General features: G+C 71.4%; 94 protein-coding genes, 4 tRNA genes and 4 pseudogenes (1 of these 102 cut by a window edge). 60 read left to right on the top strand and 42 right to left on the bottom strand.

Going from position 1 to position 114313, the window contains the following annotated elements; translation table 11 throughout:
- Positions 1-937, top strand: the end of a protein-coding gene (locus V3T34_RS19310) for a lytic transglycosylase domain-containing protein (RefSeq protein WP_305077207.1). It extends 1373 nt beyond the left edge of the window; 937 of the gene's 2310 nt are visible here — the last part of the coding sequence; its start codon lies beyond the left edge, outside the window; the stop codon is at positions 935-937.
- A gap of 28 nt (positions 938-965) precedes the next feature.
- Here the strand turns inward: V3T34_RS19310 and V3T34_RS19305 are convergent, their stop codons facing one another.
- The 5 genes from V3T34_RS19305 to V3T34_RS19285 form a co-directional block, all read right to left on the bottom strand.
- Positions 966-2627, bottom strand: a complete 1662-nt coding sequence (locus tag V3T34_RS19305) for an FAD-dependent monooxygenase (RefSeq protein ID WP_305077208.1) — start codon at positions 2625-2627, stop codon at positions 966-968.
- 30 nt (positions 2628-2657) lie between these two features.
- Complete coding sequence (locus V3T34_RS19300; protein ID WP_305077209.1) at positions 2658-3155, bottom strand: MarR family winged helix-turn-helix transcriptional regulator; 498 nt, start codon at positions 3153-3155, stop codon at positions 2658-2660.
- 231 nt (positions 3156-3386) lie between these two features.
- On the bottom strand, positions 3387-4124 hold the full coding sequence (locus V3T34_RS19295; RefSeq protein WP_060848031.1) for a Crp/Fnr family transcriptional regulator: 738 nt from the start codon (positions 4122-4124) through the stop codon (positions 3387-3389).
- A gap of 236 nt (positions 4125-4360) precedes the next feature.
- Positions 4361-6208: a molecular chaperone HtpG gene (gene htpG, locus V3T34_RS19290; protein WP_305077210.1), complete on the bottom strand. Its 1848-nt coding sequence runs from the start codon at positions 6206-6208 to the stop codon at positions 4361-4363.
- A gap of 63 nt (positions 6209-6271) precedes the next feature.
- On the bottom strand, positions 6272-6826 hold the full coding sequence (locus tag V3T34_RS19285) for a TetR/AcrR family transcriptional regulator (RefSeq protein WP_305077211.1): 555 nt from the start codon (positions 6824-6826) through the stop codon (positions 6272-6274).
- Positions 6827-6933: 107 nt separating this feature from the next.
- Between V3T34_RS19285 and V3T34_RS19280 the strand changes: the two genes are divergently transcribed.
- Positions 6934-7494 (top strand): sugar O-acetyltransferase, encoded by a 561-nt coding sequence (locus V3T34_RS19280; RefSeq protein WP_091884012.1) that lies wholly within the window; start codon positions 6934-6936, stop codon positions 7492-7494.
- A gap of 21 nt (positions 7495-7515) precedes the next feature.
- On the opposite strand, the gene V3T34_RS19275 is transcribed toward V3T34_RS19280, so the two are convergent.
- The 3 genes from V3T34_RS19275 to V3T34_RS19265 all read right to left on the bottom strand — a co-directional run bounded on the left by V3T34_RS19275 (position 7516) and on the right by V3T34_RS19265 (position 10389).
- Complete coding sequence (locus tag V3T34_RS19275) at positions 7516-7971, bottom strand: MaoC family dehydratase (RefSeq protein ID WP_305077212.1); 456 nt, start codon at positions 7969-7971, stop codon at positions 7516-7518.
- A gap of 3 nt (positions 7972-7974) precedes the next feature.
- Positions 7975-9357: an MATE family efflux transporter gene (locus V3T34_RS19270; protein ID WP_305077213.1), complete on the bottom strand. Its 1383-nt coding sequence runs from the start codon at positions 9355-9357 to the stop codon at positions 7975-7977.
- Positions 9358-9474: 117 nt separating this feature from the next.
- Positions 9475-10389 (bottom strand): alginate O-acetyltransferase AlgX-related protein, encoded by a 915-nt coding sequence (locus tag V3T34_RS19265; RefSeq protein WP_305077214.1) that lies wholly within the window; start codon positions 10387-10389, stop codon positions 9475-9477.
- A gap of 63 nt (positions 10390-10452) precedes the next feature.
- Between V3T34_RS19265 and V3T34_RS19260 the strand changes: the two genes are divergently transcribed.
- The 3 genes from V3T34_RS19260 to V3T34_RS19250 all read left to right on the top strand — a co-directional run bounded on the left by V3T34_RS19260 (position 10453) and on the right by V3T34_RS19250 (position 13393).
- Entirely contained in the window at positions 10453-10890 is a 438-nt protein-coding gene (locus V3T34_RS19260) for a hypothetical protein (RefSeq protein WP_305077215.1), read from the top strand.
- A 157-nt stretch (positions 10891-11047) separates the two neighbouring features.
- Positions 11048-11737 carry a LuxR C-terminal-related transcriptional regulator gene (locus V3T34_RS19255; RefSeq protein WP_091747377.1) on the top strand — a complete coding sequence of 230 codons (690 nt, stop codon included), beginning with the start codon at positions 11048-11050 and terminating at the stop codon, positions 11735-11737.
- 492 nt (positions 11738-12229) lie between these two features.
- On the top strand, positions 12230-13393 hold the full coding sequence (locus V3T34_RS19250; RefSeq protein ID WP_305077216.1) for a PAS domain-containing protein: 1164 nt from the start codon (positions 12230-12232) through the stop codon (positions 13391-13393).
- A gap of 76 nt (positions 13394-13469) precedes the next feature.
- On the opposite strand, the gene V3T34_RS19245 is transcribed toward V3T34_RS19250, so the two are convergent.
- Both V3T34_RS19245 and V3T34_RS19240 read right to left on the bottom strand, forming a co-directional pair.
- A complete protein-coding gene (locus V3T34_RS19245; RefSeq protein ID WP_060848041.1) occupies positions 13470-14000 on the bottom strand; it encodes a DoxX family membrane protein in 531 nt (176 codons plus the stop codon).
- 57 nt (positions 14001-14057) lie between these two features.
- Entirely contained in the window at positions 14058-15329 is a 1272-nt protein-coding gene (locus tag V3T34_RS19240; protein WP_060848042.1) for a multidrug effflux MFS transporter, read from the bottom strand.
- Between the two features lie 382 nt (positions 15330-15711).
- Between V3T34_RS19240 and V3T34_RS19235 the strand changes: the two genes are divergently transcribed.
- Complete coding sequence (locus tag V3T34_RS19235) at positions 15712-16953, top strand: GGDEF domain-containing protein (RefSeq protein WP_305077217.1); 1242 nt, start codon at positions 15712-15714, stop codon at positions 16951-16953.
- Positions 16954-17002: 49 nt separating this feature from the next.
- Here the strand turns inward: V3T34_RS19235 and V3T34_RS19230 are convergent, their stop codons facing one another.
- From V3T34_RS19230 to xseA, 3 genes are all read right to left on the bottom strand, one after another.
- Positions 17003-17287: a hypothetical protein gene (locus V3T34_RS19230; protein ID WP_091884246.1), complete on the bottom strand. Its 285-nt coding sequence runs from the start codon at positions 17285-17287 to the stop codon at positions 17003-17005.
- Positions 17288-17361: 74 nt separating this feature from the next.
- Positions 17362-18072 carry a carbonic anhydrase gene (locus V3T34_RS19225; protein ID WP_060849488.1) on the bottom strand — a complete coding sequence of 237 codons (711 nt, stop codon included), beginning with the start codon at positions 18070-18072 and terminating at the stop codon, positions 17362-17364.
- A 729-nt stretch (positions 18073-18801) separates the two neighbouring features.
- On the bottom strand, positions 18802-20379 hold the full coding sequence (gene xseA / locus V3T34_RS19220) for an exodeoxyribonuclease VII large subunit (RefSeq protein WP_305077218.1): 1578 nt from the start codon (positions 20377-20379) through the stop codon (positions 18802-18804).
- Positions 20380-20532: 153 nt separating this feature from the next.
- On the opposite strand from xseA, the gene purD reads away from it, so the two are divergent.
- The 4 genes from purD (at position 20533) to V3T34_RS19200 (ending at position 24067) form a co-directional block, all read left to right on the top strand.
- A complete protein-coding gene (gene purD / locus V3T34_RS19215; protein WP_305077219.1) occupies positions 20533-21822 on the top strand; it encodes a phosphoribosylamine--glycine ligase in 1290 nt (429 codons plus the stop codon).
- A 73-nt stretch (positions 21823-21895) separates the two neighbouring features.
- Positions 21896-22807: an alpha/beta fold hydrolase gene (locus V3T34_RS19210; RefSeq protein WP_091884037.1), complete on the top strand. Its 912-nt coding sequence runs from the start codon at positions 21896-21898 to the stop codon at positions 22805-22807.
- 161 nt (positions 22808-22968) lie between these two features.
- Entirely contained in the window at positions 22969-23844 is an 876-nt protein-coding gene (rarD, locus tag V3T34_RS19205; RefSeq protein ID WP_305077220.1) for an EamA family transporter RarD, read from the top strand.
- A gap of 85 nt (positions 23845-23929) precedes the next feature.
- The gene (locus V3T34_RS19200; RefSeq protein ID WP_167543932.1) at positions 23930-24067 is read left to right on the top strand and encodes a hypothetical protein; all 138 of its coding nucleotides are present in this window, start codon (positions 23930-23932) and stop codon (positions 24065-24067) included.
- 92 nt (positions 24068-24159) lie between these two features.
- On the opposite strand, the gene V3T34_RS19195 is transcribed toward V3T34_RS19200, so the two are convergent.
- Both V3T34_RS19195 and V3T34_RS19190 read right to left on the bottom strand, forming a co-directional pair.
- Positions 24160-24927, bottom strand: a complete 768-nt coding sequence (locus V3T34_RS19195; RefSeq protein WP_305077221.1) for an SDR family oxidoreductase — start codon at positions 24925-24927, stop codon at positions 24160-24162.
- Positions 24928-24956: 29 nt separating this feature from the next.
- Positions 24957-25691 (bottom strand): GntR family transcriptional regulator, encoded by a 735-nt coding sequence (locus V3T34_RS19190; protein ID WP_305077222.1) that lies wholly within the window; start codon positions 25689-25691, stop codon positions 24957-24959.
- Positions 25692-25871: 180 nt separating this feature from the next.
- Between V3T34_RS19190 and V3T34_RS19185 the strand changes: the two genes are divergently transcribed.
- From V3T34_RS19185 to V3T34_RS19145, 9 genes are all read left to right on the top strand, one after another.
- Positions 25872-27119, top strand: coding sequence for an ABC transporter substrate-binding protein (locus V3T34_RS19185; protein WP_305077223.1), 1248 nt, complete (start codon positions 25872-25874; stop codon positions 27117-27119).
- Between the two features lie 332 nt (positions 27120-27451).
- On the top strand, positions 27452-28330 hold the full coding sequence (locus tag V3T34_RS19180; RefSeq protein ID WP_305077224.1) for a branched-chain amino acid ABC transporter permease: 879 nt from the start codon (positions 27452-27454) through the stop codon (positions 28328-28330).
- A gap of 5 nt (positions 28331-28335) precedes the next feature.
- On the top strand, positions 28336-30861 hold the full coding sequence (locus tag V3T34_RS19175; protein WP_305077225.1) for a branched-chain amino acid ABC transporter ATP-binding protein/permease: 2526 nt from the start codon (positions 28336-28338) through the stop codon (positions 30859-30861).
- Between the two features lie 40 nt (positions 30862-30901).
- Positions 30902-31828 (top strand): 3-hydroxyacyl-CoA dehydrogenase, encoded by a 927-nt coding sequence (locus tag V3T34_RS19170; protein ID WP_305077226.1) that lies wholly within the window; start codon positions 30902-30904, stop codon positions 31826-31828.
- A gap of 20 nt (positions 31829-31848) precedes the next feature.
- Positions 31849-32778 (top strand): 3,5-dioxohexanoate:acetyl-CoA acetone transferase, encoded by a 930-nt coding sequence (gene kce / locus V3T34_RS19165; protein ID WP_060848053.1) that lies wholly within the window; start codon positions 31849-31851, stop codon positions 32776-32778.
- Between the two features lie 875 nt (positions 32779-33653).
- Positions 33654-33738: transfer RNA gene (locus V3T34_RS19160), tRNA-Tyr, on the top strand.
- Positions 33739-33887: 149 nt separating this feature from the next.
- Positions 33888-33972: transfer RNA gene (locus V3T34_RS19155), tRNA-Tyr, on the top strand.
- A gap of 147 nt (positions 33973-34119) precedes the next feature.
- Positions 34120-35040, top strand: coding sequence for a polyphosphate kinase 2 (gene ppk2, locus V3T34_RS19150; RefSeq protein WP_305077227.1), 921 nt, complete (start codon positions 34120-34122; stop codon positions 35038-35040).
- Positions 35041-35047: 7 nt separating this feature from the next.
- Positions 35048-36526, top strand: coding sequence for a carbohydrate porin (locus V3T34_RS19145; protein WP_331369265.1), 1479 nt, complete (start codon positions 35048-35050; stop codon positions 36524-36526).
- A gap of 206 nt (positions 36527-36732) precedes the next feature.
- Here V3T34_RS19145 and V3T34_RS19140 read toward each other — a convergent pair whose 3' ends face one another.
- The 5 genes from V3T34_RS19140 to V3T34_RS19120 all read right to left on the bottom strand — a co-directional run bounded on the left by V3T34_RS19140 (position 36733) and on the right by V3T34_RS19120 (position 43952).
- Entirely contained in the window at positions 36733-38778 is a 2046-nt protein-coding gene (locus V3T34_RS19140; RefSeq protein ID WP_305077229.1) for a methyl-accepting chemotaxis protein, read from the bottom strand.
- Between the two features lie 359 nt (positions 38779-39137).
- Positions 39138-40133, bottom strand: coding sequence for a TorF family putative porin (locus V3T34_RS19135; protein WP_305077230.1), 996 nt, complete (start codon positions 40131-40133; stop codon positions 39138-39140).
- Between the two features lie 185 nt (positions 40134-40318).
- Positions 40319-41698 carry an ethanolamine permease gene (eat, locus tag V3T34_RS19130; RefSeq protein ID WP_305077231.1) on the bottom strand — a complete coding sequence of 460 codons (1380 nt, stop codon included), beginning with the start codon at positions 41696-41698 and terminating at the stop codon, positions 40319-40321.
- A gap of 56 nt (positions 41699-41754) precedes the next feature.
- The gene (gene eutC / locus V3T34_RS19125; protein WP_305077232.1) at positions 41755-42564 is read right to left on the bottom strand and encodes an ethanolamine ammonia-lyase subunit EutC; all 810 of its coding nucleotides are present in this window, start codon (positions 42562-42564) and stop codon (positions 41755-41757) included.
- Positions 42561-43952 carry an ethanolamine ammonia-lyase subunit EutB gene (locus tag V3T34_RS19120; RefSeq protein ID WP_305077233.1) on the bottom strand — a complete coding sequence of 464 codons (1392 nt, stop codon included), beginning with the start codon at positions 43950-43952 and terminating at the stop codon, positions 42561-42563. The genes eutC and V3T34_RS19120 overlap by 4 nt, the downstream gene beginning before the upstream one ends.
- Before the next feature lie 289 nt (positions 43953-44241).
- Between V3T34_RS19120 and qhpR the strand changes: the two genes are divergently transcribed.
- The 3 genes from qhpR (at position 44242) to V3T34_RS19105 (ending at position 49271) form a co-directional block, all read left to right on the top strand.
- The gene (gene qhpR / locus V3T34_RS19115; RefSeq protein WP_305077234.1) at positions 44242-45294 is read left to right on the top strand and encodes an AraC-like transcriptional regulator QhpR; all 1053 of its coding nucleotides are present in this window, start codon (positions 44242-44244) and stop codon (positions 45292-45294) included.
- 436 nt (positions 45295-45730) lie between these two features.
- Positions 45731-47410 (top strand): methyl-accepting chemotaxis protein, encoded by a 1680-nt coding sequence (locus V3T34_RS19110; protein WP_305077235.1) that lies wholly within the window; start codon positions 45731-45733, stop codon positions 47408-47410.
- Positions 47411-47726: 316 nt separating this feature from the next.
- A complete protein-coding gene (locus tag V3T34_RS19105; RefSeq protein WP_305077236.1) occupies positions 47727-49271 on the top strand; it encodes a sensor domain-containing diguanylate cyclase in 1545 nt (514 codons plus the stop codon).
- Between the two features lie 30 nt (positions 49272-49301).
- Here the strand turns inward: V3T34_RS19105 and V3T34_RS19100 are convergent, their stop codons facing one another.
- From V3T34_RS19100 to V3T34_RS19085, 4 genes are all read right to left on the bottom strand, one after another.
- Positions 49302-50186 carry an NAD(P)-dependent oxidoreductase gene (locus tag V3T34_RS19100; protein WP_305077237.1) on the bottom strand — a complete coding sequence of 295 codons (885 nt, stop codon included), beginning with the start codon at positions 50184-50186 and terminating at the stop codon, positions 49302-49304.
- The gene (locus V3T34_RS19095; RefSeq protein WP_060848062.1) at positions 50186-50509 is read right to left on the bottom strand and encodes a putative quinol monooxygenase; all 324 of its coding nucleotides are present in this window, start codon (positions 50507-50509) and stop codon (positions 50186-50188) included. The genes V3T34_RS19100 and V3T34_RS19095 overlap by 1 nt, the downstream gene beginning before the upstream one ends.
- A gap of 71 nt (positions 50510-50580) precedes the next feature.
- A complete protein-coding gene (locus V3T34_RS19090; RefSeq protein ID WP_091884081.1) occupies positions 50581-51942 on the bottom strand; it encodes an NAD(P)H-dependent oxidoreductase in 1362 nt (453 codons plus the stop codon).
- 172 nt (positions 51943-52114) lie between these two features.
- Positions 52115-53023 carry a LysR substrate-binding domain-containing protein gene (locus V3T34_RS19085; RefSeq protein ID WP_305077238.1) on the bottom strand — a complete coding sequence of 303 codons (909 nt, stop codon included), beginning with the start codon at positions 53021-53023 and terminating at the stop codon, positions 52115-52117.
- A 331-nt stretch (positions 53024-53354) separates the two neighbouring features.
- On the opposite strand from V3T34_RS19085, the gene V3T34_RS19080 reads away from it, so the two are divergent.
- Positions 53355-54386 (top strand): TRAP transporter substrate-binding protein, encoded by a 1032-nt coding sequence (locus V3T34_RS19080; RefSeq protein WP_091751551.1) that lies wholly within the window; start codon positions 53355-53357, stop codon positions 54384-54386.
- Positions 54383-56254, top strand: coding sequence for a TRAP transporter large permease (locus tag V3T34_RS19075; protein WP_305077239.1), 1872 nt, complete (start codon positions 54383-54385; stop codon positions 56252-56254). Before V3T34_RS19080 ends, V3T34_RS19075 begins: the two co-directional genes overlap by 4 nt.
- A 140-nt stretch (positions 56255-56394) precedes the next feature.
- On the opposite strand, the gene V3T34_RS19070 is transcribed toward V3T34_RS19075, so the two are convergent.
- Positions 56395-58071, bottom strand: a complete 1677-nt coding sequence (locus V3T34_RS19070; RefSeq protein WP_288586056.1) for a formate--tetrahydrofolate ligase — start codon at positions 58069-58071, stop codon at positions 56395-56397.
- Positions 58072-58384: 313 nt separating this feature from the next.
- Here V3T34_RS19070 and V3T34_RS19065 point away from each other — a divergent pair, with 313 nt between their 5' ends.
- The 3 genes from V3T34_RS19065 (at position 58385) to V3T34_RS19060 (ending at position 59874) form a co-directional block, all read left to right on the top strand.
- On the top strand, positions 58385-58729 hold the full coding sequence (locus V3T34_RS19065) for a hypothetical protein (protein ID WP_305077240.1): 345 nt from the start codon (positions 58385-58387) through the stop codon (positions 58727-58729).
- A gap of 272 nt (positions 58730-59001) precedes the next feature.
- Positions 59002-59118 (top strand): hypothetical protein, encoded by a 117-nt coding sequence (locus V3T34_RS28610; protein WP_407942733.1) that lies wholly within the window; start codon positions 59002-59004, stop codon positions 59116-59118.
- A 174-nt stretch (positions 59119-59292) separates the two neighbouring features.
- The gene (locus V3T34_RS19060; RefSeq protein WP_305077241.1) at positions 59293-59874 is read left to right on the top strand and encodes a hypothetical protein; all 582 of its coding nucleotides are present in this window, start codon (positions 59293-59295) and stop codon (positions 59872-59874) included.
- Positions 59875-59982: 108 nt separating this feature from the next.
- On the opposite strand, the gene V3T34_RS19055 is transcribed toward V3T34_RS19060, so the two are convergent.
- The 4 genes from V3T34_RS19055 to dgcN form a co-directional block, all read right to left on the bottom strand.
- A complete protein-coding gene (locus V3T34_RS19055; protein WP_060848071.1) occupies positions 59983-60264 on the bottom strand; it encodes a hypothetical protein in 282 nt (93 codons plus the stop codon).
- Between the two features lie 118 nt (positions 60265-60382).
- Positions 60383-60700 carry an EthD family reductase gene (locus V3T34_RS19050; RefSeq protein WP_305077242.1) on the bottom strand — a complete coding sequence of 106 codons (318 nt, stop codon included), beginning with the start codon at positions 60698-60700 and terminating at the stop codon, positions 60383-60385.
- A 161-nt stretch (positions 60701-60861) separates the two neighbouring features.
- Entirely contained in the window at positions 60862-61842 is a 981-nt protein-coding gene (gene dgcA, locus V3T34_RS19045; RefSeq protein WP_305077243.1) for an N-acetyl-D-Glu racemase DgcA, read from the bottom strand.
- The gene (gene dgcN, locus V3T34_RS19040; RefSeq protein WP_060848074.1) at positions 61839-62849 is read right to left on the bottom strand and encodes an N-acetyltransferase DgcN; all 1011 of its coding nucleotides are present in this window, start codon (positions 62847-62849) and stop codon (positions 61839-61841) included. The genes dgcA and dgcN overlap by 4 nt, the downstream gene beginning before the upstream one ends.
- 331 nt (positions 62850-63180) lie before the next feature.
- On the opposite strand from dgcN, the gene V3T34_RS19035 reads away from it, so the two are divergent.
- The 11 genes from V3T34_RS19035 to trpC all read left to right on the top strand — a co-directional run bounded on the left by V3T34_RS19035 (position 63181) and on the right by trpC (position 72419).
- A complete protein-coding gene (locus V3T34_RS19035; protein ID WP_060848075.1) occupies positions 63181-64092 on the top strand; it encodes a transporter substrate-binding domain-containing protein in 912 nt (303 codons plus the stop codon).
- 155 nt (positions 64093-64247) lie between these two features.
- Entirely contained in the window at positions 64248-64967 is a 720-nt protein-coding gene (locus V3T34_RS19030; RefSeq protein WP_060848076.1) for an amino acid ABC transporter permease, read from the top strand.
- A 29-nt stretch (positions 64968-64996) separates the two neighbouring features.
- Positions 64997-65689 carry an amino acid ABC transporter permease gene (locus V3T34_RS19025; protein ID WP_060848077.1) on the top strand — a complete coding sequence of 231 codons (693 nt, stop codon included), beginning with the start codon at positions 64997-64999 and terminating at the stop codon, positions 65687-65689.
- Between the two features lie 142 nt (positions 65690-65831).
- Positions 65832-66560 carry an amino acid ABC transporter ATP-binding protein gene (locus V3T34_RS19020; RefSeq protein WP_060849492.1) on the top strand — a complete coding sequence of 243 codons (729 nt, stop codon included), beginning with the start codon at positions 65832-65834 and terminating at the stop codon, positions 66558-66560.
- Positions 66561-66663: 103 nt separating this feature from the next.
- Complete coding sequence (gene maiA, locus V3T34_RS19015; protein ID WP_091752049.1) at positions 66664-67308, top strand: maleylacetoacetate isomerase; 645 nt, start codon at positions 66664-66666, stop codon at positions 67306-67308.
- A 109-nt stretch (positions 67309-67417) separates the two neighbouring features.
- Complete coding sequence (locus V3T34_RS19010; RefSeq protein ID WP_060848078.1) at positions 67418-67993, top strand: sigma-70 family RNA polymerase sigma factor; 576 nt, start codon at positions 67418-67420, stop codon at positions 67991-67993.
- Between the two features lie 29 nt (positions 67994-68022).
- Positions 68023-68802, top strand: coding sequence for an anti-sigma factor family protein (locus V3T34_RS19005; protein WP_305077244.1), 780 nt, complete (start codon positions 68023-68025; stop codon positions 68800-68802).
- A gap of 39 nt (positions 68803-68841) precedes the next feature.
- A complete protein-coding gene (locus V3T34_RS19000) occupies positions 68842-69552 on the top strand; it encodes a Bax inhibitor-1/YccA family protein (protein ID WP_060848080.1) in 711 nt (236 codons plus the stop codon).
- A 161-nt stretch (positions 69553-69713) separates the two neighbouring features.
- Positions 69714-70349 carry an anthranilate synthase component II gene (locus V3T34_RS18995; protein ID WP_305077245.1) on the top strand — a complete coding sequence of 212 codons (636 nt, stop codon included), beginning with the start codon at positions 69714-69716 and terminating at the stop codon, positions 70347-70349.
- A 46-nt stretch (positions 70350-70395) separates the two neighbouring features.
- The gene (gene trpD, locus V3T34_RS18990) at positions 70396-71409 is read left to right on the top strand and encodes an anthranilate phosphoribosyltransferase (RefSeq protein ID WP_091884101.1); all 1014 of its coding nucleotides are present in this window, start codon (positions 70396-70398) and stop codon (positions 71407-71409) included.
- Between the two features lie 161 nt (positions 71410-71570).
- On the top strand, positions 71571-72419 hold the full coding sequence (trpC, locus tag V3T34_RS18985; RefSeq protein WP_060848082.1) for an indole-3-glycerol phosphate synthase TrpC: 849 nt from the start codon (positions 71571-71573) through the stop codon (positions 72417-72419).
- Positions 72420-72440: 21 nt separating this feature from the next.
- On the opposite strand, the gene V3T34_RS18980 is transcribed toward trpC, so the two are convergent.
- The 6 genes from V3T34_RS18980 to V3T34_RS18955 all read right to left on the bottom strand — a co-directional run bounded on the left by V3T34_RS18980 (position 72441) and on the right by V3T34_RS18955 (position 78513).
- Positions 72441-73319: an alpha/beta fold hydrolase gene (locus tag V3T34_RS18980; RefSeq protein WP_060848083.1), complete on the bottom strand. Its 879-nt coding sequence runs from the start codon at positions 73317-73319 to the stop codon at positions 72441-72443.
- A 653-nt stretch (positions 73320-73972) separates the two neighbouring features.
- Complete coding sequence (locus tag V3T34_RS18975) at positions 73973-75091, bottom strand: hypothetical protein (RefSeq protein ID WP_331369264.1); 1119 nt, start codon at positions 75089-75091, stop codon at positions 73973-73975.
- A gap of 13 nt (positions 75092-75104) precedes the next feature.
- Positions 75105-75749, bottom strand: coding sequence for a hypothetical protein (locus V3T34_RS18970; protein ID WP_305077247.1), 645 nt, complete (start codon positions 75747-75749; stop codon positions 75105-75107).
- Entirely contained in the window at positions 75739-76653 is a 915-nt protein-coding gene (locus V3T34_RS18965; RefSeq protein WP_305077248.1) for a ParA family protein, read from the bottom strand. The genes V3T34_RS18970 and V3T34_RS18965 overlap by 11 nt, the downstream gene beginning before the upstream one ends.
- 163 nt (positions 76654-76816) lie before the next feature.
- Positions 76817-77719 (bottom strand): hypothetical protein, encoded by a 903-nt coding sequence (locus V3T34_RS18960; protein ID WP_305077249.1) that lies wholly within the window; start codon positions 77717-77719, stop codon positions 76817-76819.
- Positions 77720-77868: 149 nt separating this feature from the next.
- Positions 77869-78513 carry a 2OG-Fe(II) oxygenase gene (locus V3T34_RS18955; protein ID WP_305077250.1) on the bottom strand — a complete coding sequence of 215 codons (645 nt, stop codon included), beginning with the start codon at positions 78511-78513 and terminating at the stop codon, positions 77869-77871.
- 533 nt (positions 78514-79046) lie between these two features.
- Here V3T34_RS18955 and V3T34_RS18950 point away from each other — a divergent pair.
- The 3 genes from V3T34_RS18950 to V3T34_RS18940 all read left to right on the top strand — a co-directional run bounded on the left by V3T34_RS18950 (position 79047) and on the right by V3T34_RS18940 (position 81173).
- Entirely contained in the window at positions 79047-80837 is a 1791-nt protein-coding gene (locus V3T34_RS18950) for an ABC transporter ATP-binding protein/permease (protein WP_305077251.1), read from the top strand.
- Positions 80838-80900: 63 nt separating this feature from the next.
- Positions 80901-80975: transfer RNA gene (locus V3T34_RS18945), tRNA-Val, on the top strand.
- A gap of 123 nt (positions 80976-81098) precedes the next feature.
- A tRNA-Val gene (locus tag V3T34_RS18940) sits at positions 81099-81173 on the top strand.
- Between the two features lie 287 nt (positions 81174-81460).
- Here V3T34_RS18940 and gph read toward each other — a convergent pair.
- Positions 81461-82174 (bottom strand): phosphoglycolate phosphatase, encoded by a 714-nt coding sequence (gene gph, locus V3T34_RS18935; protein ID WP_305077252.1) that lies wholly within the window; start codon positions 82172-82174, stop codon positions 81461-81463.
- A gap of 1124 nt (positions 82175-83298) precedes the next feature.
- Here gph and V3T34_RS18930 point away from each other — a divergent pair.
- Positions 83299-83919, top strand: a complete 621-nt coding sequence (locus V3T34_RS18930) for a thioredoxin domain-containing protein (RefSeq protein WP_305077253.1) — start codon at positions 83299-83301, stop codon at positions 83917-83919.
- 86 nt (positions 83920-84005) lie between these two features.
- The gene (locus V3T34_RS18925) at positions 84006-86690 is read left to right on the top strand and encodes an AbfB domain-containing protein (protein WP_305077254.1); all 2685 of its coding nucleotides are present in this window, start codon (positions 84006-84008) and stop codon (positions 86688-86690) included.
- Between the two features lie 131 nt (positions 86691-86821).
- Here the strand turns inward: V3T34_RS18925 and panE are convergent, their stop codons facing one another.
- Positions 86822-87754, bottom strand: coding sequence for a 2-dehydropantoate 2-reductase (gene panE, locus V3T34_RS18920; RefSeq protein ID WP_305077255.1), 933 nt, complete (start codon positions 87752-87754; stop codon positions 86822-86824).
- A 121-nt stretch (positions 87755-87875) separates the two neighbouring features.
- Here panE and V3T34_RS18915 point away from each other — a divergent pair, with 121 nt between their 5' ends.
- Positions 87876-89180, top strand: coding sequence for a chloride channel protein (locus V3T34_RS18915; protein WP_305077256.1), 1305 nt, complete (start codon positions 87876-87878; stop codon positions 89178-89180).
- A 364-nt stretch (positions 89181-89544) separates the two neighbouring features.
- Here the strand turns inward: V3T34_RS18915 and mutL are convergent, their stop codons facing one another.
- On the bottom strand, positions 89545-91557 hold the full coding sequence (mutL, locus tag V3T34_RS18910) for a DNA mismatch repair endonuclease MutL (protein WP_305077257.1): 2013 nt from the start codon (positions 91555-91557) through the stop codon (positions 89545-89547).
- Positions 91558-91629: 72 nt separating this feature from the next.
- Between mutL and V3T34_RS18905 the strand changes: the two genes are divergently transcribed.
- The 7 genes from V3T34_RS18905 to V3T34_RS18875 all read left to right on the top strand — a co-directional run bounded on the left by V3T34_RS18905 (position 91630) and on the right by V3T34_RS18875 (position 100371).
- The gene (locus V3T34_RS18905) at positions 91630-92166 is read left to right on the top strand and encodes a GNAT family N-acetyltransferase (protein WP_305077258.1); all 537 of its coding nucleotides are present in this window, start codon (positions 91630-91632) and stop codon (positions 92164-92166) included.
- Between the two features lie 120 nt (positions 92167-92286).
- Positions 92287-93900, top strand: a complete 1614-nt coding sequence (locus tag V3T34_RS18900) for an outer membrane beta-barrel protein (protein WP_331369263.1) — start codon at positions 92287-92289, stop codon at positions 93898-93900.
- Positions 93901-94514: 614 nt separating this feature from the next.
- A complete protein-coding gene (locus V3T34_RS18895) occupies positions 94515-95906 on the top strand; it encodes a TAXI family TRAP transporter solute-binding subunit (protein ID WP_305077259.1) in 1392 nt (463 codons plus the stop codon).
- A gap of 351 nt (positions 95907-96257) precedes the next feature.
- Positions 96258-97433, top strand: coding sequence for an extracellular solute-binding protein (locus V3T34_RS18890; protein ID WP_305077260.1), 1176 nt, complete (start codon positions 96258-96260; stop codon positions 97431-97433).
- 103 nt (positions 97434-97536) lie between these two features.
- A complete protein-coding gene (locus tag V3T34_RS18885; RefSeq protein WP_305077261.1) occupies positions 97537-98604 on the top strand; it encodes an ABC transporter ATP-binding protein in 1068 nt (355 codons plus the stop codon).
- A complete protein-coding gene (locus V3T34_RS18880; protein ID WP_175539898.1) occupies positions 98601-99524 on the top strand; it encodes an ABC transporter permease in 924 nt (307 codons plus the stop codon). Before V3T34_RS18885 ends, V3T34_RS18880 begins: the two co-directional genes overlap by 4 nt.
- A gap of 7 nt (positions 99525-99531) precedes the next feature.
- The gene (locus tag V3T34_RS18875; RefSeq protein ID WP_305077262.1) at positions 99532-100371 is read left to right on the top strand and encodes an ABC transporter permease; all 840 of its coding nucleotides are present in this window, start codon (positions 99532-99534) and stop codon (positions 100369-100371) included.
- Between the two features lie 21 nt (positions 100372-100392).
- On the opposite strand, the gene V3T34_RS18870 is transcribed toward V3T34_RS18875, so the two are convergent.
- Together V3T34_RS18870 and V3T34_RS18865 are read right to left on the bottom strand one after the other, a co-directional pair.
- Entirely contained in the window at positions 100393-101040 is a 648-nt protein-coding gene (locus tag V3T34_RS18870; RefSeq protein ID WP_305077263.1) for a class I SAM-dependent methyltransferase, read from the bottom strand.
- Positions 101040-102191: a glycosyltransferase family 4 protein gene (locus tag V3T34_RS18865; RefSeq protein WP_305077264.1), complete on the bottom strand. Its 1152-nt coding sequence runs from the start codon at positions 102189-102191 to the stop codon at positions 101040-101042. The genes V3T34_RS18870 and V3T34_RS18865 overlap by 1 nt, the downstream gene beginning before the upstream one ends.
- 135 nt (positions 102192-102326) lie before the next feature.
- Here V3T34_RS18865 and V3T34_RS18860 point away from each other — a divergent pair, with 135 nt between their 5' ends.
- Positions 102327-103571, top strand: coding sequence for a DNA topoisomerase IB (locus V3T34_RS18860; protein WP_305077265.1), 1245 nt, complete (start codon positions 102327-102329; stop codon positions 103569-103571).
- A 76-nt stretch (positions 103572-103647) separates the two neighbouring features.
- Here V3T34_RS18860 and V3T34_RS18855 read toward each other — a convergent pair whose 3' ends face one another.
- On the bottom strand, positions 103648-104310 hold the full coding sequence (locus V3T34_RS18855; RefSeq protein WP_305077266.1) for a LuxR C-terminal-related transcriptional regulator: 663 nt from the start codon (positions 104308-104310) through the stop codon (positions 103648-103650).
- A gap of 506 nt (positions 104311-104816) precedes the next feature.
- Positions 104817-105950 (bottom strand): patatin-like phospholipase family protein, encoded by a 1134-nt coding sequence (locus V3T34_RS18850; protein WP_305077267.1) that lies wholly within the window; start codon positions 105948-105950, stop codon positions 104817-104819.
- Positions 105951-106376: 426 nt separating this feature from the next.
- On the opposite strand from V3T34_RS18850, the gene ispG reads away from it, so the two are divergent.
- The 8 genes and pseudogenes from ispG to V3T34_RS18810 all read left to right on the top strand — a co-directional run.
- Positions 106377-107696, top strand: coding sequence for a flavodoxin-dependent (E)-4-hydroxy-3-methylbut-2-enyl-diphosphate synthase (ispG, locus tag V3T34_RS18845; RefSeq protein WP_060848108.1), 1320 nt, complete (start codon positions 106377-106379; stop codon positions 107694-107696).
- Between the two features lie 214 nt (positions 107697-107910).
- Entirely contained in the window at positions 107911-109881 is a 1971-nt protein-coding gene (locus V3T34_RS18840; RefSeq protein ID WP_305077269.1) for a potassium transporter Kup, read from the top strand.
- A 7-nt stretch (positions 109882-109888) separates the two neighbouring features.
- Entirely contained in the window at positions 109889-111109 is a 1221-nt protein-coding gene (gene coaBC / locus V3T34_RS18835) for a bifunctional phosphopantothenoylcysteine decarboxylase/phosphopantothenate--cysteine ligase CoaBC (protein ID WP_305077270.1), read from the top strand.
- Positions 111110-111187: 78 nt separating this feature from the next.
- Complete coding sequence (locus tag V3T34_RS18830) at positions 111188-111394, top strand: hypothetical protein (RefSeq protein ID WP_305077271.1); 207 nt, start codon at positions 111188-111190, stop codon at positions 111392-111394.
- A 57-nt stretch (positions 111395-111451) separates the two neighbouring features.
- Positions 111452-111902: pseudogene (locus tag V3T34_RS18825) on the top strand (transposase family protein); the annotation flags it as partial.
- Positions 111903-111987: 85 nt separating this feature from the next.
- Positions 111988-112977, top strand: a pseudogene (locus V3T34_RS18820) (ISAs1 family transposase); the annotation flags it as partial.
- Positions 112978-113148: 171 nt separating this feature from the next.
- Positions 113149-113715, top strand: a pseudogene (locus tag V3T34_RS18815) (integrase core domain-containing protein); the annotation flags it as partial.
- Between the two features lie 29 nt (positions 113716-113744).
- Positions 113745-114189: pseudogene (locus V3T34_RS18810) on the top strand (transposase); the annotation flags it as partial.
- Positions 114190-114313: the final 124 nt, after the last annotated feature.

The following is a 114313-nucleotide window of genomic DNA, read 5'->3' as shown; positions in this document are numbered from 1 at the left end:
CGCCTACTGGCAGGGCCGCGCCGCGGACGCGATGGGCCAGGCCGCCGAGGCCCGGGCCTTCTACGAGCGTGCGAGCGCCCAGCCGATCGCCTATTACGGCCAGCTCGCCCGGGCGAAGCTCGGCCAGGCCTCCCTCGCCCTGCGGCCGTGCCAGATCCTGGACGAGGCCGCCCGCACCGCCTTCGAGAACCGCAATGCCGTGCGGGCGCTGCGCCTGCTCGCCGCCGCCGGCCTCAAGGAGCTGATGCTCCCGCTCTACATGGACTTCGCCCAGCGCCTGACCGACCCGGCGGAACTCAACGCGCTCGGCGACGTGGCGATGGCGCTCAACGATCCCCGGGCGCTCGTGGCGATCGGCAAGACCGCGGTGCAGCGCGGCCTGCCGCTCGACCGCCATGCCTACCCGACCAACGGCATCCCGACCTACGAGGCGTCCGCGGCCGTGCCGCAGGTCGAGCGCGCGATGGTCTTCGCCATCGCCCGGCAGGAGAGCCAGTTCGATCCCCGCGCGCAATCGAGCGTCGGGGCGCGGGGCCTGATGCAGATGATGCCGGCGACCGCCCAGCGCACCGCCCGCCGGGTCTCCGCCGCCTTCGACACCGACCGCCTGACCAGCGACCCGGCCTACAACGCCCGCCTCGGCCAGGCCCATCTCGGCGAGCTGATGGAGGATTGGCGCGGCTCCTACATCCTCGCCTTCGCGGCCTACAATGCGGGCGGCGGCAACGTGAAGAAGTGGATCGACGCCTACGGCGATCCGCGCAGCGCGGCCGTCGACCCGGTCGACTGGGTCGAGCGCATCCCGTTCACCGAGACCCGCAACTACGTCCAGCGGGTGACCGAGAACCTCCAGGTCTACCGCAACCGCCTGGCGGAGGCCGGCGACGGGCGCAGCGCGCTGCTGATCGCCGACGACCTGAAGCGCGGGGCGCGGTGAGGCGGGCCCGGGCCGCGGGCGACCCGCCTCAGGCTCCGGCGCCCGCCCCGAAGACCCGTCGGCAATAGGCGGCGAGCCGATCGGGCCGCCCGGCGGCGTCCCGGAAGGCGATGTGCCCGTCCGGCCGGACCAGGATCACCGCCGGCCGTCCCTCCAGGCCGTAGGCGCCGTGCGCCTTGCCGTCGAGGTCGGAGAGCACCGGCGCGTCCCCGGCCTCGAACGCCGGGCCGGCGAGCACGAGGCGCGGCCGCACGACCGGCCAGGGCGCCACCGCCGCGGCGGCGGCGCGCAGCGCGTCGCCCGCGCCCCGATCGCGGCCGTCGAAGCAGAGCAGCGCCCAGCCGGTCGTCCGCCCGTCCGGGTTGGCGAGCAAGCGAAACAGCGAGGTCGTCTCGCCGTCCCGCACGACCTCCGCGTCGGGCGCGCGCTCGCCGGGCCCGGGCCCGCGCCGGAACAGGTGGGCGAGGCCCGAGAGATGATCCTCGTTCAGCGGGCTCTCCGGGTAACGCACGGAGAGCTGCTGGAGGTCGTCGGTGCCCTGGAGCAGCGCCCCGATGCCGGGAATCGCCTTGGCGGCGAGCCCGAGCGCCGCATCGGCGACCGGCCCGCGATAGACGGTGCGGCGAAAGCCCTTCGCCTGCTGCGCGCTCAGCCGGGCGTGCTCGGCTCCGCGCTCGGCGTCGTAGGACTCGAGCACGACCGGCGCGGCCTCGCCCCGTAGGGTCATGGCGAGCCGCCAGGCGACCTCGACCGCGTCGTGCAGGCCGGCATTCATGCCCTGCCCGCCGATCGGCAGCGACAGGTGGCCGGCATCGCCCGCGAGCAGGACCCGGCCCCGGGCATAGGCCGGCGACACGCCGTACTGGAAGCGGCTGTGGGTCAGCCATTGCGGATCGGTCAGGGTCAGGGTCTCGTCGCCCGTGACCTCGCGCGCCACCGCCTGCATCTCGTCGAGCGTCGGGTCGCGGTCGGGCACGCCGGTGTCGTCGGCCAGGAAGAACAGGCGATGGTAGCCGCCCCAGACCGGCATCACGCCGCAGAAGCCGCGCTCGTAGTAGAAGAACCACAGCTGGTCGGGCTCCCGCGAGCGCCGCCAGGACAGTTTCGCGTCGACCTGCCGGTTCATGCAGCCCTCGAACCGCTCGGGCTCGAAGTCGAGGCCGAGGAGCGGGCGCAGCGTGCTCTTCGCGCCGTCGGCGGCGACGAGGTAGCGGGCGCGCAGCCGCTCCTCGGCCCCGTCGTGCCGCACCGTGACGGTCACGCCGTCCGCGTCCTGCGCCGCCGCCACGACCTTGCGCCCGCGCGCCAGCCGGCCGCCGCGCTCCCCGAGCGTCGCGATCAGCGTGGTCTCGATCACGTCCTGGCCGCTGTAGAGCACCCGCGGATAGGGGCTGGCGACGTCGTCGATGGCGATCGGGGTCGTCGGCGTGCCGTTCAGGAAGAAGTTGACGAGCCGGATCGGGTAGGCCCGCTCCGCCAGGGCGTCGCGTAGGCCGATCCCGGCCAGGAGCTCCTGCGGCCGTGCCCAGAGGTTGTTGGCGCGGGAATAGGCCCGCACCTCGGTCCGCTCCTCCAGGACCAGGCAGTCGATCCCGTGGTGGCGCAGGGCGCAGGCCGTGGTCAGGCCGATCGGGCCGGCACCGACGACGATGACCTCGGCGTCGAAGGCGGGAGAGGACGTCGGGGACATGGCAACCTCGTATCGGATTCGGGGAACGGATCAGTCGTCCTGCGCGGCCGCGCCGATCCGGCGCTGGATCTCGCGCAGCAGGCTTGCGGCGGCGGCGATGCCGTCGGGGGGCAGGCCGGCGCACAGGTCGGCGAACCAGACGTCCTTGCGGGCAATGGCCTCGCGGTAGGCGCTCTCGCCGGTCCCGGTCAGGGCGATCAGGTGGGCGCGCCGGTGGTGCGGGTTCGGCTCGACCCGCAGGAACCCGGCCGCATGGAGGTCGTCGACGACGCGCTGCACCGCCTGGCGGGTCAGGCCCATGTTGCGGGCGATGTGGGCCACCGGCAGCGGGACCGGCGAGAGCGCGACCGCGCCCAGCACCTGCCAGCGGGCGCTGGTCAGGCCGAGGTCGTGGACGAGCGCGTCGCCCGCGGCGAGCAGGTCGCCGTTGAGGCGGAACACCGCCAGGACCAGCTCGGTGAGGGCGGAACGGCCGCCGTCCGGGTCGGTCCCCGGCGGCGATGCGGAAGAAGTCGTCGGCTCGGGCACGGTCGATTCGCTACTAGCTGTCGATATGACAGCGTACTGTCATTGCGGGCGAAGAACGGCCGGATCGGGCGCTTGGTTCCCGCTCGCGCGGGAGCGCCGCGTCGCGGGTATCGTCTCGGGTGTAACGCACGACGAGGGAGTGCGCGCCGATCCTGTCGGGCGCGGATGGCTGGATTCAGGGAGAGTTTTCGGGGTCAGGCCGCCGCGCCGGCGGCCCCGCGCGGCCGCCGGTCAGGCGCCGGCCTCGAACCGCTCGCCCTCGTGGTCGAGGTGCAGGTAGTCCGGGTCGAACCGGGCGAGCGCCGTCAGGGCGTCGAGGTCCGGGAGGACGAGGGACTTGTCGCGCCAGTCGATCAGCCCGGACTGGCGCAGCTCGCGCAGGGTGCGGTTGACGTGGACCGCCGAGAGGCCGAGCGCATCGGCGAGCTCCGCCTGGGTGACGGGCAGCTCGCAGCGGTCGTCCTTCACCCGGCCCACGGCCTGCTGGCGGACGAAGATCTCGCACAGCAGGTGCGCCACCCGTTCGAGGGCGCTGCGCCGGCCGATGTTGACGAGCCATTCCCGGTGGATCGCCGCCGTGACCAGCACCTCCCACCACAGGGCCCGGGTCAGGCGCGGGTCGGCGTTCAGCATCCGGTCGAGCAGGTCGCGGGAGATCTTGGCGACCGTCACCGGGGTCAGGGTGCCGAGCGCGTGGTCCATCCGGCTCAGCAGGAAGATGTTCAGGTCGCACAGGTCGCCCGGCAGCAGGAACGACATGATCTGGCGGCTGCCGTCGGCGAGCTGCTTGTAGCGGCAGACCCAGCCGGCGAGGATCAGGTTGACGTCGCAGGGCTCCTCGCCCTCGGCGATGATGTCCTGGTGGGTGTCGTAGTTGACGATCCGCGCCGAGGCGGCCTGCTGCAGCAGGCGCTTGTCGGCATCGCTCAGGCGGGTGAACCGTTCGAGCTTGCGGATCAGCGGGTTCATCGTCTCCGGGCCCTCCACCCGCGGTTCGCCAGCGCGGGCTGCCGTCATGACGGAGCGGAAATTAGCGCCGGTGGCGCGACAGTAAAGCGGGAAGCGGCACGTCCCGACCCGGGTACCTGCCGCCGTGCCGGCGGGCCCTCCGGGGACGGCGACGCCTTCCGGTCCTTCCGGAAACGGGCCGGACGCGCGGGAGGCCCGCGCGTCCGGCGTCGCGGGGCGGCGACGCCCCGGCGGGGTCAGCCCTGCGCGAGCGCGCTCGCCACCCGGCGGGCGAAGGCGACGGGATCGCGCGGCGGGTCGCCGCCCTGGACGTGGGCGAGGTCGACGAGGGTCTGGGCCGCCTCGCCGACATCCTCCCCGGCCGCCGCCCGCTCGGCGATGCGGCGGATCAGCGGGTGGCGCGGGTTCAGCTCCAGCACCGGCTGGCCGCCCATCCCGGCCCCCATGCCGGCGCCGCGGCCGGCCCGGCGCAGCAGGCGCTGCATCTGCAGGTCGGGCCCGAAGGCCGGGGCGGAGAGCAGCACCGCGCTGTCGACGAGGCGCTGGCTCGCCTTCACGTCGGAGACGTCGTCCTTCAGCGCCTCCTTCAGCTTCGGCAGAAGATCGGCGAGGTCGGCCGGGGCGTCGCCCTCCGCGATCTCGGGCTCGAAGGCCGAGAGGTCGTCGCTGCCCTGAGTGATGCTGCGGATCGGCTTGCCGTCGTGGCTGTCGTAGCGCTCGGGCCAGAACGCGTCGACGTGGTCGGAGAGCAGCAGCACCTCGATGCCGCGGGCGGAGAACCCCTCGATCTGGGCCGAGCGCTTGAGCGCGTCGACGTCGTCGCCGACCAGGATGTAGATCGCCTCCTGGTTCGGCTTCATCCGCCCCACGTAGTCGGCGAGCGAGACCCAGCCCTCGGTGGTCGAGGAGCGGAAGCGCAGCAGGCCGGCGATGTCCTGGCGGTGCTCGGCATCCTCCCACAGCCCCTCCTTCAGCACCGGCCCGAAGGCCTGCCAGAAGGTGGCGTAGGACTCCGCGTCCTTCGACCGGCTCTTCAGCTCGGACACGACCTTGGCGGTCACCGCCCGGCGGATGCGGGCGAGCACGGGGGTCGCCTGCAGCATCTCGCGCGAGACGTTGAGCGGCAGGTCCTCGGTGTCGACCACGCCCTGGACGAAGCGCAGCCAGGACGGCAGCAGCCCGGCCTCGTCGGTGATGAACATCCGGCGCACGTGCAGGCGCACCTTGCTCTCGCGCTGCTCCTCGATCGCCATGAAGGGCTTCATGCCCGGCACGAACAGCAGCGCGTTGAACTCGAGCTGGCCTTCCGCCCGCCAGTGCAAGGTCGCCCACGGCTTGTCGAAGGCGTGCGCCACCTGGCGGTAGAACTCGGTGTACTCCTCCTCGCTCACCTCGGACTTCGGCTTGCGCCAGAGCGCCGTGCCCTTGGTCCCGGCGACCTCCTCGCCGTCGCGCACCAGCGTCACCGGCACGGTGATGTGGTCGGCCCACTTGCGCAGGATGGTCTCGAGCCGGATGCCCTCGAGGTACTCCTCGGCATCGGCCTTCATGTGCAGGACGATGTCGGTGCCGGGCTCGGTCCGGGTCGCGGGCGCCAGCGTGTACTCGCCCTGCCCTTCCGAGGCCCAGATCCAGGCCTCGTCGGATCCGGCCTTGCGCGAGGTGACCTCGACCCGGTCGGCGACCATGAAGGCGGAGTAGAATCCGACGCCGAACTGGCCGATCAGGCTCGGGCGCTCCTCGGGCTTGGCGTCGGCCAGCGACTGGCTGAAGGCCCGGGTGCCGGAGCGCGCGATGGTGCCGAGATTCTGCGCCAGCTCGTCCTTCGTCATGCCGATGCCGGGATCGGACAGGGTCAGGGTGCGGGCCGCCTTGTCGGGGTTGATCCGCACCTTGGCGTCGGCCGGCAGCGCCAGGGCGGAATCCGTCAGCGCCCCGAATCGGCGCCGGTCGACCGCGTCTGCGGCGTTGGCGACCAGCTCGCGCAGGAAGATCTCGCGCTCGGAGTAGAGGGCGTGGACCACGAGGTCCAGGAGGCGCCCGACCTCGGCGCCGAAGGAGTGCCGCTCCACAGTCTCGCTCACGTCTCGGTTCTCCGCATGGGAACAATTCGTCGCGGGCGGATATGCGGGCCGGCGGCGGGCTTTTCAAGGAAGCGGGGCGGCGAGCCGGGCGACGATCGCCCGCACCTCGTCGCGGCCGGCCGGCCGGGGGTCGACCGAGCGGTGGATCGTCAGCCCCTCGATCATCGCGTCGAGGGCCCGCGCTTCCTCGGGCGAGAAGTGGCGCTCCAACGCCGCCCGGCTCTTGCCCATCCAGGCGCGCATCACCCCGGCCAGGGCCGGCACGCGGGCGGCGTAGGCGTAGAGCTCGTAGCTCAGGAGCATGGTGCGGGGCGTCGCCCAGTCCTCCGCGACGACGAGGTCGACCACCGCCTCGCAGGCCTCGTCTCGGCTCGTCGCCGCGTCGAGCCGCGCTTCGAAGCGGGCCGAGACCGTGTCGGCGAGGAGCGTGAAGGCCTCGGTCAGGAGGTCGTCGAGGCCGGCGAAATGGTAGGTCAGCGAGCCGAGCGGCACGTCCGCCGCCGCGGCGATGCGCCGGTGCGTGGTGCCGGCGACGCCGTGCGCGGCGATCACGTCGAGGGTGACCCGGATCAGGCGGGCGCGGCGGTCGGGATCGTGACGGCGCGGGGCGACGGGCAAGCGGAGGTCTCGCGGGGCGTGTCGAGGGCCGGGGCGGGTTGGCTTCCGGCGGCTATGTGTACATATGTACGCATCGCGGCCCGACGCCAACCGACAGCGAGGATTGCATGACCCCGACGAGCCAGAAGCAGAAGATGCTCTCCGGCGCGCTCTACGTCGCCGACGACCCGGAGCTCGACGCCGACAACCGGCGCATCTCGGCCTGGATGGACCGCTACAACGCCCGCAGCACCCTGACCCAGCCGGAGCGCCAGGCCCTCCTCGCCGAGGCCTTCGCCCGGGTCGGCGAGGGCTGCAACATCCGCCCGCCGTTCTTCTGCGACTACGGCTACAACATCAGCCTCGGCCGTGGCGTGTTCCTCAACTTCAATTGCTGCATCCTCGACGTCGTGCAGGTGACGATCGGCGACATGACCCAGATCGGGCCGGGCGTGCAGATCATGACCGCCGACCACCCGCGCGATCCGGCCCAGCGCCGGCAGATGCTGGAGTTCGGCCGGCCGATCGCGATCGGGGCGAATGTCTGGATCGGCGGCGGCGCCCAGATCCTGCCCGGCGTCACCATCGGCGACGACGCGATCGTCGGGGCGGGCAGCGTGGTGACCCGCGACGTGCCGGCGGGCGGGACCGTCGTGGGCAATCCCGCGCGGTTGCGGGTCCCCGGATAGGCGCCCACCGGCGAGGCGGCGTCACCCCTCCGGCCGGCGCACCACCAGGAGGTTGGCGACCAGCACCTGCACCGCCTCGCCGTGCTGGTTGAGGGTGGTGGTGCGCACCTTGGCGAGGCCCTGGCTCGGGCGCGAGCGCGAGGGCCGCACCTCCAGCACCTCGCTCTCCAGCCGGATCGTGTCGCCGGGGCGCAGGGGCTTGGGCCAGCGCACCTCGTCCATGCCCGCCCCGATGATGCCCCCGGCGATCCGCATCTCGCTGTCGACGAGAAGCCGCATGGTGAGGGCCGCGGTGTGCCAGCCGCTCGCCGCGAGGCCGCCGAAGAACGTCGCGCGCGCCGCCTCGGCGTCGAGGTGGAAGGGCTGCGGGTCGAACTCGCCGGCGAAGCGGACGATCTCAGCCTCGCTCACGGTCGTCTCGCCCGAGCGGTAGACCTGGCCCGTGGCCAGATCGTCGAGGTAGAGTTCTCGTGCCATCGCCTATTTCCCTCCCGCCGCGATGAGGGCGGGCGACGCCCGCTCGCCGCGAAACCACGCGCCGGTCGCGACCGCGCCGGCATTGATCGACCCGAGCGCCGCGAGCCCGAGGCCGAGCGCCAGGAAGACCCCGTCGAGCGACAGCCCGAGGCGCAGGGCGAGGAGGCCGCCGCCGATCGACACCGCCATGCGGGCAAGCCCGGCGACGAGGGGCCAGCCGACCCGGCCGGCGCCCTGCGAGGCGAAATAGAGCGCCAGCCCGATGCCGGCGAAGCCGTAGAACGGCCCGACGAGGTGGAGGTAGCGGGCGCCGACCGCGAGCATCTGCGGGTCGTGGCCGAACAGGCGCAGGAACGGCAGCGGCCACAGCGCGGCGGCAAGGCCGATCGCCTCGGTCAGCGCCCCCGCGATGGCGGCCCCGGTCCAGGCGACCCGAAGCGCCCGGGCCCGGTCGCCGGCCCCGATGCAGGTGCCGACCATGGCGCCGATCGGCGCGCCGAGGCCGAAGACCAGGGGCACCAGCAGGTACTCGAGCCGCGCGCCGGTGCCGTAGCCCGCGACCGCGGCGGGGCCGGCCGCCCCCGCGAAGGCGGTGGCGGCGGCGATCGTCGCGTTGGTGGTGGCGCTGACGATCGACGAGACGGCGCCGATCCGCAGGATGTCGCGCAGCGGCGCCCATTCGAGGCGCGGCGGGCGCGAGGCGGGCCGCAGCAGGCCGCGCCCGGCCCAGAGGTGGTGGGCGAACACGACCGCGCCGGCCGCGTAGTAGGCCAGCACCGCGACGCCGCCCCCGACGATACCGAGGCCCGGGACCGGCCCGACGCCGTAGATCAGCGCCGGCGAGAGCGGCACCAGCACGGCGGCGCCGACGCTGGTCACGATCGCCGGGAGCGCCATGTTGCCGGTACCGCGGATCACGGCCGCCAGTCCGTTGAACAGCCAGACCAGCACCGCGCCGGAAAACACCACGCCGCCGTAGGCGGAGGCCGCCGCCAGCGAGGCGCCCTCCCCGCCCATGACCCGGTAGAGCGCCGGGCCGAAGCCGAGGGCGAGGAGCGTGGTGAGGAAGCCGAGACCCAGCCCGATGGCGGCGGCGTACCACGGCAGCGCGTCGGCCTGCGCCCGCCGCCCGGCCCCGAGGCTGCGCGCCACCGCCGACAGGATGCCGCCTCCCATGGCGCCGGCGGAGATCATCTGCACGAGCATCAGCACGGGGAAGACCAGCGCCATGCCGGCCAGCGCGTCGGTGCCGAGCCCGGCGACGAAGGCGGTCTCGATCAGACCGACGAGCGCCTGGACCAGCATCACGACGACGTTGGGCGCGGCGAGCCGCAGGAGCGTCGGCCCGATCGGGGCGTGGAGAAGGCGGTGGGTGCGCGCATCCATCGGGCGGCGCTCCTCGGCTGGAACCGGCGATCCCGGCGCCGGCGATTTAGTGGCATATGCCGGTTTTTCGTCAAGCGGGTCGCGCGACGCGGCAATCCCCTTGGCGGGGCATGCGTGTCAGGCCGCCGTCTGCAGAGCCTCCAGCCGCTCGGCCTCGACGGCCGCCAGGTCGAGGTCGTCGTCGGGGACGCGGGGCAGGAAGCGCTCGACCTGCTCGCACAGCACGAGGTCGGGCAGGATCCGCTCGATATAGGCCCAGTCGAGATTGGCCGACCAGATGAAGTGGACCTCGCGAAAGGTCTCGGCCAGCATCGCGGTCAGGCCGTTGCCGGAGAAGTTGGCGCAGGAATCGCCGAACAGCACCAGGGTGCGGGGGTCGGCCTCCGGCGAGGCGTTGCGGTAGACCGCGTGCGCCCCGGTATGGAGCTCTCCCAGGCGCCCGGCGGCCGTGTAGGCGTCGATGAGGGTGCCGCCCGAGACCCGCACGGCGTCCCGGAAGAGCTGGTAGTTGTGCACGGTCTCGAGGGGCTGGGCCTCGAGCTTGTTGCCGATGTCGAGCACCGCCTCGAAGCGCTGGTGCGGCCGGTCGAGGAAGTCGGTGCGGGGCGTCGCGCCGCAGGCCCGGCAGACCAGCCGGTATGCGAGCAGGCAGCCGTGGATGTTCCAGTGCGTGTCGGTGCGGTAGTGCAGGTCGCGCTCGTTCCGCCGCGCCCGCATCGGCTCCAGCAACTCGATCCAGGCCCGGCGCCCGGTCAACGACCAGCGCATCAGGTCGCCGAGGCGGCGGGCCGGGGCGAGGCGCGGATCGAGGGTCAGCCCGTCGAAGCGGTCCTCGTAGACGCTGAGCTTCTCCGGCACCACAAGATGCAGGTAGCGGGTGCCGAGGCCGCGGCAGCGCTGCACGCGCTGCACGATCCGCCGGCGCCACTGGCGCAGGACCCGCTCCATCGGGCGCACGCGGCGGTACTGGTCCGCGACCTCGTTGGTGCCCCCGGTGAGGAACAGCCAGCCGTCCTTGCCCGCGTGATACATCCGGTTCCCTGCCCGCGGTCCCGCCGCGGCACGGGCGGGGCGCGGCCCCGCCTGAGCGATCAGTTGCCGGGCGATCTGATACCGCAGGATGGAAAAATAAAGGTGACCGGCGCAGCGGTCCGGTCCGCCCGCTCGCCGGGCAGGGTCGGCATCCCGGTCGGCGGCGACCTCGGCCGAGCCCCGCAAAGCCACGCCATCCCGCGCTCCGGCATCACCGCCCCGACGGCCCGGCGGACCGGGTCGAGCCGCCCGGTCCCGGGCACCATGCAGCCGAGGAGGCGGGTGCATGCCGCCGTCGCGGAGGATGCGAGGATCACGATCGTGAGAATCGCCCTCCTCCGCCCTGCCCCGATCGTCGGCCTCCAGGCGCCGGTCCTCGCGCCGCATCGTCCGTACGTGCCCGATGCGGCGACGATGATTCGCCAGCCGGGCGAGTCGACCTCCGTGAAAACGTTGTCATGCGGTGAGGCGCCGCAGGGTGCCGGTGCGTTCAAAACTTGACGGTGGCGACGGCGCAGGGGTGCCACACGGTACGCCAAACGACGCCGCGCCCGGGATAGGTCGTTGATATTGCCGGTCATTCCCCAACGGGAGGGTACCCACGCGGCCCCGACATGCTCTAGGATCCGGCACGGACCGTATCCAGAGACGCCACGGTATGACCCAACCGACGCCGCCAGTCGCCCTGATCGCGGATGACGACGATTTCTTCCGCCTCGCCGTGGTGGCGATCCTGACGCGCAACTTCGGGTTCACCGAGGTGATCGAGACCGGCTCCCTCGATGCGGCCGTCGACCAGCTCTCGACCCGGCGCGGGGCCGTGACCCTGGCGCTGTTCGACCTCGCGATGCCCGGCATGGAAGGCCCCGGCAGCCTGAGCGCGGTGCGGGAATGCTTCCCGGCCGTGAAGGTGGCGGTCGTCTCGGCCTCGACCGAGCGCAACAAGATCCTCACCGCCCTCGAGGTCGGCGTCCACGGCTACGTGCCGAAGGGGATCGGCTCGGCCGAGCTGACCCGGGCGGTCGGCATGATCCTCGACGGGCACATCTTCGTGCCGGCATCCCTGGCGGTGCTCGACGGCGCGGGCCCGCGCCCGTCCTTCGAGGCGCGGATCCCCGGCCCGGACGGCCGCGGCGACGGGCGCCCGCTGCGCATCCCCGACCTGACGCCGCGCCAGCGCGACGTCCTGGCGCTGCTGGTCGAGGGACGCTCGAACAAGGAGATCGCCCGGCGGCTCCAGCTCGGCGAGGGGACCGTCAAGGTCCACATGGCGGCGCTGCTGCGCAGCCTCGGGGTCCAGAACCGGGCCGCGGCGGCGGTGGTCGGGGCCCGGCTGCTGGCGGAGTGACGCCAGCCGGCGGGCTTCGAACACCCTCGTCCCAGTCGGGACCGGCCCGGCGGCAGGCTTTCGCGCCGGAATCGCGATCCCGTCGACGGGATAATTCGGCAAGTGCCTGATTGTGGCAAGCACTGCGTCGATCCGGCGCCGGCTCACTGCTTGGCAAGCCGTTTCGGCAATCCAGTCGGAATTGACCGGTGCGCTCGATCCTGCTTCGCCTCCCTCGGTTTCGTCCATCGTCGCAGAATTTCAGGCCGATGGTCTATCGCTCTTAGACGAAGGTCGCGGGTCGATTTGCCCGTTATGACGCATGGTCAATCGAACGCCTGCGCTGGTCGCTTGACACTGTGACCGTCTGACGTATCACCTTGCGGTGGTACGAGGCGGACGATGCACGGCGTCGCATCATCGGTCGAACACAGGAGCGCGGCGAGACGAATCGCGGCGCGTGACCAGCGCGGCCGCTTGCGACGGGCGGGGCGGAAGGCGACGGGAACGGACATGGATCGGGAAGCGATCGGAAGCGAGAACATCCACGCTGCCCTGGACGCCCTGCTGAACCTGCCGCCATTGAAGAAATCGCCGCAGCTCTCGGCGTTCCTGTCCTACGTCGTGCGCGAGAGCCTGGCCGGCCGCGGCAGCCTGCTCAAGTCCTACACCATCGCGACCGACGCGCTCGGCCGCTCGACCAGCTTCGATCCGGCGACGGACGCCATCGTGCGGGTCGAGGCGCGGCGCCTGCGCCAGGTGCTGCAGCAGATCTATGCCGACCCGACCTGCCCGATCGGCGTGCGCATCGACCTGCCGCTGGGCCGCTACGAGCCGAGCTTCCGCCACGTCGCCCCGCCGCCGCCCGGCGCTGCGGCGGTGCGGGCCGAGGACGAGCCCGACGGCGTGCGTGAGAGCGAGCAGCGCTACCGTGCCCTGGTCGAGGCGAGCGCCGCGGTGGAGTGGCGCACCGGGCCGGATGGCGGGCTGGTCCAGACCTTCGGCCTGAGCGCCCGGACCGGCCTGGGCGATGCCGAGCTCCAGGGGTTCGGCTGGCTCGACGTCCTGCACCCGCATGACCGCGGCGGCACCGAGGTCCTGTGGCGGGCCTGCTGCCAGAGCGGCACGCCGCTCGACGCGACCTACCGGGTGCGCCACCGCGACGGGCAGTATCGCTGGATGCTCGGCCGGGCGATCCCGATCGAGAGCGCCGACGGCGCGATCCGCGAATGGGTCGGCACCATGGCCGACATCGACGAGCAGGTCCGCGCGCAGGAGGCCCTGCGCACCAGCGAGGAGCGGCTGCGCCTCGCCATGTCGGCGGCCGAGATGATGACCTGGGACATCGACGCGGCGACCCGGGAGGTCAGCTGCTCGGAGATCGGCGAGAGCCTGATGGGCGTGACCCGGGGCCCGCTCGACGAGTTCCTGGCGATGATCCTGCCTGAGGACCTGCCGGCCGTTCTCGCCAGCCTGGAGCCGGCTTCGCGCGGCGAGGGAACTTACGACGCGCAGTACCGCATCACCGACCACGAGGGACGCCTGCGCTGGCTGTCCGCCCGCGGCAGCCTGGTGCGGACGCCCGGCGGGGGCGCCCGGCTCATCGGCGTGGCCTGCGACGTGACCCGGCGCTATCCCGACCCGGTCGTGATCGAGCGCCAACGCCTGATGGCCTGACGCCCCGGGGGCGTCCTCCCCCGCCGGATCGTCGAGCCTCTTCCCTGAGCCGCAGCTATCCTATGCGGCAGCCATTCTATGCGGCAGCCTTGGCCGGGCGCGGGCTCCGGGGCGCGGCGGCGCGCTTGCGCGGCGGCTTGGCCGCCGGGGCGGCAGGCGCCGGAGCGCGAACGGGTGCGCGCTCGGCCGGACGCTCGCCGCCGCCGTGCCACCAGCCCTGCCAGCTCCAGCCGCCGGGGCCGGTGACGGCGTAGAGCACGAAGCCGGCGGCGAGGCCGAGCTGGGCGAGGAACAGCTCCTGCTCGACCCGCGCGCCCGCGCCGGAAAAGTCCCAGAACCGGTGCAGCAGCAGCCCCGCCACCACCGCGTGGACGGCGAGCCCGAGGCCGACGAGGCGCGGCAGCACCCCGAGCAGCAGGAGCAGCGGCCCGAACAGCCCGATCACCACCGACACGGTCGCGACGGCGTTCGGGTAGGGCATGCCGGTGGCCGCGAGCGTCAGGGCGAAGCCCGAGGGGTTGAGCGCCCGCCCGATCGCCGCCGGCAGCAGCGCCGAGGCCAGGAGCAGCCGCCCGGCGAGCAGGATTCCGTCGTTGCGCGCAGCCATCCCGAGACACTCCCGTCGTGATGGCCGGACGGTGGCGCCCGAGGGGTTAAGGCGGCTCTACCGGGCGCCCGCGCCGAACAGCCGGCCGCGCTCGGTCCACAGCACCGTTGCGAGGGCGAGCCCGCTGAGCGCGCAGTAGCCGACCGCGAGCGGCGTCACGGTACCGTCGAAGGACTGGCCGACGAGGAGGCCGCAGAAGGCGGCGAGCAGCGTGGTGTAGAAGCCGATGAACGAGGAGGCGGTGCCGGCGATGGCCGCCAGCGGCTCCATCGCCAGGGCGTTGAAGTTCGGCATCGCGAAGCTCATCAGGAACTGGCAGGCCGACAGGGTGGCGATCAGCAGCCAGACCGGCGGCTTGCCCCCGAAGGCCAGCATCAGGACGAGCTGCAGGCAGGCGACCGCGAACAGCCCGACCGTGCCCATATGCGCCAGCCGCCGCATGCCGAGGCGGCGCACGAGACGGGCGTTGATCAAGGTGGCGACGCCCATCGCCCCGGCGATGAGCGCGAAGGCGACCGGAAACAGGGCGCCCAGGTGGTAGAGGCCGGTGTCGAAGATCGCCTGCGCCGAGCCGACATAGCCCATGATGCAGCCGGTGGTGAGCCCGAGCGCCGTGGCGTAGCCGAGCGAGGTCCGGGTGCCGACCGTGACGGCGATGCCCGACCCGATCGCCCGGGCCGAGACCGGCCGGCGGAAGGCCGGGTGCAGGGTCTCGGGCAGGCGGGTGCCGAACCAGGCCAGGGTGACGAGGGCCAGCGCCAGCATAGCGCCGAAGATCAGCCGCCAGCTGCCGAACAGCAGGATGGCACCCCCCATCGAGGGAGCGAGGATCGGCACGATGAGGAAGACCATCATGCAGAACGACATCACCCGGGCCATGTCGCGGCCCTCGTAGCGGTCGCGCACGATCGCCACCGCCAGAACCCGGCCGGCGGCCCCGCCGATGCCCTGGATGGCGCGGGCGAGGAGCAGCACCTCGAAGCTCGGCGCCAGCATGGCGAGCACGGTCCCGGCGAGGTAGATCCCGATGCCGGCGATCAGCGCCGGCCGTCTCCCGGTCCCGTCCGAGACCGGACCATAGAACAGCTGGGCGATGCCGAAGCCCAGCATGTAGACGTAGACCAAAAGCTGGAGCCGGTTCGGATCCTGGACCGCGAAGTCGCCCTGGATCGCCGGGAAGGCCGGCAGGAAGCTGTCGATCGTGATCGCGGTCAGGCCCATCATCAGGGCCATCAGGGCCACGAACTCGACGAAGCCGGGCCCGGCCCAGCCCGGCTCGGTCCGGGTGGTCTCGACGGAGGTCGCCTCGCCGCTCGCGCTGCTCGCCATGGTCATCCTGAGGGGCCGGCCCGTGGAGGGAGGACACGACCCGGCGGGCCGCGCGGAGCGGGCGGCACGGGACCGGGATCGTTCCGAACGGGGTCCTTGTCGAACGGTGTCCGTTCTTGCAGGTCCGTCTTGGCGAAGGCCCGTGCCGCCAGCAAGGGAGGCGGCGTCATGGCTGCGATGCGACGGGGCCGCGAGGCGCCGGGGCGGCGTGGCAGCCTGCGGCCCGATCGACCCTGCCCGCCGGGCCGACGGCCGCACGTGCCGCATCGGTCATCCTGCCGGCAGCCGCCATCCGGGAGGTTCGACGCACCATATTAACAGTCGCGTAGCGGTTCTGCCCCAGGGTATCGGCCGGTGCCGGGACGCCGGTAGGAGAGTAGCCGTGACCGCCGTCGCTCCGCTGGAGCCCGATACCCTCGGCCGCCTCGATCGGCTGCTGCGCCTCCATCCCCGCACCGAGGCCCGCTACGAGGCGGAGCATGGCCCCCTGAGGGTCGCAGGCCTGCGGCAACTGATCCTGGTCGGGCTGATCTTCTACAACGTCTACAACTTCACCAGTGTCTGGCTGATGCCGGACATCCTCGGTCTGAGCGTCGCGATGCGGCTGCTCGTCGTGACGCCCGGCTCCCTCGCCCTGGCCTGGATGCTGTCGCGGGTCGGGCCGGCGGCCCGCGAAGGTCTCGTGCTCGGCGGCATGATCGGGTCGATGGCGCTGCCGATGCTGCTGTTCTGGTTGACCACGGCTCCGCTCGGCGTGTTCACGTTCGGCGAGTCGATCCTGGTCGTGATCTACGGCAACCTGCTGCTGGCGCTGCGGTTTCGCCACGCCCTGGTCTTCACGGCCGTCGCCTTCCTGTGCGCCACGCTGGCCGTGTTCACGAAGGCGGGGCTCGATCCCGACCTGCGGTACGCCCTGCCGGTGCAATACGCCACCGGCTGCGCCTTCAGCCTCTACGCCAACTTCCGCATGGAGCGGCAGCGGTGCCGCGATTACCGGCGCACGCTCAGGGCCCTGCTCGCCTCCGAGGCGGCGGAGGCGGCCCGGCAGCGGTTCCAGGGCCTGTCGCATACAGATCCCCTCACCGGTCTGCCGAACCGTCGCCTCCTCGACGAGACCGTGGCAGCCTGGTTCGCCGAGGACCGCGCCGTCGCGCTGCTGATGATCGACGTCGACCATTTCAAGCCGTTCAACGACGCCCTGGGGCATCCGGAGGGCGATGCGTGCCTGCGCCGGGTGGCGGCCCTGTTCGAGACCTTCGTGCCCGATCCCGGGCTCCTCGATCCCGATGTCCTGGCGGCCCGATTCGGCGGAGAGGAATTCGCCTTCGTGGTGCGGGATGCGGGCGCGCCGGAGGCCGCCCGGCTCGCCGCCGCCCTGGTCTCCGCCGTCGAGAACCTCGGCATATCCCATCCCGCGCGGCCGGACGGGGTCGGCGTCGTCACGATCAGCGTCGGCATCGCCCTCGAGCCGGCAGGGCTTCCCCGCACCAGGGATGCCAGGGACACCTTGTTCGAGGAGGCCGACCGGGCCCTCTATCGGGCCAAGCATCGGGGGCGGAACGGCTACGCCCTCGCGGCCGGGTGCGCCGGCGCGGCGGCGTCCCCGGCCGCGCGGCCCGTCTGACCCGTTCGCCGACGCGCTGCCCTCCGCTCGCCGGCCGCCCGGGCCGGACTCATCGTCCGGTGCAGCGCAGGGCCTCGCGCTGGCAGGCAAAGCCCGGGGTCGAGCAATGGACCCCGTCGGCCCCGCGGGTGCAGACGCGGCAGGAATCGGTCCATTCGCGGCAGCCCGGATCCTCGGCCGGCGAGACCGCCGCCGGCCGGGGGAGCGGCACCGGCCCGGAGGCCGGCGCGAAGTTGGCGATCAGGATCGTCGCCAGGGTCGCGCCGACGGCGATCCACGCGAAGCGGGCGTCGCGGGAGCGGTCGGGTCGGGTGTCTGCCGAGAGGTCTGCCATGCCGGCCGTCGTCACCCGCCCCTCCGCGCCTGTCAATCCGCCCGCCTGTGGAGAGGCGACGGGCGGGAGACCGGCTACTCGGCCGCCCGGGCCTCGGGCGCGCCGACTCCGGCCGCGGCGAGACGCGGCGAGGCGGCGGCTTCGGCGACCGGGAGCTCGTCCTCCTCGGCCAGGACCACGAAGCGGCCGGCCTCGCCGTCATAGACCAGCAGGTGGCCGGTCTCGATCTCGAACAGCCAGCCGTGCAGGGTGAGCTGGCCCGAGGCGAGCGCGCTCGCCACCGCCGGGTGGGTGCGCAGGTGGTTGAGCTGGACCAGCACGTTCTCCATGGCGAGGGCGTGCAGGCGGCGCTTGTCGTCGATGTCGTCCGGGTAGGCGTCGCAGACGATCTTGCGGGCGGCCTCGCCGTGGCGCAACCACGCCGCGACGCTCGGCATCTTCTCGCCGAGGCCCGGGGTGAGCAGGCCCTTCATGGCGCCGCAATCCGAATGGCCGCAGACCACGATGTCGCGCACGTTCAGCGCCATCACGGCGTACTCGACCGCCGCGGTCACGCCGCCCATCATGGTGGCGAAGGGCGGCACGATGTTGCCGACGTTGCGGGTGACGAACAGCTCGCCCGGCCCGGCCTGGGTGATCAGCTCGGGCACGACGCGGGAATCGGCGCAGGAGATCACCAGGGCCTTCGGCTTCTGGCCGTCATGGACGAGGCGCTGGTAGACCGAGCGCTGGCTCGGAAACACCTGCTCGCGGAACTGGGTGAACCCCTGAACGATATTGTCCATCATCGGCGACCTCCTTTCGCTGGCCGAGACTGCGCCGGTCGACGTCACGCCGACCCCGACGCTGCGGGCCCGCTCGCGGGCCGCGCCACGAAGCCGAGAACGTCGCAGCCGCCGCCGGGTTGCCCGGTGCGGCCCCTCTGCCCGTGCGTCATCTGGCCCGCCGGCGCGGCGGGATGAGACTTTGGTCCTCGACCGTGGCGGTGCCGATGCACCAATGCCGTGCGACCGTGCGGGCACTCCTCGCGGCCCAGAGACCGTGGGCCAAACGATGTCCTTCACGATTCCGGTTTTGCGGCGTTCGAGAATTCGGCCGTCGCTGGCGCGATCAGGGAAACGTGCTCCCTGGTCGGTGATCACGAGCTGGATGCTATTGGGACAGCGCCGGCAAAAGCTTCGATGAATTCGCCCGGGAGGCCACGACTTGCCCTCCCGGGCGGCACGAGGGAAGCGAAAGCGCACGCCCGGCCGAGCGCGATCAATTTGATGATATAGAAAGCGTTTTCGGAGATTGCATCTTTGTTAAATTGGTGGCTATTTTTTAATGTGACATACAAATATTTTATAAAAAAATCTATAGAATAATTATCGGCATTCTGCCTTCTAAATCTGCTTCCGAAATGAAGATAAAATCGAGAGGCGAATAAAATTTCCGCGTTGTCTCGGCCCCGTCGGTCAAGCGGGCTCCGGGTGCAACTGCCCTGCCCGCCGAGCGGGAACGGCCGCGGCGGGTCAGTTCTCGAACAGCGACCCCTGCACGGCGCCTGCCACGGGCGCCTTCTTCGTGTCCGCGGCCGGCTCCTTGCGCTTGGCCGCCCGGCGCGGGGCCGGTCGCGCCGGTGCTGGCGGGGTTTCTTCTGGCGGCGTCCCGGCCGCTGCCGCTCCGTCGACGGAGGCCGCCACCCGCCCGTCGGCGAATTCCACCGTCAGGCGGCCCGCCGCCCGCGCGGCCTGCGCCGAGCCGACCGGCGTGCCGGCCGAATCGAGCACCAGCGCGTAGCCGCGGGCGAGCACCGCCCGGTAGTTGAGGCTGGAAAACAGGGCGGTTGCCCGCGACAGCCGCCCGGCCAGGCGCTCGAGCCCCTGGCCCGGCGCCCGGTCGAGCCGGCGCGACATTCCGTTCAGCCGCTCGCCCTGCACCGCCAGCACCCGCTCCAGAGCGTGGCGGGGCCGGTGGTCGATCGCCGCCAGCCGCTCGCGGGCCCGCGCCAGCCGCAGGGAGGGCGGGTTGCGGGCGAGGCCCTGGAGCGCCCGGTTGAGGCGCCCTTGCGCGTCGCGCGCGTTGGCGGCGAGTGCCGGGGCGAGGCGGGCGTCGGCGAGATCGAGGCGCTGGCGCTTCTGCGCGAGCAAGGCCTCCGGGCCCGGCAATGCGCGGGCGAGCCCGCGCAGCTCGCCCCGCCGCTGGTCGACGAGGCGCAGCAGCGCGCCGGCATGGCGCCGGCTCAGGGAATCGAGGTCGGCCAGCAGCTCGTGCAGGACCGGCACCGCCATCTCGGCGGCGCCGGTCGGGGTCGGGGCACGCCGGTCGGCGGCGTGGTCGATCAGCGTGACGTCGGTCTCGTGTCCGACGGCGGAGATCAGCGGGATCGTGCTGGCGGCGGCGGCCCGCACCACGATCTCCTCGTTGAAGCACCACAGATCCTCGATCGAGCCGCCGCCGCGGGCGACGATCAGCACGTCCGGCCGCGGGATCGCGCCGCCGGGCTCCAGCGCGTTGAAACCGTGGATCGCCGCCGCGATCTCCTCCGCGGCCCCCTCCCCCTGCACGCGCACCGGCCAGACCAGGACCGGACGCGGGAAGCGGTCGGCCAGCCGATGCAGGATGTCGCGGATCACCGCGCCGGTCGGCGAGGTGACGACACCGACGACCAAGGGCAGATAGGGCACCGGCCGCTTGCGCGCGACGTCGAACAGCCCCTCGGCGGCGAGCGCCCGGCGGCGCTCCTCCAGCAGCGCCATCCAGGCGCCGGCCCCGGCGGGCTCCAGCGAATCCACCACGATCTGGTAGGCGGACTTGCCCGGATAGGTCGTGATCCGGCCGGTGACCACGACCTCCAGGCCCTCCTTGGGCTTGTGGCGCAGCCGCATCATCGTGCCCTTCCAGATCACGGCGTCGATCTTGGCGCCGCCGTCCTTGAGGCTGAAATAGGCGTGGCCGGAGCCGTGCGGGCCGCGATAGCCCGAGATCTCGCCCTTGAGGCGCACGTGGCCGAACGCATCCTCGAGGGTGCGCTTGAGGGCGGTCGCCAGTTCGGTGACCGACCATTCGGGCACGTTGGCGATCGGGGCGGAGAAGGCGGAGGCGGACATCGGGCGCGACGCTAGCGGCTCGCCCCGAGTCGCGGAAGACCGCCCCGCCGCTTGCGGCCGCCAGTGTCCCCCGCGCATCAGTGCCGGTTGCCGCGCCGCGCCCGCGCCCGTAAACGTCTCGCGCAAGACTGACCTTCCGTTCCGGGACCGGCGATGCGCGACCAGCACCCCCTCACCCTCCTGCTGATCGGCTCCGGCGGGCGCGAGCACGCGCTCGCCTGGAAGCTCGCCCAGAGCCCCCTCTGCCGGCGCCTGCTGATCGCCCCGGGCAATCCCGGCACCGCCGCCCACGGCACCAACCTCGCCCTCGACGTGACCGACCATGCGGCGGTGATCGACGCCTGCCGGCGGGAGGGCGTCGATTTCGTCGTCGTCGGCCCCGAGGCGCCGCTGGTGGCGGGCCTGGTCGATGCGCTGGCGCAGGCCGGCATCCGGGCCTTCGGTCCGAACGCCGCGGCGGCCCAGCTCGAGGGCTCGAAGGCCTTCACCAAGGAGCTGTGCCGGGAGTTCTCGATCCCGACCGCCGCCTTCGCGCGCTTCCGCGCGGTCGAGCCGGCGCTGGCCCACCTGCGGGCCGGCCGCATCCCGGTCGTCGTCAAGGCCGACGGGCTCGCCGCCGGCAAGGGCGTGGTGGTGGCCGAGACCCTGGAACAGGCGGAAGCCGCCGTGGAAAACATGCTCGGCGGCGGGATGGGGGCCGCCGGCGCCGAGGTGGTGATCGAGGCGTGCATGGTCGGCGAGGAGGCGAGCCTGTTCGCCCTCTGCGACGGCACCCGCGCCGTGCTCTTCGGTACCGCCCAGGACCACAAGCGCGTCCATGACGGCGACCAGGGGCCGAATACCGGCGGCATGGGGGCCTACTCGCCCGCGCCGGTCCTGACGCCCGCCCTGGAGGCCGAGGTGATGGAGCGGATCATCCGCCCGACCCTCGACGGGATGCGGGCGCGGGGCACGCCGTTCTCGGGCATCCTCTATGCCGGGCTGATGCTGACGGCCGATGGCCCGATGCTGATCGAGTACAACACCCGCTTCGGCGATCCCGAATGCGAGGTGCTGATGCCCCGCCTCGCCTCCGACCTGGTGCCGCTGCTGCTGGCGGCCGCCGAGGGCGACCTCTCGGACGCGGCGCCGGAATGGCGCGACGAGGTGGCGCTGACCGTGATCATGGCGGCGCCCGGCTATCCCGGCACCGTCGCCAAGGGCTCCGAGATCCGCGGCCTCCGCGAGGCGGAAGGAGCCGGCGCCCTGGTGTTCCAGGCCGGCACCAGGCGCGACGGCGAGCGGCTGGTCGCCGAAGGCGGCCGGGTGCTCGCGGTGACGGCGCTCGGCGGCACCGTGCGGGAGGCGCAAGCCGGCGCGTACGCCGCCCTCGACCGGATCGACTGGCCGGAAGGGTTCTGCCGCCGCGACATCGGCTGGCGCGCCGTGGCCCGCGAGACCTGAGCCTTGCTCGTGCGTTAGCCTCGAAGAGGGCCCGCGTCCCGGCGCGGGCCCGACGACCCTTGGGGAGCGCCCGATGCCCGCCGACCTGTTTCCCGGCTTCACCTCGCACTGGATCGACCTGCCCGACGGCCGCTTCTTCGCCCGGGCCGGCGGGCCCGAGGACGCGCCGCCGCTGGTGCTGCTGCACGGTTTTCCCCAGACCCATGCCTGCTGGCACAGGATCGCCCCGGCGCTCGCCCGTACCCACCGGGTGATCTGCCTCGATCTCAAGGGCTACGGCTGGTCGGCGGCGCCGAAGGGCGATCCCGCCCACCGGGACTATTCCAAGCGGCAGATGGGCCGCGAGGTGGTGGCGGTGATGGAACGGCTCGGCCATGTCCGCTTCGGGCTCGTCGGCCACGACCGCGGCGCCCGGGTCGGCTACCGCCTCGCCCTCGACGAGCCGGGCCGGATCGACCGCCTCGCCCTCCTCGATATCGTGCCGACGGTCTCGCAGTGGCAGACGATGGAGCGGGAGCCGGACGCCTACCCGCACTGGCGCTTCCTGGCGCAACCCGCGCCGATCCCCGAGCAGGAGATCGGCAAGAACCCGATCCCCTACTACGAGGACCTGCTGCGGCTCTGGACCGGCTCCGGAACCCTCGATCCCTTCTCGCCCGGCGCCCTCGACCTCTACCGCCAGAGCTGGAACGTGCCCGAGCGCATCCACGCCTCCTGCGAGGATTACCGCGCCGGGGCCGGCCCCGACCGGGCCGCCGACGAGGCCGACCTGGCCGAGGGCCGCCGCCTCGCCGGACCGGTCCTGGTGCTCGTTGCCGACCGCTTCGTCGGCCGGAACGGGCTCGATCCGGTGCGCCAGGCCTGGACCGGCACCTTCGCGCCGGAGGACACGACCTTCGAGATCGTCCCGTCCGGCCACTTCGTCGCCGAGGAGAATCCGGGGGCGACGCTGCCGATCCTGGAGCGTTTCCTCGCCGGCCCGTGACCTCCGCGAGTCCTTGCCTTCGCGAGCCTTGGCCTTCGCGGAGGCTCGCCCCCCACAAGACCCGCGCGGAGCGGATGACCGCTCCCCGCCCCGGCCCGTAGCCCGGGCGCGGGACCTGCGGCACAACCTCGGCGGGCGGGTACGGCCCGGGGGAAACATCCGTGGGTCTGATCTACGCGCTCGGCGCCTTCCTGAGCTGGGGCCTCGTCGTCCCGGTGCATTTCCGCCTGCTCGACGGGGTGCCGGCCTGGGGCATCCTGGCCCACCGCATCCTGTGGTCGAGCGTGTTCGTGACGCTGCTGCTGATCGGCCTGCGGGCGATGCGCCGCGGGCCGGTGATCAGCTTCCAGCGCCGCCACCTCTTCCTGCTGCTCTCCGCCCTGGTCGTCGCGGGCAACTGGTCGCTGTATCTCTGGGCGGTCCAGAACGGGCGGATGCTCGATGCCAGCCTCGGCTACTTCATCAACCCGCTCGTCAACGTCGCGCTCGGCGCGCTCGTGCTGCGCGAATCCCTGCGGCCGCTCCAGCTCGCCGCGGTGGCGCTCGCCGCCATCGGCGTCGCCGCCGCGGTGGCGGCGGCGGGAGCGCTGCCCTGGATCTCGCTCACGCTGGCCGTCAGCTTCGCGATCTACGCCCTGATCCGCAAGCTGGTGCCGATCGACCCGATCCTCGGCCTCGGCGCCGAGACCTTCGCGCTCCTGCCCCTGGCGCTGGCTTACCTTGCGCTCACCCCGGCGCCGCCCGGCCTCGGGAGCGGTCAATGGCTGCTCCTGGTGCTCACCGGCGTCACCACCGCGTTGCCGCTGATGTGGTTCGCGGCCGCCGCCTCGCGCCTCAAGCTCTCGACGATCGGCCTGCTGCAATATCTCTCGCCGACCTGCCTCCTGGGCTTGAGCGTGTTCGCCTTCGGCGAGTCGCTGCCGCTCTCCCGCTTGCTGGTCTTCGGGCTGATCTGGGCGGGACTGGCCCTCTACGCCTTCGATGCCGCGCGACCGCGGCCCGCGGTCGTGCGCGCACCGGAGGACAGCCCAGCCTGACGCAAGCCCCACCGGCCAAGCTTCCCCCATCCAACCATAATCGGCGGGCTTTCTCGCCTCACGCGACGAATCGGCGGGGGCCGCGATGATGCTGGGCGATGTGAACCTGAGCGATGTGAAGACGAGGGACGAGGCCGGGCCGCACCCGATCTGGCTGGTGGTCGGCCCGTGGGCGATGTTCGCCGTCGTGGTGGGCGGGTTCCTGGCGCGCTGGTGGCCGTGAGCCGGCGCCGCGACGCCGAGACCTGACGCGCCCGCGGCGCCGGTCCGGGACCGCGGCACCCGGACCGACCGGGAGGCCCCGGGCGCGCCCGATCACGTCAGCATCTGCAGGTCGCCATCCACCGCGAGCGCCTGGCCCGAGATGGTCTTGCCGCGCGCCGAGGCGAGAAAGAGAATCTGGTCCGCGAGCTGGCGGGCCGTGACGTAGTCCTTGATCGAGGCTGCGGCGAAGGCCGCGCTCTCCATCTCGGAGAAGCCGATCCCGCGCTGCTGCGCCTTGGCCTCCAGCACCCGGCGCTGCCGGTCGCCGGCGACGATGCCGGGGAGCACCGCGTTGACCCGGATCCCGTCGGCCCCGAGTTCCCGCGACAGCGACTTGGTGAAGCCGATGACCGCCCACTTCGCCGCCGCGTAGGGCGTGCGCAGCGGGAAGCCGAAGCGGCCCGCCGCCGAGGACAGGTTGACGATCGACGGGTTGGCGCTCGCCCGCAGCAGCGGTACCGCCAGGCGCACGCAGTTGAACTGCCCTGTGAGGCAGATGTCGAGGGTGCGGTCCCAGTCCTCGGGGTCGATCTCCTCGACGCGCCCCGTCGGGCCGGCGATGCCGGCATTGTTGACGAGGCAATCGAGCCCGCCGAGCGCGCGTTCCGCCTCCGCGAACAGCCGCGCGACATCCTCGCGCGAGGCGACGTCGGCATGGGTGCCGCCGATGCCCGGCGGCAGGGCCGCGAGGGCCTCCCGGTCCACGTCGCAGACATGGACCTGTGCCCCCTCCTCCATGAAGGCCTGCGCCACCTCGAGCCCGATGCCGCCGGCGCCGGCCGTCACCAGCACCTTCAGGCCGCCCAGTCCCATCTCCATGGTGTGTCTCCGTCGTCGGGGTGCCGGGCTCAGGAGGCCAGGCGTCCGGTCGTTTCGATGAAGGCTGCGCTGCTTGCGATGTCGGCGGCGAGCGCCGCCCGGGCGCCCTCCGCGTCGCCGGTCGCGAGCGCCGCCACGAGGCGGGCGTGATGCGCCTCCGCCTCGCCCTCGGCGAGGCGGCGGGGCGAGGAGCGCATGTCGAGGTTGAGCACCGGGCCGATGCGCAGCCACAGCCCCTCGATGATCGCGATGAGCGAGGGCAGGCCGGCGGCGGCGTAGACCGCGAAGTGCAGGTCGCGGTTCGCCCGCATCGCCCGTTCGAGGTCGGGCGCGGCGGCCCGCACCTCGCTGCGGAACGCCGCGTCGTGATCCCGGATCGCCGCGAGCTCGCCGGGGCCGCAGGCCTGCGCGGCCTCCGCGGCGGCGAACCCCTCGACGGCGATCCGCACCCGGGTCAGCTCCCGGAACGTCTGCAGCGTGATCACCGGCACCCGGACGGCGCGGTTGGGCAGGACCTCCAGGGCCTCGTCGGCGACGAGGCGCGACACCGCCTCGCGGGCCGGCATCATCGAGGTGCCGAGCCGCTCCGCCACCGTGCGCAGGGACAGCCGCTCGCCGGGCGCCAGCCCGCCGGCGATCAGGAGGTCGCGCAGCGCATCGTAGACCTGGGTGCCCAGCGTGATCCGCTCGGGCGGCGCGAGCGCCTCCGGATCGGGCCGGTCGCCCGCATCCGCGCCGCGGCCATGCCGGCCGTGCTTCTGCAAGTCGCGCCTCTGCAAGTCCCGCCTCTGCAAGCGCGGACCTCCTCCCTGCGTTTTCCTCCGGCGCGCCCGGGCGGTTTCGAGACCGTCTCGACAGGCGCGTCGTTTGATGCCAGCCTAAGTGTGATCACAGATCACGGCAACCCAAACGACCGCGATCGATCCCGGGCAGGACACGCAACCATGACGCAGGGTCTCGTTCCCACGCGCCGCCGCCTCGTGCAGGGCGGCCTCGCGGCCGGCGCCGCTTTCGCCATGCCGGGCCTCGTGCGGGCGCAAGGCGCACCGATCCGCATCGGCCACCTCACGCCGCGCACCGGCTTCCTAGGGCCGCTCGGCGAATACGCCGTGATGGCGGCCCAGCTCGCGGCCGAGGAGATCAATGCCGCCGGCGGCATCGACGGCCGAAGGGTCGAGCTCCTGACCGAGGATTCGGTCAACCCGCAGACCGCGTCGAGCAAGGCCGAGCGCTATGTCGAGCGCGACAAGGTCGCGGCGATCGTCGGGGAGATTTCCTCCGCCTCGGCGCTCGCCATCGGCCAGGTGGCGCAGCGCGGAAAGACGATCTTCCTCAATACCGGCGCCAACTCGGACGCGTTGCGCGGGCAGGATTGCAAGCGCTACATGTTCCACGTCGAGGGCGCGAACTCGATGTACGTCAAGGCGGTCGGCCGCTCCTTGACCGAGCAGGGCCTCGTCAAGGGCAAGCGCTGGTACTCGCTGACCGCCGATTACGCCTTCGGCCACGACCTGTTGCGGGTCGCCAAGGGCTTCATGCAGGGCCAGGGCGGCACCTTCGCGGCCGACGAGCTGGTGCCGACCGACGCCACCGATTTCTCCGCCTACCTGATCAAGATCCGGCAGGCCAAGCCCGACCTCGTGATCTCGAACCTCGCCGGCAACCAGATCACCAACTTCCTCAAGCAATACGCCGAGTACGGCCTGCCCTTCCCGGTCGCCGGCTTCGGCTTCGACACCGCGCTCGCCTGGGGCGCCGGCCCCGGCAACTTCGCCGGAACCTGGCCGTGCCTGTGGCACCACAAGGTCGACACGCCCTCGGCCAAGGCTTTCGTCGCCGCCTTCGTCAAGAAATACGGCAAGCCGCCCGAGAACCAGGCCTGGGGCGACTACAACGCCGTCAAGATCGTCGCCAAGGCGATGGCCGACACGAAATCCACCGATGGGCCGAAGCTGGTGTCATACCTGGAGGGCGGCGCGACGTTCGACGTGCAGAAGCCCCGCCCCGGCTATTTCCGCGCCCGCGACCACCAGTTCATCAGCGAGATGTACGCGATCACGGCGCTGCCCGCCGACAAGGTGAAGGACAAGTGGGACCTCTTCACCTCGACCCCGGCGATCCCGGGACCGAGCGAGGACATGGAGGTGCTGGCCCCGACGGCGGAGGAGGCGGCGTGCAAGATGGAGGGGTGAGGATTCGGCCGGCCGCACGGTGAAGGCGGGCCGGTCCGATCCCCCGGACGCCGCCCCGATTCGTGCGCGTCCCTCCTCTCCCCGCGGGTGGGGAGAGGGCCGTGTCCCCGTCCAGGGGATGCGGCGAGGCGTAAACCGAGGGTGAGGGGGAGTTGCCGGATGCGGCTCCTTCGGAACCTCACCCTCGCTCCGGCTTCGCCCTCGCTCGCTGCCTGCACGACATCGGCAGCCAGCCCTCTCCCCGCCCGCCGGGAGAGGAGATTGGCGCCTCATCCCGAATCGCGCGGCGGCGCACCAATGACCATGACGTCAGCCGACAGGAACTGACCCCCGTGCTTCTCCTCACCCTCGCCGTCGAGCAGGTCGTGAACGGCCTGTTCCTGGGTGCGATCTACTTGCTGATCGCGCTCGGACTGTCGCTGATCTTCAGCCTGGGCGGTATCGTCAATCTGGCCCACGGCGCGTTCTACGCGATCGGCGCCTACCTGACGATCCAGCTGTCGCCGGCACTCGGCTTCGGCGGCTCCCTCGTCGCCGCACCCGTCCTCGTCGCAGGCATCGGCCTTCTGGTCGAGCGGTTCCTGTTCCGGCGGTTCTACCGCGCCGACCCGATCCTCTCGCTCCTCCTCACCTTCGGCCTCGCCATGGTGGCCGAGCAGGGCATCCGGATGATCTTCGGGGCCCCGCCGCTGCCCTACGGGATCCCGCAGGCCCTGCGCGGGCAGGTCTTCGTCGGCGATCTCGTGCTGTCGCGCTACCGGCTGACCATCCTGGCAGCGGTCGTCGTAGCGGTGGCCTGCGTCTGGTTCCTGCTCCAGCGCACCACCTTCGGACGGGTGGTCCGGGCGGGCGTCCAGAACCCCGACATGGTCGCGGCGCTCGGCATCTCGCTGAAGCCCTACATGGCGACCGTGGTGGGCTTGAGCGTCGGCCTCGCGGCGCTCGCCGGCGTGATGCTGGCCCCGATTTCCGGCGTGCATCCGGCCATGGGCGCCGAGGTCCTCACCGGCGCCTTCGTGGTGGTGGTGATCGGCGGACTCGGCTCGTTCTGGGGCGTGGTGCTCGCCGCCCTCATCGTCGGGATCGTCCGCGGCATGATGGTGCTGGTCTATCCCGGCCTCGCCGAGGCCGCGATCTACGCCCTGATGGCGGTCATCCTGCTCGTGCGGCCGCGCGGCCTCTTGGGCGAGCGCATCCTGCGGTTCGAGTGACCACCATGAATCACCGCAGCGAGAGACTGACCCTGCCGCTCATGGCGGCCGCCCTCGTGGCCCTGCCCTTCGGCCTGTCGGCGCTCGGGCTCACCCTCACCTCGGCCGCCGACGTGGTGGTGTTCGCGGTGGCCTGCATGGGGCTCAACATCCTGGTCGGGCAGACGGGCCTCGTCTCCTTCGGCCACGGCGCCTTCTTCGGGCTCGGCGCCTACGCGGCGGCGATCGGCCAGCGCACCTTCTTCCCGGGCACCCTGCTGCCGCCGACCCTGTTCGCCCTCGCCGTCGTGGCGGGCGCGTCCGTGCTCCTCGGGTTGCTGGTCCTGCGGCGCCGGGGCGTCTACTTCTCGCTCCTGACGCTGGCCCTGTCGGCGCTGTCCTTCACCGTGGCGTTTCGCTGGACCGCGCTCACCGGCGGCGAGAGCGGCTATGGCGGCGTCGAGCGGACACGGCTTCCCGGGCTCGACCTCGATTCGGCCTGGACCTGGTACGGGCTCGTCGCCGTCACCGCCTTCGCGGTCGCAGTCGGACTGGCGCGGTTCCGCCGCTCGCCGGTGGGCACGGTGCTGGAGGCGATCCGCGAGAACGAGCAGCGGGCGCGCTTCCTCGGCTACCCGACCAACCGCTACAAGCTCGTCGCCTTCACGGTCTCCGCCACCGTGACCGGGCTCGCCGGCGTCCTGAGCGTCTTCACCCACCGCTTCGCCTCGGCCGAGCCGCTCGGCTCCGCCTTCTCGGGCGAATTGCTCGCCATGGTGGTGATCGGCGGCATGCGGAGCTTCGCCGGGCCGGCGATCGGGGCCCTGTTCTTCATCCTGTTCCGCGAGATGCTGTCGATCTGGACCGCGAACTGGCTGTTTTGGTTCGGCCTCCTCTTCGTCGGGTTCATCCTGTTCTCGCCCGACGGGCTCGTCGGAATCGGCCGGCGCGTGTGGCGCCTGGTCCGTCCGCCCGCCACCGAGGACGCCGCCATGGCGGGGCGCAAGGCCGGTGCTCCCGAGAACCTGCCGGTTTTCCTGCGGCCGGACGGAATCGTGGACGGCGTGATCCTGGCGGCAAGCGGCATCGCCAAGCGCTTCGGCGGGCTGAAGGCGGTGGACGGCGTCACCATCGCGGTGCGCGACCGGACGCTCCACGCCCTGATCGGCCCCAACGGCGCCGGCAAGACCACCGCCTTCAACCTGATCTCCGGGATGTACCGGCCCGATACCGGCACCGTGATGCTTGGCCAGACCTCGATCGCCGGCTTCGCGCCGGAGCGGATCTGCGCGGCCGGGATCGGGCGCTCGTTCCAGATCACCAACCTGTTTCCGGCGCTCACTGTCGAGGACAACATTCGCCTCGCCGTGCAGGGGCGCCGCCCCGGCCGGTTCGACCCGTGGCGCGACGCCCGGGCCGACCGGGAGGCGGAGGCCGAGACCGCCGAGATCCTGCGCTGGCTCGGCCTCGCGGGGCTGGAGCGCGCCGAGGCCGGCTCGCTGTCCTATGGCGGCCAGCGCCTCCTCGACATGGGGGTGGCGCTCGCCACCAAGCCCCGGGTGCTGCTCCTCGACGAGCCGCTGGCGGGCCTGGCGGCCGCCGAGCGCACCCGCATCGGCGACATCATCAAGCGGGTCTCGACCGAGGTGCCGGTGCTGATGGTCGAGCACGACATCGACCGGGTCTTTCAGATCGCCGACGCCGTGACGGTGATGAACGAGGGCACGGTGCTGGTCGACGGCACGGTCGAGGATGCCCGCACCAGCCCCAAGGTGCAGGAGGTCTATATCGGCTCCGGCACCGCCGCGATGGCGGCACGCCCCCGCCCGAGCGCCGCCGAGCCGCAGGTCCTGCTCTCGCTCGAGAACGTCGACACCTTCTACGGTAAGAGCCACATCCTGTCGGGCGTCACCTTCGACGTGCACGCCCACGAGATCGTGGCGCTGCTCGGCCGCAACGGCGCCGGCAAGTCGACCTGCCTCAAGACGATCACCGGGCTGGCGCCCCATGCCTCGGGGCACATCCGGCTCGGGTCCGATCGCCTCGACGGCCGCGCGGCGGCGGTGATCGCGCGCGCCGGCATCGGCTACGTGCCGCAGGGCCGCGCGCTCTTCGCCGGGATGAGCGTCGCCGAGAACCTGGAGCTCGGCCGGCTCAAGCGCCGCACCGGCAACGGCGTGCACTGGGACGAGGAGCGGGTGCTCTCGTACTTCCCGCGCCTGCGCGAGCGCTGGCGCACGCCCGCCGACTACCTGTCGGGCGGCGAGCAGCAGATGGTGGCGGTGGCCCGCGCGCTGTCGGGCGACGTGCGGGTGCTGCTCCTCGACGAGCCGTTCGAGGGCCTGGCCCCGGCGGTGGTCGAGAGCCTGTTCGAGACCTTCGATGCGCTGCGCCGCGAGATCTCGATCGTCATCGTCGACCACAACCTCGATCTCGCGCTCGCCCTCTCCGACCGCACCGTGGCGCTGGAGCGGGGGCGCGTGATGCATGCCGGCCCCTCGCAGGCCCTGCGCGACGACCTGGCCCTTCGCCGGCAGGTTCTGTGGCTGTGAGTTCCTACCTATGATCCGCCCCGAGGGAGAATCGCCCGTCATGCCAACCGTTGCCGTCGTCGGGGCCGGGCTGATCGGCCGGTCCTGGGCCGTGGTCTTCGCCCGGTCCGGGTTCGACGTCCGCCTCACCGATATCCACCCGGCGGCGCTGGACGTCGCACCGGGGCACATTGCGGAGGCCCTGCGCCAGCTCGAGGCCCACGGCCTCGTGGCGGACATCCCGGCCATCCTCGCCCGGATCCGCACCTGCCCGACTCTCTCCGAGGCGGTGGCGGGCGTCGACCTCGTGCAGGAGAACGGCCCCGAGACCGTCGAGGCCAAGCGCGCGCTGTTCGCCGACCTCGACGCCCTGTGCGGGCCGGACACGATCCTCGCCTCCTCGACCTCCGCCATCGTCGCGTCGCTGTTCACGGAAGGCCTCGCGGGTCGGGCCCGCTGCCTCGTCGGGCACCCGGTCAACCCGCCCCATCTCGTGCCGGTGGTCGAACTCTGCGGCGCGCCCTGGACCGACCCGGGCGTCATCGCGCGCGCCCGCGCCCTCTACGAGGCCGCCGGCCAGGCGCCGGTGACGATGAACCGCGAGGTCGAGGGCTTCGTGCTCAACCGGCTCCAGGGCGCCTTGCTCTCGGAGGCGTTCCGCCTCGTCGCCGAGGGGGTGGTGAGCCCGGCCGACCTCGACCGGACGGTGGCCGAGGGCCTGGGGCTCCGCTGGTCGTTCCTCGGGCCCTTCGCCACGATCGACCTCAACGCGCCCGGCGGGGTGGCCGACTACGCCGCCCGCTACGGCGGCTTCTATGGCCGTCTCGCCGCCGACCCGGCTCCCGCCGCGGTGTGGTCGCCCGAGAGCGTCGCCCGCATCAACGCCGCCTGGGACGGCGGGCCCGATCCCGCCCCGCCGGCGGAGCGCAGCCGCCGACGCGACGCGCGCCTCGCGGCGCTGATGGCGCACAAGCGCGCCCAATCGTAAGAGTTCAGGAGGACATTCCCATGGCCAAGAGAAAAGTCGTCATCACCTGCGCCGTCACCGGGGCGATCCACACGCCCTCGATGTCGCCGCACCTGCCGGTGACCCCCGACGAGATCGCCGAGGCCGCGATCGGCGCGGCGGAGGCGGGCGCGGCCATCGTCCACCTGCACGCCCGCGACCCGAAGACCGGCAAGCCCGACCAGTCTCCGGCGGCCTTCGAGCCCTTCCTGAAGGTCATCAAGCAGCGCTCGAACTGCGTGGTGAACCTCACCACCGGCGGGGCCCCGACCATGGGCATCGACGAGCGCCTCGGGCCGGCGGCGCATTTCAAGCCCGAGGTCGCCTCGCTCAACATGGGGTCGATGAATTTCGGCCTCTACCCGATGCTGTCGCGGTTCAAGACGTTCCAGCACGACTGGGAGCAGCCCTACCTGGAGGGCTCGCGCGACCGGATCTTCAAGAACACCTTCGCCGACATCGAGCACATCCTGACGACCTGCGCCGAGAGCGGCACCCGGTTCGAGGTCGAGTGCTACGACATCGGCCACCTCTACACGCTCTCCCACTTCGCCGATCGCGGCGTGATCAAGCCGCCCTTCTTCGTCCAGAGCGTGTTCGGCATCCTCGGCGGCATCGGCCAGCACCCCGAGGACGTGCAGCACATGAAGCGCACCGCCGACCGGCTGTTCGGCGCCGATTACCACTGGTCGGTGCTGGGCGCGGGCCGCAACCAGATGACCATCGCCGCCCAGGCGATCGCGCTCGGCGGCAACGTCCGGGTGGGGCTGGAGGATTCGCTGTGGATCGGGCCCGGGAGGATGGCCGAGTCGAACGCCCAGCAGGTCCTGAAGGCGCGCCAGATCATCGAGGGCCTGGGCCTCGACGTGGCGACGCCGGACGACGCCCGCGAGATCCTGGCGCTGAAGGGCGGCGACCGGGTGAACTTCTAGAGCCGCGCCGGATCGCATCACAGCCGGGGCGGCTCTACGTCTCTGATCGTGCCGAAGTTTCTGCCGGTGAACCGTCATCCGCTGTGTCTTGAAAACGCCCTGGAGCATTCGACGCTCTTCCAGGACTGAGCGGCCGGGCTCGCGTGCGAGTCCCGACCGTTCGCTTCGCGACGGTGAGCCCGATCTCTCGCATAGAGGCCTCGGTGCCAAGGCCTGTTTGACCGATCGACAGACACCATCCTGCCGGCAGCCTCATCCCGAGATGTCGGTGATCGGAGATCGCACGCGATCAAAGATCGACTGAACTCGAAGGTGGGATCCAGAAGTCTCCGAAATCGCGGGATCCCTCCCTCGAGGCTCACTGCGTTCATGCCTCGGCATGAGGCAGAGAGTAGGAAAAAAATCTCCTCGCGATCGTGTCGTCGCAACTCAAACAGGCTCCGATGAACGGCTTTGCGGAATAGCTCCTCCGGCGGCCGTATTGCCGGTCGCGAGCCACCCCGCCCGGCGCGGCGCAGCCTGCCTGAGGCGTGTGGGTGAAAGGTCGTTCGTCGGGGGGAACGTCCAGCCCTTGACCCGCCCGCACCGGCGAACGCAGATCTCGAAAGAAATCATAGAAGTCATTATTTTGTTTATATCAATGATAATTGTGTAAGATCTGTTCCGGCGAATGGCTCTGAATCGTCGCATTGCATATAGTCCTGCGTGTCATGGCCGGAGCCTCGCGTCGTCATCTTCCGTCGAATGTTGAGGATTGGAAACCGCACGAAGACGGATCCGGTGAGCCGGCCACGGATCGCGGCTTGACACCCCCCGAGCACCCCACCATAAGGGCCCCGTCGCCGAGAGGCGGCTCCTGCCGGCGACGGCAGCGTGGGGGAATGTCCCGAGCGGCAAAGGGGGCGGACTGTAAATCCGCTGGCTATGCCTTCGTAGGTTCGAGTCCTACTTCCCCCACCATTCTGTTTTCAGTCTAGTCCCGTGATCGTGGCCGCTTCGAGGCGTCGCGGACGGGATCGTGGGGCTGTGCCGTTACCTTGACAGGGACGGGCGGCACCATCATAAGGACCCGCCGCTCGTGCGGCGGCCCCTGCCGGCGACGGCAGCGTGGGGGAATGTCCCGAGCGGCAAAGGGGGCGGACTGTAAATCCGCTGGCTATGCCTTCGTAGGTTCGAGTCCTACTTCCCCCACCACTTCTACTCCTTCATTCCGGTCACCGAGATCCTTCGACGTTGTGCACGGTGTCGTCCCTCGACGTGCCGGCCGGCCTGCTTCTCGATACTGTCACGGGACGGCGGGTAAGGCTCCCGGTCGGACGAACCGGAGCGGGAATCACGACCATGGGCGAGTTCGAGGCGTCGCAGCAATCGGCGGTGATCGAGGCGCTCCGGCGCGAGATCGCGGACGCCTACGACGAGGAGCTGGAGCTCGAGATGGAGGAGGAGCGCCTCGCCGGCCTCGTGCCGCCGCGCGAGGGCGCCGGCCCGGACCTCGACCGGCGCTTCTACTTCCGCGAACTCCTGCGCCTGCAGCACGAGCTGGTCCGGCTCCAGGACTGGGTCCAGGCCCACAAGCTGAAGGTCGTGGTGCTGTTCGAGGGGCGCGATTCCGCCGGCAAGGGCGGCGTCATCAAGCGCATCACCCAGCGGCTCAACCCGCGGGTCTGCCGCGTCGCCGCCCTTCCCGCTCCGAACGAGCGCGAGCGCGGCCAGTGGTACTTCCAGCGCTACGTCAGCCACCTGCCGACCGGCGGCGAGATGGTGCTGTTCGACCGCTCCTGGTACAACCGGGCCGGCGTCGAGCGCGTCATGGGCTTCTGCTCCGAGGCCGACGTCGAGGAGTTCTTCCGCTCGGTGCCGGAGTTCGAGCGCATGCTGGTGCGCTCGGGCATCATCCTGGTGAAGTACTGGTTCTCGATCACCGACGCCGAGCAGGCCCACCGATTCGAGATGCGGATCCGCGATCCGCTCAAGCAGTGGAAGCTCAGCCCGATGGACGTCGAATCGCGCCGGCGCTGGGAGAGCTACACCAGGGCCAAGGAGGACATGCTGGCCCGCACCCACATCCCCGAGGCGCCCTGGTGGGTGGTGGACGCGGTCGACAAGCAGCGCGCCCGCCTCAACTGCATCGGCCACCTGCTGGAGCAGGTCCCGTACGGCACCGTCGAGCGCCCGTCCGTCCACCTGCCCGAGCGGGTGCGCAACCCCGATTACGTCCGCGGCCCGGTTCCGGCCGAGATGTACGTGCCGGCCCGGTACTGAGCCCGGCATGAGGGATTGGCGCGCGGCGGCGGTCCTCGCTGGCCTCGGTCTCGCCGCGGGCGGGGCCGCGGCGCAGCAGGCCGCGCCGGGCCCGACCCTGCCGATCCTGGCGCGCTTTCCCCTCACGGGCGCCGGCGGCGACCCGCAGACCGCCATCGCCCAGGCGCGCACCTCCGACCAGGTCTCGCTGACGATCGGCGGCTCGATCCAGTCGTCGCTCGGCCCCTACGGCGACCCGTTCGGCGCCCGCGCGTTCCTGGCCGAGCGCGGCATCACCTATACGATCACCTATATCGGCGAGGGCCTGGCGAACCTGCGCGGCGGCCTGAAGCGCGGCGTCACCTATGGCGGCCGCCTCGACACCTCCCTCGACGTCGACCTCGACAAGCTCGCCGGCTGGACCGGGGCGAAGCTCCACACCGACTTCTTCCAGATCCACGGCCACGGGATGTCGCGCTCCTACGTCGACAACCTGACGACGGTGAGCGGCATCGAGGCGCTGCCGGCGACCCGGCTGTTCGAATTGTGGCTCGAGCAGAGCCTGTTCGACAACACGCTCTCGATCAAGGTCGGACAGGTCTCGGCCGATACCGAGTTCGCCATCGCCCAGTCGGCGGTAGTGTTCTTCAATGCGGGCTTCGGCTGGCCCAACATCGGCGCCGTGGTGCTGCCGAGCGGCGGACCGATCTATCCGCTCGCCACCCCGGCGGTGCGGGTGAAGTACGTGCCCGACGAGCGCCTGTCGGTCCAGGCGGCGATCTTCGACGGCGATCCCGCGGGCCGGCGCCGGGGCGACGACACCGATCCGCAGCGCCTCAACCGCACCGGCACCAGCTTCCGGGTCGCCGACCCGCCGCTGGTGATCGGCGAGGTCGCCTACGCCTACACGCTCGACCTGTGGGGCGAGAGCCTGCACGGCACCGCGACGCTCGGCGGCTGGCAGCATTTCGGCGGTTTCGACAGCCCGCGCCTCGACAGCGTGTCGGGCCGCCTGCTCGCCGATCCGGAATCGAGCGGCATCGCCCGGCGCTTTCGCGGCGACCGCGGCGTCTACGGCATCATCGACCAGACGCTCTATCGCGAGCCCGGCACCGAGGACGAGGGCGCCAGCGCCTTCCTGCGGATGTCGAAGGTGCCGGGCGACCGCAACCTGATCGATCTCTACGTCGACGGCGGCCTCGCCTACAAAGGCCTGCTGCCGGGCCGGCCCAACGACACCGTGGCGCTCGGGGTGATCTATTCGCGCATCGGCCCGGCGGCCCGGGCCTTCGACCGGGACACGATCCTGTTCGGCCAGGGGTCCGGCCCGATCCGGTCGAGCGAGGTGGTGATCGAGGCGACCTACCAGGCCGAGGTGCTGCCCGGCTTCACGCTCCAGCCCGACCTGCAATTCGTCATGCGGCCCGGCGGCGGCCTCGCCGACGACGCCGGCCGCCGGCTGAAGAACGCCACCGTGATGGGCCTGCGGGCGACGATCAACTACTAGAGCACTTCACGATCGCGTTGCCATCGCGAAGCTCTCTAAGCCTTTGTCTTGTCGCTTTTCCCCGACGAACCGGTTTCCACTTCGTCGGAAAATGCTCCAGCCGCCGGGCCGGCCAGGGGGTGTGGTGCAGGAGGCGCGAAGCCTCGGCTCGGCGCCATCCTGGCACGGGGGGCCATCCGCTCCCCGGCTTCCCCGCGCGGGTGCGGTCAGGCGGCCTGGATGTCGTTCAGGAAGATGTCGACCTCCTGCTTGACGCTCAGCGACTGGCTCGCCAGCTCGGCGGCCGCGTCGAGGACCTGCGAGGCGGCACGGCCGGTCTCGTTGGCGGAGGTCAGCACCCGCGCCACGTTGGCCGACACGTCCTGCGTGCCGTGCGCCGCCTCGGCGGCGTTGCGGGAGATCTCCGCCGTCGCCCCGGTCTGCTGCACGACCGTGGAGGCGATCATCCCGGAGATCTCGTTGATCGACGCGATCGTCCGGCCGATCTGCAGGATCGCCTCGGTGGCCCGGCCGGTCGCGCTCTGGATCGCGGTGATCTGGCCGCCGATCTCCTCGGTCGCCCGGGTGGTCTGGCCGGCCAGTTCCTTGACCTCCGCCGCGACGACCGCGAAGCCGCGGCCCGCCTCGCCGGCCCGGGCCGCCTCGATCGTGGCGTTGAGCGCCAGAAGGTTGGTCTGGGCGGCGATCGACGAGATCGTCGTCACCGCCGCCCCGATCTGCTCGGAGGCGGTGCCGAGCTCGGCCATGGCCGAGCCGCTGGCCTCGGCCTCGCGGGCGGCATGGGTGGCCACCTCGTTGGAGCGCAGCACCTGGCGCTGGATCTCGTGGAGCGAGGAGACCATCTCCTCGGCGGCCGAGGCCACCGTCTGCACGTTGACCGAGGTCTGCTCGGCGGCCGCGCTCGAGGCCACGGCTTGCCGGTTGGTGGTGTCGGCGACGTGGGTCATCGCCCGGGCGGTGGCGTCGAGCTCGGTGGCCGCCGAGGTGACGATCTCGAGCGAGCGGGCGATTTTGTGCTGGAAGCCCTTGACCAGGGCGTCGACCCGGTCGGCCCGGCGCTGGCGGGCGGATTGCTCGGCGGCCTGGGCCGCCTCGAGGTCGAGGCGGGCGACGGCGTTGTCGCGGAACACCGCCACGGCGCGGGCCATGTCGCCGATCTCGTCGCGGCGGGTCAGGTCCGGGATCGCCGACGCGACGTCGCCATTCGCCAGGCCGGTCATCCGCCGCGTCGCCCGGTCGATCGGCCGGACGAACGAGCGCGCCGAGACGAAGACCGTGGCGAGTACGAGGGCGAGGATCAGGGCCGAGGTCACGATCATCATGTTCAGCGCCGAGCGCGCGCCGGCGAGGGCCGCGTCGTGCGGAATGGTCATGACGACGTGCCAGCGTTCCGCCACGCCCGGGAAGCGCACCGGCACGGCCGAGACGAAATCGCGCGACCCGTCCTGGTTCCGGTGCAGCTCGACGACCGGGCCGTCGGCGCGGTCGGACGCCTGGACGAGCCTGGCGACCTCCGGCCGCTCGATGGGCTTGCCCAGGAGCGCGGCATCCGGATTCGCGACCCAGGAGCCGCCGGCCGCGATCGTGATCCGCCCGACGCCCAGGGGGGCGAGGCCGCCGGCGAAGGCCTGGAGCTGGGCGAGGCCCATGTCCACGCCCGCCATGCCGATGGCCGCGCCGGCCTTGTTGCGCACGATGCCCACGGCCGTCGTCATCAGGACGCTCTTGCCGTCGACGGTGTAGGTATAGGGATTCAGGATGCGCGAGCGGTTCTCCCGCACCGGCTTGTCGTACCACTCCTCGACGCCGTCCGCCGCCGTCATGCCGAGCTTCTCGATGCCCACCGCCCCGTCCGGCTTGCGGAAGGCGTAGGGGATGAACCGGCCAAGATCGCCGTCCTTGCGGTCGAAGGCGTCGGGCTCCATGCCGACCGACAGCCCGAGAATGTCGGGATTGCGGTCGATCACGACCTTCATCATCTGCTCGACCGCCTGGCGGTCGGGCGATCCCGATGCGACGACGCCTGACACGGCGTTCGCCACCGTGGCGGCGACTGCCGATCCCGCGACGATCCTGAGCGAGACGTCGTTGGCGTAGCGGTCGAGAAGGGTCTTCATCTCCCGGTTGGCCGCGTCCTCCGACGAGCGGTACATGAAGTACGAGCCGCTGAGCGTGACGGTCGCCATCGCGACGATCGTGACGATGCCGCCACCGAGCGTCAGGCGCGACTTTATGCTTCTGAGGTTGGGCATCGTGCGATCTCGAGGGTGAAATGCAAGCCGCGCCGGCACCGGGCCGGCGTGGTGCGCAGTCGCGTGATCGGCGTAACCTGCGCCTGTAGTGTTAAAAAGGGATTATGAATTGCTTATTCGCGTTCGCGAAAGGCCGTCCGGCACGACTTAACGTGTGAGTAGGTGATCGTCTCGTTTCGTCAAGCAGTCGCGAATGCGGGCGCCGACCGATATTTCCCCCGCCATGTCATGCCTTGCCTTGGGTCGTCGCGTCACGAGGACGACGGCCGATCCCGGCTGCACTTGCGACGCGCGAAAGCCACGCCCGGCTCCTGGCCGGACGTGGCGCGAGGTGGATCCGCGGGCCCGGGGGCGGACGACTACCTGAAGAAGCCCAGGATGCCGGCCGGCTCCGAATAGATGCCAGGCGACGCCGTCGAGAGTTGCCAGGTGATCGAGCCGATGACCGCGTCGCCGCACCAGCGCGAGGTGCCGCCGTTGGAGAAGCCCCGCAGGTCCCCGGTGAGCGCGAAGCATTCCCGCCTGTCCAGACCGGCGGTGTGGTAGCGCAGGTCGAGCAGGAGGTTCTTGTACGCGTAGGAGACGCCGACGTTGCCGTACCAGTAGCTCGGCAGATTGAACGAGTTGAAGCGTCCGATATCCGCGTTGAAGCCGGTGGTGGAGTTCTTCGCGCTCGTCAGCGTGAAGTGGCCGACCTCGCCCGAGATGGTGAGGCCGCCGACGAGGGAGGCCGGCAGCGTCGGGAACATCTCGGGCGACAATGTGTAGGCGAAGTTGCCCGCCGCGTAGGTGCTGATCGCGTGCGTCCCGAAGAAGTTCGGCGAGTGGAACAGGGCCGCGCCGAGCACCAGGTTGTCGTCGTAGGCGTAGGAGACCTTGCCGCCGCCCTCGTAGAAGTCCGAGTTCGCGGTCGTGGCGTAGAAGGGCGCACCGGTGGCGTCGACCAGGAAGGCGCGGCGCTCGTTCGGGTAGTTATAGTAGTAGATCGCCAGGTCGAAGGTGAACTTGTCGAACTTCGGCCGGATGCCGGCGATCAGGTCGAACTCCATGTCGGGCCGGGTCGGCAGGCGGGTCTGGTAGGTCGCCATCCCGGTATAGAGCAGGTTGTCGAAGTACTGCGCCTCGAAGAAGGTCTGCACGCTGCCGCGGCGGTCCGACTGGCTCACGCCGCGGAAGTTGTAGTCGGTCTGGTAACGGGCGCCGAGGGAGAAATCGATGACCGGCTTCGGCCCGGCCGCCGCTGGCACCTCGGCCGGCGCCGACGTGTCGGCCGCGATCGCGGCCCCGCCGAGAGCGGGGACGAGCAGGAATCCTGCCGCGAGGGAGAGCGCTCTGGCGGTCGTGACGGGGCTCATGGTCTTCCGGGCTCGCTCGTGCGGTCGTTGCAGGTCTGTCATCCGGGGGTGCCCCGCCGGCCGGATGGTCCGCGGGACGGGCGGTCGCGTGCGGACCGCCGGGGGCCCTCCCCCCGCCCCTGCCGGGGACGGGGGGCGGTCGGGTGCCTCGCGAAAGGACGGGGCCCGTTCGCGTGGGCCCGCCGTTAGGCGAGTTCGCCCGCGGCGCGGCCGGGCACGGCCGCGCGCCGAAGGCGCCGGATCAGCAGGGTGGCTGCGGTGCCGGCGGCGATCACGAGGGCGAAGATCACGAAGATCTGCAGGTTGTAGACGACGAGCGCGACGAAGCAGACCGCCGCCATCGCCAGGGCCGCCAGCGGCGCCGCCGGGTAGAGCGGCGCGCGGTACGGGCGGGCGAGGCCCGGCTCGGTGCGGCGCAGCCGGAACAGGGCCGCCATGCTGACGATGTACATCGTCAGCGCCCCGAACACCGCCATGGTCACGATGCTGGCGGTAAGCGACTGCCCGGCGATGCTGACGAGGTTGTCGCTGTAGATCGCCGCGATGCCGACCGCGCCGCCGGCGAGCGTCGCGAGATGCGGCGTCTGGAAGCGCGGGTGCAGCCGGGCGAAGATGGCGGGCAGGAAGCCGGCCCGGGCGAGGGCGAAGATCTGCCGGCCGTAGCCCATGATGATGCCGTGGAAGGAGGCGACGAGGCCGAACAGGCCGAGCCAGACCAGCATGTGCAGCCAGCCGCTCGACTCGCCGACGACGCGCTTCATCGCCTGCGGCAGCGGGTCGTTGAGGTCGGCGAGCGACTTCCAGTCGCCGGCGGCGCCGGCAAACAGCATCACCCCGAAGGCGAGCGCGGTCAGCGTCAGGACGCCGGTGATGTAGGCGATCGGGATCGTGCGCTTGGGGTCCTTGGCCTCCTCCGCCGCCATGGCGACGCCCTCGATCGCGAGGAAGAACCAGATCGCGAACGGCACCGCGGCGAACATGCCGCCGATCGCGGCGGGGCTGAACGTGTCCTGGCCGGCCCAGCCGCCGGCGACGAAGTTCGAGATGCTGAAGGCCGGGGCGACGACGCCCATGAAGACCAGCAGCTCGCCGACCGCCAGCACCGTCACTACCAGCTCGAAGGTGGCGGCGATCTGCACCCCGACGATGTTGAGGCCCATGAAGATGATGTAGGCGCCGAGCGCGGCGTGCTTCGGGTCGAGGCCCGGATACTGCACGTTGAGGTAGGCGCCGATGGCGAGCGCGATCGCCGGCGGGGCGAACACGAACTCGATCAGGGTGGCGAAGCCCGCGATGGCCCCGCCGGTCTCGCCGAAGGCGCGCAGCGCGTACGCGAAGGGACCGCCCGCCTGCGGGATCGCGGTCGTCAGCTCGGTGAAGCTGAAGATGAAGGCGATGTACATCACCGCGACCAGCGCCGTGGTGATCAGGAAGCCCAGGGTCCCCGCCTGGGCCCAGCCGTAGCTCCAGCCGAAATACTCTCCGGAGATCACCAGGCCGACGGCGATGCCCCAGAGATGGAAGGCGTTCAGCCCCTTGTGCAGGTTGACGGGCGCTTCGGACATGACGGTTCCCCTCTGTCGGTCGATGGTTGATCTTCAGTTTTCGTTGTCTGTAGACCTCAGGAGCCGGCGATCCTGGGTGCGCCGGACTGCGTGCCCAGGGCGGCCGGCATGTCGTCCTTCAGGCCGACACCGGACAGCTTCCGGCTCATTGCTTCGCGGGCCAGCCATCCGAGCTTGCGGGCGGCCTGCTCGGCGCTCAGGCCGCCGTTCGGATGGATGTTCGAGATGCAGTTGCGTTCGGAATCCTGCCGGCCCGGCCGGGGGGCGTAGGTCAGGTAGATCCCGAGGCTGTCGGAGACGGTGAGGCCCGGCCGCTCGCCGACGATCATCACGCACAAAGCCGCGCCCAGGCAGGCGGCCACGTCGTCGCCGAGCGCCACCCGCCCCTGCGTCGTCACGACGACCGGGGCGAGGCGGAACCCCGCCAGCGCCGCCGCGCAGGCATGGACCAGCGCCGCCGCGTGGGCCTGCACGCCGGTGGCCGACAGCCCGTCGGCGACCACGATGGCGATCTCGGCCGGCGCGATCCCCGCGAAGGCGGCATGGCTCTCCGGGGCGAGCATCCGGCCGAGATCCGGGCGCCGCAGGTAGGTGGCGCGGTCGGGGGCGTTGCTGGCGACCCGGAGCGTCGGCAGCGGCTCCAGGGCCCGGCACAGCGCCTCGGTGTCGAGGGCATCGTGGACGGCGTCCCGGGCAAGGGCGTGGGCGTACTGGAACTCCAGCACGGCGCGCATCGGGATGGCGTTTCCGGTCCGCCCGAGGCCGATGCGGGCCGGCGTCAGCGTCCGCAGCAGCGCCCACGGGTCGGTGGCGGGCGCGGTGCCGGGGCGCTCGGTCGGGGTCCGCTCGTCGTCGCGCCGGCTCATGCCACGCGCCCGTCGACGAGCTGGCGCACGAAGCGGGCCTCGAGCTGCGCCGGCCGGCGGGCGCCCCCGCCCGTCACCCCCATCTCGGCGAGCCAGGCCTCGAATTCGGGGGCCGGGCGGACCCCGAGCAGCGAGCGCAGGTAGAGGATGTCGTGGAACGACAGGCTCTGGTAGTTCAGCATCACGTCGTCGGAGCCCGGCACCGCGATCAGGAAGGTGCAGCCCGCTGCCGAGAGCAGCGTCATCAGGTCGTCCATGTCGTCCTGGTCGGCCTCGGCATGGTTCGTGTAGCAGACGTCGCAGCCCATCGGCAGGCCGAGCAGCTTGCCGCAGAAATGGTCTTCGAGCCCGGCCCGGATGATCTGCTTGCCGTCGTAGAGATATTCGGGGCCGATGAAGCCCACCACGGTGTTGACGAGGAGCGGCGCGAAGGCGCGGGCGACCGCGTAGGCACGGGTCTCGACGGTCTGCTGGTCGACGCCGTGATGGGTGCCCGAGGACAGGGCCGAGCCCTGGCCGGTCTCGAAATACATCGCGTTCTGCCCGACCGTGCCCCGGTCGAGGGTGCGGGCGGCGTCGTGGGCCTCGCGAAGTACCGCGAGGTCGACCCCGAAGCCGACATTGGCGGCCTGCGTGCCCGCCACCGACTGGAACACCAGATCGACCGGCGCGCCCCGGTTCATGATCTCGATGCAGTTGGTGACGTGGGTGAGCACGCAGGTCTGCGTCGGGATCCGGTACTCCTGACGCAGCGTATCGAGCATGTCCATCAGGGCGACCGCGTTGGAAACGTTGTCGGTGGCAGGATTGATGCCGATCACGGCGTCGCCGACGCCGTAGAGCAGGCCGTCGAGGGTGCTGGCGGCGATGCCGCGCGTGTCGTCGGTCGGGTGGTTGGGCTGGAGCCGGGTGGCGAGCCGCCCCTCGAGCCCGAGCGTGGTGCGGAACGCGGTGACGACCCGGCACTTCCTCGCGACGCCGATCAGGTCCTGGTTGCGCATCAGCTTCGACACCGCCGCGACCATCTCGGGCGTCAGGCCCGGGGCGAGGGCGGCGAGGGCGGCGGCATCGGCCGCGTCCGAGAGCAGCCAGTCGCGGAACTCGCCGACCGTGAGCGAGGACACGGGCGCGAAGGCCGCCCGGTCGTGGGTGTCGACGATGAGGCGCGTCACCTCGTCGTCCTCGTAGGGCACGACGAGGTCCTCCAGGAAGGTCTTGAGCGGCAGGTCGGCGAGGGCGAAGCGCGCGGCCATGCGCACCTTGGCGCTGCCCGCGGCGAGGCCCGCGAGCCCGTCGCCGGATTTCGGCGCCGAGGCGGCGGCGAGCAGGATTCTCAGATCCGCGAAGCCATGCCGCTCGCCCCCCAGCGTGCAGTGATAACGTGCCATGGCGGTGCCCCTCAACTCAGGCGCGCCGTAACGGAACGAAACCATGTCCGACGTTACGGTGAAGCAGGCATGTGTTTTAGCACCTCGCCCGTCCGTCCGGATTGACAGCGGAATCCGGAAAACTGACAGATCGCGACAGAGGCGGACGTTCTCGACCTCGTCCGGGGCCGGGCGCCATGCCGACGACCGAAACGATCCAAGAAACGGTCCAGGACATGCATGTCGACGACGTGCACGGGGGCTTCGTCAGAGGTCTCTCGCCCGAGGTCTTTTGGAGGAGACCGCCCGCATGGCCGCCCTCGCCCCCGCCGTCGGCACGCCGAAGCTCCTGTCCGCCGCCGCGACGGGGCTGGCGGGCTTCATCGAATCGCGCCGGCTCTGCCTGGACACGATCCTGGGTCACGCCGGGATCGACCAGGCCAGCCTCGCCGATCCGGTGGCGCCGCTGAGCCTCGACGGGTACTGCACCGTCCTCGACCTCGCGGCCCGGCGCTCCGGCGACGACGACTTCGGCCTCGCCTACGGCCAGCAGTTCCGGCCGAGCCAGCTCGGCCTCATCGGCTACATCGCGCTATCGTCGGACGACGCGCTGCACGCGGCCGAGAACCTCGCCAGCCACTTCCGCTATCACCAGCAGGAGACCTCGACCGAGCTGATCTTCCGCAACCCGTTCTATCACCTGACCTACCGGATCGACGATGCCCGCATCGCCCACCGCAGCCAGGACGCGGTGCTGACGCTCGGCATGTTCTGCAACGTCTTCCGGCATTGCGCCGGCCGGGACTGGTGCCCGGACGAGGTCCACCTCGAACATGCCAGGACCGAGAACTGGCGCAGCATCGAGGCCGCCTTCGGTGCGCCGGTCCGCTTCGAGAGCCGGACCAACGCCCTGCTGTTCCGGCCGGAGAGGGCCGTCGCCCCGATGCCGCAGGCGGACCCGGCCCTGCTGCGGCTCATGTGCCACAACATCAAGACCCTGGGCTTTTGCAAGCCGGCGCAGTCCGTCGCCGCGATGACCGAGGACTACATCCGCCGGAACATCGCCAGCGGCTCGGTCTCGCTCGACGGGGCCAGCCGCGTCCTGCACATGCCCGCGCGCATGCTGCAGCGGCGCCTCGTCGAGGAGAATGCCAGCTTCGCCGACCTCGTCGAGCAGGTCCGCCGGGTGGAGGGGCGCCGGACCCTGCTCGAAGGCCAGCTCGACATCGCGCAGATCGCCTACGATCTGGGCTATTCGGAGCCGAGCGCCTTCGTGCGCGCCTTCAGCCGCTGGTTCGGGATCTCGCCCCTGCGCTTCCGCAAGATGCATCGGATCGAGGGCGGTCGATCCCGCGTCCAGTGAGTGCGCATGCGGCGGCGCCCCGACGCGCCCGCCCGGACCGCGACGCAGGGAAGGCGCCCGGGCGGGCGGCCCTGACCGACGCCGCTCGTCTCGACCCGGCTCTCGCCACGGCTGCGACTCGTCGTCGCTCACGGCGATGCCACGCATTGCGCGCTCAGCGTCATCGTAATCCGCATCGTTTCTCCAGATCCAAGATCGCCCTCCACGTGGGGAAGTCGATCGATATTTGGTGCGAGCTTCTTTCAGGCTCCGCACGACAACATGCCGTTATACGGTATACCGCCGATCAATAGAGTCGCTGTCGATACGTTAATCATTCGGTGAACTGCCTGCCCACTCGGCAATTGCGTGACGAATGAGCAGTTTTATAACGAAATTAATCGATGTTTAAGAATTTCTAAGTCCTCATGACGCTCCCATCCTCAGGGCGCTCGTCATGCTCTCGAACCTCACCATCCGGGTGCGCCTTATCGCCTCGCTTGCCCTTCTGCTCGTCCTGACCGTGGGACTGGGCGGCTTCTGCTATCACCGCCTCGGGGAGCTTCGCGTCGCGGTCGCCGAACTCAGCGGCAACGCCCTTCCCTCGACCCGCATCATCGGCCGCCTGGCGACCGATTTCGAGACGCTGCGCAGCCGTCAGCTCGCCTACCTGCTCTCCAGCGAGCAGCGTCGGCCCGCCTCGCTTGGGCGCCTGCGGGAGACCATGACGGCGATCGACGCCGACCTCGCGGAATACGCGCCCTACGTCAGCCCGGGCGAGGAGGACCTCTGGGAGGCGATCCGCAAGACCGTCCCGGCCTACTCGAAGATGGGCGAGGAATACCTGCGCCGCCTGAGCGCCGGCGACGAGAAGGGCGGGTCCGACTATCTCCTCGACGGCATGCTGCCGACGCTGAACGCCGCCCGCGCCGCCCTCAAGGCCGTCGTCCAGTTCAACGACGCCCACGGCCGCAAGGCCGCCGCGACCGCCGACGCGCTCGGCGACGGTGCGCGCTTCGCGATCGCGGTCGTGCTCGCCCTCGTCGTCACGGTCACGCTCGCGGTCTCGTGGATGGCGGTGGCGTCGATCTCGGTCCCGATCCGGCGCATGGCCGGCGTGATGCGGGTGGTGGCCGAGGGCGACGTCGCCGCCCCGGTGCCGAATGCCGGCGAGCGCAGCGAGCTCGGCGAGATGGCCGCCGCCCTCCAGGTATTCAAGGACAACCTCGCCCGCACCCGCGCGCTGGAGGAGGAGACCGCGCTCGCCCGTGCCTCCGCCGAGGAGCAGCGCCGCCGCGCCATGCGCGAGATGGCCGACGGCTTCGAGGCCGCGGTCGGCGGCGTCATCGGCATGGTCGCCTCCGCGGCCACCGAGCTGCAGGCGACCGCCAGTTCCATGAGCGGCACCGCCGCCGAGACCGCGGCGCAATCGACCGCCGTCGCGGCCGCCGCCGAGGAGGCCGCCTCGAACGTCGGCACCGTGGCGGTGGCGGCCGAGGAGCTCGGCGCCTCGGTCCAGGAGATCAGCCGCCAGGTCGGCGGCTCGGCGGACCTGGCCCAGCGCGCCGTGGCCGAGGCCGACCGGACCGGCGCCCAGGTGCAGGAGCTGAGCGCCGCCGTCTCGCGGATCGGCGACGTGGTCGGGCTGATCTCGTCGATCGCCGAGCAGACCAACCTGCTGGCCCTGAACGCCACGATCGAGGCGGCCCGCGCCGGGGCGGCCGGGAAGGGCTTCGCGGTGGTGGCCGGCGAGGTGAAGGCGCTGGCCGGGCAGACCGCGAAGGCGACGAGCGAGATCTCCGAGCAGATCGTTCGCATCCAGGCCTCGACCGGCCAGGCGGTGTCCTCGATCGAGGGGATCACCGGGCGGATCCGGGAGATCAACGCGGTGGCGGCCTCGATCGCGGCGGCGGTGGAGCAGCAGGGCGCGGCGACCCAGGAGATCGTCCGCAACGTCTCCCAGGCGGCCATCGGCGCCGGCGAGGTCACGGGCAACATCGCCGGGGTGGCGGGGGCGGCCGAGGAGACCGGGGCGGCGGCAAGCCAGGTGCTCTCGGCCTCCTCCGAGCTGTCGCGCCAGTCCGAGCACCTGACCGCCGAGGTCGCGCGCTTCCTCGCGACGGTGCGGGCGGCCTGACGCGGGGCCGGTGCGGCCCCGGCGAACGCCGTGCCGGAACCGCGCCTGCAGCGATCGCCGTCCACCCGAGGCAAGACGATACGACGTCTGTCCGGGCGGTCATCCGTCCGGGCGAGCGGAGCGAGGACGGGTCGCGGGACGGCAATCGTCGCAGGAAAACGGCGTCCGCGCTTAGCAATTCTGCAATGCCTCTACGTCAAGGTTGTGTCCAAAGCCACAGCCGCAATCGTAGGGTCATGGAACGCCGAAAGCCGCAGCCGCTCCGTCGCCACCGGGCCGTCCGTCCCATCCCGATCCGGCTCCGGAGCGGCACCCGATGATGGCGGATCCGGCGGCGCGCGCCACGCGCTGGCTCCGGTCGTCCCGGGCCTGGGTCGTGGTCGGGATCCTGGCTCCGCTCGGCATGGTCGCCGTGTGCGGGATGATGCTGCTCGACCTGCGCCGGGACGCCTGGGAGAAGGCCGAGCAGACCTCGCGCAACCTGCTCCAGGTCATCGAGCGCGACATCGACCGCAACGTCGAGATCATCGACCTCGCCCTGCGCGCCGTGATCGAGAACATCGCCCTGCCCGGCATCGAGACGATCGATCCCGAGTTGCGCCAGCGCATCCTGTTCGACCGCGCGGTGAACGCCAAGGACCTCGGGGTGATGCTCGTCCTCGACGAGAACGGCGACACCGCCTTCGATGCGGCGCAGTGGCCGGCCCGCCGCCTGAACAACGCCGAGCGCGCCTATTTCCGGGCGCACAAGGCGCAGGCCGGCCTCGGGCTGTACATCAGCCAGCCCCTGATCTCGCAACTCGCCGGCACGCCTGTCGTCGTCCTCAGCCGGCGGATCGACAAGCCCGACGGGTCCTTCGGCGGGGTCGTGCTCGGCAGCCTGTCGCTGTCCTACTTCAACCGCCTGTTCGACCAGATCGAGCTCGGCCGGGCAGGCACGATCAACCTCTTCCTCCACGACGGCACCCGCGTCGTGCGCTATCCCGAGCCCAACGTGGAGCTGGCCCCCAACTTCGCCTTCTCGCCCAACGTCCAGCGCTTCCTGCGCGAGGGGCGCGGCCGCTTCGTCGGCCTGACCCCGAGCGACGGCGTCGAGCGGCTCTACACCTTCACGCAGGTCGGCATCCTGCCGCTCATCCTCAACGTCGCCCTCTCGACCCGGGAGATCGAGGCCGAGTGGCGCACGAAGGCGCTGGTGATCGGCTGCATCGTGATCGTGCTGTGCGGCCTCACCATGGGGCTCTCGCTCCTCGTCGGCGGGGAGCTGCGCCGGCGCAACGCCGTGGAGGCCGAGCTGGCCCGGCTCTCCCGCACCGACGCCCTCACCGCCCTCCCCAACCGCCGCCATTTCGAGGAGGCGTTCGCGCGGGCCTGGGCGGCGGCGGATGTGGGGGGAGGCCCCGTCGCCCTGCTGGTCGTCGATGCCGACCACTTCAAGCGTTGCAACGACTGCCACGGCCACGCCGTCGGCGACCGGGTGCTGCAGGCGCTGGCCCGCGCCCTCGCGGCGAGCGCGCGGCGGCCGAGCGACGTCGTCGCCCGGGTTGGTGGCGAGGAGTTCGCCATCCTCCTGCCGGGCACCGACGTCCCCGGCGGCGCCAACGTCGCCCGGGCGGTACACGAGGCGGTCGCCGGGCTGGACATCGCGGCGGAGGGCGCGGGCATCGGCCCGGTCACCGTCAGCATCGGGCTCGCGGCCTGCCTGCCGAGCGAGGGCGGCAGCCCGGGCGACCTCTTTCGCCGCGCCGACCGCGCTCTCTACGAGGCCAAGGCCCGCGGCCGCAACCGGACCTGTCAGGCGGGCGCGGCGAGCGATCCCGCCAGCGGCCCGGCCTGCGCGCTGGCCGGTGGGACGGCCTGACCGGGCCGGCCCCCGCGCGGGCCCGGAGCCTCAGCCCAGGGGCAGCCCGTTGCGGCGCTGCAGCGCGCGGATCACCGCGCTGTGGTCGAGGTCGCCGTCGCCCTCGGCGACCATTTCGGAGAAGAGCCCGTCGACCAGGGACAGGACCGGGAGCGCCAGGCCCAGCGTCGCGGCGTGCGAGAGCGCCGTGCCGGTATCCTTGACCTGGTACTTGGCCGGACCGCCCGGGGCGAAGTCGCGCTCGATCATCCGCAGGGCGTGCTGCTTGAGGATCGTCGAATCGGCAAAGCCGCCGAGCAGGGCCTCCCGGACCTTGGCCGGGTCGGCGCCGCCGCGCTCGACGAAGGTGATCGCCTCGGCGACCGTGACGATGGTCGAGGCGACGATCGCCTGGTTGGCGAGCTTGGCGAGCTGGCCGCAGCCGGCCGGCCCGACATGGGTCGGGCGCCCCATCGCGGACAGCACCGGCTCGGCCCGGGCGAAGGCTTCCGGGCTGCCGCCCGCCATGATCGCGAGCGTGCCGGCGACCGCCCCCCGCTCGCCGCCGGAGACCGGGGCGTCGACGTAGAGGAGGCCGGCCTCCGCCGCGGCTGCGGCCTGGCGCTGCGCCGTCTCGACCGGGATCGAGCTCATCACCACGAGGAGGCTCCCGGGCGCCATCGCCGGGAGGACGCCGCCGGGCCCGAGCAGGATCTCGTCGCAGACCGGGCCGGAGCTCAGCATGCAGACCACCACGTCGGCGCCCTGCGCCGCCGCCCGCGGGTCGGCGGCGAGGCTCACCCCGTCCTGCGCCAGGGCGGCGGCCTTGCCGGGGGAGCGGTTCCAGGCCCGCACCGCGTGGCCGGCCCGACCAAGATGGCGCGCCATCGGCGCGCCCATGATCCCGGTGCCGAGGAATCCGATCGTCAGGGCCATCAGGCGGGCTCCGCCCCGCTGAGGCTGCGGGCGAGGAAGCGCACCGGCCGCTCCGCCTCGATCAGGGCCGGGAAGCCGGCCCGGAACCGGGCGAGGTGCGGGGTCTCGAGATGGGCGTCGAAGGCGGCGCGGTCGTCGTAGACCTCGTAGAACACCACAGCGAGCGGGTCGCTCTCGCTCACCGCGACGTCGAAGGCGCGGCAGCCGGGCTCGTCGGCGACGGAGCGGCGGGCGTCGTCGTGGGCGAGGTCGAGGAAGGCGTCGAGGGAGCCGGGCTTCACCCGGAACTCGGCGATGACCACGAAGGGCCGGGAAGAGGACATGGCGGATCCCGATCGAGGAAGAGAGGCCGGAGGCGGGCAGCGGCGCCGGGGGCCCGGCGCCGCGCGTCCCGTCAGGCCGCCTGCGCGGCCGCGGCCTGCCGGGTGGTCTCTTCCATCTGACGGCGCAGGGCCACGACGTCGAGGTCGGCGACCAGTTCGACGTCGTCGACGCTCACGATCTGGTCGCGGGCGACCGGGCGCTTGAGCTTCACGTTGTGGGCGAGGCCGATCGGCAGGGCGCCGAGCGCCAGGCTCTTCGAGGCGGGGATCGCGTTCGCCCACACCGCGTAGCCGCCCTCGCCGTCCAGCATCTCACCGGGCTTGAGGTCGCGCTTGGCGGTCGCTACCGCGTCGCCGCGGAACTCCTTCGAGCAGCCGGTCGGCTCGTTGCGCAGCACCGCCGACAGCACGCTGATGCTGGTCTCGAGGCCGATCATGTGGAACGGGCGCCACATCGAGCCGTACCAGCCCGACGGATCGGTGAGCAGGCCGTACTGCTTGAAGCAGGCCTTGGTGTACTCGCTCGTCGCCTTGAAGGTGACGAACACGCCGTAGCGGATGTTGTTGAACACCTCGCGGCCGTCCGGCTCCTGGCTCGCCGCGATGTCGACGAGGCCCGAGCGCGGCAGGCGGCCGCCGTCGGCGACCGGGCGGAAGACCCGGGCGAGGTCCTGCAGGCCGGTCGGCGGGAAGGCGAGGCCGTCGTCCGGGCAGTCGAGCCCGGTGCCATTGGCCACCGCCGCCATCTCGATCGCCGCCTTGGTGCCGTCGGTGAACGAGTTGTACATCTTCGGGTTGAAGTCGCCCTTCTTCACCTCCTCCTCGGACCAGCCGAAGAAGCCCCACACGGTGTCCGGGGTGGAGTAGCGGTAGCGCGGCTCGAAGTTCATGCCCTTGCCGGCCGAGGTCAGCTCGAAGCCGCAGGAGCGGGCCCAGTCGACCAGCTCGCAGATGATCGCCGGCTGGTCGCCGTAGGCCATCGAGTAGACGACCCCCTGGCGGCGGGCGCGCTCGGCGAGCAGCGGGCCGCACAGCACGTCGGCCTCGACGTTGACCATCACGACGTGCTTGCGGGCGTCGATCGCCTGGATGGCGTGGCGGATGCCGGCGATCGGGTGACCGGTCGCCTCGATGATGCACTCGATCTCGTCGCAGGCGCTGAGCGCGGCGGCATCGGCGGTGACGAAGGTGCGGCCGCTCTTCACGGCGTCGCCCATCGAGGTCGCCGAGTAGCGCTCCTCGGGCCAGTCGACGCGGGCGAGCGAGGCGCGGGCGCGGCCGACATCGAGATCGGCGACCGCGACGACGTGCATGCCCTCGATGCGCTGGGCCTGGGCCAGGACCATCGAGCCGAACTTGCCGGCGCCGATCAGGCCGACGCGGACCGGACGGCCGGACGCGGCACGGGCGAGGAGCAGGGTGGAGAGATTCATCGGTTTCCTCCTGGGCCGACCGGCTCTTGTCCGCTCGTGCAGGAGGGAGCGGGGCCGGTCTCGGCGCGATCCCGGCGCGGTCGTGAACCGCCCGCCGGGATCTGACGCCTGGACGCTAGAAGCGGGCTCCGTGAAGGACAATCCAGATTTACGAGGCGACCGTGAAGCGGCTCTAAAGCGTCGTCAGGGCGTCCCGCTCCGCCGACCAGGCGTCGCGCTCGCGCCGGATCCAGTCGAGGAAGGCCCGGACCTTGTGCAGGCGCAGGTGGTCCGGCGGGCACGTCACCCACTGGGTCACGACGGTGACCCGCGGCGGGTCGGCGAGCGGGCAGGCGAGGCGCCCGGCCCGCAGGTCGCCCCACAGCATCAGGTCGCTCTCCAGCGCGATGCCGAGGCCGCCGGCGGCGGCGTCGATCGCCATGTGGGTGCGGTCGAACAGGAGGCGGCGCCAGCGCGGGGCCGGCGCGATCCCGGCGCGGGTGAACCAGTGCGGCCACTGCACCTGCGACTTCACCGAGTGGATCAGCAGGTGCCGGGGAAGATCGCCGGCCGCGAGGCCGCCGGGCGCGGCGAGCGCGGGGGCGCAGACCGGCCGGAAGCTCTCTTCCACCAGCCCCTCGACGAACAGGCCCGGCCAGCCGCCGGTGCCGTGCCGGATCTCGATGTCGACGTTCTCCTTCTGGAACGCCGTCGGCTCGTTGGTGCCGTCGAGGCGCAGCTCGATGTCGGGATGCGCGGTGATGAAGGAGGAGAGCCGCGGCAGCAGCCACTTCGTCGACAGGCTCGGGGTCGCCCGCACGGTCAGCGTCGTCATCGAGCGGAAGCCCTGGATGCGCTGCGTCGCCTCCATGATCCGGTCGATCTCGGACCCGATCATCTCGAAGTAGCGCTCGCCGGCCTCGGTCAGCACGATGGCGCGGCCGGACTTGCCGATCAGCGCGGTGCCGAGGGCGAGCTCGAGGGACTGGACCTGCTGGCTCACCGCCGAGGGCGTGACGCCGAGATCCTCCGCCGCCCGGGTGATGCTGCCGGAGCGGGCGACGGCGTGGAAGACCGTGATGGCGCGAAGCGGAACCGACATCCCCATGGTTTAGCGCCACTACATGAAACTGCAAATAATCTGGATTGTCCTACATCGACGCGGTTCCTACTCTCGGCAGCCAAGCGAGACGAGACGCTCCGCACGAAGACGGGTCGTCCGAGGTATGACGAGGCAACGGGTCCCCGACCCTGCGTAAGGCAGGGGGATCCGCCCCCTCTCCTCCCCGGACGGCCCCGCGACGGCAGGAGCGCCGCCAGGGAGGAAGCAGCCGGCGCGGCCCCGCGCCGCCGTCGCGTCACGCCTCCCTCCGTCTCGACCCAACGATGCCGCACCGCGACCCACGCGGATGACGGCGCGACGGAGGAAACCGATGACGTCCACCCCCGATTCCAAGCAGGGCCCCTCGCGCCGCCTGTTCCTGGCCGGCGCCGCCGCCGTCCCGCTCGTGGCGATCCGCACGCAGCCGGCGCGCGCCGCCGAGTTCAACTACAAGCTCGCCACCGGCCAGTCCCTGACCCAGCCGATCAACGCCCGGCTCGACCAGGCCTGCCAGCGCATCCGCGAGGCCTCGGGCGGGCGGATCGAGCTGAAGTTCTTCCCGGCAAGCCAGCTCGGCTCCGACACCGACCTGATCACCCAGGTCCGCACCGGCGGCATCGAGTTCCTCAACATCGCCGGATCGGTGATCTCGACGGTGGCCTCGGGCGCCGCGATCACCAATGTGGGCTTCGCCTTCTCCGACTACGACCACGTCTGGCGCGGCGTCGACGGGCCGGTGGGCGCCTATGTCCGCACCCAGATCGAGAAGGCCGGCCTGATCGTCGCCGCCAAGGCCGCCGACAACGGCTTCCGCCAGATCACCTCGAACGCCAAGCCGATCAAGACGCCCGACGACCTCAAGGGCTACCGCATCCGCGTGCCGGTGGCGCCGATCTTCACCTCGCTGTTCTCGAGCCTCGGGGCGAGCCCGACCTCGATCAACTTCAACGAGCTCTACACCGCGCTGCAGACCCGGCTGGTCGACGGCGAGGAGAACGGCCTCGTGACGATCGAGGCCGGCAAGCTCTACGAGGTGCAGAAGTACCTCACCGAGACCAACCACATCTGGGACCCCTTCTGGATTGTCGCCAACCGGCGCGCCTTCGGCAAGCTGCCCGACGCGCTCCAGGAGATCGTCCGGCGCGAGCTCGACCGGGCCGCGATGGAGGAGCGCGAGGACGTCGCGCGCCTGACCGGCACCCTCAAGGGCCAGCTCGCCTCCCGCGGCCTGGTCTTCGAGACCGCCGACAAGGCCGCCTTCCGCAAGAGCCTGACCCAGGCCGGCTTCTACCGCGACTGGAAGGAGAAGTTCGGGGCCGAGGCCTGGAAGGCGCTCGAGGCCGTCACCGGGGAACTGGCATGAGCGCCGTGGCCGACATCCACGGGCGGCCAGCCGCCGCCCTCCCGACCGACTGGCTATCCTCCGCCGAGCGGGCGCTCCGCCTCGCCGTCGAGGTGCCGGCGGCGGCTCTCGTCGCCGCCGAGGCGGTGATCCTGTTCGCCGGCATCGTCTCGCGGGCGATCGGGCATTCGATCATCTGGAGCGACGAGCTCGCCTCGATCCTGTTCCTGTGGCTCGCGATGCTCGGCAGCGTCGTGGCGGTGCAGCGCGGCGAGCACATGCGGCTGACCTTCGTGGTCGGCGCGCTCTCGCCGCGGGCGCGGGCCTGGTGCGAGGCCCTGGCCATCGGGGCGATCTTCGCCTTCCTGGCGCTCCTCCTGCACGCCGCCTACGACTACACCGAGGACCAGTCCTTCGTGGAGACGCCGGCGCTCGGCTGGTCCGGCACCGTGCGGGCGCTCGCGGTGCCGGTCGGCTTCGTGCTGGCGCTCCTGTCCTGCGCCCTGCGCCTCGCCCGCCACCGGATCACCGACCTCCTCGGGGTCGGCGCGGTGCTGCTCGGCGTCGTGGCGCTCCTCGCCCTCGCGGCGCCGGCGCTCGCCGGCATCGGCAACTGGGCGTTGCTGGTGTTCTTCGTCGGGCTCCTCGGCGTCGGCATCCTGGCCGGCGTGCCGATCGCGTTCTCGTTCGCGCTCGCGACCTCCGCCTACCTGCTCACCACCACCTCGACGCCGCTCACCATCGTGGTCGGCCGGATGGACGAGGGGATGAGCAGCCTGATCCTGCTCGCGATTCCCCTCTTCGTGCTGCTCGGCCAGCTCGTCGACGCGACCGGGATGGCCCGGGTGATGGTGGCGTTCCTCGCCTCGCTGCTCGGCCACGTGAAGGCCGGCATGTCCTACGTGCTGCTCGGCGCGATGCTGCTGGTCTCAGGCATCTCGGGCTCGAAGACCGCCGACATGGCGGCGGTGGCGCCCGTCCTGTTTCCCGAGATGCGCAAGCGCGGGATGAAGGACGGCGAACTGCTCTCGATCCTCGCCGCCTCGGGGGCGATGAGCGAGACGATCCCGCCCTCGATCGTGCTGATCGCCATCGCGTCGGCGACCGGCGTCTCGATCGCCGCCCTGTTCACCGCCGGCATCCTGCCCGCCCTGGTGCTGGCCCTCGTGCTCGCCGCGGTCGCCCGCTACCGCGCCGGCAAGGAGGAGGACGCGGTGGCGATCCCGCGCGCCCCCGCCTCGGTGGTGAAGAAGACCCTGCTCGTCGCGCTGCCCGCCCTGCTGCTGCCGTTCCTGATCCGCACCGCGGTGGTGGAGGGCGTCGCGACGGCGACGGAAGTCTCGACCATCGGCATCGTCTACTCGCTGGTGCTCGGCCTCGTGATCTATCGCGGCGGGCTCAAGCGCAAGGAGATCCTGCCGATGCTGGCGCGGACCGCCTCCCTGTCCGGGGCGATCCTGTTCATCGTCGGGGCGGCGAGCGCGATGGCCTGGGCGCTGACCCAGTCGGGCTTCTCGCACGACCTCGCCCGGGCGATGGCGGCGGTGCCGGGCGGCAAGACCGGCTTCCTGCTGATCTCGGTCGTCGCCTTCATCGTGCTCGGCAGCCTGCTCGAGGGCATCCCGGCGATCGTGCTGTTCGGGCCGCTGCTGTTCCCGATCGCGCACCAGTTCGGGATCCACGAGGTGCATTACAGCATGATCGTGATCCTCGCGATGGGACTGGGCCTGTTCGCCCCGCCCTTCGGTCTCTGCTACTACGCCGCCTGCATCATCGGCGGGGTGGCGCCCGAAGCCGGCATGCGCCGGATCTGGATCTATCTCGGCGCGCTGTTCCTCGGCCTCCTGGTGCTCACCTTCGTGCCGTGGTTCTCGATCGGGTTCCTGTAGCCTGCCCCGACCCGAAACGAGAAAGCCCGGACGGGGAGACCCGTCCGGGCTTTCTCATGATGAGATCGGTCCCCGCTCGGTTTCTCGGGGTCGTCACAGATCTTCGTCGCGAAACCGGATGCCGGTTCCGCGAAATCCGCTCAGAACAGCCCCTCGATCCGCCCTTCGGCGTCGAGATGGATGCCTTCCGCCGCCGGCACCTTGGGCAGGCCGGGCATCGTCATGATCTCCCCGCAGATCGCCACCACGAAGCCGGCGCCGGCCGAGAGGCGGGCGTCGCGCACCGCCACGACGTGGCCGCTGGGGGCGCCCATCAGGGTCGGGTCGGTGGAGAACGAGTACTGGGTCTTGGCCATGCAGACCGGCAGGTGGCCGTGGCCGGCCTGCTCGAAGGCCGCGAGCTTGGCGGCCGCCTTCGATTCCACTTGGATGTCGGCGGCGCCGTAGAGGGTCTGGGCGACGGTGCGGATCTTGGCCTCCAGCGGCATCGCGTCCGGGTAGGCGAAGCGCGGCGCCGCGGCCGGGCCGGAATCGGCCAGGGCCGTCACCGCGTGGGCCAGCGCCTCGGCGCCGGCGCCGCCCTCGGCCCAGTGCCGGCAGGTGATCGCCTCGACGTCGAGCCGGTCGCGGCAGAGCGCCTTGAGCGCCGCGTGCTCGGCCTCGGTGTCGGCGTGGAAATGGTTGACCGCCACCACCACGGGCGCGCCGAAACGGCGCACGTTCTCGACGTGGCGGGCGAGGTTGGCAAAGCCCCGCTCCAGGGCCTCGACGTTCTCGCGGCCGAGATCGGACTTGGCGACGCCGCCATGCATCTTGAGGGCCCGCACCGTCGCCACGATGACGACGGCCGACGGGCTGAGGCCGGCCTGGCGGCACTTGATGTCGAAGAACTTTTCCGCCCCGAGATCGGCCCCGAAGCCGGCCTCGGTCACCACGTAGTCGCCGAGCTTGAGGCCGGCCCGGGTCGCGATCACCGAGTTGCAGCCGTGGGCGATGTTGGCGAAGGGCCCGCCATGGATCAGGGCCGGGCTGCCCTCCAGGGTCTGGACGAGGTTGGGCTGGAGCGCGTCCTTGAGCAGCACCGTCATGGCGCCGGTGGCCTTGAGGTCGGCCAGCGTCACGGCCTTTCGGTCGCGGGTCTCCGCCACCACGATCCGGCCGAGGCGCGCCTCGAGGTCGGCGAGGTCGCGGGCGAGGCAGAACACCGCCATCACCTCGGAGGCGACGGTGATGTCGAAGCCGTCCTCCCGCGGGAAGCCGTTGGCGACGCCGCCGAGGCTCTGGGTGATGGTGCGCAGCGCCCGGTCGTTCATGTCGAGGACGCGGCGGAACGCCACCCGGCGCAGGTCGATGTCGAGGGCGTTGCCCCAGTAGACGTGGTTGTCGATCAGCGCCGCGGCGAGGCTGTGGGCCGAGGTGATGGCGTGGAAGTCGCCGGTGAAGTGGAGGTTGATCGCCTCCATCGGCACCACCTGGGCCTTGCCGCCGCCGGCCGCGCCGCCCTTCATGCCGAAGCACGGGCCGAGCGAGGGCTCGCGCAGGCAGATCACCGTCTTGCGGCCGATCCGGTTGAGGGCGTCGCCGAGGCCCACCGTGGTGGTGGTCTTGCCCTCTCCCGCCGGCGTCGGGCTGATCGCCGTCACCAGGACCAGCTTGCCCTCGGGCCGCGCCTCGAGGCTGCGGATATGGGCGTGGTCGACCTTGGCGATGTGCCGACCGTACGGGTGGAGTGCGTCCTCGGGGATGCCGATGCGCTCCGCGATGGCGGTGATCGGCTGGAGGGTGGCCGCGCGGGCGATCTCGATGTCGGTCGGCATGGGTCCCGATCGTTGTTCTGGAGCCGGGGGATGACGGCTGGCGTGAGGCGGATTTTAGGCCGGAGGCGCCAGCTTCGAAAAGATCAAATCGCTTGAGCAGGATCCTCAGAAAAATTGAAGATCGCTCCGGCGGTTGCGAACAGGAACCGTCCCCCCAGGGGCTTTCGATCGCCGCGCCGCAAGCCCCGTTAGCCATGCCGAACGATCGGCGCGGCCCGGACGCAGACGTTTCACCATTGGCGTCCCACAGTGACGGCGGGCCTGCGCGATCACGGAGCGCCGGCCGGGGACGCTCGGGATACGGGGGAACGGGATGGCCTTCTGGCTGCGGGCCGGGCTGGTGATCGGCGCGATCTACTACCTCTCGCCGCTGCGGCTCGGCGAGGTGGCCCTTCCCGGCCCAGCCTTGCCCGGCACGGCCCGCCCGGCGCAACTCCCGGCGAGCGTCGGCGAGGCCGCGGGCGCGGCCTTCGCGCACTTGCCCGGGGACGTGCGGGCCCGGGTGGTGGAGACCGCCGCCGTGGAGGCCGGACGGGCGCTGGACACCGGACTGCGGAACGCGGCCGCCGAGGCGGGCCGACCCGCCTCCCGCGATACCCTGACGGCCCAGGACCGCCAGGTTCCCTGGCGGGGTGCCGCGGAGCGCGACGATCGTTGACGGCGCCCCGCCAGAGAGGCAGGGGGCGGAACTTTGCCGCGCGGCCCCGGTTCCGGATCGAAGGCTAACAGCCGACCGTCGCGACGGTCGTCCCGTCCTGTGCGGGCCGCCCCCGGGACGGTGGCGTTGCTCAACGCTGTCTTCAGAAGCGCCGAGTCCGAGCCGCAGTGCCCCGCGACTACTTCGATATCATGGATGCGACCCAGAGCGTGCCGGACGAGGCCGGGCTTGATTGCCGTGATCTCGACGAAGCCCACCGCTAGGCCCGCACCCTGATCGCCGACGCGATGACCGGCCCGGAGGCGACCCGGATCGACTGGTGCGTCGAGGTTCGCGACGAGGTGCACGGCCTGGTCTTCACCGTGCCGTTCCCGGTGACGCTCCGATGACGCTTCGGCAGGTATCCGTGGGGAACCCCCGTCGACTCGTCCCCAGGCATGCGGCATCGCCGGGGGAGAGGGGCTAACAAACCGTGATCACACTTCTATACTGGTAAGGAGTTACTAGGTCCCGCTCGCGGCGGCGGACCGGGACGGTTCCGGTCCGGCAGGGAAGGTTGTGCGATGTCCGAGATCGAGGAGGAGGTTCCGCCCGGGCGCGTGGTCGACGCGCTCGATGTCCTCCTGCAGACCCCGCCCTTCCTGCGCTCGCCGAAGCTGGCGCGGTTCCTTCGCTTCGTGGTGGAGGAGGAACTGGCCGGGCGCGGCGCCACCATCAAGGCCTACACCATCGCCACCCAGGCGCTGGGCCGGGGACCCGACTTCGATCCGAGCCTCGATCCCAGCGTGCGCGTCGAGGCCGGACGGCTGCGCCGCGCGCTCGAGGACGTCTATGCCCGGCACGCCGGAGGGCTCGATGTCCGGGTCACGATTCCCGTCGGCGGCTACCGGCCGCGCTTCAGTGCCCTCTATGCGGCGCCGGCCCTCGCCGAGATGGCGCCCGACCCCGAGCCCGACGACGTCCCGCCCCCGGTGACGGTGCGGCGGCGCCCGACCGGCGGCATCAGCCCCCGCGGCGAGACCATGATCATCGCACTCCTCGCCGGCATCCTGCTGGTGCTCTGCATCGATCTCGCGCTGACCGTGAGCGCCCGGCTCGCCCCGGATCCCTCGCCCACGCGAGAACTCGCGGTGCGCCGCCGTTGAGCAGATCCCGCAAGAACGGCCGCCGGTTCGCGGCAGGAATCAGCGATCGAACCGGAATCCAAGCCGATGGAAAGCCGGCCTGCCAACGCGAGGGCCTGCGTGGAGACGTCAGGTCCAGCGGGTGGCGAACCGGGCGAGGTCGGTCGCGGTGTCGAAGGCCACGACGCCGAGCGTGCGGGTCTCCTCGGGCCAGCCCGGAAACGGCACGTAAGTCACCGCGCGCCGGCTGTAGCGGGTGCTGGGGGCTTCGGTGCCGGCCCAGTCGCGCACCTCCGCCGCCAGGGCGTCGGGGTCGTCCGGCGCGACGAGGCCGGACCGCTCGCGCAGGGCGATCACGTAGGAGCCGAGATCCGGGTGCTGGTCGCGCAGCACCTTGACGATGTCGATCATGGTCCGGTGGGCCTTGCGGAAACGGGCCGGGCCTCTGGCCCGCCCTCGGGTTGCGGCATCGCGGGATCCGGTCCCGGCAGTCGCCCGCGACCCCGGGGGTGCGGGCGACGCGACGCGATCAGAAGCTCTGCGGCTCGTTGATCTGGACCACGGGCTGGCCCTTGAAGAAGTTCGGGATGTCCCCGAAGATCTCCTTGCCGTGCGCGGCGCCGGCCTTCTGGAAGTCTTCGAGGGAGCGGAAGGTGAGGAGCGCCATCACCTGGAACGGCGCCGGGCTGCCGTCCGGCGTGCCGCTCGCCTTGACCACCTCGACCTTGTCCAGGCCCATCGACGACCAGCGCTCGCGCACCAGCGGCATGTGGTGCTTGAGGTAGTAGTCGAGGTCGAAGGGCTGGGCGTCGGAGCCGCCCGGATACATCACGCTGACGAGGATCATGGCGTCGGTTCTTCCCCGGCTTCACGGGACCCGTGCTCGGTCCCTGCGCCAGACAGAGCATCCTTCCGGCTCCGGGCGCAAGCGCCCGGCCCGCCGCATCGCCGCCGGGCCGGGGCTTCCCCCATGGCATTTACGCCCCGCGGCATTCTCGCCGGAGGCGTTCACCCCCAGAGCGCCGGCTCCGGCGGGTGGACGAGGCTGCCCTCGAAAAGCAGGCCGGGCTCGCGATCGCGGGAGAGCAGCAGCGGACCGTCGAGGTCGACGAAGTCGGCATAGCCCGCCAGCAGCATCGCCGGCGCCATCGCGAGCGAGGTGCCGAGCATGCACCCGACCATGATCGACAGCCCCCGCGCCTTGGCGGCCTGGGCGAGCAGCAGCGCCTCGGTGAGGCCGCCGGCCTTGTCGAGCTTGATGTTGATCGCGTCGTAGCGGTCGGTCAGGCCGTCGAGCCCGGCGCGATCGTGCAGGCTCTCGTCGGCGCAGATCGGGATCGGGCGGGCGATCGCGCGCAACGCCGCGTCGTCGCCGGCCGGCAGCGGCTGCTCGATCAGCTCGACCCCGGCCGCGACGCAGGCCGCGAGGTTGGCCTCGATCGTCTCCGGGGACCACGCCTCGTTGGCGTCGACCACCAGGCGCGAATCCGGGGCGCCCCGGCGCACCGCCGCGATCCGCTCCGGGTCGCCGGCCCCGCCGAGCTTCACCTTGAGGAGCGGCCGGGCCGCCGCCATGCGGGCCGCCGCCGCCATCTCCTCCGGGCTGCCGAGGCTCAGGGTGTAGCAGGTCGTGACCGGGGCGGGCGCCGGGATGCCGGCCAGCGCATGGGCGGGCCGGCCGGCGCGCTTCGCCTCGAGGTCCCACAGGGCGCAGTCGAGGGCGTTGCGGGCCGCGCCCGCGGGAAGGCGCGCGGCGAGGCCCCGGCGGTCGAGCCCGGCGGCGAGCGCGTCTTCCTGCGCGGCGATGAGGTCGCGCACGCCCTCGACGGTCTCGCCGTAGCGGGCGTAGGGCACGCACTCGCCCCGTCCCGTGACGGTCCCGTCGGTGACGGTCGCGGTCACCACCACGGCCTCCGTGCGGCTGCCGCGCGAGATGGTGAACCGGCCGGCGATCGGCCAGGGCTCGATGGCGGTCGCGAGCCGGATCACGCCGGGAACTCCTCGACCAGGCGGTCGACCAGGGCCTCGACCCCGAAGCGCACCGGATCGGTCGCCGGCAGGCCGTGCTCGGCGGCGAGCTTCTCGAGGAGCGCCCGCGCCTCCCCCTCCTCCAGGGCCTGGGTGTTGACCGCGATGCCGGTCGGCCGGATGTCCGGGTTGGTCAGGCGGCCGAGCTGCACCGTGAGGTCGATCACCTCCTTGATGCTCGGCAGCGGATGCTTGACGCCGCGCATCGTCGTGCGGGTCGGCTCGTGGCAGACCACGAAGGCGTCGGCCTGGGCGCCGTGCAGCAGGCCGAGGCTGACGCCGGCGAAGCTCGGGTGGAACAGAGAGCCCTGGCCCTCGATCAGGTCCCAGTGCGCCGGGTCGGCGGCGGGCGCGATCCACTCGACGGCGCCGGAGATGAAGTCGGCCACCACCGCGTCGATGGCGACGCCGCGGCCGGAGATGAACACCCCGGTCTGGCCGGTGGCGCGGAAATCGGCGTCGAGGCCGCGGTCCCGCATCCCCTTCTCCAGCGCCAGCACGGTGTACTTCTTGCCGACCGAGCAGTCGGTGCCGACGGTCAAGAGCCGCCGGCCCGGGCGCCGCGTGCCCTTGCCGGTGTCGAACCGCTCCTCGGAGTGGCGCACGTCGTGGAGCTGCCGCCCGTGCCGGGCCGCGGCCTCGGCGATCTCCGGCACCGAGCCGAGGCGGGTGTGCAGGCCGCTCGCCACGTCGAGCCCGGCCTCCAGCGCCGCGACGATGGTGGCGACCCAGTGCGGCGGCAGCACGCCGCCGGCATTGACCACGCCGACGATCAGCGTGCGGGCGCCGCGGGCGATCCCCTCGTCGATGGTCAGGTCCGGAATGCCGAGATCGGCGGCGCAGGACGGGAGGCGCAACTGCCCGACGCACCATTCGGGCCGCCAGTCGACGATGCCGTAGGCGGTCTTGGCGGCGAGCCGGTCGGGCACGTCGCCGAGGAACATCAGGTAGGGCGTGGCGATCTGCATCGGCTGAACGGTCCGTCGTCGCGGGGCGTCACGGGGCCGGGCCCGTCCCCGGGGCCCGACGGAGTCCCGGGCCCCGCGAGGGCCGCTCCCGGGTGCGGCCAGCTTCGCGCGGGCGGGTCCGGGGCGCAACGGGGGCGGACGGAAGCCGGCCCGGCCGGAACGCCGGAGCGGTTGGCCCGTCCCTTGCTCTCGGGGCTTCCGGACGCGGCCCAAGGTCGAACGTGCAAGATACTGCACCAAACAGCCCGTCCCGTCACCGCGATCCCCAGCCTAACCCTTGACGCCGTGATCGCGGTGACGGACTAGGTCGCTGCCCAAAAGGAGAGCACGAATGCGTTTGAGAAGCCTGCTTCCCGTCCTGCTCGCCGGCCTGGCGGCCTCAGCCGGGACCGCCTCGGCCCAGGACCTCACCGGGACGCTGAAGAAGATCAAGGAGACCGGGCAGATCACGCTGGGCTACCGCGATTCGTCGGTGCCGTTCTCCTACCTCGACAACAATCAGAAGCCGGTCGGCTTCGCGATGGACATCTGCTACAAGATCGTCGACGCGGTGAAGGCCGACCTCAAGCTCGACAAGCTCGAGGTGAAGCTCAACCCGGTGACCTCGGCCACCCGCATCCCGCTGATCGCCAACGGCACGGTGGATCTCGAGTGCGGCTCGACCACCAACAACGTCGACCGGCAGAAGCAGGTCGCCTTCACCAACACCCACTTCCTCACCGCCAACCGCTTCGTCGCCAAGAAGTCGAGCGGCCTGACCAAGTTCGAGGACCTGAAGGGGAAGACCGTCGTGTCGACCTCGGGCACCACGAACATCAAGATGATCAACGAGTACAACGCCGAGAAGAAGCTCGGCATCACGATCCTGCCGGCCAAGGACCATGCCGAGGCGTTCCTGATGGTCGAGACCGGCCGCGCCGTCGCCTTCGTGATGGACGACGTGCTGCTCGCCTCGCTCGCCGCCTCCTCCAAGGAGCCGACGGCCTACGCGATCTCGACCGACGCCCTGTCGAAGCCCGAGCCCTACGGCATCATGCTGCGCAAGGACGACGCGCCGTTCAAGAAGGTGGTCGATGCGGCGACCGCGGCCTTCTACAAGAGCGCCGAGAGCGGCCCGACCTACGACAAGTGGTTCATGAAGCCGATCCCGCCGCGGGACATCAACCTGAACCTGCCGATGAGCGACGCGCTGAAGGGCGCCTTCGCCAAGCCGAGCGACAGCCCGGACCCGGCCGCCTACTGAGGTGAGCCCGGGCGCCGCCCCGCACGGGGCGGCGCCTTCCTTTACGACAAGTTGCTCTCGGCACTTTTCCCTGTGCCCAGTCCCGCGCCCCGCCTCGCCCGGGCCGGAAAAAATCCGTATACCTCCGCTGTCCAGGCGCACCCGGAAGACAGGGCATGAACTATAACTGGAATTGGGGCATCTTCTTCGAGCAATCGCCCGAAGGGACAGGCAGCTATGCCGACATGCTGCTGTCGGGCCTGGTGTGGACCATCGTCACGGCTTTGTGCGCCTGGGTGATCGCCTTCGCGGTCGGCTCGGTCATCGGCGTGCTGCGCACCCTGCCGAGCCGGGCCGCGCAGGCCGTCGGCAACGCCTATGTCGAGCTGTTCCGCAACATCCCGCTGCTCGTCCAGATGTTCCTCTGGTACTTCGTGCTGCCCGAGATGCTGCCGGAATCCTGGGGCACCTGGCTGAAGCAGCTGCCGAACGCGCCGTTCTACACCGCCGTCGTGTGCCTGGGCTTCTTCACCGCCTCGCGCGTCGCCGAGCAGGTGCGGGCCGGCATCCAGGCCCTGCCGCGCGGCCAGCGCATGGCCGGCACGGCGCTCGGGCTCACCACCGCCCAGACCTACCGCTACGTGCTCCTGCCCAACGCCTACCGCATCATCCTGCCGCCGCTGACCTCCGAGTTCCTCAACAACCTGAAGAACACGTCGGTCGCGCTGACCATCGGCCTCCTGGAGCTGACCGCCCGGGCCCGCGCGATGCAGGAATTCTCGTTCCAGGTCTTCGAGGCGTTCACCGCCGCGACGATCATCTACATCGTCATCAACCTGCTGGTGGTGGCCGTGGCCGGGCTGATCGAGCGCCGCGTCGCGGTGCCGGGCCGCTAACCCCTTACGTTGCCGGACAAGGGCCCGCGATGTTCTCGAACTTCGACTTCAGCGTCATCCTCAATTCCTGGCGCTACCTGTTCTTCGACGGGATGGCCTTCACCCTGACCCTGACCGCGCTGGCCGCGGTCGGCGGCGTGGTGCTCGGCACCCTGATCGCCATGATGCGCCTGTCCAGCGTGCCGGTGCTGCCGCAGATCGCCAAGGTCTACGTCAACTTCATGCGCTCGCTGCCGCTGGTGCTGGTGATCTTCTGGTTCTACTTCCTGGTGCCGTATATCGGGCAGTGGATCATCGGGGCCGAGCGGCCGATCCAGGTCGGCGCGTTCTCGTCCTCGCTCATCACCTTCACGCTGTTCGAGGCGGCGTACTTCTCCGAGATCATGCGCGCCGGCATCCAGTCGATCCCCAAGGGCCAGGGCGCGGCGGCCTCGGCGCTCGGCCTCACCTACTGGCAGTCGATGGGCAGCGTCATCCTGCCCCAGGCCTTCCGCAACATGCTGCCGGTGCTCCTGACCCAGACGATCGTGCTGTTCCAGGACACCTCGCTCGTCTACGTGCTGTCGATCACCGACTTCCTCGGCGCCGCCTCCAAGATCGCCCAGCGCGACGGCCGCCTGGTCGAGATGTACCTGTTCGCCGCGGTCGTCTACTTCGCCGTCTGCTTCATCGCCTCGCTCCTGGTGCGCCGCCTGCAGCGCCGGGTCGCGATCATCCGATAGGGTTCCCGCCATGACCTCCTCCGCGATGCCGCCCGTCAGCCCCGTTCCGGAGCCGCAGGCCGCGGCTGCCGCGGCGCCGGCCACCGGCCCCGTCGGCACCCTGCTCACCGAGCGGCCGCCCGTGGCGGCCACCTCGGGCCCGATGATCGCCATCGACGGCGTGTCGAAGTGGTACGGCGACTTCCAGGTACTGACGAACTGCACCACCTCGGTCACCAAGGGCGAGGTCGTGGTGGTTTGCGGCCCGTCGGGCTCCGGCAAGTCGACGCTGATCAAGTGCGTGAACGCCCTCGAGCCGTTCCAGAAGGGCCAGATCACCGTCGACGGCACGCAGATCGCCAACAAGAAGACCAACCTGCCCAAGCTCCGCTCGCGGGTCGGTATGGTGTTCCAGCACTTCGAGCTGTTTCCCCACCTCTCGATCACCGACAACCTGAGCCTCGCCCAGCGCAAGGTGCTGGGCCGGAGCAAGGACGAGGCGCAGGCCAAGGGCCTGGCGCTGCTGGAGCGGGTCGGCCTCAAGGCCCATGCCCACAAGTTCCCGGGCCAGCTCTCGGGCGGCCAGCAGCAGCGCGTGGCCATCGCCCGCGCGCTCGCCATGAACCCGATCGTGATGCTGTTCGACGAGCCGACCTCTGCGCTCGATCCCGAGATGGTCGGCGAGGTGCTGGACGTCATGGTCGAACTCGCCCGCGAGGGCATGACCATGATGGTGGTGACCCACGAGATGGGCTTCGCCCGCAAGGTCGCCAACCGCGTCATCTTCATGGACAAGGGCGAGATCGTCGAGGACGCGCAGAAGGAGGAGTTCTTCGGCTCGCCCCGTTCGGAGCGGGCGCAGACCTTCCTGTCGCGCATCCTCCAGCACTGAACCTGCCGTCCGTCGCGGCGTGAGCAAGGGGCCCGTCGCGGGCCCCTTGCCGTTTGCAGGGCTGCACCATCTCTCCCCGCGGGACCGGGAGGGGTGGTGCACGATGCGGATGATCGGCAACTGGCGCTCGGCCGCCGCCTTCCGGGTGCGGATCGCCCTCAACCTCAAGGGGCTGCCCTTCGAGGAGACCTTCATCGACCTCGATGCCGGCGACCAGCACGCGCCGGGCTTCCGCGCGATCAACCCGCAGGGCGCGGTGCCGGCCTTCTTCGACGGCGACGGGCCGGCGCTGACCCAGTCGCTCGCGATCCTCGACTATCTCGAGGAGACGCATCCCGAGCCGGCGCTGCTTCCCCGCGAGCCGAAGGCCCGGGCCCGGGCCCGCTCGCTCGCCCAGGCGGTCGCCTGCGACTCCCACCCGCTCTACGTGCCGCGGGTGCGCCGCTACCTCACCGACGATCTCGGGCTGCCCCGCGAAGCGATGCAGGCCTGGCTGCGGCACTGGTTCGGCACCGGGCTGGCCACCCTGGAGGCGCGGTTGACGGGCGAGCCCGGGACCGGCCGCTACTGCCAGGGCGATGCGGTCAGCCATGCCGACCTCTGCCTCGTCAGCCTATGGGTCGGTACCGCGATCTTCGGCGTCGACACCGCCCCCTACCCGACCGTGCGGCGCATCGCCGAGGATTGCCTGAGCCAGGACGCCTTCGCCCGGGCGCACCCGACGCGGCAGCCCGGGGCGCCTGCGTGAGAGCCTGACAACCGGTGATCACGCGGATGTGAACGATTCGGACGAGAGGACGGCCGGGCGCGGGATCGGCGAAGGGGATTAGACCGGTCCCGGCGGACGTTCACCCCATATGATGCTTCGCAAGCGCCCCGACGTCCTCGACCTCCTGGTGCCGCTCCGGCGCTACGCCCGGTCCCTGACGCGCGATTCCGCCCAGGCCGACGACCTCGTGCACGACACCCTCGTGCGCGCCCTCGAGCGCCAGGGCACCCTGCGGCCGGGGACCAACCTGCGCACCTGGCTGATGACGGTGCTGCACAACGCCTTCATCGACGACCAGCGCCGCCGCAAGGTCGAGGCGCGCTACGCCGACGCCCTCGGTCACATCGTCGAGGAGGCGACGCCGCCGGCCCAGGAAGGCCATGTGCGCCTGGCCCAGGTGCGCGAGGCGTTCGGGCGCCTGCCGGCGGAACAGCGCGAGGCCCTGCACCTCGTGACGATCGAGGGGCTGGCCTACCAGGAGGCGGCCGACGTGCTCGGCATCCCGATCGGCACGCTGATGTCGCGCCTCGGGCGGGCGCGGGCGGCGCTCCGCACCATCGAGAGCGGCAGTGCGTCCCGCCCTCCGGCCCCCGAGGAGGAGGCACGCGCCGCGCCGCGTCTGCGCGTGGTCGATGGCGGGGCCGGCCCCGCGAGGGCGTCGTGATGACCCGAGAGCATGCAGCGGAGGCGAGGATGGACCCGATCACCGAAACGGACCTGAACGCCTACATCGACGGCCAGCTCGATCTCGGCCGGCGGATCGAGGTCGAGGAGCACCTGTCGGCGCGGCCCGAGGTGGCGGCCCGGGTGATGGCCGACCTGCACACCCGCGACGCGCTCTGCGCCGCGTTCGGGTCGGCGCGGGACGGCGCCGTGTGGGCCGGCCCGACCCCGGAACGCCTCGCCGCGGCGGCCCGCCGCCTCGACCGGTCCCTGACCTGGCGCCGCGTCGGCGCTCGGCTGCAGCGCGCCGCGGTGATCGCGATGCTGGTCGGCACCGGCTGGCTCCTGCACAACGAGACCGGTGATTTCGGCGTGCAGAACACGAACGCCTCGACGCATTCGCCGGCCTTCGTCGAGGACGCGCTCCAGGCCCGCCAGGCCGCCCAGATGCGAGCCCGCGTCGCCTCGCAGCGGCCGACGCCGGCCTACGACCGGCGCGAGGTCGAGGCGGCGACCGGCATCGCCCTGCCCGACCTGCCGGCCGACTGGCGCGTCGACGACATGCAGATCTTCCCCTCGCGCAGCGGCGCGGGCGTCGAGGTCGCGATCGATGCCGGCAGCCTCGGCAAGGTCGCGCTCTTCGCCACCCGCTCGGCCGATGCGGCGGCGCACGCCCCCGCCATCGTCCGCTCGCCGGAGGCCGTCACGGTCTACTGGACCGCCGGGCGCGGGGCCTACGCCCTGAGCGGGTCGGGCAGCGAGCCCGATCTCGGCCGCGCCGCCGCCACCCTGGCGGCCCTGCAGCACTGACCCCCGCCACCCGTCATCCCCCCCGGAGCGACCTCCCCGATGAACACCCCCTTCGCTTGGCAGACCCACGCCGCCCCCGCCGGCGCGGTCTTCGACGAGGGCCTGCGGCGGCACATGCTGCGGGTCTACAACACGATGGGCCTCGGCCTAGCGCTGACCGGCCTCGTGGCGCTCGGCGTCTCCTCGACCCCGGCGCTCTACAAGCCGCTCTTCGGCACGCCGCTGAAATACGTCGTGATGCTGGCCCCGCTCGCCTTCATCATGGTCCTGTCGTTCCGCGCCGACCGGATCTCGGCCGCCACCGCCCACGCCCTGTTCTGGACCTTCTGCGGGGTGATGGGCCTGTCCCTGGCCTCGATCTTCCTGGTCTTCACCGGCACCAGCATCGCCCGCACGTTCTTCATCACCGCGGCGATGTTCGGGGCGACCAGCCTGTACGGCTACACCACCAAGCGCGACCTCTCGAAGATGGGCTCGTTCCTGGTGATGGGCCTGATCGGCCTCGTCATCGCCAGCCTGGTCAACATCTTCCTGGCCTCATCCGCGCTGCAATTCGCGATCTCGCTCATCGGCGTCGTGATCTTCACCGGTCTGACCGCCTACGACACCCAGTCGATCAAGGAGCAGTACGCCGAGAACTGGGGCGAGGAAGCCAAGTCCAAGCTCGCGGTGTTCGGCGCCCTGTCGCTCTACCTGAACTTCATCAACCTGTTCCAGATGCTGCTGAGCCTGACCGGCGAGCGGGAATAGGCGACGAGCCGCCCACAGGGACGGACCCTCGACTTGATGCCCGCCTGCCCCGCGAGGGATGGGCGGGCTTTTTGATGTCGCGCGGCGCCCGCGACGGCGCGACCGGCCCCTTGACCTCGCGCCGCCCCAAGCCCCACACCGCGCCGCAAGAGGCGCATCCCATGTCCGACATCCTGGTCATCGACAACTACGATTCCTTCACCTGGAATCTCGTCCACCTGATCGGGCCGCTCGCCGGCGCGGTCGAGGTCGTGCGCAACGACGCGATCACCGTGGACGAGATCCGCCGCCGCGCGCCCGACGCCCTGGTGCTGTCGCCGGGGCCGTGCACGCCGAGCGAGGCGGGCGTCTGCCTCGACGCGGTGCGGGAGTTGAGCGACGAGATCCCGATGCTCGGCGTCTGCCTCGGCCTGCAGGCGATCGGCCAGGCCTTCGGCGGCGACGTGGTGCGGGCGCCGGCCCCGATGCACGGCAAGGTGTCGAGCGTGCGCCACCGCTCGACCGGGCTGTTTCGCGGCATCAACGGCCCGTTCGCGGCGACGCGCTACCACTCGCTCGTCGTCGAGCGCACGACCTGCCCTCAGAGCCTCGTCGTCACCGCGGAGGCCGACGGGCTGATCATGGCGCTCGAGCACGCCGAGCGGCCGGTCCACGGCGTGCAGTTCCACCCCGAGAGCATCCTGTCGCAGCACGGCGAGACGATGGTGCGCAACTTCCTCGACCTCGCCGCCGCCTGGAACGCCAAGGCACGGAATCCGGCCGTCCGGGGTGACAAGCGCGGCCGAGATGTGCATTGACGGGGCCGGTCCCTAAGCCCGCGCTGAGATCAGGCTCGTTATCGTCATGGACTCGTTCAAGCCCTACCTGGCGAAGGTCGCCACGGGCGCCGCGCTGACGCGCGAGGAGGCGCGGCGCGCCTTCGATCACCTGCTCTCCGGCGAGGTGACCCACGCCCAGGCCGGCGCCTTCCTGATGGCGCTGCACGTCCGCGGCGAGGCTCTGGACGAGATCACCGGCGCCGCCGCGGCCCTGCGCGAGCGCATGACCCGCGTGGTCGCGCCCGAGGGCGCGGTCGACATCGTCGGCACCGGCGGCGACCATTCGGGCAGCTACAACGTCTCGACCCTGGCCTCCATCGTCACCGCCGCCTGCGGCGTGCCGGTGGCCAAGCACGGCAACCGCGCCGCCTCGTCGCGGTCGGGTGCCGCCGACGTGCTGTCGGCGCTGGGCGTCGGCATCGGCCTCACCCCCGACCACCTCGCCCGCTGCCTCGCGCAAGCCGGCCTGTGCTTCATGTTCGCCCAGGCGCACCACGCCTCGATGCGGCACGTCGCGCCGGTGCGGGTCGAGATCGGCACCCGCACCCTGTTCAACGTGCTCGGGCCGCTGTGCAACCCGGCCGGCGTGCCGGCGCAGCTCTTGGGCGTCTACGCCCCCTCGCTCGCCGAACCGATGACCCGGGTGCTCGCCGAGCTCGGCAGCCGCCGGGTCTGGACCGTGCACGGCTCCGACGGCCTCGACGAGATCACCACCACCGGCCCGACCGCGGTGGTCGCCCTGGAGGACGGCGCGATCCGTCGCTTCACCCTCGATCCGCGCGAGGTGGGCCTGCGCCTCGCCCAGCCCGAGGAGCTGCGCGGCGGCGATCCCGCCCACAACGCGGCGGCCCTGCGCGCCGTGCTCGACGGCGCCCGCACGCCCTACCGCGACATCGGCGTCCTGAACGCCGCGGCCGCCCTGGTGGTCGCCGGTCGGGTCGGGAGCCTGCAGGACGGCGTCGCCCGCGCCGCCCAGGCGATCGATACCGGCGCCGCCCGGGCGGTGCTGGAGCGCCTCGCGGTCGTCTCCACCACTTAGTTCTCTCATGAAACTCCCGATCACCGCCTCGGCTTGCTGTGGCGGCGACATTGCGGCGGGAGTTTCGTGAGGGGCACTTAGATCGCATCCGGGCCGCCCGCCCGGACCGCTTTCCTGTTATACCCGATCGACCCCCGACATCCCCGAGGGGAGGCACGGCCTTGTCCGACATCGACACGACGCACCCGGAGGACGAGGCCCGGCCGCGCCCGGCCGACATCCTCGCCCATATCGAGGCCTACAAGCGGCGCGAGATCGCGGCGGCGAAGCTGCGCGTGCCGCTCGCCGAACTCGAGAAGCGCGTCGCCAAGGTGGACCCGCCCCGGGGCTTCGCCGACGCGCTCGCCGCGCATGTCGCGCAGGATCGCTTCGCGCTGATCGCCGAGATCAAGAAGGCGTCGCCGTCCCGCGGCCTGATCCGCGAGGATTTCGATCCGCCGGCTTTGGCCCGCGCCTACGAGGCGGGCGGGGCCGCCTGCCTGTCGGTGCTCACCGACGAGCCCTCGTTCAAGGGCAAGCCCGAATACCTGACGGCGGCCCGCGATGCCTGCGCGCTGCCGGTCCTGCGCAAGGACTTCCTGTTCGAGCCCTACCAGGTGGTCGAGGCCCGGGCCTGGGGCGCCGACTGCATCCTGGTCATCATGGCGAGCCTCGACGACGAGGAGGCCGCCGCCCTGGTCGAGACCGCCCACGATCTCGGCATGGACGTGCTGGTCGAGGTGCACGACGAGGCGGAGCTGGCGCGCGCCCTGCCGCTGGGCACGCGGCTCATCGGGGTCAACAACCGGTCGTTGCGCACCTTCGAGGTCTCCCTCGACACCGCCGTGCGGTTGAGCCCGCTGGTGCCCAAGGACCGGATCCTGGTCGGCGAGAGCGGCATCGGCGGCCACGCCGACGCGCAGGTGCTGGGCCGGGCGGGCATCCGCACGCTGCTCGTCGGCGAGAGCCTGATGCGGCAGGACGACGTGACGGCGGCGACGCAGCGGTTGCTGTTCGGCGATCAAACCTGATCCGACGGGAGCGGTTCGGATTCACGCGGCCAGGAATCCGATCAGGGCCGCGTTGACCGCCTCCGGCTCCTCGTGCTGGAGCCAGTGCGTCGCCTGGGGGAAGTACCGCACGGAGCCCTGCGCGCACAGGCGCAGGCTCTCGACTGCTAGCCCCCGCTCGAGCGCCGTGTCGCGCTCGCCCCACAGCACCAGGACCGGCGGCCGGATCGGCCCCGGGGCCGGATCGCGCGGGAGGCGCAGGGCCCGGTACCAGTTCAGCATCGCGGTAATCGCGCCGGGCCGGCGCCAGGTGGCGGCGTAGGCCGCGAGATCGTCGGGCCCGAAGGTGCCGGGGCGGCTCGACGCGGTGAGCGCGCGCTTCAAGGCGGCACAATCGCCGGCCCGCAGCAGGGCCTCCGGCAGGCCGGGCAGCTGGAAGAACCCGACGTAGAAGCTGCGCAGGGCCTGGCTCGGATGCCGCCGGGCATAGGCGCCGAAGACGTCCGGATGCGGCGCGTTGAGGATCGCCAGCCTGTCGATCCGCTCGGGGAAGCGGGCGGCCACCTGCCAGGCGACGAGCCCGCCCCAATCGTGCCCGACGAGGCGCAGGCGATCGGATCCGAGCGCGTCGGACAGGCCGATCACGTCGTCGGCGAGCCGGTCGAGATGGTAGGCGGAAACGCCCTCGGGCCGGCTCGATTCGCCGTAGCCGCGCTGGTCCGGCGCCACGACGTGCAGGCCGGCGGCCGCGAGCGGGCCGATCTGCCGCTTCCAGCTCCGGCATGTCTCGGGAAAGCCGTGCAGCAGGACGGTGAGCGGGCCGTCCGCGGGACCTGCCTCGGTCACGTGGAGCGTGAGGCCGCGGACCGGGATGCGCCGCGTCGCGGGCTCGGGGGACGTCGTCACGGCTCTCTCCCGCATGCGGCGGCTGGCGAGAGTCGAAACGCCGGCGCACGATACCGGATCCGCGATCGGAAGCGTTGCTGCGACGCATCACCTGCGTCGTGGATGTCACGGAACGCCCAGCGGGCCCTTGCCAGCCGAGCGGGCAGGGCCTAGCTTGGTTGGGCAACGCGGCGATGGCGTCGCGGCGTTGCTGCCCTCTTTGGGCGTTTCCTCCCTAGACTTGGGCCACACTTCGGTGTGGCCTTTTTCTTAGGTGCGAGGGCTCCTGTCAACGGCCAAGCCGGCCTCGACGGCCCTGATTTCACGTCATTTCACGCATCGCGGCAGAGGCTTGGCCCCGACCGGCGCCAGTATCGGGCCCGGCGCCCCGGCGGCGTTCATCATTCGTAAAACACGGGTGCGAATGCACACTGCACGGCCGCGCTTCGGGCCCTATACGGCACCAATCGTACGGCAGAGGAGGCTCGGCGGTGATCAGGGAAAGACTCGACGACATCCGCTTCATCGTGACGCTCGCGGCCGTCGCGGCGGCCGGCAGCGTGCTCGCCACCTTGTTCGGCTGAGCCGCAGCCGCTCGATGTCTGGAGTTATGCTGGCCGGCGGTCGCGCTGCATTGTCGTTCCGGACGAGACTTTGAAGGCGGGACGTCCCCCGTTCCGGACGCCGGTTCAGGCGGCGACGGGGGCTCGGGCACGGTGGTCGCGGGGGCGGCGGGGCCAGATCAGGCGGCCGAGCGCCGTACCGGCCCGGCGGCAGAACAACGCGGCGCCGAGGAACCAGGCGAGGCCGAGCCAGAGCCCCTGGAGCACGGCGAGCAGGCCGGATCCGAGCACCAGGGCGCCGCGGCCGAGGAGCGCCAGCACCGCGCGGGTGCGCCCTCCCATCCCTTCCGACAGGCGCGCGACGCGGCGCAGGTCGTCGGCATTCTCCGCGACCGACAAGGCCTGGAGAGTGCCCCGGGTGCCGAGCCGTGCCTGGATCCGGGCCGACTCCTCGCCGACGGCGCGGATTTCCCGAAAAGGCCCCGGGCGCAGCACGCCCACGGTGCCCCGGCGCAGGGCGGTGAGATCGAGCCGGCCGGCCGCGGCGGCGGCGAGCCCCAGGGCCTCCCGGTCGACGGATGCGGCGGCGGCACGGGTCAGGCGTGCCGCCAGCGGGCGCGACAGCTTGCCGGTGCGGGCGGCGAGCTTCAGGGTCGTGGTGCCGGCATGGACCGGCACGCTGGAGCCTAAGGACAGGACGGTCGCCCCGGTCAGGGCCAGCCCGGCGGCGGCGAGGCCGAGGAGCAGCGGATCGTAGGATTCGCCCCGCGACAGCCGCCCGCCCTCGCGCCACAGGTCGCGCAGGTCGCCGTAGCCGACGAGGTCGCCCGCCACCGCCCCGGCGAGGCCGGCCGGGCCGGCCCCCTCCCCGCTGACGAATCCGGTGGCGGCCTCCGCCAGCGCCCGGCGCGGTGCGTCCGCGGCGAGCGTCTCGACCCGGGCCCGCCGCTCCGGCGAGACCGGCACCCCGCGCGCCTCGGCCAGCGTCAGGAAGCTGCGGGCGAGGTCGTCGTCGCCGGCCGCGACCGCCGCGTCGAGGCCGGCCCCGATGCGCTCGGCATCGGCGATGCCCGGCAGGCGCAGGGCCGCGAGCGCCTCCGGGTCGTCGGCGGCCGCGCGCAGGTGCCAGGCCCGGTCCGCGGCGGGCAAGAGCACCGGCGCGGCCGCGGCGAGGCCGGCGGCGCACAGCGCGAGGAACGCACCGGCCGCACGCCGGCGTCCCGGATTCGGGGCGGGATCCTCCATCGCCCCGGCCCCGTCAATCCTGCTGGCGCGGGCGCCGGGGCGGCCGGGCGGCCATGGCCGCGGAGGCGAGGGCGTCCGTGGGCGCACCCGCGGTGTCCTTGCCGGCCGCGGGCTTGCCGTGGGCGGGCGCGGCCCTGCCTTCAGCGGCCGTCTTGGCCGCCGTCTTGGCGGCCGGTCCGTTCTGCACTGGGACGTCGGGGGCCGCGGCCTTCGGGTCCGCTGCCTTGGTGTCTGCCGCCTTGGTGTCGGCTGCCCTGGGGTCTGCCGCCTTGGCGGCCGTCTTCCTGGCGGGTGCCTTGACGGGCTTGGGCTTCGGCGCCGGGGCCGCGACCGGCGCCAGGGTCCCGGCGAGGGCCATCAGGTGCCGGCGATGGAGCACCGCCGGCCCGTCCTTCAACTCGGGATGGTGCTTGTCGAGGCGGGTCGCCAGGGCCTTGACCTCGGCGTCCTTCAGCCCGTCGACGATCAGCGCCAGGGGCTGCGGCCCGAGCGCCTCGCGCACCGCGCGCAGGCCCGGGAGATCGAGGGACCTGGCCTTCAGCTGCTTGGTCACCAGGGCGTGGGCGGCCTTGGTCACGTCGCTGCGGATCGCCGGAAAGGCCTCGGGCGCCTCCGCGATCGCGCACAGGACCGCGAGGCCGTCGATCTCAAGCGCCATCCAGGGCCTCCTTCAGCTCGGCCACCACCGGCGTGATCACCTCGCCGATCAGGTCGCGGGTGGCGTCGCGATACTTGTTGGCAAAGGTCTGATACTCGAGGGTGAGCGCGTTCGCCAGCGCCGCCGATTGCGGCACGCGGGTGCGGAACAGGCGGAACCGCGCGTCCTGCGCCGCGGCGCTCGCCTGCAGGGTGGCGAAGGTGGTGGCCTGCTGCTTGGTGTTCTGCCAGCGGGTGATCAGGACGTGCGGCGGCCGCCTGGGCGCCAGCATGCTCTCCGAGGCGCTGCCGACGCCCCAGATCGTCTCGTAGAACGCCTTGAGGCCGTAGGTGGACAGGAAGTCCGAGATGCAGGCGACCACCACGAGGTCGCTCGCCCGGATCGCCACCTCGGTCATCGGCGAGATGCCAGGCGCGCAATCGAACAGCACGTAGTCGTACTGGTCGCGCAGCGGCGCGAAATCCTCCTGGAAGAGCTTCCACAGGTGGCCCTCGATAGCGTGCATCGAGAACTTGCGCTTGGTGAGCGCGTAGATGATCTCGCGCTCGACGATGCGCAGCGACGGGCCGGAGGCGAGGAGCGAGATCGGCAGCGGCTCGCCGAGATGGGTGGTGCTCGAGACGTGGGCGCGGATGAAGTCCGGCAGGGCGGCCTTGTCCCGGTCGACGATGCGCAATCCGAGATAATAGTCGAGCGTGCGCCCGCCGGTGATCATCTCGGCGAGGATCGCGTCGCCGGCAAAGCACACCGATGCGCTGGCCTGGGGATCGAGGTCGATCACCAGCACCGAGGCGCCGCCGGCCGCGAGCGCGTCGGCCAGCATCACCACGCTGGTGGTCTTGCCGACGCCGCCCTTCATGTTGGCGACCGCGACGAGCTTTCCCGTCGGGAGCTTGCCGGTCATGGGGATATCCGTGGGGCGCAAGCACGGCGCCGCGGTGCGGCAGGCGGACGGAACGGGGCCATCGGGGCTCTCTTCACGGCGAGGCCTCTTTCCACCACCGGTGCTCGAGTCGAGTCAATGCCGGTTGCACGATCCGGCGACGTTGCCCGGTCGCGGCCGGCGCTCAGCCGCCCGAGCAGCGGGTGTAGCTCGCCGAGCCGCGCTCGCTCGCCCAGGTCAGGCGGTTCCCCGCCACGGTCAGGCGCACCCGCGAGGTCCAGCGTCGGCCGGCGGCCTGGCAGGCGGCCGTCGTGGTCCAGGTCCGGCCCTCGCGCCGCGTGTCGTGGAACCGGCACAGGGTCTTGCCGGCCCGGGCGCTGCCGGGCCGGATCACCGCCGGCAGGAAGCCGTGGCGGGCAGCGCGGCGTTTGGCGCAGGCCGCGGCACTCGGGCCCCAGACGCCCGCATAGGCCGGCGCCTCCTCCTCGTCCCGCTCCGCCTCGGGCATGCGCTCGACCTCCGCGGCGGGCGCGCGCGGCCCGGTCCGGGCCTCCCGGCGCGGATCGGGCGGCACGCGCGGCCTCCCGCGGCCGGCCGGGGCGGGTGCCCGCTCCTCCGCCTCGTCGTCGGGCGCGAGATCGCCCGCCGGGGCGGGCTTCACCGGGCCGAAGCCCGTCTCGCCCTGGGCCGTGCCGCGTGGCGCCGGCTCGCCGCGGCCGGGATCCGGCGTGGCGAGGTCCGATCGCCCGATCCCGGCCTTGCCGCCTTCGTTCCTGCCACCTTCGTTCCTGTCGCCTTCGCGCTTGCCGCCCTCCGGGGAGGCCCGGTCGCGGATGGCGGTGCGGCCCGGCGGCTCGCGCCAGCCGCCGGACGACGAGGCCGCCTCGTCCGGCACCGCGTCCGGGGGCGGGGCGCGGCGGCGGAAGATCGGCACCGTGGAGCGGTAGGGCTTCGAGAGCACCGGCGCGTCGGCGGGCATCTCGAGATCGGACTGCGCGACGGCGCGGCCGACCCCGGTCAAGCCGGCGGCGGCAGCCAGCCCCAACAGGCCGGCCACGAACAGGCCCGCGCGGTGAAACGCCCTCATGCTACCCCCAGGGTGCCCCGGCCGATGCCGGCGGTCACGTCGTCGAGCGCTCGCAAGCCATTGTGGCCATTGGTTCAGGGCCGCGAGAATGCGTCAAGTCGTCGGTGCCGCGAAGTCGGCCGGACCGGAGGCCCGGCACCCTGGTCGCCTCACCGGCGGAAGATGCCCTTGAAAAGCTGCGCCGTGCGATTGCGCCGGCGCTTGCGCGTCAGCTCGGCCGCGTCCCGCATCCAGGTGACCTGCACCACCCGGCGCTCGCCCGCGAAGGGCCGGTGGCCGTGCCAGGAGGTGTCGCCGCGCAGGAAGGCGAACATCGTCCCCATCGTGGGCGGCACCTCGACCGCGTAGGGATCGAACCGCTCGCCGTCGTAGAGCACCCGCAGGCGCCCGGCTTCCGGCGCCTCCCAGGCGTCGTTCAGGTAGAGCAGGAGCGTCAGCACCTTGGCGGCTCCGTCGGTGTGGATCGCCCCGTATTTCGGCTGCGAGCGGCCCATCACCGTGGTCAGCCGCGGATGGGAGACGAGGTCGATCCCGAACTTCTCGCCCAGCACCCGCGAGACGGCATCGCCCTCGAGCTCCGCGACCAGATCCCCGAACCGGCCCGAGAGGGCGACCTCGTCCACCGTGAGGTAGCCGGGCTTGGCGATGGCGGGAAAGTCGCAGGCGAGCGCGGGCACCGCCTCGGGCCGGATCACCTGCCGGCCGAGGACGTAGGGGTAGGGCGCCCGCGCAAGCGGCGCAGCGCGCACGGCGTCGAGATCGAGGACCGGCGCGGCCGGGGCGGACGAGATCACCGGGCAAGCTGCCGAAAGGGAAGGACAGGATGGGGAGGCGTCGACAGGGAAAGCATGGGCTGCTCGCGCGCGTCGGATCTTGCGGCCGTCCGGCCGGACGGTGGGCGAGGCGCCGATCATCGGATCCGATTGCGGCGGCGGCGCGGCGTGGCGGCCCGCCGTCCTGCCGGTTCTCCGGCGTTCACGTCTTGGCGAGCAAGGCTTGGCGATCAAGTGTCTCTCACAAAACTCCCGATCACTGCCCCGGCTTGCTGCGGCAGCGACATTGCGGCGGGAGTTTTGTGAGGTGCACCAAGGCCCGGCGAGCGCATCCCGGCGAGAGCCCGGGACGCCCTCGGCGTCGGGGCCCGCGCCGAGATGGACGCGGTTTAACTTGCAACGGCGACGGTGCCATGGTCCTGCCACGGGACCCACCCATGGCGGAACGGCCGACGGGCGGCGCCGAGCGCCCGCGCCCCGACCGCACCCCTTCACCGGCTCGCCCTCCAGGCGGGCCCGCCCAAGGCCCGCCCCCGGGCGGCCCGGAGACCGCGATGCACGGCTTGAAGCAGGCCCTCCTGCAGATCTGGCGCCTGGCCTATCCCTACTACACCACCCGCGAGGTCACGACCGTGCGGCTGTGGCCGCTGCCGGCGGTGAAGATGCAGGAACGCTGGGTCGCGCTCGCCATGGCGGCCCTGGTGATCGGCATCGAGTTCGCCCAAGTGGCGATCAACGTGCGGATCTCGTACTTCAACCGCGACTGGTTCAACGCCATCCAGAGCAAGGACGCGGCGGCGTTCTGGTCGCTGCTGTTCTCGGTGTTCTGCTTGTGGGCCGCGGTCTATGTGGCGAGCGCGATCATCCAGTACGTGATCCAGTCGTTCCTGCGCATCCGCTGGCGGGCCTGGATGACCCGGCACTACGTCGAGCGCTGGCTCGGCAACGACACCCATTACCGCATGGGATTCTCGGGCGCCCAGGCCGACAACCCCGACCAGCGCATCGCCGACGACATCGACCAGTTCACCCAGACGACGCAGTCGCTGGCCATCAACGTCATCTCGACCGTCTCGAACCTGATCTCGTTCTCGGTGATCCTGTGGAACATCTCGTCGGCCTTCACGGTGCCGGGAACCGACTGGCACGTGCCGGGCTTCCTGGTCTGGGGCGCGCTGATCTACTCAGCGCTGGTCACCTGGATCACCCACCGCATCGGCCGGAAGCTCGCCGGGCTCAACTTCGAGCAGCAGCGCCGCGAGGCGGATTTCCGCTTCTCGCTCGCCCGCCTGCGCGAGTATGGCGAGCAGGTGGCGCTGCTCGACGGCGCCCGGGCGGAGAAGGTCTCGCTCGGTGAGCGCTTCGCCTCGCTGATCAAAAACTTCTACGCCATCGTCGACCGCCGCAAGAAGCTCGCCGCCTTCACGGCCAGCTACCAGCAGGTCAACGCGGTGATCCCCTACGTCCTGGTGGCGCCCTACTACTTCGCCGGCCAGATCCCGCTCGGGGTGATGACGCAGACCGCCGGCGCGTTCGCGCGGGTCGAGGGCGCGATGTCGTTCTTCATCACGTTCTACGTGACGCTGGCCGACTACAAGGCGCAGGTCGACCGGCTCACCACCTTCGACGCCGCGATGAGCCGGGCCGACGCGATGGCGGCGGCCAGCGCGCTCTCGGTCGTCCCGGCGACCGATCGCGGCCTGCACCTCAAGGGCCTCGCCCTCGACATGCCGGACGGGCGGCGCATCGCCGAGGCCCCTGCCCTCTCGTTCCGGCCCGGCGAGACGACGCTGCTCACCGGCCCCTCGGGCTCGGGCAAGTCGACGCTGTTTCGCGCCATCGCGGGCATCTGGCCGTTCGGCGAGGGCTCGGTGACGACGCCCGAGGGCGCCCGCCTGATGCTGCTGCCGCAGCGGCCCTACCTGCCGATGGGGACCCTGCGTGCCGCCGCCACCTACCCCGAGCCCGCCGGCAGCCGCGACGACGCGGCGATCCGGGCGGCCCTGGAGGCGGCGCGGCTGCCGCACCTCGCCGGGCGCCTCGACGAGGAGGCGCCCTGGGCCCAGGCCCTGTCGCTGGGCGAGCAGCAGCGCCTCGCCATCGCCCGGGCGCTTCTGGCCAAGCCCGACTGGCTCTTCCTCGACGAGGCCACCGCCGCCCTCGACGAGCCGACCGAGGCCGCGCTCTACCGCATGCTGCGCGTGGAACTGCCGGACACCACCATCGTGTCGATCGGCCACCGCTCGACGCTGACCGCCTTCCACGACCGGCGCATCGACATGGCCCGCCGCGAGGACGGCCGCTTCGTGCCGACCGACCTCGCCGCGGCGGTGCCGGCGGAGTAGCCGACAACGGGGCGACGAAGCGCCTTGACGCGCCGCGTCGCCCCGCCTAGAAGCCGGCTCACAGGGCGCGTAGCTCAGCGGGAGAGCATTCGCTTCACACGCGAAGGGTCACAGGTTCAATCCCTGTCGCGCCCACCACCCTTGATACAGTTTCGATCGGTCGAGCCGTGGCACCCCACGCCACATCGCCTCGATGATCGGAGTTTCGGCCTTCGACGGGCGTGCCTCCGGGCTCCTCGTCTCCCGCACCTCGGCCGAGCCGGGCGCGTAGCTCAGCGGGAGAGCATTCGCTTCACACGCGAAGGGTCACAGGTTCAATCCCTGTCGCGCCCACCATTTTCCCCGAAGATCACGACGGGGGCGAAGTCCGAACGACTTTCACCGTGGTCTCGTCGGTCTCTTCATCATCCCGAGTTCCGCGTCGCAGCAACGGGATCCATCGACGGATCCGTTTGACTTGCGGGATGATGGCTTCGGCGATTCTTGCGTCCCAGCCCTCGACGTCATCCGGAGATGCCGGCCCATCGAGGATGGGCCGACCTCGGAACGAGGTTGCAGGGTCGTGAGCCACCTCGACATCACGTCACGCAGGCTGCGAGCGTGTCGGCCCGCCGCGCCGGCACTCAGGCCGCGCCCGGATCGAGCCGCCGCACCGCCTCGAACAGCGCGTCGAAATGCTGGATCACCACGTCCGGCTCCAGCTCCTCCACCGGCACGTCGGTATAGCCGAACGGCACCGCCACCACCGGGATGCCGGCCGCCTTGGCGGTGGCGACGTCGGTGCGGGAATCGCCCACCATCACGGCACGGGCCGGATCGCCGCCGGCTTGCGCGATCGTCTCGGTGAGGTGGCGCGGATCGGGCTTGAAGTACGGGAAGGTGTCGCGGCCGCAGATCGCCGCGAAGCGTCCCTTCACGCCGAGCAGCTCCAGGAGGCGGACCGAGTGCTCCTCGGGCTTGTTGGTGCAGACCGCGAGCCGGTAGCCCGCCGCCTCGAGCCGGTCGAGGGACTCGATCACACCGGGAAAGAGGTGCGAGACCTCGCACAGGTGCTGGCCGTAATGCGCCAGGAAGACCCGGAACAGCGCGTCGAGCTTGGCCGGCGTGAGCTCGCGCCCGCCGGCCGAGAAGCCGCGCTGGATCAGCGCCCGGGCGCCCGCCCCGATCAGCTCGCGCGCCTGCGACAGAGCCACTGGCGGCAGCCCTTCCTGCGCCAGGATCACGTTCAGCGTGCCGATGAGGTCGCCGGCCGTCTCCGCCAGGGTACCGTCGAGGTCGAACACCACGATCGGCGCGAGGCCGGCGGCGGTCGTGGGGGTGGGGGCTTGGCTCGGCATGGAATCTCGCGGCTGGCGGCGGGGTGTGGCGCCTCCTTTACAGGCCGGACATGCACGGGGCCATGCCGGTTGCCCAAAACGACGAAGGCCCGCCGGCGCACCGACGAGCCTTAAGGGGCAGGGTCCACGTTCCAGGGTGCGGGTGCGCTCTCGCGCGGCACGATTGCGATGGCCGTCTCGGCCCCGTGCCGCATTCAGCCCGCCCTGGAGCCACTATCCCTGTCGCAAGTAGTCCGGTGGAGTTTCCTGGTCACCGGCATCGGTCTGTGTCGCGTGAGGGCTGCAACCTTGAGAATTCATGGCCACCTCCTCGAGTTCTTCTCGACGAGGATCATGCTGCTCCTCTATCGATATGGGGTCAAGAGGGATTCGTAGCCGGCTGGTCGCGATCTTCGTGCGGCTTCGAAAACTTAACGACACATTAAAAATGCACCCGTCTTCCTCTGCGTCGAGCGTGCCGCGCGCGGTGGCGTCGATAAGCGAGGGACGTGAGGCGCGACGCCCCTGAAACGACGAAGGCCCGCCGGCGCACCGACGAGCCTTAAGGGGCAGGGTCCACGTTCCAGGGTGCGGGTGTACTCTCGCGCGGCACGATTGCGATGGCCGTCTCGGCCCCGTGCCGCATTCAGTCCGCCCTGGAGCCACTATCCCTGTCGCAAGTAGTCCGGTGGAGTTTCCTGGTCACCGGCATCGGTATGCGTCGCGTGAGGGCTGCAACCTTGAGAATTCATGGCCACCTCCTCGAGTTCGACTCGATGAAGACTATGCTGCCCCTCCTCCCGGGAGCGGTCAAGGGGGATTCGTAGCCGACTGCGCGAACGGCGCTCCGGGTCCCGGATCCCGCGCCGTGGATCCACGGCCGGCCGGTCGACGATCCGATGCCGCCCTGCCGCGATCCGGGATGCCGGAAGATTCGCGAGTTTTCGCGGGGTTCGGACGGATCTCGTTAAGCCTGCCGGGCGATCCGGCGGGAATATACTGCAAGTTGCAGTCGCGAGGACGCCTCCGTCCGCTGCGGAATGCAGGTCATGATTCGTTATCCGCGCCCGATTACCGGATATCAACGTCCGGTCGCCAGTCTCCCGATCGTGAAATCTCGAGCGATGGACTGGTGGAATCGAGCCATGCGGCCGATCGTGAAGCACATCGCGGCCCTCGCCCTCGGCCTGCCGCTGTGGGGCAGCGCCGGCACCGCCGCGGTCGAGCCGCGCATGGCCGGGGCGGTGCCGGCGGCGAGCGACCTCGACGCCCTGCTGTGGCCGGCCGGCGCGGCGGCGCGCCGGGTCGACCAGTACGGCGTGGCGCTGACCGCCGCCGACCTGCGCGACCGGATCGTGGCCGTGTCCTTCGTGGCGCCGGATTGCGCCATCGTCTGCGTCGCCCGCACCCTCGACCTCGAGCGGGTGGCCCAATCGCTCCCGGACGGCCTGCGCGAGCGCGCGGTGTTCCTCGCGATCGGGTTCGGCGGTTCGTCCGAGACTCTGCGGGCTTTCGCGCACGGCACCGTCGGGGCGAGGTCTCGGCTTCGCGTCCTTTCCGGGGATCCGGCCTGGAGCACCGCCCTCGCCCGGATGCTGCGCTATCCGGCGACGGCGCTGCCGGAGCCGCCGCCGCAGATCCTGCTGTTCGACCGGCGCGGCGCGGTCGCGTCGAATTACGGCGGCGACCCGGTCGACCGTCCGCGGCTCGCCGGCGACATCGCCCTCCTCGACACGTTCGCGCAGGGCCTCGACGCCCCCCGCTAAAGCCGGCGTCGCGCCCCTCCCGTCCCCTGCTCCCCGCCTCCCGTTCCCGCACCGCCCGTGCGCCCTCCGCTCCGGAAGACCCGACCATGACCGACCCCGCCCGCGCCGCGATCCGGCGCTCGACGCGCCTGCGCGACGCCGCCCTCCTCTCCGCCACGATGCTGGCGACCGGCCTCCTCTCCCCGGCCGAGGCCGCGCAGTTCAGGGTCGTCGTCGCCCCGGTCGCCGACCCGATGATGACGGGCCTCCCGCTCCCCGACGCCGCCCCGGCGACGGGCGTGTTCTCGGGCGTGCAGGGCTGGCCGATGAACGCCGTCACCATGAGCCTCCTGCCGAGCGGCAAGGTCCTGTCCTTCGGCACCCCGGGGGGCAATCCCGGCACCCAGGACGGGCGCACCTTCGACACCTGGGACCCGACCCAGGGCTTCGGCGGCGGTCACGCGACCTTCAGCGGCGTCGGCGGCATCAACAGCTTCTGCGCCGCCCAGGCCTTCCGGCCGGACGGTTCGCTGCTCATCGCCGGCGGCATCTTCGACAACGGCAACGACAAGGGCAGCCTGCTCTTCAAGGGCACCGGCACCGGGGTGACCGCGGTGGGCGCCAAGCTCGCCAACGACCGCTACTACTCGACCATGCTGACCCTCCCCAACGGCCAGCAGCTCATCATGGGCGGCTCCTACCCCTATCTCGGCGGCTGGGCCGACCCGCAGGGGAGCATCGACAAGGGCTACATGACCGGGATGACCCCGGAGGTCTTCGACGGCACCCAGTGGCGGACCCTGTTCGGCGCCAAGAGCCGCGACGCGTTCGGGCCGGACAACAACAGGTGGTGGTATCCCCGCGCCTGGGTCGCCCCCAACGGCAAGGTCTTCGGCATCAGCTCGGAGAAGATGTGGTTCCTCGATCCCGCCGGAAACGGCGCCGTGACGGTGACGAACTTCAAGGAGCCGCAGCGCAACGCATCCTCGGCCCTCGATGCGCCGAATGTCGGCCCGGTCTCGACCGCGGCGATGTTCGATACCGGCCGCATCCTGCAGGTCGGCGGCAACAGCTACGACAACGGCAACGGCTTCCTGTCGAGCAGCCGCGCCACGGTGATCGACATCAACGGCGGCGCGCCGGTGGTGACCGACACCGCGCCGATGAGCGTCGGCCGCGCCTGGGCCAACGCCACGGTGCTGCCGACCGGCCAGGTCGCCGTCACCGGCGGCAGCAAGTGGAACGACCGGGCCGACGGCGACACCGTGCTGCAATCGGAGATCTGGGATCCGAAGACCGGGCGCTGGTCGGCGGGCGCGTCGGGCGGGGTCTATCGCGGCTACCATTCGAGCGCGATCCTGCTGCAGAACGGCGCCGTGCTGCTCGCCGGTGGCGGCGCCCCGGGCCCGGTGGCGAACCAGAACGCCGAGGTGTTCTACCCGCCCTACCTGTTCACCACCGTGAACGGGAAGACCGCGCTGGCGCCGCGCCCGCAGATCGTCAGCCTCTCGACCGTGCAGCTCCAGCACGGCCAGGCGATGCAGGTCGAGCTGACCTCGCAGAACGGCCTCGCCCAGGTGGTCCTGGTCGGCCTGAGCGCGACGACGCACAGCTTCAACGCGGCCCAGCGCCGGCACGCCGTCGCCTTCACCCAGGCCGGCACCGCCGTGACCGTGCAGGCCCCGGCCTCGGCCAACGTCGCGCCCCCCGGCTACTACCAGCTCGTCGCGATCGACCAGAAGGGCGTGCCCTCGCCCGGCGTGATCGTGGCGCTCGGCGCCGGCGTCGCGGCCCCGAGCCAGGTGTCGGCGCCCGCGGTCGCGGCGGCCGGAACCGGGACCGGCGGCGGCCAGGCGGGCGGCGGAGCCGGCGGCACGGGCGGGGGCGGCACCGGCACAGGGACCGGCGGCACCGGCACGACCGCGGCCACCGGCGCGGCGGTAAGCCTGCAGGCGAGCAACTACCCGACGAGCTACCTCGCCAATGTCGGCGGCACCGCGCGGCTCGTCGTGCCGGCCAGCGCCGCCGACCGCCAGCAGGCGACGTTCCGGCTGATGCCGGGGCTCGCCGGTCAGGGCGTGTCGTTCCAGTCGAGCACGGCGTCCGGCCAGTACCTGCGCCACCAGAACTTCCAGATCTACCAGCAGGCCAACGACGGCGGCGACGTCTTCAAGCGCGGCGCGACCTTCACCCCGCGGGCGGGGCTCGCCGGCAATTGCGGCTGCAATACCGGCCCGTGCACGTCCTACGAATCGATCGACTGGCCGGGCTACTACCTGCGCCACCAGAACTTCAGCTTCTACATCGCCCAGTCCGACGGCGGCGACCTGTTCAAGCAGGACGCCTCGTTCTGTCCGGCCCCGGGCCTGACCCCCGGCGCCGCGGTGCTCAAGGCCCAGCATTCGGGCCTCTGCCTGTCGATCGCGGCCGGCGATACCAGCGACGGCGGGGTCGTCTCGCAGCAGGCCTGCACCGGTGCGGCCGAGCAGACCTGGACCCCGACGGCCGGCAACGGCGGCACGGCCTACGTCAACAAGGCGTCCGGCAAGTGCCTCGATCTCAGCCTTCTCAAGCCCCCGGCCGCCCCCGGCACGCCGATCGCCCAGTGGGTCTGCAACGGCGGCACCAACCAGGCCTGGACGGCGCGCGCGCAGAACGGCGGCAACGCGCTGGTCTCGGTCAACAATGCCGGGCTCTGCGTCGACGTCTGGGGCGGCTCGACCGCGCCCGGCGCGGTGACGGCGGCCTGGACCTGCCACGGCGGCGGCAACCAGACCTTCCTGTCGCAGTAGCAGCCCCGGCCCGGACGCGGCCCCGCAGGGGGCCGGCGCGGCGCGGGACATCCCCTCCTCGAATCGAGCGGGAGATGCCCTCTCCCAGTCGGGAGAGGGGGACCGGCGATCGGAGCCGGCGGTCGGTCCGCTCAGCCCCGCGCCCGCCGGCTCTCGTAGGCCTTCAGGTGGGTGTAGGCCGCCGCGAGGTGCGGCCGGTCGCCGTCGGGGTCGGCCGCGCGGCCGCGATCGAGAAGGTCGCCGACGATGTGGTCGGCCTCGATCCGGGCGCCCTTCTCGATGTCGCGCAGCATCGAGGCCGTGAAGCCGGAGCCCGCCGCCGTCAGGGTGCCGCGGCTCGTCTCGGCGAACTTCTCCCGCGGCGCCTCGCCCGCCGCCGCCGCGATGGCGCGGCATTCCTCGAACAGGCCGAGCATGACCTCGCGCCCGCCCGGGGCGGCGACGATGTCGCCCACGGGCGCCCGCATCAGGCAGGTGCCGGCGGCCAGCGTCGCGAGGAAGACCCACTTCTCCCACATCTCGAGCAGGATCTTCTCGCTGAGCCTGGCCGCGAAGCCCGCCCCCTCCATCACGGCCGCGACCCGGGCGATGCGCGCCGAGCGCGTTCCGTCCCGCTCGCCGAAGGTGAGCGCGTGCAGCTCGCTCATCTGGACGATCGTGCCGTCGGGCGCGAGCGTCGCCGCGATGGCGCAGGAGCCGCCGAGCACCCGCTCGCGCCCGAAGCGGGCATCGAGGGCGTCGAGATGCGCCATCCCGTTGAGGATCGGCAGCACCATCGTGTCCGGACCGACCGCCGGGGCGACGTCGTCGAGGGCGCCCGCGAGGTCGTAGGCCTTGCAGCTCAGGAGCACGAGGTCGAACGGTGCGGGGATCGCGCCCGCCGTCACGGTCTTCGGCGCCTCGATCCGGAAATCCCCGAGCGGGCTCCTGACCGGCAGGCCGCTCTCCGCCAGCCGCGCCGCCCGGGCCGGGCGGACCAGGAAGGTCACGTCGCGCCCCGCCGCGGCGAGCCGGGCCCCGAAATATCCACCGGTCGCTCCGGCGCCCACCACCAGCACCCGCATGCGGTCTCCTCCTGCCCGTCCTGCTTCACAGAAGCTTCGCATTCCCGACGGCTTCGTCCAAGGTGCCCATCGGTCAGGCTGTCTTCGCGGGGGTGCGACGGTGCGGGGTTTGAGGGGGCGGATGCCCGGGGCGCGGGATCTCGCCGGGTTGTGGGCCCGTCGCGGCCTGTTCGTGGTCGGCGGCATCGCGGTCGGCGGCGCGGCGGTGCTGATGGCGACGCTCGCGGATGCCGCGCAGGCGGGCTTCCGGGTGGTACTGGGGATCTCCCCGCTGATCGCGCTGGTGCTCACGCCCTTCGGCTTCGGGCTCGCGGCCCTCCTCGCCCGCACGGTCTTTCCCAATTCGCAGGGCAGCGGCATCCCGCAGGTGATCGCCGCGCGCGACATCGCGGAGCCCTCGTTGCGCCACCGCCTGATCTCGCTGCGGGTCGCCGCCGGCAAGATCGTGGTGATGACGCTCGGGCTGTTCTGCGGTGCCTCGACCGGGCGCGAGGGGCCGACGGTGCAGGTCGGCGCGGCCCTGATGGCGGCGGCCGGGCGGTTCGCGCCGGAGCGCCAGCGCGGGCTTCTGCTCGCCGGGGGCGCCGCCGGCGTGGCGGCGGCCTTCAACACGCCCCTCGCCGGCATCGTGTTCGGCATCGAGGAGCTCAGCCGCTCCTACGAGGCCAAGACCTCGAGCCTGATCCTCGGGGCGATCATCGCGGCGGGCCTGACCTCGCTCGCGCTCGTGGGCAACTACACCTATTTCGGCACCACCGGCGACACGCTGCCGCTCGGGCGGGCCTGGGCGGTGGTGCCGGTCTGCGGCGTGCTCGGCGGCCTGTTCGGCGGGCTGTTCAGCCGCATCGTCATCGCGGTCTCCCGCGGCCTGCCGGGGATGGCCGGGCGCTTCGTCGCGAACCGGCCGGTGATCTTCGCGGCGCTGTGCGGCCTCGGCGTCGCCCTGTGCGGGCTCGCGACCGACGGGCACATCTACGGCACCGGCTACGAGCAGGCGAAGGCGCTTCTGCACGGCACCGCCGAGACCCATGCGTGGTTCGGCCCGATGAAGTTCGTCGCCACCACGCTGTCGTCGATCAGCGGCATCCCGGGCGGGCTGTTCGCGCCCTCGCTGGCGGTCGGGGCGGGCCTGGGCGCCGAGGTCGCCGGGCTGTTCCAGGGCGTGCCGGTCGGCGCCGTGGTGCTGGTCGGCATGGTGGCCTACCTCACCGGCGTGCTCCAGGCGCCGATCACCTCGTTCGTGATCGTCTCGGAGATGACGGAGAACCACGCCCTGGTGATCCCCCTGATGGTCGCGGCGCTGATCGCGGACGCGACCTCGAAGCTCGTCTGCCCCGAGGGGCTCTACCACGCGCTCGCCGAGCCGATGGTCGAGCGCCTCACCGGGCGCCCGGCCCACGCGCCGCAGGTGAACGGCCCGGCTTGAGGACGGGCCGTCGTCAGACCTTGCGCGGGCGGATCGTCAGAGCGGCAGCGCGCCGACCTGGGCGAGGCGGCGGTTGTGCTCGTGCCACAGCCGCAGCAAGCCGGCGAGGAGACCGGGGGCGGCGGGACCGGTCGCGGGGGTCGACGGGGAGGCCATGGATTTCGGCTCCGAAGTGGGAGGGGACGGGGAACGCTCCGGTTCCTGTCCGGACCATGGGCGTTATGCTGCATCGCAGCAAACGGCGATCTCGCAACTGCGATATGCTTTGATCGCATGCAGCGGGTGCCAATTCGCCGAATTGCACCGGTCGTATGCATGAGCCGCCGGACTCGGCGGCATTCTGCGCGAATCCGCACCGTTCTCGTCAGCGCCGGCCGAACAGACGTTCCACGTCGGACAGCTTCAGCTCGACATAGGTCGGGCGGCCGTGGTTGCATTGGCCGGAGAACGGCGTTGCCTCCATCTCGCGCAACAGCGCGTTCATCTCCTCCGGCCGCAGGCGGCGCCCGGCCCGGATCGAGCCGTGGCAGCTCATCCGCGACAGGACCGCGTCGAGGCGGCGGGCGAGCGGGTCGGCTCCGCCCTCGGCGAGCGCGTCGACCACGTCGGTGAGCAGAGCCCGCAGCGACCCGCCGGCGAGTGCGGCCGGCACCTCCCGCACCAGTACCGCGCCGTGGCCGAAGGCTTCGAGGACGAGACCGAGATCCTGCAGGGCGTCGGCCGCGTCGGCGAGCCGGTCGGCCTCTGCCGGGTCGAGCTCGACCACGTCGGGAATCAGCAGGATCTGGCGGGCGATGCCGCCGCCTTCCCGCTCGCGCTTCAGCCGCTCGTAGACCAGCCGCTCGTGGGCGGCGTGCTGGTCGACGATGACGATCCCGTCCCGGGTCTGGGCGACGATGTAGGTCTCGTGCAGCTGCGCCCGCGCCGCGCCCAAGGGGTGGGCGGTCTCCGCCGCGGTCGCGGGCGCCTCGGCGGGCGCCCGCAGGTCGGCGCTCGGGGCGGCGAGGTCGCCGGAGAACTGCGCCTGGGCCGCCTCGCGAAAGCCGCCCGCCTCGGGCGGTCCCTCGTAGGCGGCCTGATCGGGCTCGCGCGCGCCCCATGGCGTATCGCCTGGCGCCTCCCTTGCCGCCTCCCTTGCCGCCTCCCAGGGCGTCGCTCCGAAATCGCGCGCAAAATCCTCGATCCGGCCCGAGCCCGCCGGCCGCGACGGCACGGTCTCGTCGCGCCGCGCGAACAGGCTCGCGGGCGCCCGCGACGCCGACGAGGCCGGCACCGCCCCTTGAGCCGGCAACGGCGTTTGCGCCGGCCGCAGGCTCTCCAGGGTGCGGGCCGCGACCGTGCCGGAGCTGCGCCCGCCCTCGCGGCGCAGGGCCTCGTGGATCGCGCTGACGATCAGCCCGCGCACGAGGCCCGGATCGCGGAAGCGCACCTCGGTCTTGGCCGGGTGGACGTTGACGTCGACGAGCGCCGGATCGCAGGTCAGCGCCAGCGCCAGCACCGGGTGGCGGTCGGAGGCCATCACGTCGGCATAGGCGCCGCGCACCGCCGAGAGCAGCAGCCGGTCGCGCACCGGCCGGCCGTTGACGACGAAGTGGACATGGGTGGCGGCCGCCCGGTGGAAGGTCGGCAGGCCGACATGGCCGTCGAGCGCGAAGGCCTCGCGCTCCAGGCTGAGCGGCGCCGAGTTGGCGCCGAAGTCGGGCCCCAGCACCGCGACGAGCCGGCGCAGCCACGAGCCGGGCCCGGCTTCGGCCGGTAGCACGAGGCCGGCGGTCGTCGACCCCTCGCTGCTGAGGGTGAAGCGGATCTGCGGGTGGGCGACCGCGAGGCGGCGCAGGATCTCGCCCACCGCCGTCGCCTCCGCCCGGTCGGATTTCAGGAACTTCAGCCGCGCCGGGGTGGCGGCGAAGAGGTCGGTCACCTCGATCCGCGTCCCGGGCTGGCCGGCCGCCGGGCGCACCGGCCCGCGCTCGCCGGCATCGACCACGATCGAGTGACCGCTCTCGGCACCCGGCACCCGCGATGTGATGGCGAGGCGGGCCACCGCGCCGATCGAGGGCAGCGCCTCGCCGCGAAAGCCCAGGGTCTCGATGCGCTCGAGGTCGCCGTCGGGCAGCTTCGAGGTGGCGTGGCGCTCCACCGCCAGCGCCAGGTCGCCCGGCCCCATGCCGCCGCCGTCGTCGACGACCCGGATCAGCCGCCGGCCTCCGGCGGCGATCGTCACCGCGATGCTGGAAGCGCCGGCATCGATCGCGTTCTCGACCAGCTCCTTGACCGCCGAGGCCGGCCGCTCGACCACCTCGCCGGCGGCGATGCGGTCGACCAGCACCGGGTCGAGGCGGCGGACCTGCGGGCGCCCGAGGGGTGAATCGCTCATGCTCGGAATATAAGGAGCGCGCGGCCGCGCCAGAAGGGACCGGCCGGCGCGGTCCACCGGAGGAACGAGGCGATGGAGGACGACGACGTGATCCTGCGGCCGTGCCGGGAGGACGACGTGCCCGCGGTGACGGCGATCTACGCCCACGCGGTCGCGACCGGCCGGGCCTCGTTCGAGATCGACCCGCCCGACGAGGCCGAGATGGCCCGGCGCCGGGCGGCGCTCGTCGGAGGCGGCTACCCCTACCTCGTCGCCGAGCGGGCGGGCGCGGTCGTCGCCTACGCGTATGCGGGGCCCTACCGGCCCCGGCCGGCCTATCGCGGCACGCTCGAGAGCTCGGTCTACGTCCGGCCGGACCAGGCCGGGCGCGGCCTCGGCCGGCGCCTGATGGCGCGCCTGATCGCCGAGGCCGAGGGGGCCGGCTTTCGCCAGATGGTGGCGGTGATCGGGGATTCGCACAACGCCGCCTCGATCGGCCTGCACGCCGCCCTCGGCTTCCGGCATGTCGGGGTGCTGACCTCGGTCGGCTGGAAGCACGGCACTTGGCTCGACACCGTGCTGATGCAGCGCGCCCTCGGCCCCGGCGACGGGACGCCGCCCGAGGCCTGACCCCGACGCCTGACCGCTGGGCCGTTTGGTTACCGGCGCTTAACCCTGTCCGTTGTAGGGCTCTTAACCATGATGGTCCGCCGGCTCCGGCGGATCCCGGCGGAGCGGAGCGGCAGGCCCGTGGCGGACGAGCGGCGAACACCCGGACGGGCCGGTCCCGGCCTCCCGGCCCGGGCGCGGGCCGCCGCCCTCTCGGCCACGCTCGGCGCGGCGGCCACGCTCGGCGTGGCATCCGCGCTGCTCGCGGCGGCCGGGCCCGCCGCGGCCCAGGGCGCCGCCTCGCCGGCGACCGACCCCGCGCTCGCCGGCCCGCTTCCGGGCGGGCAGGATCCCGCCACCTTCGCGTTGCGGACCGGCCCGGCCCCGCAGGGGCTGTCACGGACCCCCGCGCGCCCGGGCGCGTCCCGGTTCGGGGCCCGGCCGCGCACGCCGCCGCAGCGGCGCAGCCGCCCGCCCACCACGGCGATCACCCGCCAGGCGACCCAGCAGGGCGTCGCCGACGACCTGCGCCTGCGCCCCACCGTGCAGGTGCCGGTCTCGGGCCTGCCCGACCTCGCCACCGCGGCGCCGCTCCTGCGCCGCCGCACGATCGATCCCCTCGATCCCTACGGCCCGCTCGGCATCCGGCTCGGCGGGCTGACCCTGTTCCCGGCGCTGCAGCAGAGCGTCGGCTACGATTCCAACCCCGACCGCTCGATCTACCGCCGCGGCTCGATGGCCCTGCTCACCCAGGGCGAGCTGCGCGTCGCGAGCGACTGGTCGTCCCACGAGCTCACCGGCGCGATGCGCTTCGGCTACTTCCTGTACCCGGACAACCGCAACGCCAACCGGCCGGACGGCGACGGCGCGATGCGCCTGCGCCTCGACGTCGCCCGCGACACCAAGGTCGACGTCGAGGGCCGCTACGCCATCTCGACCCAGCGCGCCGGCAGCCCCGACCTCGCCGTCCAGGTTCGCGACCGGCCCCTCGTCGCGACCTACGGCGGCACCGTCGGGGTGACGCAGAACTTCAACCGGCTGCAGGTCACGGTGGCGGGCCTCGTCGACCGCCAGACCTACGAGAACGCCCAGCTCACCGACGGCACGCTGCTGCGCCAGGACGACCGCAACGCCAACCAGTACGGCCTGCGCCTGCGCACCGGCTACGAGATCCGCCCCGGCTTCACCCCCTTCGTCGACACCCTGGTCGATACCCGGATCCACGACTTCGCCGTCGACCAGTTCGGCCTGCGCCGCGACTCGGACGGCGTGACGGTGCGGGCCGGCTCCAGCTTCGAGGTCAGCCGGCTCCTCACCGGCGAGGTCTCGGGCGGCTACCTGTCGCGCCACTACGCCGACAGCCGCCTGCGCGACGTCTCCGGCCCGGTGATCGACGGCACGATGACCTGGGCGGCCACCGCCCTCACCTCGCTGCGGCTCGGCGCCTCGACCGGGGTGATCGAGACCATCGTACCGGGGGCGAGCGGCATCCTCACCCGCACCGCCGTCGCCGAGATCACCCACGACCTGCGCCGCAACCTGCGCCTGACCCTCACCGGCACGCTGATCAACAACGACTACCAGGGCACCAGCATCCGCGAGCAGGGCTACAGTGCCGGCGTCAAGCTCGATTACCGCCTCAACCGCTGGCTCGGCATCCGGGCGAGCTACGCCCGCGAGCTGCTGAAGAGCACGGCGGTGGGGTCGAGCTACCACTCGGACACGTATCTGGTGGGGGTGCGGGTCAACCCCTGATCACGCCATGGTTAGTGCCGCAGCATACCGATGCGGCACTAACGCGTTATCGCGAATTGATTGTTACATATATTTCTTATTTGAAAAGATCAAAAAATGCGACGTTTGCGGTTTGTAGCAAATCTGAATGTGTTTTTATTTTATGGTATATTTTTACTAATGACAATTATTTCTTGAATTCCAAATATTGCAGCGCCTTCTCCAGAAGAGGCTTTTATACAGGGTAAAAGCCTTTTGATTTTTCTCGGTTCACGATCTTGTAGCGCTTGATCAACAGCAGAGCGCAGCGTGGAGTGCTCGTATCTGTCATAGCCCAGACGTATAGCATTATCCTTGTTAAAGGTCTTGCCAGATTTCGGCACAACCCCTTCCGGGACCCACATAAGAACTGTCTTTTTGGATGACATTTTTCCGCTCTTTTTGCCAAACCATGTGAAGATATTTTTTAACGTAAAAATGATCAAAATGACCAATGGTTCCGTAGGGCATATGCATAGAGGTTTCGTTCAACTGAAATGCCTGCCCTGCGACACGCGCGCCGCGCAACCCGGACCCCCCTCCCCCGGTTTCATCCGATCGACGCATTGGTTGTCGAGGGAGGGTGGATCCACGCGATGACGACGGCGTTCCGGCCCGAGCGGATCTTCCTGGTCACCAGCCTGGTGCTGACCGCGGCCGCGGCGATCGCACTCTACCTCCTCCAAGCGACGACGCTGACCATCGCGGTGGCGCCCCGGGACGGGACAGAGCCGGCCCTGATCCGCGCCTACGCGGAGGCGCTGAAGACCGCCCAGAAAGGCGTGCGCCTCAAGATCCTGCCCTTCGACGACGTGCGCGAGAGCGCGAAGGCGCTGGAGCAGGGTAAGGCCGACCTCGCGGTGGTGCGGCCCGACGTCGACCTGCCGGCGAACGGCCTGACGCTGGCGATCCTGCGCGACCAGGCGATGCTGATCGCCTCGCCGGCGCCGTCCGGCATCACGAGCTTCCCGGGCCTCGCCCGCAAGCGCCTCGGCATCGTTGCCCACCGCGACGCCGACCTGTGGCTGCTCAAGAACCTGATGAGCTATTACGGCCTCGCCCTGCAGGAGGGCGGCACCGGCCCGATTCCGGCCGGGCAGGTGCGGCTGGTGCCGCTGGCGGAGGAGGACCTCCCTGGGGCTTTCGCCGCCAAGCGCATCGACGCGGTGGTGGCGGTGATCGCACCGGCCGCCCCGATGGCCTTGCGCCTCGTCGGCACCGTCCAGGCGGCGAGCCGGACCCGCAAGGTCGATTTCGTTGGCGTCGAGGATGGGCCTGCGATCATCGAGCGGCTGCCCCGGCTCCAGGCGGTCACCGTGCCGGCCGGGCTGTTCGGCGGCAGCCCGAAGGTGCCCGAGGAGGAGGTGAAGACCGTCGGCGCGTCCTACCGGCTGATGGCCAAGGCCTCGATGAGCCGCACCGTGGCGGCGGACGTCACCCAGCACCTGTTCGAGCTGCGCTCGCGCCTCTCCGACGCGACGCCGGCGGCCGACTACGTCGCGGCGCCCGCCTACGAGACCACCGCCGAGGCGACGAGCGCGCGGCTGCCGATCCATCCCGGCGCCATCGACTATTTCGAGCGCGAGCAGCAGGGCTTCATCGAGCGCTACGGCGACTGGGTCTACCTGCTGGCGGTCCTCGGCGGCGGCTTCGGCTCGGCGCTCGCCTGGCTGCGCCAGCGCCTGCGGCGCCTGCGGCGCGAGCGCATCGACGTGGTGATGGACCGCCTGCTCGAGATCCTGGCCGAGGCCAGAGGGGCCGACGCCGCCGGCCTCGACACCCTCACGGGCGAGGTCGACGCGCTCGCCGCCGACGTGGTGCGCTACACCCGCGAGCGCGAGACCGACACCCGCACCATGGCGGCGGTGATGATCGCGATCGAGACCGCCCGCTCGACCATCGCCGATTGCCGCCGGATGACCGGGAACGCGACGGGGGACGCCGCGGAGCCACGCCGTCAGGCCTTCCGGCTCAGCGCTGCCGAGTAGGCCGCCCGCCTGAGGGGGCGGTCCGATCATCATGGGCGGATTCTCGGGGCCCGCCCCACGCGACGTCCGGGTTCGTCCCGGCCGGCAACGGCCGGATCGGCGGCACGTCCCTGCCCTACCGCGGAATCGGCGCGATCGACCGGAACGCCCATGACCGAGGCGAGCGGGCCGAGGCCGAGCCGGCACCCTGCGGTCGACGAGTGCGGACGAACCGAGCCACACCACGGGCCGGCCCTTCCCTCCAGAAGGCTTGACGCGCTAAAACATTAGTGCACCAATGGTTGGAAAGCACGCAGCGATTCACTCACGATCGCGGGCCGCCAGAGCCCGGTGCGAACCAGCGGGGGGAACATGACGATCACACGCCGCAGCGCGGTCGTGGGGCTCGCGGCCGGAGCGGGGATCGCCCTCGGCGGGCGTGCCCGGGCCGGCCTCGCCCTGCCGACGTCGCCCGTCGTCGTCACGGTGGTGGACGTCGCCGGCAACCTGGCGCTCACCCAGAAGGCGATCGAAGCCTATCGCCGGGCGCGGCCGGGCGTCGTCTCGCGCTTCGCCTTCACCAAGGCGCCGGCACCCGAACTGCCCTCGAAGCTCAAGGCGCAGCAGGCCGCCGGCCGGGTCGACATCGACCTCGTGCTCACCGGCACCGACGGCATCGCCGCCGGCATCGAGCAGAAGCTGTGGGTCGACCTGAAACCCCATGCCGGCCAGCTGCCGAAACCCGCCGAGGTCTACCAGCCCGCCGCGCTGCGGCTGAACGGCCTGGCGCAGGACCAGGGCCTGTGCGTCGCCTGGTACCCGTCGGGCCCGCTGATCGAGTACATGCCCGACCGGGTGAAGACGGTACCGACGAGCGCCGAAGAGCTCCTGGCCTGGGCACGCCAGAACAAGGGCAAGTTCATGTATGCCCGCCCGGCCAATTCCGGCCCGGGCCGCACCTGGATCATGGGCCTGCCCTACATCCTCGGCGACAAGGATCCCAAGGACCCGGACAAGGGCTGGGACAAGACCTGGGACTACCTCAAGGCGATCGGCGAGACGGTCGATTACTATCCGGGCGGCACCTCGCAGACGATGAAGGAACTCGGCGAGGGCAGCCGCGACATCATCGTCTCGACAACCGGCTGGGATATCAATCCCCGGGTGCTCGGCATCGTGCCGGCGGAGGCCAAGGTCGGCACGCTCAAGGACTTCCGATGGGTGGCCGACGCCCACTACATGGCGGTGCCGAAGGGCGTGCCGGAGGAGAAGCTCGCGGTCGTCCTCGACCTGATGGCGTTCGTGCTCCAGCCGGCCCAGCAGGCCTATACCTACGACGAGGGCTACTTCTATCCGGGTCCCGCCGTGAAGGGCGTCACCCTCGACATGGCCCCGCCGGAGAGCCGCGCGGCGCTGAAGGAGTTCGGCCGGCCGGAATACGACAAGATGATCGCCGACCACCCGATCGAGATGCCGCTCGACGCCGACAAGCTGGTGGTGGCCTTCCGCCGCTGGGACGAGCAGGTCGGCTCCGGCAAGAAGCGCTGACGACGCGATCGGTGCCCGGAAAGAGGCGGTAAAATCGAGGACCTGGCGCGACACCCGATCGTCACGCGATCGGGTGTCGCTCTGGCGGCAGAAGAGGACACCGATGGCACGCCATCACGAGACGCCGCAGGACCTGCGGCTGACCGGCCTGAACCGCCGGTTCGGCGCGATGACCGCCCTCGACGGGCTCGACCTGACGATCAGGGGCGGCGAGTTCGTCGCGCTGCTCGGGCCTTCGGGCTGCGGCAAGTCGACGGCGCTCAACTGCATCGCCGGGCTCCTGCCGCTCACCGGCGGGTCGATCCATCTCGGCGAGCGCCGCATCGACCGGCTGAAGCCGGAGGAGCGCGGCTTCGGCATGGTCTTCCAGAGCTACGCGCTCTTCCCGCACATGACCGTCGCGAGGAACGTCGGCTTCGGCCTCGCCATGCGGGGCATCAAGGGCGAGGCCGCGGCGCGCCGGGTCGACGACGCCCTCGCGATGGTGCGGCTGCAATCGCAGGCCGCCAAGCTCCCGGGCCAGATGTCCGGCGGCCAGCAGCAGCGGGTCGCCATCGCCCGGGCGATCGTGATCGAGCCGCCGGTGGTGCTGATGGACGAGCCGCTGTCGAACCTCGACGCCAAGCTGCGCCTGGAGATGCGGGCCGAGATCCGCCGCATCCACGACTCCATCGGGTCGACCACGATCTACGTCACCCACGACCAGGACGAGGCCCTGTCGATGGCCGACCGGATCGTGGTGATGCGCGACGGACGCATCCGCCAGGTCGGCACGCCCGAAGACCTCTACGAGCGGCCGGCCCACCCGGACGTCGCCGACTTCATGGGCTTTCGCAACCGCCTGCGCGGCCGGGCGGTCGCGGTGGACGGCGTGCGGGCCGAGGTCGAGGTCTGCGGCACCCGTCTGGCCGGCATCCTGCGGGAGACGCTGGACCCGGGCGCCCCGGCGGTCGCGGCGATCCGCCCCGAGGACCTGACGCCGGCCGCCGAGGGGGTGCCGGTCCGGGTCGCCAGCGTCGAGTATCGCGGCCGGGCCTTCTTCGGCACCGCCGTGGCCCAGGACGGGACCGAGCTGTTTTTCCGCTCCGACCGCGCCGTGGCGCAGGACGAGCCCTTGCGCCTCGCCGCCGCCTCGCCCCGGGTCCTGGTCTTCCCCGGCGAGGCCGCGTGAGCGCGACCTCGCTCCCCACGGCCGCGTCGGCGACGCCCGGGGAGGAGACGCCGCCGCTCGCGGTGCGGCTCGCCGCCCGCGGCCTCGACGGTACCACGCTGCTGGTGCTGCCGGCGCTCCTCGCGATTATTGGCCTGTTCGTCTATCCCTTCGCCTACGGGCTCGTTCTGTCGCTCCAGCCGAAGGCCGGGGCCTGGTGGGCGAACTACGCCCGCTTCTTCTCCGATCCGTTCCTGTACGACACCATCGCGGCGACGCTGCGCCTCGCGCTGCCGGTGACGGTGCTCAACCTCGTGCTGGCGGTGCCGATCGCCCTGCGGGTGCGGCTGATGCGCCACCAGCGCCTGCTCACCACGATCCTGGTCCTGCCGATCACGCTGGGCACCGTGCTGGTGGCGGAGGGCCTGCTCAACTTCCTCGGCCCGCAGGGCTGGTTCAACCGCTCGCTGGTCTGGCTCGGGGTGATCGGCGGCCCGCTCAAGCTCACCAACAACTACTGGGGCGTCTTCGCGTCTCTGCTCATCACCGGTTTCCCGTTCGCGTTCCTGCTGACGCTCTCGTCGGTCACCGGCATCGATCCGGCGCTGGAGCAGGCCGCGGCGACCCACGGCGCCAACGCCTGGCAGCGTTTCAAGGCGGTGATCCTGCCGCTGATCCTGCCGGGCCTCGCGGTGACCTTCTGCCTGTCCTTCGTCCAGGCCTTCTCGGTGTTTCCGTCCGCGGTGCTGCTCGGGGCGCCGGCCGGCGCCACGCGGGTGATCTCGATCGCCGCCTACCAGGCGGCGTTCGAGGAGTACGACTACTCGCTGGCCTCGGCGATCGCGATGATCATGGGGGCGGTCCAGCTCGCCATCGTGGCGGCGGTGCTGTGGGGGCGCAGCCTGCTCTATACCGGCCCGGTCGGAGGCACCAAAGGATGATCGAGCGATGATCCGCGACACCGGTCCCGGCTCGCGCCTGTGGCGGATGGCGGTCTGGGCCGTCACGCTGCTGTTCTGCCTCAACCTCCTGGCGATGATCGCCACGGTGGTGCTCAACTCCTTCGCCACGCGCTGGCTCGGCACCTGGTTGCCGCTCGCCTTCACCACCCGCTGGTACGCCTCGGCCTGGGACGAGTTCCAGCTCGGCGACGTGCTGGTGGTGACCCTTCAGGTGGTGTTCCTGGTGGTCCTGCTCTCCGGGCTCCTCGGGGTCACGGCGGCCTACGCGCTGGCGCGGCGCGACTTTCCGGGCAGGCGGCTGGTGATGCTGGTCTTCCTGCTGCCGCTGCTCGTCCCGCCGATCACCTACGGCATCCCGCTCGCCACCGTGCTCTACCGGGCGGGGCTGGCCGGCACGCTGTGGGGCGTGGTGCTGGCCAACCTCGTGCCGAGCATCCCCTTCGTGGTGCTGGTGATGATCCCGTTCATCGAGCAGATCGACCCGCGCATCGAGGCGGCCGCCCGGGTCTTCGGCGCCGGCACGGGCCAGCTCTTCCTGCGGGTGCTGCTGCCGCTGCTGATCCCCGGCATCCTGGCCGCCCTGCTGCTGGTGCTGGTGCGCACCATCGCGATGTTCGAGCTGACCTTCCTGGTCGCCGGGCCGACGAGCCAGACCCTGGTGGTTGCGCTCTACTACGCGGTCTTCGCCGCCGGCGTGCGGGCCGGGCAGTCGATCGACGCGATGGCGGTGGTCTACATGGCGCTGACGCTCGTCTGGCTGATCGTGGCGCTACGCTTCGTCAACCCGACGCAGATCGTGGCGCGGGCGAAGCGCCAGGAGGCGTGAACGAGGGGGCGGCCTGCCTCCTCACCGCCGAAACCGCCACACCCCCGTCCGCTTGATCTCGGCATCCTCCAGCGCCCGGGTCACCGGCACTTCGTAGGTCGCCAGATTCTCCAGCCGGTCCTTCGGCAGGTAGGCCCGGCCGGGGTCGCCGAGCAGCACCCGGGCGCCGCGGGCGTGCAGCGTCGCGAGCCAGTCGCCGACCCGCAGCGCGAGGTCGCGCTCATAGAAGATGTCGGCGGCGAGCACGCAGTCCCAGCCGTCGTCGCGGCCGATCAGGTCGTCGGCCTGCACGGAGACGCGCTCGGCGACGCCGTTCTCGGCGGCGTTGAGGACGATCGCCGCGTGCGCGAAGGGATCGAGGTCGCTCGCCTCGACCGACGCCGCCCCCGCCAGGGCGGCCGCGATGGCGACGAGGCCCGAGCCCGAGGCGAAGTCGAGCACACGGGCGCCCGCGACGGTCCGAGGGTTCTCCAGCACGTAGGCGGCGAGCGCCTGGCCGCCGGCCCAGGCGAAGGCCCAGAACGGCGGCGGCAGGCCGATCTCGCCCAGTTCCTCCTCGGTGCGGCCCCACAAGTCCGTCGCCTCGTCGGCGACGTGGAGGCGGATCGCCGGGGCGTGCGGCACCGGGCGGAGCGCCGTGTGGGCGCGGATGAAGGCTTCGGGCTCCATCAGGCGAGGTCCGCGTAGAGCGCGAGCACGGCCCGCGTCACCGCCGCCTCGGTGAAGCCGCCCTCGACGATGCGGGCGCGGGCGGCGGCCCCCATCCGGGCGACGAGGGCCGGATCAGCGGAAAGCCGCACCATCGCGGCGGCGAGCGCCTGGGGATCGTCCGGCGGTACGACCAGGCCTTCGATCCCGTCCCGCACCAGGGTGCGGCAGCCCGGTACGTCGGTGGTCAGGATCGCCCGGCCGCTCGCCGCGGCTTCGAGCAACGCCCGCGGCAAGCCTTCGCCGCCGCGCGAGGGCAGGCAGGCGACGTGGGCCTGCGCCAGGGCTCCGGCGACGTCGTCGGTCGGACCGTGCCAGGTCACCCTGTCCCGCGACCAGTCGCGCAGGGTCGCCTCGGGAATCGCGCGGCGGTTCGACGGGTCGGGGGCGCCGTGGAGCGAGAGTTCGAGGTCGGCGCCCTGGCTCCGGGCGAGACGTGCGGCCTCGACGGCGGTGTCGATGCCCTTCGACCACAGCATCCGGGCAATCAGCGCGATCCGGAGCGGCGTGTGGGGCGGCAGGGGCCCCGGCGTCCACGCCTCCGGGTCGACGCCGGCGCCGCCCACGATCGTCACGCGGGGATCGTCGGGGCGAAGGCCGAGCAGCCGGGCGTCGTCCGGGTTCTCGAACAGGTAGCGGGTGCGGGCGGTTTCGAGCGGGCCGCGGATCAGGAGGCGCAGGCCGGTGCGGGCGAGGCGTCCGGCACGGTCCCGGCGCGCGCCGATCAGCCCGAGGCCGGTCAGCGCGTAGACCCGGGACGGGATGCCGGCAAGCACCGCCGCCGCGCCGCCGACCAGGATGCCGCGCAGCGCGATGCAATGGACGATGTCGGCCTTGAGCGCCTTCAGGATCGCCGCGAGCTGGCCGGCGGCGTAGCCCGCCGCCATCGGGTTGAGGCTCGATCGCTCGGCCTCGAGCTCCACCACCCGGGCCCCGGTCGCCGCGATCGCGTCCCGGTGGGCCCGGACGCGGGTGACGACCGAGACCGGATGGCCGGCCGCCACCGCGGCGCGGGCCATCGGCAGGAAATGCGAGGCGAAGAACCAGTCCTCGGTCACCACGAAGGCGATGTGCGCCCGCTTCTTCTCCCCGCCGTCGTCCTGTGGCTGCACCCGGTCTCTCCCGCTGTCGCTTCCCCCCTCCCTACAGGGCGGCGCGGCGCGGGGGAATGGCTGCGCCGCGCCGGAACCGGCGCGGGCGGGCGCCGGTTGAGACCGACAAGGAACGAATCGAAGGTCGGAACGCCCATGCTGTCGGATCCCGAGATGGCGGCGAGCGCCGCCGAGGATCGCGTCGACACCCGCGAGGCCGCCCGCGAAGCGGGCCTGCGCTACGTCGGCGACGAGGAGCCGGGCTACCGCCGCAAGCGCAGCGGCCGCGGCTTCACCTACGTCGACGCCAAGGGCGCCCGGGTGCGCGACGAGGCGACGCTCGACCGGATCAGGGCGCTGGCGATCCCACCGGCCTATACCGACGTCTGGATCTGCCGCCACGCCAACGGCCACATCCAGGCGACCGGGCGCGACGCCCGTGGCCGCAAGCAGTACCGCTACCATCCCGAGTTCCGTGAGGCCCGGGAGAGTACCAAGTTCACCCACATGATGAGCTTCGCCGAAGTGCTGCCGGGCCTGCGCGCCACCGTCCAGGCGCATATGGGCCGGCGCGGGCTCCCGCGCGAGAAGGTGCTGGCGACGGTGGTGCACCTCCTCGAGACCACCCTGATCCGGGTCGGCAACGACGATTACGCCAAGCAGAACAAGAGCTTCGGCCTCACGACCCTGCGCGACCCGCACGTTACGGTCGAGGGCAGGGCGCTGACCTTCCGGTTCAAGGGCAAGAGCAACAAGGTCTGGGACGTGTCGATCCACGACCGTCGGGTGGCGAAGATCGTCAAGGCCTGCCAGGACCTGCCCGGCCAGGAGCTGTTTCAGTACCTCGACGAGGACGGTGTTCAGCGCGACGTGACCTCGGCCGACGTGAACGCCTACCTGCGCGAGATCACCGGTCGCGACATCACCGCGAAGGATTTCCGGACCTGGTCCGGCACGGTGCTGGCCGCCATGGCCTTGCGCGAATTCGAGGCCTTCGACAGCGAGGCGATGGCCAAGCGCAACGTGCGCGCCGCGATCGAACGGGTGGCCGAGCGGCTCGGCAACACGCCGACCGTCTGCCGCAAGTGCTACGTCCACCCGGAGGTCCTCGGCTGCTACCTCGAAGGCGAGCTGCTGCTCCAGGTCAAGGACGAGGTCCAGGCGGCGCTGCGCGACGACATCGCCACCCTGCGCCCGGAGGAGACGGCGGTGCTCGCCCTGCTCCAGGGCCGCCTCGCCCGGGTCGAGGAGGCGGCGAGGTCCGGCACGCGGGCGAAGGCCGCGAAGAAGCGCTCGGTCGGCGGCAAGGCGAGCAGCGGCAAGGCGAGCGGCGACACGTCCGGCAGTGCCCGGAGCGTCGCGTCCCGCGGCGGTCGGTCGTCGGCCCGCAAGGCGGCCTGATCGCGCCGGCGGGCCGTCCAGACCCGGTCCCGCGCGTTGGCGATCCGTTCCGGATCGCCCGGTCCCGCGCCGCCCCTCAGTGAGGGACGGCGCGGTGCGCCTCGTGGGCGATGCGCCGCAGGGGACGGGCCTCGCTGTCGAGGACCGGCGCCAGCCCGATCTGGCGGGCGAGCTGCACCAGGTCCTTCAGGCGCCCGGTCTTGGTCTTGCGCCGCAGGTTGAGCCTGTGGGTCTCGACGGTGCGGACGCTGACGGTGAGGCGGCGCGCCACCTCCTTGTTGCTGAAGCCGGCGCTGAGGAAGCGCAGCACCTCGGCCTCCCGGGGGGTGAGGCCCAGGCTCTCGGCCGCCATCGTCTCCGGGGCCGGCGCCTCGGCGTCGCCCTCGTGCAGCGGCAGGCCGCGGGCAAGCGCCAGGATCGCCGCGCAGATCTCGCGGGCGGGCGCGCAGCGGGCCACGAAGGCGTCGGCGCCGGAGGCCGCGAAGCGGCCGATCTCCGCCGCGTCGGCGGCCTGGAACGCCACCAGGATGCGGGCCTGCGGCGCCCGCTCGCGCAGGGCGGCCACCGCGGCCGGGCCGACCTCCGGCGCGAAGGCCAGGACGACGCAGGCCGCGCCCGGCTCCGCCAGCTCCTCCTCGCCGATGGTCCGCAGCGCGGGGTCGTGCTCCAGCGTCGCCCGGAAGGCGGCGCCGAGATCCGACGGCTCGTTGATCATCAGAACCTTGACGGCGTCACTCATGCCGCTTGCCTCCGTTCCAGCGCGATACAGGCGCGGTGTCCATGCCGGAGACTGTTCAAGCGGCGTTCCATTCCGGCCGGGCCGGGCGGCGTGCCGCCTCCCGGCGAGCGACGGAGCGGCGCTCCCGAGGGGAAGAATGCCTAGGTAGACCGACTCCGCGGCAGGATGTCGCGAATCGCCGCGCGCGGGGCGGGGCCAGGTCGCGTGGCGGGCGCGAGCGCGGCGCCTCAGTTTGGAACGTCGGCCTCGGTACTTTCCCGCATTGGGATCGAGCGAGACGCTGGGACCGGACCGAGAATGGCCGGCGGCCCCCGGCCGTCACACTGCCTTCTTGGGGAACGCGCCAGCGGGCGACGCGCGATACGGCGGGAACGGATCGCGCGGCGCGAAGCCCGCTCGACTGTAGAGGCTCGGGGCCTCGACGGTGCGGTCGCCGCGTTCGAGCACGACGACCCGAGAGCACCGGCCCCCACACGACGGGGGCATCGGCGGCCGGTGCCGTGGGCTCAGGCGTACATCGCCTTGAGGTTCAAGGTGCTCTCGCGCCCGACCGCGTCGTAGTTCTCCGCCAGCCAGGCCTTGGCCGCGTCCCGTCCGGCGTCGCGCAGATGCAGGAAGAACGGCCACTGCGCCCGCAGCCGCGAGGAAGCCGAGGCGTCGTCGAGGGCCGAGCCGCTGCCGTCGATGCGGTGGAGCAGCACCTGCTTGTAGGCATTGGAGCGCCCGAGCACGCCGTCCTCGATCAGATCGTCGACGAAGTCGATCGCCCGCAATTCCCGCAGGAGGTTGGCGTTGAAGCTGATCTCGTTGAGGCGGTCGCGGATCTCGGCCGGGCTGCGCGGGGTCTCGCGGCGCTCGACCGGGTTGATCTGGACCAGCAGGATGTCGGACGAGCGGGCGCCGTGATAGAGCGGATAGAGGGGCGGGTTGCCGAGATAGCCGCCATCCCAGTGCGGCACGCCGTCGATCTCCACCGCCTGAAAGACCGTCGGCAGGCAGGCCGAGGCCATCAGGTGGTCGATCGTCAGGTCCGGCCGCTCGAACACCGCCATCTTGCCGGTCCACACGTTGGTGGCCGAGATGAACAGGTCGGCCGGCCCGTCGCGGCGGACCGCCTCGAAATCGACCGTGTCGGCGAGCGCCCGCTTCAGCGGATTGATGTTGAGCGGGTTCGTCATGTACGGGCTGGCGACGGCGTTCCAGAACGCCCCGACCGGGGTCTTCTTCCAGAAGCTCATCACCCCGTCGATGACGGTCTGCTGGGCGTGCGACAGGTCGGCGTCGAGGCTGATCTCGCGCCAGAACATCTCCAGGCGCTCGCGCGCTCCGTCGGGGCCGCCGCGCAGCCACCCATCGACCATCACGACGGCGTTCATCGCGCCGGCGCTCGCGCCGGTCATCGCCTCGAAGGCGAGGCGCCCGTCCTCGATCAGGGCGTCGAGCACGCCCCAGGTGAAGGCGCCGTGGGCGCCGCCGCCCTGGAGCGCCAGGGCGATCGGCTTCTCGGCCCGCGGGCCGACGAGGCCACGGCCGAGAGGTCCGGTGGCGGCGTGCGAGCCGGCTTCGGGAGCGGCGGGCGGGACGGGACCGCGGTCACCCGCGCTCCGATCCGGTTCCGGGAACGAGGCTGAATACGTCATGACCGGGGATGTGGTGTGTCGCACTGCGAAAGCCAAATGGTGCGCTGCAAAGTCGCGCAAGGGAACCCGACGAGGAACGCAACGTGCGACGGTCCGGCGCCCGCCGGGGCGTCACGCGCTTGACGCGCCCGTCCGGCATCCTCAGCTAAAGGCAAGGCGGTGGAGCGGGGCGATGCACTGCCGGGAGCCGGCTCACCGTGCCGGGTCCCCGCGCAGGAACGGCTCCCCGCGAAGGAAATCGCAAGGATGTCGCGGCATTCCGCCGGGGACCGGCGTAGCCCGTTGATCGCGCCGGGATTTCATGCGGGCAAGGCGATTTCCACCGCGCCCGGAAATGCTCTAGACGGAGGGCAAACCGCGGCTCTCGCGACCGCGCCCGACCGTCTCATCACGATTCTCCTGCGAACGACCCCCTGAAGGTATCCGATGCAAGCCATGGAAGCCCTCGCCCCGGCGGAGACCGCCGCCCCCGAGATCGCGGGCCCGAGCCCCCGCCACCGCACCGTCGGCGTCCGGATCGGCGAGGGCGAGGGCGCGGTGGTGATGGGCGGCGGCGCCCCGATCGTCGTGCAGTCGATGACCAACACCGACACCGCCGACATCGACGCCACGGTGGCCCAGGTCGCCGCGCTGGCGCGGGCCGGCTCCGAGGTCGTGCGCATCACCGTCGACCGCGACGAGGCGGCGTCGGCCGTGCCGAAGATCCGTGAGCGTCTGGACCGCATCGGCGTCCACGTCCCGCTCGTCGGCGACTTCCACTATATCGGCCACAAGCTCCTGACCGACCATCCGGCCTGCGCCGAGGCGCTCGCAAAGTACCGCATCAACCCGGGCAACGTCGGCTTCAAGGAGAAGAAGGACCTGCAGTTCGGCACCATCGTCGAGCAGGCGGCCCGCTACGGCAAGGCGGTGCGGATCGGCGCCAACTGGGGCTCCCTCGACGAGGCGCTCCTCACCCACATGATGGACGAGAACGCCAACTCGGCGAAGCCGCGCGACGCCCGCGCGGTGATGCGCGAGGCGATGGTGCAATCCGCCCTCCTCTCCGCCGACCGGGCGGTGGAGATCGGCCTGCCCAAGGAGCGCATCGTGCTCTCGGCCAAGGTCTCGGCGGTGCAGGACCTGATCGCGGTCTACCGCGAGGTGGCGCGCCGCTCCGACTACGCCATCCACCTCGGCCTGACCGAGGCCGGCATGGGCACCAAGGGCATCGTGGCGGCCTCCGCGGCGATCGGCGTGCTTCTCCAGGAGGGCATCGGCGACACGATCCGCTACTCGCTCACCCCGGAGCCCGGCGGCGACCGCACCGTCGAGGTGAAAGTGGCCCAGGAGCTGCTCCAGACGATGGGCTTCCGCACCTTCGTGCCGCTGGTCGCCGCCTGCCCGGGCTGCGGCCGCACCACCTCGACGGTGTTCCAGGAACTCGCCCGCGACATCCAGAACTGGATCACCACCTCGATGCCCGAGTGGCGCAAGACCTATCCGGGGGTCGAGGGGCTCAACGTCGCCGTGATGGGCTGCATCGTCAACGGCCCGGGCGAGTCGAAGCACGCCGATATCGGCATCTCGCTGCCCGGCACCGGCGAGACCCCGACCGCCCCGGTCTTCATCGACGGCAAGAAGGCGATGACCCTGCGCGGCCCGACGCTGGCCAAGGACTTCGAGGGCATCGTCGTCGACTACATCGAGCGCCGCTTCGGCAAGGGGACCGGAGAAGGCCTGGGCAACCGCAGCGCCGCCGAGTGAGGCGAGGCGCGGTCCTCCACGGCCGACGAGGTGACGCCGGTTAACGGTGGGGCAGCAGGCGGTCCGCCTTGCGCCCCACCGGCTCCGTGCTACAATCTTGCCACATTCCGACCCGGCGGACGCGCCGGGCCGCCAAGGATTTGAGCCCGCCACCCGGCCCATCAGCGCGCTTGGCGGCCATCCCGACCGCCCGCGGGCGCATCCCCGATCAGACATGACCCAGTCAGCCGCACCCACGGACGGTTCCGCCGCGCCGACCGACACCCTCACCCCGCCGAGTGGCGGCCCGCCGACCAAGGCCGGCACCGTCGACGAGGCCGAGGGCCACGGCCACGCCAAGGCGAGCTTCTGGACGCTCTTCCTCGGCTCCGTCGGCGTCGTCTACGGCGACATCGGCACCAGCCCGCTCTACGCCTTCCGCGAGGCGCTGGCCCCCGGCCGGGCCGACGGCGTGCTCACCGGCGAGGAGGTGCTCGGCACCGTCTCGCTGCTGCTCTGGGCGCTGGTGCTGATCGTCACCATCAAGTACGTCCTGCTGCTCCTGCAGATGGACAACAAGGGCGAGGGCGGGATCCTCTCGCTGATGGCGCTCGCCCGCAAGGCGCTGGGCGGCTCGCACATCGTGTTCATGCTGGGTCTGTTCGGCGCCGCCCTGTTCTACGGCGATGCGATCATCACCCCGGCGATCTCGGTGCTGTCGGCGGTGGAGGGCCTGAAGCTCGTCACGCCGGCCCTCGACCACTACGTCCTGCCGATCACCATCGCGATCATCCTGCCGCTGTTCCTGGTCCAGAGCCGGGGCACCGCCCGGATGGCGACGTTCTTCGGCCCGATCATGCTGGTGTGGTTCTCGGTGCTGATGCTCGCGGCCCTGCCGCACATCGCCCGCACGCCGCAGGTCCTGTGGGCGCTCAACCCCTGGCACGCCGTGCACTACCTCCTCGGCCACGGCACCGGCGCGCTCGTGGCGCTCGGCGCGGTGTTCCTGGCGGTGACCGGCGCCGAGGCGCTGTTCGCCGATCTCGGCCATTTCGGGCGCCGGCCGATCCAGACCGCCTGGATCGTCCTCGTCGGGCCGGCGCTCGCCATCAACTATCTCGGCCAGGCCGCCCTGGTGCTGTCGAACCCCGACACGACCGACCCGTTCTACCAGCTCGTCCCCGAATGGGGCCTGCTGCCGATGGTGCTGCTCGCCACCGCCGCCACCGTCATCGCCAGCCAGGCGGTGATCACCGGCGCCTTCTCGCTCTCGCGCCAGGCGGTGCAGCTGGGGCTCCTGCCGCGGCTCGAGATCCGCCACACCTCCGAATCGCATTCGGGCCAGATCTACCTGCCGCAGATCAACATGCTGCTGATGATCGGCGTGGTGATCCTGGTGGTACTGTTCCGCTCGTCCTCGGCGCTCGCCTCGGCCTACGGCATCGCCGTGACCGGCACGATGCTGATCACCGCCGGCCTCGCCTTCCTGGTGCTGTGGCGGGTGTGGAAATGGTCGCCGCTCGCCGCCGGCGCCGCGATGGTGCCGTTCATCGCCGTCGAGCTCCTGTTCCTGGTCTCGAACCTGCTCAAGGTGTTCGAGGGTGGCTACATGCCCCTGCTGCTCGCCGGCTGCCTGGTGCTGCTGATGTGGACCTGGGTGCGCGGCGTCACCATCCTGTTCAACAAGACCCGGAAGACCGACGTGCCGCTGACCGAGCTCGTCGCCATGCTGGAGAAGAGCCCGCCGCACCACGTCCGCGGCACCGCCGTCTTCCTCACCTCCGATCCCGACACCGCGCCCGCCGCGCTCCTTCACAACCTGAAGCACAACAAGGTGCTGCACGAGAAGAACGTCGTGCTCACGGTGAAGACCATCGACCTGCCGCGCATCGCCGATACCGACCGGGTCCGGATCGAGCCGATGGGGCCGCATTTCTGGAAGGTCGTGATGAAGTTCGGCTACATGGAATCGCCGAACATCCCGAAGGGCCTGGCGCTCCTGCGCAAGCAGGGCTTCAAGTTCGACATCATGGCGACGTCGTTCTTCCTGTCGCGGCGCTCGATCCGCCCGGCGGCGCAGTCCGGCATGCCGCTGTGGCAGGACCGGGTGTTCATCACGCTCGCCCGCAACGCCAACGACGCGACGGACTTCTTCCAGATCCCGACCGGCCGCGTGGTCGAGGTCGGGACCCAGGTGACGGTGTAGCCCGCCGATGGGAGCGCTCGACGGCAGGCGGATCCTCCTCGTCATCGGCGGCGGTATCGCGGCCTACAAGTCGCTGGACCTGATCCGGCGCTTGCGCGAGCGCGGCGCCTCGGTGCGCTGCGTCCTCACCAAGGGCGCGCAGGAATTCGTGACCCCGCTCGCCGCGGCGGCGCTCGCCGGCCAGCGCGCCCATACCGACCTGTTCGACCGCGCGGACGAGGCCGATATCGGCCACATCAAGCTCGCCCGCGACGCCGACGCGGTGGTGGTGGCGCCCGCCACCGCCAACACGCTGGCCCGCATGGCCGGCGGGCACGCACCGGACCTCGCCTCGACGGTGCTGCTCGCCACCACCCTGCCGATCCTGATCGCGCCGGCGATGAACGTGCGGATGTGGCTGCACCCGGCGACGCAGCGCAACCTCGCCCTCCTGACGGGCGACGGCGTCGCGGTGGTGGGACCCAACGTCGGACGGATGGCCGAGGCCGAGACCGGTCCGGGCCGGATGGCCGAGCCGGACGAGATCGCCGACGCGGTGGAAGTTCTGCTCGCAGGGCCGCAGGAAGCGAAGCCGCTGTCGGGCCGCCACCTTCTCGTCACCTCCGGGCCGACCCATGAGCCGATCGACCCGGTGCGCTACCTCGCCAACCGCTCGTCGGGCAAGCAGGGCCACGCCATCGCGACCGCCGCCGCGGCGGCCGGTGCCCGGGTGACCCTGGTCTCGGGCCCCGTCACCCTTCCCGATCCGCCGGGCGTCACCGTGGTCAGGGTCGAGACCGCCAGCGAGATGCTGGCGGCCGTGGAGGCGGCGCTGCCGGCCGACATCGCGGTCTTCGCCGCCGCCGTCGCCGACTGGCGCCCGGCCGCCTTCGGCGAGGAGAAGATCAAGAAGGGACCGGAGGGCCCCCCTCCCCTCGCGCTCACCGAGAATCCCGACATCCTGGCGACGGTGGCGCAGCGGCGCGAGGGACGCCCGCCCTTCGTGGTGGGATTTGCCGCCGAGACCACCGACGTGATCGCCCATGCCCGGGCCAAGATCGCCCGCAAGGGTTGCGACCTCATCGTCGCCAACGACGTCTCGGCCGCCACCGGCGTGATGGGGGGCGACCGCAACAGCGTCCACCTGATCGGCCGCGACGGCTCGCTCGAGACCTGGCCGGTTCTGCCGAAGGACGAGGTGGCGCGCCGCCTCGTGGCGCGCCTGGCCGAACTGGCTCCCTCCCCCTGAGGCAAGATACCTCCGGTTATCTCCGTTGGCGCGCGCTGATCGGGCATTACCTCTCTCCTCCTTGCTTGGAGGTCCGCCGTGCCAACCATCCTCGTCGTCACGCTAATCTGCGCCGCCTCCGTGGCACAGCAGGATTGCAACCGCGAGACCGCGCAGGACGTGATCACCCACCCGGCCCATTCGCCGCAGGAATGCATGCTGCTCGGCCCCGCCATCGCCGCCGGCTCCGGGCGGGGAACGGAAACCGGGACTTATGTGAAGACCTTGTGCGAGCGGCGGCGCTAGATGTTTGATCCCAGGGTTTGATGGTGCACTCTTCACGTGCGAGTGGAAGGATGCGCTATGGGCCAGGTTCATCACGGCAGCGCCACAACGACTGCGGGCAATCCGTCGGGCGATCCAGCATAGTCAAGACAACTTGAGGCAGCTCGCGACGCGCAATGGCATCAATCCCAAGACCGTCGCCAAATGGAAGAAGCAGAGCTCGACCGCAGACTGCAAGACGGGACCGAGCGAACCGAAATCCACGGTGCTGTCGAGCGAGGACGAGGCGGTCATCGTGGCGTTCCGACGCCACACTCTCCTTCCGCTGGATGATTGCCTCTACGCTCTCCAGGCAACAATCCCGCATCTGACGCGCTCGTCCTTACATCGTTGTTTGCAGCGCCATGGCATCTCACGGTTGCCAGACACGAGCGATGAGCAGCCGAAGCGCTCCAAGTTCAAACGCTATCCGATCGGCTATTTCCACATCGATGTAGCCAAAGTCAGAACACAGGAAGGCAAAATCTACAGGGCAGTCGGGTGAATGCGGGAGGTGACAAGGGCCGGAAGCTCTGAATCGGTCGTCTGCCACGACGTGGTTTGGGAGGCAGGCGATGGACGAGACGAGCGAGGCGGTAGCGGCCGCGTTCGAGGCCACGGTGCTCCTCGATTATTTTGCGGACCTGCCCGATCCGCGCCAGCCTGGCAAAGTCGCCTATCACCTGGACGAGGTTCTGCTGCTGGCGTTGCTCACGATCCTGGCAGGGGCTGAGGGGTTCACCGACATCGCCCGCTTCGGCCACAAGAAGATCGACCTTCTACGCCGCTTCCTCCCCTTCCAGCACGGCACGCCGAGCCACGATCATCTCGGGGACATCTTCCCAGCGCTCGATCCCGTCGCATTTCGACGCTGCTTTGCGGCGTGGGCGGCAACGCTGACGCAAACGCCGCTCGACGTGATCGCCATCGACGGTAAGACCTCGCGGCGCTCGGGGCGGGCCGGTGCGCGGGATGCCCTTCACGTCGTCTCCGCCTTCGCCGCACGCCAGCGGCTGGTGCTGGCCCAGACCAAGGTGAGCGGGAAGTCCAACGAGATTGCGGCGATCCCGGCCCTGCTCGACCTGCTGTCGATCGAGGGCGCGATCGTCACCATTGATGCGGTGGGTTGCCAGCGTGCCATCGCCCGCAATATCCTCGACAAGAAGGCCGACCATGTCCTGGCGCTCAAGGGCAACCAGGGCACGCTGCAAGAGGACGTCACGCTCTTCATCGAGGAACAGAGAGCCCGGGACTTTGCCGATTGCACCATCAGCATGCACGAGACCGTCGAGGGCGATCATGGACGGATCGAGACCCGGCGCGTGACAGTCATCCATCAGGTCGCCTGGCTCCAGAAGCGCCACGCTTGGCAGGGATTGAGGAGCCTGCTCGTCGTCGGCAGCACCCGGGAACTGGCGATCCGGACCGAGCGTGAGACGCGCTGCTATCTGACATCCTCGCCTTTCGTGGCCGATTGCATCGGGCCCGCCACCCGGCAGCACCGGGCGATCGAGAACAGCCTGCATTGGATCCTGGATGTGACCTTCCACGAGGATCAGTCCAGGATCCGAACCGCCCATGCGCCGGAGAACATTCTGGCAGTCCGGCATATCGCGGTGAACGTCGCAGCGCCCAATAAGGGCAAGGATTCCATGCGCTCGCACTCAAACCGGCCGGATGGTACGACGACTACCTCGTCAGGATCGTCGCTCCATGACCCTTCACCCGATTCCCCTGGCAAAATCTATCTTTTCGTGGCCATTGACCAAACGTCCAAGTCCGCGTTCGTCGAGTTGCATGAGCAAGCGTCACGCCGCATTGCGGGAGACTTTCTCAAAGCTCTTGCCACCGCTGTTCCCTACAAAATCCAGATTGCGCTCACCGACAATGGTGCACACTTCAACGATCCGAACGGCGATGGCTGGACGCCCGAAGACATCAAAGCCACGCGGGCTGAGAAGGTGCCGTTTCGCTGCCATGCTTTCGAGGGATCTTGCGCTGATCTCGACATCGAGCACCGCTTGACCAAGCCCCGTCATCCCTGGACGAACGGGCAGGTCGAGCGGATGAACCGGACGATCAAAGAAGCGACCGTGAAACGCTTTCATTACGACAGCTGCGATCAACTTCGACAGCACCTCGCCGGCTTTGTCGCAGCATATAACTTCGCACGTCGCCTCAAGACCTTACGCGGCCTCACCCCCTACGAGGCCATCTGCAAAGTAGGGACAGACGACCCGTCCAGGTTCACGAATGACCCGCACCACCAAACTCCGGGACTGCACATCCTAGAGAGTGTTTGAACTGATTGGTTGGCGCGGCGTTGAGGGTGATGCCGACCGATCGCCCTGCCTATCCGTCCGACGTGTCCGATGAAGAGTGGGCGCTGGTGGCGCCCGACCTTGCGCTTCTGCGGGAGGACTCGGCCCAGCGCGACCACGATCTGCGCGAGGTGTTCAACGGGCTGCGCTACATCGTGAAGACGGGTGCGCCGTGGCGGTTCATGCCGCACGACCTGCCGCCGTGGGCGGCGGTCTACCAGCAGACGCAGCGCTGGCTTTCCGCCGACAGCTTCACCGATGTGGGCCGGCGACCTGCGGGCAGTGCTGCGGATGGCGGCGGAGCGGGAGCCGGAGCCCTCGGCGGTGATCCTCGACAGCCGGACGCTGCGCTCCTCCCCCGAGAGCGGCGAGCGGGCGGGCTACGACGGCGCCAAGCGCAAGCGGGGTTCGAAGGTGCATTTGGCGGTGGACACGCCGGGCCACGTCGTGGCGCTGATCAGCCCCCACGGGGTGGCCCGAGTGGAATGTTAGTGAACCGTGGGCCTTTCCACCACGGGTAGCTTGGCCGGCGGAGCCGGTCGGGCGAGCGCAGCCGGCCAAGCGGTTAAAGCTGGCACGA

Source organism: Methylobacterium ajmalii, from assembly GCF_036448855.1.
Taxonomy (GTDB): Bacteria; Pseudomonadota; Alphaproteobacteria; order Rhizobiales; family Beijerinckiaceae; genus Methylobacterium; species Methylobacterium ajmalii.
Note: the sequence above shows the minus strand (reverse complement) of the source record. Positions and strands in the feature narration are given on the sequence as shown.

Coding starts and splice junctions, on each gene's coding strand:
- trpD (WP_091884101.1), top strand. CDS start 70,396: ATGGACTCGTTCAAGCCCTACCTGGCGAAGGTCGCCACGGGCGCCGCG.
- V3T34_RS19295 (WP_060848031.1), bottom strand. CDS start 4,124: ATGAACCCGCTGATCCGCAAGCTCGAACGGTTCACCCGCCTGAGCGAT.
- V3T34_RS19025 (WP_060848077.1), top strand. CDS start 64,997: ATGTTCTCGAACTTCGACTTCAGCGTCATCCTCAATTCCTGGCGCTAC.
- V3T34_RS19065 (WP_305077240.1), top strand. CDS start 58,385: ATGGCCTTCTGGCTGCGGGCCGGGCTGGTGATCGGCGCGATCTACTAC.
- V3T34_RS18915 (WP_305077256.1), top strand. CDS start 87,876: ATGCCCGGGGCGCGGGATCTCGCCGGGTTGTGGGCCCGTCGCGGCCTG.
- V3T34_RS19055 (WP_060848071.1), bottom strand. CDS start 60,264: ATGATCGACATCGTCAAGGTGCTGCGCGACCAGCACCCGGATCTCGGC.
- V3T34_RS19135 (WP_305077230.1), bottom strand. CDS start 40,133: ATGAGCCCCGTCACGACCGCCAGAGCGCTCTCCCTCGCGGCAGGATTC.
- V3T34_RS18850 (WP_305077267.1), bottom strand. CDS start 105,950: ATGACGTATTCAGCCTCGTTCCCGGAACCGGATCGGAGCGCGGGTGAC.
- V3T34_RS19085 (WP_305077238.1), bottom strand. CDS start 53,023: ATGTCGGTTCCGCTTCGCGCCATCACGGTCTTCCACGCCGTCGCCCGC.
- qhpR (WP_305077234.1), top strand. CDS start 44,242: ATGGCCGCCCTCGCCCCCGCCGTCGGCACGCCGAAGCTCCTGTCCGCC.
- ispG (WP_060848108.1), top strand. CDS start 106,377: ATGCAAGCCATGGAAGCCCTCGCCCCGGCGGAGACCGCCGCCCCCGAG.
- V3T34_RS19185 (WP_305077223.1), top strand. CDS start 25,872: ATGACGCAGGGTCTCGTTCCCACGCGCCGCCGCCTCGTGCAGGGCGGC.
- V3T34_RS19175 (WP_305077225.1), top strand. CDS start 28,336: ATGAATCACCGCAGCGAGAGACTGACCCTGCCGCTCATGGCGGCCGCC.
- V3T34_RS19080 (WP_091751551.1), top strand. CDS start 53,355: ATGACGTCCACCCCCGATTCCAAGCAGGGCCCCTCGCGCCGCCTGTTC.
- purD (WP_305077219.1), top strand. CDS start 20,533: ATGCGCGACCAGCACCCCCTCACCCTCCTGCTGATCGGCTCCGGCGGG.
- V3T34_RS19145 (WP_331369265.1), top strand. CDS start 35,048: ATGAGGGATTGGCGCGCGGCGGCGGTCCTCGCTGGCCTCGGTCTCGCC.
- V3T34_RS19030 (WP_060848076.1), top strand. CDS start 64,248: ATGAACTATAACTGGAATTGGGGCATCTTCTTCGAGCAATCGCCCGAA.
- V3T34_RS19195 (WP_305077221.1), bottom strand. CDS start 24,927: ATGGAGATGGGACTGGGCGGCCTGAAGGTGCTGGTGACGGCCGGCGCC.
- coaBC (WP_305077270.1), top strand. CDS start 109,889: ATGGGAGCGCTCGACGGCAGGCGGATCCTCCTCGTCATCGGCGGCGGT.
- V3T34_RS19250 (WP_305077216.1), top strand. CDS start 12,230: ATGGATCGGGAAGCGATCGGAAGCGAGAACATCCACGCTGCCCTGGAC.
- maiA (WP_091752049.1), top strand. CDS start 66,664: ATGCGGATGATCGGCAACTGGCGCTCGGCCGCCGCCTTCCGGGTGCGG.
- eat (WP_305077231.1), bottom strand. CDS start 41,698: ATGTCCGAAGCGCCCGTCAACCTGCACAAGGGGCTGAACGCCTTCCAT.
- V3T34_RS18930 (WP_305077253.1), top strand. CDS start 83,299: ATGCGGCCGATCGTGAAGCACATCGCGGCCCTCGCCCTCGGCCTGCCG.
- V3T34_RS19075 (WP_305077239.1), top strand. CDS start 54,383: ATGAGCGCCGTGGCCGACATCCACGGGCGGCCAGCCGCCGCCCTCCCG.
- V3T34_RS18885 (WP_305077261.1), top strand. CDS start 97,537: ATGGCACGCCATCACGAGACGCCGCAGGACCTGCGGCTGACCGGCCTG.
- V3T34_RS19100 (WP_305077237.1), bottom strand. CDS start 50,186: ATGGCCCTGACGATCGGATTCCTCGGCACCGGGATCATGGGCGCGCCG.
- V3T34_RS19230 (WP_091884246.1), bottom strand. CDS start 17,287: ATGGCAGACCTCTCGGCAGACACCCGACCCGACCGCTCCCGCGACGCC.
- V3T34_RS19010 (WP_060848078.1), top strand. CDS start 67,418: ATGATGCTTCGCAAGCGCCCCGACGTCCTCGACCTCCTGGTGCCGCTC.
- mutL (WP_305077257.1), bottom strand. CDS start 91,557: ATGAGCGATTCACCCCTCGGGCGCCCGCAGGTCCGCCGCCTCGACCCG.
- gph (WP_305077252.1), bottom strand. CDS start 82,174: ATGCCGAGCCAAGCCCCCACCCCCACGACCGCCGCCGGCCTCGCGCCG.
- V3T34_RS18960 (WP_305077249.1), bottom strand. CDS start 77,719: ATGAGGGCGTTTCACCGCGCGGGCCTGTTCGTGGCCGGCCTGTTGGGG.
- V3T34_RS19120 (WP_305077233.1), bottom strand. CDS start 43,952: ATGGCACGTTATCACTGCACGCTGGGGGGCGAGCGGCATGGCTTCGCG.
- V3T34_RS19280 (WP_091884012.1), top strand. CDS start 6,934: ATGACCCCGACGAGCCAGAAGCAGAAGATGCTCTCCGGCGCGCTCTAC.
- ppk2 (WP_305077227.1), top strand. CDS start 34,120: ATGGGCGAGTTCGAGGCGTCGCAGCAATCGGCGGTGATCGAGGCGCTC.
- V3T34_RS19005 (WP_305077244.1), top strand. CDS start 68,023: ATGGACCCGATCACCGAAACGGACCTGAACGCCTACATCGACGGCCAG.
- V3T34_RS18905 (WP_305077258.1), top strand. CDS start 91,630: ATGGAGGACGACGACGTGATCCTGCGGCCGTGCCGGGAGGACGACGTG.
- V3T34_RS18860 (WP_305077265.1), top strand. CDS start 102,327: ATGCTGTCGGATCCCGAGATGGCGGCGAGCGCCGCCGAGGATCGCGTC.
- eutC (WP_305077232.1), bottom strand. CDS start 42,564: ATGAGCCGGCGCGACGACGAGCGGACCCCGACCGAGCGCCCCGGCACC.
- V3T34_RS19095 (WP_060848062.1), bottom strand. CDS start 50,509: ATGTCCTCTTCCCGGCCCTTCGTGGTCATCGCCGAGTTCCGGGTGAAG.
- V3T34_RS19265 (WP_305077214.1), bottom strand. CDS start 10,389: ATGTATCACGCGGGCAAGGACGGCTGGCTGTTCCTCACCGGGGGCACC.
- V3T34_RS19245 (WP_060848041.1), bottom strand. CDS start 14,000: ATGGCTGCGCGCAACGACGGAATCCTGCTCGCCGGGCGGCTGCTCCTG.
- V3T34_RS19210 (WP_091884037.1), top strand. CDS start 21,896: ATGCCCGCCGACCTGTTTCCCGGCTTCACCTCGCACTGGATCGACCTG.
- kce (WP_060848053.1), top strand. CDS start 31,849: ATGGCCAAGAGAAAAGTCGTCATCACCTGCGCCGTCACCGGGGCGATC.
- V3T34_RS18890 (WP_305077260.1), top strand. CDS start 96,258: ATGACGATCACACGCCGCAGCGCGGTCGTGGGGCTCGCGGCCGGAGCG.
- V3T34_RS19000 (WP_060848080.1), top strand. CDS start 68,842: ATGAACACCCCCTTCGCTTGGCAGACCCACGCCGCCCCCGCCGGCGCG.
- V3T34_RS19255 (WP_091747377.1), top strand. CDS start 11,048: ATGACCCAACCGACGCCGCCAGTCGCCCTGATCGCGGATGACGACGAT.
- V3T34_RS18965 (WP_305077248.1), bottom strand. CDS start 76,653: ATGACCGGCAAGCTCCCGACGGGAAAGCTCGTCGCGGTCGCCAACATG.
- V3T34_RS19225 (WP_060849488.1), bottom strand. CDS start 18,072: ATGGACAATATCGTTCAGGGGTTCACCCAGTTCCGCGAGCAGGTGTTT.
- V3T34_RS18925 (WP_305077254.1), top strand. CDS start 84,006: ATGACCGACCCCGCCCGCGCCGCGATCCGGCGCTCGACGCGCCTGCGC.
- V3T34_RS18950 (WP_305077251.1), top strand. CDS start 79,047: ATGCACGGCTTGAAGCAGGCCCTCCTGCAGATCTGGCGCCTGGCCTAT.
- V3T34_RS18980 (WP_060848083.1), bottom strand. CDS start 73,319: ATGCGGGAGAGAGCCGTGACGACGTCCCCCGAGCCCGCGACGCGGCGC.
- V3T34_RS19070 (WP_288586056.1), bottom strand. CDS start 58,071: ATGCCGACCGACATCGAGATCGCCCGCGCGGCCACCCTCCAGCCGATC.
- V3T34_RS18855 (WP_305077266.1), bottom strand. CDS start 104,310: ATGAGTGACGCCGTCAAGGTTCTGATGATCAACGAGCCGTCGGATCTC.
- V3T34_RS19050 (WP_305077242.1), bottom strand. CDS start 60,700: ATGATCCTCGTCAGCGTGATGTATCCGGGCGGCTCCGACGCCCAGCCC.
- V3T34_RS19020 (WP_060849492.1), top strand. CDS start 65,832: ATGATCGCCATCGACGGCGTGTCGAAGTGGTACGGCGACTTCCAGGTA.
- V3T34_RS19275 (WP_305077212.1), bottom strand. CDS start 7,971: ATGGCACGAGAACTCTACCTCGACGATCTGGCCACGGGCCAGGTCTAC.
- V3T34_RS19270 (WP_305077213.1), bottom strand. CDS start 9,357: ATGGATGCGCGCACCCACCGCCTTCTCCACGCCCCGATCGGGCCGACG.
- V3T34_RS19060 (WP_305077241.1), top strand. CDS start 59,293: ATGTCCGAGATCGAGGAGGAGGTTCCGCCCGGGCGCGTGGTCGACGCG.
- V3T34_RS19105 (WP_305077236.1), top strand. CDS start 47,727: ATGATGGCGGATCCGGCGGCGCGCGCCACGCGCTGGCTCCGGTCGTCC.
- V3T34_RS19170 (WP_305077226.1), top strand. CDS start 30,902: ATGCCAACCGTTGCCGTCGTCGGGGCCGGGCTGATCGGCCGGTCCTGG.
- V3T34_RS18970 (WP_305077247.1), bottom strand. CDS start 75,749: ATGGCGCTTGAGATCGACGGCCTCGCGGTCCTGTGCGCGATCGCGGAG.
- xseA (WP_305077218.1), bottom strand. CDS start 20,379: ATGTCCGCCTCCGCCTTCTCCGCCCCGATCGCCAACGTGCCCGAATGG.
- V3T34_RS19110 (WP_305077235.1), top strand. CDS start 45,731: ATGCTCTCGAACCTCACCATCCGGGTGCGCCTTATCGCCTCGCTTGCC.
- V3T34_RS19035 (WP_060848075.1), top strand. CDS start 63,181: ATGCGTTTGAGAAGCCTGCTTCCCGTCCTGCTCGCCGGCCTGGCGGCC.
- panE (WP_305077255.1), bottom strand. CDS start 87,754: ATGCGGGTGCTGGTGGTGGGCGCCGGAGCGACCGGTGGATATTTCGGG.
- V3T34_RS19200 (WP_167543932.1), top strand. CDS start 23,930: ATGATGCTGGGCGATGTGAACCTGAGCGATGTGAAGACGAGGGACGAG.
- V3T34_RS18840 (WP_305077269.1), top strand. CDS start 107,911: ATGACCCAGTCAGCCGCACCCACGGACGGTTCCGCCGCGCCGACCGAC.
- V3T34_RS19090 (WP_091884081.1), bottom strand. CDS start 51,942: ATGAATCTCTCCACCCTGCTCCTCGCCCGTGCCGCGTCCGGCCGTCCG.
- V3T34_RS18995 (WP_305077245.1), top strand. CDS start 69,714: ATGTCCGACATCCTGGTCATCGACAACTACGATTCCTTCACCTGGAAT.
- V3T34_RS18870 (WP_305077263.1), bottom strand. CDS start 101,040: ATGGAGCCCGAAGCCTTCATCCGCGCCCACACGGCGCTCCGCCCGGTG.
- V3T34_RS18975 (WP_331369264.1), bottom strand. CDS start 75,091: ATGGAGGATCCCGCCCCGAATCCGGGACGCCGGCGTGCGGCCGGTGCG.
- V3T34_RS18895 (WP_305077259.1), top strand. CDS start 94,515: ATGACGACGGCGTTCCGGCCCGAGCGGATCTTCCTGGTCACCAGCCTG.
- V3T34_RS19240 (WP_060848042.1), bottom strand. CDS start 15,329: ATGGCGAGCAGCGCGAGCGGCGAGGCGACCTCCGTCGAGACCACCCGG.
- V3T34_RS19305 (WP_305077208.1), bottom strand. CDS start 2,627: ATGTCCCCGACGTCCTCTCCCGCCTTCGACGCCGAGGTCATCGTCGTC.
- V3T34_RS18875 (WP_305077262.1), top strand. CDS start 99,532: ATGATCCGCGACACCGGTCCCGGCTCGCGCCTGTGGCGGATGGCGGTC.
- dgcN (WP_060848074.1), bottom strand. CDS start 62,849: ATGCAGATCGCCACGCCCTACCTGATGTTCCTCGGCGACGTGCCCGAC.
- V3T34_RS19140 (WP_305077229.1), bottom strand. CDS start 38,778: ATGCCCAACCTCAGAAGCATAAAGTCGCGCCTGACGCTCGGTGGCGGC.